Source organism: Nocardia sp. NRRL WC-3656, assembly GCF_000720265.1.
In the GTDB taxonomy this organism is placed as follows: Bacteria; Actinomycetota; Actinomycetes; order Mycobacteriales; family Mycobacteriaceae; genus Nocardia; species Nocardia nova.
In genome coordinates this window covers 1-88,264 of record NZ_JOJF01000023.1, presented here as the reverse complement: position 1 = coordinate 88,264, position 88,264 = coordinate 1, and the positions used below count along the sequence as shown (strand labels likewise).

At 69.1% G+C, this 88,264-nt stretch carries 88 protein-coding genes; 53 read left to right on the top strand and 35 right to left on the bottom strand.

Annotation, left to right across the window (positions count from 1 at the left end; translation table 11 throughout):
• Positions 1-95: 95 nt before the first annotated feature.
• Positions 96-836 carry an enoyl-CoA hydratase/isomerase family protein gene (locus IG65_RS0125915; protein WP_030517567.1) on the bottom strand — a complete coding sequence of 247 codons (741 nt, stop codon included), beginning with the start codon at positions 834-836 and terminating at the stop codon, positions 96-98.
• A 110-nt stretch (positions 837-946) separates the two neighbouring features.
• Here IG65_RS0125915 and IG65_RS0125910 point away from each other — a divergent pair, with 110 nt between their 5' ends.
• From IG65_RS0125910 to IG65_RS0125865, 10 genes are all read left to right on the top strand, one after another.
• Positions 947-2,503 carry an AMP-binding protein gene (locus tag IG65_RS0125910; RefSeq protein ID WP_030517566.1) on the top strand — a complete coding sequence of 519 codons (1,557 nt, stop codon included), beginning with the start codon at positions 947-949 and terminating at the stop codon, positions 2,501-2,503.
• 35 nt (positions 2,504-2,538) lie between these two features.
• Entirely contained in the window at positions 2,539-3,720 is a 1,182-nt protein-coding gene (locus IG65_RS0125905; protein ID WP_030517565.1) for an amidohydrolase family protein, read from the top strand.
• Positions 3,717-5,165, top strand: coding sequence for a FadD3 family acyl-CoA ligase (locus IG65_RS0125900; RefSeq protein ID WP_231509423.1), 1,449 nt, complete (start codon positions 3,717-3,719; stop codon positions 5,163-5,165). Before IG65_RS0125905 ends, IG65_RS0125900 begins: the two co-directional genes overlap by 4 nt.
• 160 nt (positions 5,166-5,325) lie before the next feature.
• On the top strand, positions 5,326-6,384 hold the full coding sequence (locus tag IG65_RS0125895) for an enoyl-CoA hydratase/isomerase family protein (protein ID WP_051756879.1): 1,059 nt from the start codon (positions 5,326-5,328) through the stop codon (positions 6,382-6,384).
• Positions 6,385-6,421: 37 nt separating this feature from the next.
• Positions 6,422-7,750, top strand: coding sequence for a CoA transferase (locus IG65_RS0125890; RefSeq protein ID WP_051756870.1), 1,329 nt, complete (start codon positions 6,422-6,424; stop codon positions 7,748-7,750).
• Positions 7,744-9,126 (top strand): amidohydrolase family protein, encoded by a 1,383-nt coding sequence (locus IG65_RS0125885; protein ID WP_030517561.1) that lies wholly within the window; start codon positions 7,744-7,746, stop codon positions 9,124-9,126. Before IG65_RS0125890 ends, IG65_RS0125885 begins: the two co-directional genes overlap by 7 nt.
• 159 nt (positions 9,127-9,285) lie before the next feature.
• Entirely contained in the window at positions 9,286-10,536 is a 1,251-nt protein-coding gene (locus IG65_RS0125880) for an amidohydrolase family protein (protein ID WP_030517560.1), read from the top strand.
• Between the two features lie 47 nt (positions 10,537-10,583).
• Complete coding sequence (locus IG65_RS0125875; protein ID WP_051756868.1) at positions 10,584-10,886, top strand: DUF4286 family protein; 303 nt, start codon at positions 10,584-10,586, stop codon at positions 10,884-10,886.
• A 157-nt stretch (positions 10,887-11,043) separates the two neighbouring features.
• Entirely contained in the window at positions 11,044-12,177 is a 1,134-nt protein-coding gene (locus tag IG65_RS0125870; RefSeq protein WP_030517558.1) for an acyl-CoA dehydrogenase family protein, read from the top strand.
• Positions 12,174-13,424 carry an acyl-CoA dehydrogenase family protein gene (locus tag IG65_RS0125865; protein WP_030517557.1) on the top strand — a complete coding sequence of 417 codons (1,251 nt, stop codon included), beginning with the start codon at positions 12,174-12,176 and terminating at the stop codon, positions 13,422-13,424. Before IG65_RS0125870 ends, IG65_RS0125865 begins: the two co-directional genes overlap by 4 nt.
• Here the strand turns inward: IG65_RS0125865 and IG65_RS0125860 are convergent.
• Entirely contained in the window at positions 13,421-14,407 is a 987-nt protein-coding gene (locus IG65_RS0125860) for a zinc-binding dehydrogenase (protein WP_030517556.1), read from the bottom strand. The two genes, IG65_RS0125865 and IG65_RS0125860, sit on opposite strands and share 4 nt — an antisense overlap.
• Before the next feature lie 84 nt (positions 14,408-14,491).
• On the opposite strand from IG65_RS0125860, the gene IG65_RS0125855 reads away from it, so the two are divergent.
• The gene (locus IG65_RS0125855; protein ID WP_197039919.1) at positions 14,492-15,151 is read left to right on the top strand and encodes a TetR/AcrR family transcriptional regulator; all 660 of its coding nucleotides are present in this window, start codon (positions 14,492-14,494) and stop codon (positions 15,149-15,151) included.
• 15 nt (positions 15,152-15,166) lie between these two features.
• The gene (locus tag IG65_RS0125850) at positions 15,167-15,781 is read left to right on the top strand and encodes a CoA pyrophosphatase (RefSeq protein WP_036525701.1); all 615 of its coding nucleotides are present in this window, start codon (positions 15,167-15,169) and stop codon (positions 15,779-15,781) included.
• A gap of 15 nt (positions 15,782-15,796) precedes the next feature.
• Here IG65_RS0125850 and IG65_RS0125845 read toward each other — a convergent pair whose 3' ends face one another.
• The 4 genes from IG65_RS0125845 to IG65_RS0125830 form a co-directional block, all read right to left on the bottom strand.
• A complete protein-coding gene (locus IG65_RS0125845) occupies positions 15,797-17,728 on the bottom strand; it encodes a M3 family metallopeptidase (protein ID WP_030517553.1) in 1,932 nt (643 codons plus the stop codon).
• A 71-nt stretch (positions 17,729-17,799) separates the two neighbouring features.
• Positions 17,800-18,705, bottom strand: coding sequence for a hypothetical protein (locus tag IG65_RS0125840; RefSeq protein WP_030517552.1), 906 nt, complete (start codon positions 18,703-18,705; stop codon positions 17,800-17,802).
• 76 nt (positions 18,706-18,781) lie between these two features.
• Entirely contained in the window at positions 18,782-19,414 is a 633-nt protein-coding gene (locus IG65_RS36105) for a phosphatase PAP2 family protein (protein ID WP_051756865.1), read from the bottom strand.
• Positions 19,411-20,673 carry an epoxide hydrolase family protein gene (locus tag IG65_RS0125830; protein WP_051756864.1) on the bottom strand — a complete coding sequence of 421 codons (1,263 nt, stop codon included), beginning with the start codon at positions 20,671-20,673 and terminating at the stop codon, positions 19,411-19,413. Before IG65_RS0125830 ends, IG65_RS36105 begins: the two co-directional genes overlap by 4 nt.
• Before the next feature lie 95 nt (positions 20,674-20,768).
• Between IG65_RS0125830 and IG65_RS0125825 the strand changes: the two genes are divergently transcribed.
• Positions 20,769-21,332: an ABATE domain-containing protein gene (locus tag IG65_RS0125825; protein ID WP_030517549.1), complete on the top strand. Its 564-nt coding sequence runs from the start codon at positions 20,769-20,771 to the stop codon at positions 21,330-21,332.
• 63 nt (positions 21,333-21,395) lie between these two features.
• Entirely contained in the window at positions 21,396-22,013 is a 618-nt protein-coding gene (locus tag IG65_RS0125820; protein ID WP_030517548.1) for a hypothetical protein, read from the top strand.
• A gap of 30 nt (positions 22,014-22,043) precedes the next feature.
• On the opposite strand, the gene IG65_RS0125815 is transcribed toward IG65_RS0125820, so the two are convergent.
• The 6 genes from IG65_RS0125815 to IG65_RS0125790 all read right to left on the bottom strand — a co-directional run bounded on the left by IG65_RS0125815 (position 22,044) and on the right by IG65_RS0125790 (position 28,659).
• Complete coding sequence (locus IG65_RS0125815) at positions 22,044-22,988, bottom strand: alpha/beta hydrolase (protein WP_030517547.1); 945 nt, start codon at positions 22,986-22,988, stop codon at positions 22,044-22,046.
• Positions 22,989-23,072: 84 nt separating this feature from the next.
• On the bottom strand, positions 23,073-23,456 hold the full coding sequence (locus IG65_RS0125810) for a hypothetical protein (RefSeq protein ID WP_030517546.1): 384 nt from the start codon (positions 23,454-23,456) through the stop codon (positions 23,073-23,075).
• A 1-nt stretch (position 23,457) separates the two neighbouring features.
• Entirely contained in the window at positions 23,458-24,618 is a 1,161-nt protein-coding gene (locus IG65_RS0125805) for a thiolase (RefSeq protein WP_030517545.1), read from the bottom strand.
• A 138-nt stretch (positions 24,619-24,756) separates the two neighbouring features.
• Positions 24,757-25,944, bottom strand: a complete 1,188-nt coding sequence (locus IG65_RS0125800; protein ID WP_030517544.1) for an OB-fold domain-containing protein — start codon at positions 25,942-25,944, stop codon at positions 24,757-24,759.
• 22 nt (positions 25,945-25,966) lie between these two features.
• Complete coding sequence (locus tag IG65_RS0125795; protein ID WP_030517543.1) at positions 25,967-27,181, bottom strand: CaiB/BaiF CoA-transferase family protein; 1,215 nt, start codon at positions 27,179-27,181, stop codon at positions 25,967-25,969.
• Positions 27,181-28,659, bottom strand: a complete 1,479-nt coding sequence (locus IG65_RS0125790) for an aldehyde dehydrogenase family protein (protein WP_030517542.1) — start codon at positions 28,657-28,659, stop codon at positions 27,181-27,183. The genes IG65_RS0125795 and IG65_RS0125790 overlap by 1 nt, the downstream gene beginning before the upstream one ends.
• 203 nt (positions 28,660-28,862) lie before the next feature.
• Between IG65_RS0125790 and IG65_RS0125785 the strand changes: the two genes are divergently transcribed.
• Genes IG65_RS0125785 through IG65_RS0125740 form a run of 10 tightly spaced genes read left to right on the top strand, consistent with a single transcriptional unit; the run spans position 28,863 to position 37,957 of the window.
• Positions 28,863-29,669 (top strand): TauD/TfdA family dioxygenase, encoded by an 807-nt coding sequence (locus tag IG65_RS0125785; RefSeq protein WP_030517541.1) that lies wholly within the window; start codon positions 28,863-28,865, stop codon positions 29,667-29,669.
• Positions 29,666-30,370 carry an SDR family NAD(P)-dependent oxidoreductase gene (locus IG65_RS0125780; RefSeq protein WP_030517540.1) on the top strand — a complete coding sequence of 235 codons (705 nt, stop codon included), beginning with the start codon at positions 29,666-29,668 and terminating at the stop codon, positions 30,368-30,370. Before IG65_RS0125785 ends, IG65_RS0125780 begins: the two co-directional genes overlap by 4 nt.
• A gap of 46 nt (positions 30,371-30,416) precedes the next feature.
• Complete coding sequence (locus IG65_RS0125775) at positions 30,417-31,277, top strand: mycofactocin-coupled SDR family oxidoreductase (protein ID WP_030517539.1); 861 nt, start codon at positions 30,417-30,419, stop codon at positions 31,275-31,277.
• An 11-nt stretch (positions 31,278-31,288) separates the two neighbouring features.
• Positions 31,289-31,480: a ferredoxin gene (locus tag IG65_RS0125770; RefSeq protein ID WP_030517538.1), complete on the top strand. Its 192-nt coding sequence runs from the start codon at positions 31,289-31,291 to the stop codon at positions 31,478-31,480.
• Between the two features lie 10 nt (positions 31,481-31,490).
• A complete protein-coding gene (locus IG65_RS0125765; protein WP_030517537.1) occupies positions 31,491-32,867 on the top strand; it encodes a cytochrome P450 in 1,377 nt (458 codons plus the stop codon).
• 52 nt (positions 32,868-32,919) lie between these two features.
• Complete coding sequence (locus IG65_RS0125760) at positions 32,920-34,581, top strand: zinc ribbon domain-containing protein (protein ID WP_030517536.1); 1,662 nt, start codon at positions 32,920-32,922, stop codon at positions 34,579-34,581.
• Positions 34,578-35,741, top strand: coding sequence for an alpha/beta hydrolase (locus tag IG65_RS0125755; RefSeq protein WP_197039917.1), 1,164 nt, complete (start codon positions 34,578-34,580; stop codon positions 35,739-35,741). The genes IG65_RS0125760 and IG65_RS0125755 overlap by 4 nt, the downstream gene beginning before the upstream one ends.
• A 7-nt stretch (positions 35,742-35,748) precedes the next feature.
• Positions 35,749-36,270: a DoxX family protein gene (locus IG65_RS0125750; RefSeq protein ID WP_030517534.1), complete on the top strand. Its 522-nt coding sequence runs from the start codon at positions 35,749-35,751 to the stop codon at positions 36,268-36,270.
• A gap of 29 nt (positions 36,271-36,299) precedes the next feature.
• Positions 36,300-37,118 carry an NAD(P)-dependent oxidoreductase gene (locus tag IG65_RS0125745; protein ID WP_030517533.1) on the top strand — a complete coding sequence of 273 codons (819 nt, stop codon included), beginning with the start codon at positions 36,300-36,302 and terminating at the stop codon, positions 37,116-37,118.
• 5 nt (positions 37,119-37,123) lie between these two features.
• A complete protein-coding gene (locus IG65_RS0125740) occupies positions 37,124-37,957 on the top strand; it encodes an NAD(P)-dependent oxidoreductase (protein ID WP_051756862.1) in 834 nt (277 codons plus the stop codon).
• Positions 37,958-38,082: 125 nt separating this feature from the next.
• Here IG65_RS0125740 and IG65_RS0125735 read toward each other — a convergent pair whose 3' ends face one another.
• Positions 38,083-38,637: a TetR/AcrR family transcriptional regulator gene (locus tag IG65_RS0125735; protein WP_030517531.1), complete on the bottom strand. Its 555-nt coding sequence runs from the start codon at positions 38,635-38,637 to the stop codon at positions 38,083-38,085.
• A gap of 94 nt (positions 38,638-38,731) precedes the next feature.
• Between IG65_RS0125735 and IG65_RS0125730 the strand changes: the two genes are divergently transcribed.
• The gene (locus tag IG65_RS0125730) at positions 38,732-39,490 is read left to right on the top strand and encodes an SDR family NAD(P)-dependent oxidoreductase (RefSeq protein ID WP_030517530.1); all 759 of its coding nucleotides are present in this window, start codon (positions 38,732-38,734) and stop codon (positions 39,488-39,490) included.
• A 17-nt stretch (positions 39,491-39,507) separates the two neighbouring features.
• Here IG65_RS0125730 and IG65_RS0125725 read toward each other — a convergent pair whose 3' ends face one another.
• Positions 39,508-39,771 carry a hypothetical protein gene (locus IG65_RS0125725; RefSeq protein ID WP_030517529.1) on the bottom strand — a complete coding sequence of 88 codons (264 nt, stop codon included), beginning with the start codon at positions 39,769-39,771 and terminating at the stop codon, positions 39,508-39,510.
• Positions 39,772-39,891: 120 nt separating this feature from the next.
• Here IG65_RS0125725 and IG65_RS0125720 point away from each other — a divergent pair, with 120 nt between their 5' ends.
• Positions 39,892-40,335: a MarR family winged helix-turn-helix transcriptional regulator gene (locus IG65_RS0125720; RefSeq protein WP_030517528.1), complete on the top strand. Its 444-nt coding sequence runs from the start codon at positions 39,892-39,894 to the stop codon at positions 40,333-40,335.
• Between the two features lie 4 nt (positions 40,336-40,339).
• Here the strand turns inward: IG65_RS0125720 and IG65_RS0125715 are convergent, their stop codons facing one another.
• Positions 40,340-41,338, bottom strand: a complete 999-nt coding sequence (locus tag IG65_RS0125715) for a TIGR03617 family F420-dependent LLM class oxidoreductase (RefSeq protein ID WP_030517527.1) — start codon at positions 41,336-41,338, stop codon at positions 40,340-40,342.
• Between the two features lie 77 nt (positions 41,339-41,415).
• Between IG65_RS0125715 and IG65_RS0125710 the strand changes: the two genes are divergently transcribed.
• Positions 41,416-42,207: an enoyl-CoA hydratase gene (locus IG65_RS0125710; protein ID WP_030517526.1), complete on the top strand. Its 792-nt coding sequence runs from the start codon at positions 41,416-41,418 to the stop codon at positions 42,205-42,207.
• On the opposite strand, the gene IG65_RS0125705 is transcribed toward IG65_RS0125710, so the two are convergent.
• Positions 42,200-43,756 (bottom strand): acyl-CoA synthetase, encoded by a 1,557-nt coding sequence (locus IG65_RS0125705; protein WP_030517525.1) that lies wholly within the window; start codon positions 43,754-43,756, stop codon positions 42,200-42,202. The genes IG65_RS0125710 and IG65_RS0125705 overlap by 8 nt on opposite strands.
• Positions 43,757-43,825: 69 nt before the next feature.
• On the opposite strand from IG65_RS0125705, the gene IG65_RS0125700 reads away from it, so the two are divergent.
• On the top strand, positions 43,826-44,731 hold the full coding sequence (locus IG65_RS0125700; RefSeq protein ID WP_197039916.1) for an LLM class F420-dependent oxidoreductase: 906 nt from the start codon (positions 43,826-43,828) through the stop codon (positions 44,729-44,731).
• On the top strand, positions 44,728-45,597 hold the full coding sequence (locus IG65_RS0125695; protein WP_030517523.1) for an SDR family NAD(P)-dependent oxidoreductase: 870 nt from the start codon (positions 44,728-44,730) through the stop codon (positions 45,595-45,597). Before IG65_RS0125700 ends, IG65_RS0125695 begins: the two co-directional genes overlap by 4 nt.
• On the opposite strand, the gene IG65_RS36520 is transcribed toward IG65_RS0125695, so the two are convergent.
• Positions 45,591-45,737 carry a DUF1059 domain-containing protein gene (locus IG65_RS36520; protein WP_063833771.1) on the bottom strand — a complete coding sequence of 49 codons (147 nt, stop codon included), beginning with the start codon at positions 45,735-45,737 and terminating at the stop codon, positions 45,591-45,593. The genes IG65_RS0125695 and IG65_RS36520 overlap by 7 nt on opposite strands.
• Before the next feature lie 68 nt (positions 45,738-45,805).
• Entirely contained in the window at positions 45,806-46,411 is a 606-nt protein-coding gene (locus tag IG65_RS0125685; RefSeq protein WP_051756859.1) for a TetR family transcriptional regulator, read from the bottom strand.
• Between the two features lie 134 nt (positions 46,412-46,545).
• Between IG65_RS0125685 and IG65_RS0125680 the strand changes: the two genes are divergently transcribed.
• Entirely contained in the window at positions 46,546-47,340 is a 795-nt protein-coding gene (locus tag IG65_RS0125680) for an acyl-CoA thioesterase domain-containing protein (RefSeq protein ID WP_030517521.1), read from the top strand.
• 63 nt (positions 47,341-47,403) lie between these two features.
• On the opposite strand, the gene IG65_RS0125675 is transcribed toward IG65_RS0125680, so the two are convergent.
• Positions 47,404-48,024 carry a TetR/AcrR family transcriptional regulator gene (locus IG65_RS0125675; RefSeq protein WP_030517520.1) on the bottom strand — a complete coding sequence of 207 codons (621 nt, stop codon included), beginning with the start codon at positions 48,022-48,024 and terminating at the stop codon, positions 47,404-47,406.
• The gene (locus IG65_RS0125670; RefSeq protein ID WP_030517519.1) at positions 48,021-48,854 is read right to left on the bottom strand and encodes an SDR family oxidoreductase; all 834 of its coding nucleotides are present in this window, start codon (positions 48,852-48,854) and stop codon (positions 48,021-48,023) included. Before IG65_RS0125670 ends, IG65_RS0125675 begins: the two co-directional genes overlap by 4 nt.
• A 138-nt stretch (positions 48,855-48,992) precedes the next feature.
• Between IG65_RS0125670 and IG65_RS0125665 the strand changes: the two genes are divergently transcribed.
• The 4 genes from IG65_RS0125665 to IG65_RS0125650 are packed head-to-tail and all read left to right on the top strand — an operon-like array spanning position 48,993 to position 53,093.
• The gene (locus IG65_RS0125665) at positions 48,993-50,294 is read left to right on the top strand and encodes an acyl-CoA dehydrogenase family protein (protein ID WP_030517518.1); all 1,302 of its coding nucleotides are present in this window, start codon (positions 48,993-48,995) and stop codon (positions 50,292-50,294) included.
• Complete coding sequence (locus IG65_RS0125660) at positions 50,291-51,307, top strand: phosphotransferase family protein (protein ID WP_030517517.1); 1,017 nt, start codon at positions 50,291-50,293, stop codon at positions 51,305-51,307. Before IG65_RS0125665 ends, IG65_RS0125660 begins: the two co-directional genes overlap by 4 nt.
• Positions 51,304-52,101 (top strand): enoyl-CoA hydratase/isomerase family protein, encoded by a 798-nt coding sequence (locus tag IG65_RS0125655; protein WP_030517516.1) that lies wholly within the window; start codon positions 51,304-51,306, stop codon positions 52,099-52,101. Before IG65_RS0125660 ends, IG65_RS0125655 begins: the two co-directional genes overlap by 4 nt.
• Before the next feature lie 5 nt (positions 52,102-52,106).
• On the top strand, positions 52,107-53,093 hold the full coding sequence (locus tag IG65_RS0125650) for an NADPH:quinone oxidoreductase family protein (RefSeq protein WP_030517515.1): 987 nt from the start codon (positions 52,107-52,109) through the stop codon (positions 53,091-53,093).
• Here the strand turns inward: IG65_RS0125650 and IG65_RS0125645 are convergent.
• From IG65_RS0125645 to IG65_RS0125625, 5 genes are all read right to left on the bottom strand, one after another.
• Entirely contained in the window at positions 53,090-53,596 is a 507-nt protein-coding gene (locus IG65_RS0125645) for a hypothetical protein (RefSeq protein WP_030517514.1), read from the bottom strand. The genes IG65_RS0125650 and IG65_RS0125645 overlap by 4 nt on opposite strands.
• Positions 53,593-54,216 carry a TetR/AcrR family transcriptional regulator gene (locus IG65_RS0125640; RefSeq protein ID WP_030517513.1) on the bottom strand — a complete coding sequence of 208 codons (624 nt, stop codon included), beginning with the start codon at positions 54,214-54,216 and terminating at the stop codon, positions 53,593-53,595. Before IG65_RS0125640 ends, IG65_RS0125645 begins: the two co-directional genes overlap by 4 nt.
• A 140-nt stretch (positions 54,217-54,356) precedes the next feature.
• Positions 54,357-55,154, bottom strand: a complete 798-nt coding sequence (locus IG65_RS0125635; RefSeq protein WP_036525699.1) for an enoyl-CoA hydratase/isomerase family protein — start codon at positions 55,152-55,154, stop codon at positions 54,357-54,359.
• The gene (locus IG65_RS0125630; RefSeq protein WP_030517511.1) at positions 55,155-56,426 is read right to left on the bottom strand and encodes an acetyl-CoA hydrolase/transferase family protein; all 1,272 of its coding nucleotides are present in this window, start codon (positions 56,424-56,426) and stop codon (positions 55,155-55,157) included. It lies immediately after the preceding gene.
• Positions 56,423-57,580 (bottom strand): CaiB/BaiF CoA-transferase family protein, encoded by a 1,158-nt coding sequence (locus IG65_RS0125625; protein ID WP_036525705.1) that lies wholly within the window; start codon positions 57,578-57,580, stop codon positions 56,423-56,425. Before IG65_RS0125625 ends, IG65_RS0125630 begins: the two co-directional genes overlap by 4 nt.
• Positions 57,581-57,788: 208 nt before the next feature.
• Here IG65_RS0125625 and IG65_RS0125620 point away from each other — a divergent pair, with 208 nt between their 5' ends.
• A complete protein-coding gene (locus tag IG65_RS0125620; protein ID WP_051756857.1) occupies positions 57,789-59,303 on the top strand; it encodes a class I adenylate-forming enzyme family protein in 1,515 nt (504 codons plus the stop codon).
• A gap of 48 nt (positions 59,304-59,351) precedes the next feature.
• Positions 59,352-60,131, top strand: coding sequence for an SDR family NAD(P)-dependent oxidoreductase (locus tag IG65_RS0125615; protein WP_030517508.1), 780 nt, complete (start codon positions 59,352-59,354; stop codon positions 60,129-60,131).
• A 14-nt stretch (positions 60,132-60,145) separates the two neighbouring features.
• On the opposite strand, the gene IG65_RS0125610 is transcribed toward IG65_RS0125615, so the two are convergent.
• Genes IG65_RS0125610 through IG65_RS0125590 form a run of 5 tightly spaced genes read right to left on the bottom strand, consistent with a single transcriptional unit; the run spans position 60,146 to position 65,418 of the window.
• Positions 60,146-61,270 carry an acyl-CoA dehydrogenase family protein gene (locus tag IG65_RS0125610; protein ID WP_030517507.1) on the bottom strand — a complete coding sequence of 375 codons (1,125 nt, stop codon included), beginning with the start codon at positions 61,268-61,270 and terminating at the stop codon, positions 60,146-60,148.
• On the bottom strand, positions 61,267-62,451 hold the full coding sequence (locus IG65_RS0125605) for an acyl-CoA dehydrogenase family protein (RefSeq protein ID WP_030517506.1): 1,185 nt from the start codon (positions 62,449-62,451) through the stop codon (positions 61,267-61,269). The genes IG65_RS0125610 and IG65_RS0125605 overlap by 4 nt, the downstream gene beginning before the upstream one ends.
• A 3-nt stretch (positions 62,452-62,454) precedes the next feature.
• A complete protein-coding gene (locus tag IG65_RS0125600) occupies positions 62,455-63,273 on the bottom strand; it encodes an enoyl-CoA hydratase/isomerase family protein (protein ID WP_231509421.1) in 819 nt (272 codons plus the stop codon).
• A gap of 34 nt (positions 63,274-63,307) precedes the next feature.
• Positions 63,308-64,267, bottom strand: coding sequence for an acyl-CoA dehydrogenase family protein (locus IG65_RS0125595; RefSeq protein WP_036525696.1), 960 nt, complete (start codon positions 64,265-64,267; stop codon positions 63,308-63,310).
• Positions 64,264-65,418, bottom strand: coding sequence for an acyl-CoA dehydrogenase family protein (locus IG65_RS0125590; RefSeq protein ID WP_030517503.1), 1,155 nt, complete (start codon positions 65,416-65,418; stop codon positions 64,264-64,266). The genes IG65_RS0125595 and IG65_RS0125590 overlap by 4 nt, the downstream gene beginning before the upstream one ends.
• 94 nt (positions 65,419-65,512) lie before the next feature.
• Here IG65_RS0125590 and IG65_RS0125585 point away from each other — a divergent pair, with 94 nt between their 5' ends.
• Positions 65,513-66,319 (top strand): FadR/GntR family transcriptional regulator, encoded by an 807-nt coding sequence (locus IG65_RS0125585; RefSeq protein WP_030517502.1) that lies wholly within the window; start codon positions 65,513-65,515, stop codon positions 66,317-66,319.
• A gap of 112 nt (positions 66,320-66,431) precedes the next feature.
• On the opposite strand, the gene IG65_RS0125580 is transcribed toward IG65_RS0125585, so the two are convergent.
• Positions 66,432-67,253: an LLM class F420-dependent oxidoreductase gene (locus IG65_RS0125580; RefSeq protein WP_030517501.1), complete on the bottom strand. Its 822-nt coding sequence runs from the start codon at positions 67,251-67,253 to the stop codon at positions 66,432-66,434.
• Between the two features lie 169 nt (positions 67,254-67,422).
• On the opposite strand from IG65_RS0125580, the gene IG65_RS0125575 reads away from it, so the two are divergent.
• The 13 genes from IG65_RS0125575 (at position 67,423) to IG65_RS0125510 (ending at position 82,128) form a co-directional block, all read left to right on the top strand.
• On the top strand, positions 67,423-68,124 hold the full coding sequence (locus IG65_RS0125575) for a DUF4389 domain-containing protein (RefSeq protein WP_030517500.1): 702 nt from the start codon (positions 67,423-67,425) through the stop codon (positions 68,122-68,124).
• A 485-nt stretch (positions 68,125-68,609) separates the two neighbouring features.
• The gene (locus IG65_RS0125565) at positions 68,610-70,214 is read left to right on the top strand and encodes an SMP-30/gluconolactonase/LRE family protein (RefSeq protein WP_030517499.1); all 1,605 of its coding nucleotides are present in this window, start codon (positions 68,610-68,612) and stop codon (positions 70,212-70,214) included.
• Positions 70,211-71,059: an SDR family NAD(P)-dependent oxidoreductase gene (locus tag IG65_RS0125560; RefSeq protein ID WP_030517498.1), complete on the top strand. Its 849-nt coding sequence runs from the start codon at positions 70,211-70,213 to the stop codon at positions 71,057-71,059. The genes IG65_RS0125565 and IG65_RS0125560 overlap by 4 nt, the downstream gene beginning before the upstream one ends.
• A gap of 19 nt (positions 71,060-71,078) precedes the next feature.
• On the top strand, positions 71,079-72,455 hold the full coding sequence (locus tag IG65_RS0125555; RefSeq protein WP_030517497.1) for an SRPBCC family protein: 1,377 nt from the start codon (positions 71,079-71,081) through the stop codon (positions 72,453-72,455).
• A gap of 31 nt (positions 72,456-72,486) precedes the next feature.
• Positions 72,487-74,313 carry an NAD(P)/FAD-dependent oxidoreductase gene (locus IG65_RS0125550; protein WP_030517496.1) on the top strand — a complete coding sequence of 609 codons (1,827 nt, stop codon included), beginning with the start codon at positions 72,487-72,489 and terminating at the stop codon, positions 74,311-74,313.
• Positions 74,314-74,345: 32 nt separating this feature from the next.
• Complete coding sequence (locus tag IG65_RS0125545; protein WP_030517495.1) at positions 74,346-75,263, top strand: SDR family NAD(P)-dependent oxidoreductase; 918 nt, start codon at positions 74,346-74,348, stop codon at positions 75,261-75,263.
• Positions 75,260-76,960: a thiamine pyrophosphate-binding protein gene (locus IG65_RS0125540; RefSeq protein ID WP_030517494.1), complete on the top strand. Its 1,701-nt coding sequence runs from the start codon at positions 75,260-75,262 to the stop codon at positions 76,958-76,960. Before IG65_RS0125545 ends, IG65_RS0125540 begins: the two co-directional genes overlap by 4 nt.
• A 57-nt stretch (positions 76,961-77,017) precedes the next feature.
• Positions 77,018-78,451 (top strand): aldehyde dehydrogenase family protein, encoded by a 1,434-nt coding sequence (locus IG65_RS0125535; RefSeq protein ID WP_030517493.1) that lies wholly within the window; start codon positions 77,018-77,020, stop codon positions 78,449-78,451.
• 52 nt (positions 78,452-78,503) lie between these two features.
• The gene (locus tag IG65_RS0125530; protein ID WP_030517492.1) at positions 78,504-79,043 is read left to right on the top strand and encodes a nuclear transport factor 2 family protein; all 540 of its coding nucleotides are present in this window, start codon (positions 78,504-78,506) and stop codon (positions 79,041-79,043) included.
• A 28-nt stretch (positions 79,044-79,071) separates the two neighbouring features.
• Positions 79,072-79,932: an SDR family NAD(P)-dependent oxidoreductase gene (locus IG65_RS0125525; protein WP_030517491.1), complete on the top strand. Its 861-nt coding sequence runs from the start codon at positions 79,072-79,074 to the stop codon at positions 79,930-79,932.
• A gap of 40 nt (positions 79,933-79,972) precedes the next feature.
• A complete protein-coding gene (locus IG65_RS0125520; RefSeq protein WP_030517490.1) occupies positions 79,973-80,524 on the top strand; it encodes a nuclear transport factor 2 family protein in 552 nt (183 codons plus the stop codon).
• A 36-nt stretch (positions 80,525-80,560) separates the two neighbouring features.
• Positions 80,561-81,388, top strand: a complete 828-nt coding sequence (locus IG65_RS0125515; protein WP_030517489.1) for a TauD/TfdA family dioxygenase — start codon at positions 80,561-80,563, stop codon at positions 81,386-81,388.
• On the top strand, positions 81,385-82,128 hold the full coding sequence (locus tag IG65_RS0125510; RefSeq protein WP_030517488.1) for an SDR family NAD(P)-dependent oxidoreductase: 744 nt from the start codon (positions 81,385-81,387) through the stop codon (positions 82,126-82,128). Before IG65_RS0125515 ends, IG65_RS0125510 begins: the two co-directional genes overlap by 4 nt.
• A gap of 77 nt (positions 82,129-82,205) precedes the next feature.
• Here IG65_RS0125510 and IG65_RS0125505 read toward each other — a convergent pair whose 3' ends face one another.
• Entirely contained in the window at positions 82,206-82,787 is a 582-nt protein-coding gene (locus IG65_RS0125505; RefSeq protein ID WP_030517487.1) for a carboxymuconolactone decarboxylase family protein, read from the bottom strand.
• Between the two features lie 213 nt (positions 82,788-83,000).
• On the opposite strand from IG65_RS0125505, the gene IG65_RS0125500 reads away from it, so the two are divergent.
• Entirely contained in the window at positions 83,001-83,756 is a 756-nt protein-coding gene (locus tag IG65_RS0125500; protein WP_197039915.1) for a class I SAM-dependent methyltransferase, read from the top strand.
• A gap of 21 nt (positions 83,757-83,777) precedes the next feature.
• Here the strand turns inward: IG65_RS0125500 and IG65_RS0125495 are convergent, their stop codons facing one another.
• Positions 83,778-84,443, bottom strand: a complete 666-nt coding sequence (locus IG65_RS0125495) for a PAS and ANTAR domain-containing protein (protein WP_030517485.1) — start codon at positions 84,441-84,443, stop codon at positions 83,778-83,780.
• Between the two features lie 390 nt (positions 84,444-84,833).
• On the opposite strand from IG65_RS0125495, the gene IG65_RS0125490 reads away from it, so the two are divergent.
• Positions 84,834-85,664 carry an RNA polymerase sigma factor SigF gene (locus IG65_RS0125490; protein WP_051756855.1) on the top strand — a complete coding sequence of 277 codons (831 nt, stop codon included), beginning with the start codon at positions 84,834-84,836 and terminating at the stop codon, positions 85,662-85,664.
• Between the two features lie 23 nt (positions 85,665-85,687).
• Here the strand turns inward: IG65_RS0125490 and IG65_RS0125485 are convergent, their stop codons facing one another.
• Together IG65_RS0125485 and IG65_RS0125480 are read right to left on the bottom strand one after the other, a co-directional pair.
• Positions 85,688-86,092: a DoxX family protein gene (locus IG65_RS0125485; protein WP_051756854.1), complete on the bottom strand. Its 405-nt coding sequence runs from the start codon at positions 86,090-86,092 to the stop codon at positions 85,688-85,690.
• A gap of 267 nt (positions 86,093-86,359) precedes the next feature.
• Positions 86,360-87,403 (bottom strand): alpha/beta fold hydrolase, encoded by a 1,044-nt coding sequence (locus IG65_RS0125480; RefSeq protein ID WP_030517482.1) that lies wholly within the window; start codon positions 87,401-87,403, stop codon positions 86,360-86,362.
• Between the two features lie 109 nt (positions 87,404-87,512).
• Between IG65_RS0125480 and IG65_RS0125475 the strand changes: the two genes are divergently transcribed.
• On the top strand, positions 87,513-88,142 hold the full coding sequence (locus IG65_RS0125475) for a class I SAM-dependent methyltransferase (RefSeq protein ID WP_030517481.1): 630 nt from the start codon (positions 87,513-87,515) through the stop codon (positions 88,140-88,142).
• The last annotated feature ends 122 nt before the right edge of the window (positions 88,143-88,264 follow it).

Sequence of the window (88,264 nt, the reverse complement as noted above, 5' to 3'; positions counted from 1 at the left end):
TACCAGGCCACAATCCACATCGCCGTGATCAACCAATGGCTCAGACACTCGTGAAAAGCGAGCCCGCACCCACCCTCACCACTTCGAGACAGAACCTAGGCCCGCGCGGTCGCGCCGCGGGCCGCACCGCGGTTCAGCACCCGATCCGCGGCTTCCCAGTGCGCATCCGAAACCCACAGCCGGGCAAAGGCTTCCACCGCCTCGGTCGGGGTGGCGCCGGAGACCACGCGCTTGATCGGCGCCGAGGCCGGACGGGCCAGCGCGGACGCCAGTGACCGCCACTCCCGCTCGAAATCCGCCCGCGGCACCACCCGATCGACCAGGCCGTACTGCTGCGCCTCCGCGGCGGACAGCAGGGACCCGGTACCGGCCAGCAGCAGTGCGCGGCTGCGCCCGACCAGCTTCGCGAGCCGTTCGGCTCCGCCCCAGGCGGGCATGATCGCGAGCGCCACCTGGTTGAACCCGATGGTGATGTCGTCGGCGGCGATCCGGATATCGGCGGCCACCGCGAATTCCGCACCGCCGCCGAGGGCGTGACCGTTGAGCGCCGCGACCACCGGAGCCGGGAACGCGGCCAGCCGATCGCAGATGCCGCGCATCCGCCAGGCCATCTGCGCCGCACCCTCCTCGGTGCGAATCGCGGCCAGTTGCTTGAGATCTCCGCCGGAGACGAACGCCCGCTCGCCCGCACCGCGCACGACCAGCACCTGGGCGCCGGCCGCGGCGTCGATCGCGGCATCGAGCTGATCCATCGTCTCGGGCGCGATGGCGTTGCGCGCCTGCGGACGGTTGATGGTCAGTACCGCGATCCCGCCGTCCACCTCGAGGTCGACCATCACACGTTCTCCGTTCTGGATATGTTGCTTCTCCGAATTTGAGAATATCATCTCCGTATTCGGGTCCGGTCCCGCCGGCCTTCCCATTCGTCGGGCATTGGAGCTCAGCCATGCGAAAGATCCCGCAGCAGTTGATCGATCGGTACGAGTCGCGGGGATGGTGGACGCGCGAAACCATGGGCGAGATGCTGGCGCGGGGCCTGGCCGGGGCACCGGAGGTCCCGTTCCGGGTTCATTCCCAGCTGCGTCCCTGGTCGGGCGCGGTGCGCGAGGTCGAGCACCTCGCCCGCCGGCTCGCCGCCGGATTGCGCCGCCGCGGTGTGGGCCCGGGCGATGTGGTCGCCTTCCAGCTACCCAACTGGATGGAGGCCGCGGCCACCTTCTGGGCCGCCTCCTTCCTCGGAGCCACGATGGTGCCGATCGTGCACTTCTACGGCCGCAAGGAACTCGGTTACATTCTCGACGCGGTCCGTCCGAAGGTGTTCGTCACCGCGGAACGCTTCGGCGCCATGGAATTTCAGCCCGATCTGTGCGCGCAGGTGCCGATCGTCGGCGTGGTGGGCCGCGACTTCGACACCCTGCTCGACGACGAGCCGATGCGCGGAATCGTCACGGTCGCACCCGACTCCCCCGCGCTGATCGCCTTCACCTCGGGCACAACCCGCGACCCGAAGGGCGTGGTCCACAGCCATCGCACCCTCGGCTTCGAAACGCGCCAGCTCAGTGCGCATTACCCGCCCGATCTGGGCGCCCAGCTCACGGCCGCACCGGTCGGCCATTTCATCGGCATGGTCAACGCCCTGCTCATCCCGGTGCTCGACGGGACGGAGATCAACCTGGTGGATGTGTGGGATCCCGGCCGGGTGCTGGCCCTGATGTCGGAATTCGGCGCCACCGTGGCGGGCGGGGTGCCCTATTACCTCACCAGCCTGCTCGACCACCCCTCCTTCACCGACGCGCATCTGCGGCAGATGAAATACGCGGGGCTGGGCGGAAGTTCGGTACCGGCCGCGGTGACCACCCGGCTCACCGACCTCGGCATCATCGCCTACCGCGCCTACGGCAGCACCGAACATCCGTCCATCACCGGCTCCGACTGCACCGATCCGCAGGGCAAACGCCTCTACACCGACGGCTGCCCGCTGCCGGGAGTGGAGATCCGGCTCTCCGACGACGGCGAGATCTTCAGTCGCGGACCGGATCTGTGCCTGGGCTACACGGATCCGGAGTTGACCGCGGCCGCCTTCGACGACGAGGGCTGGTACCGCACCGGCGATGTCGGCCGGTTGGACGAGGACGGCTATCTCACCATCACCGACCGCACCACCGATCTGATCATCCGCGGCGGCGAGAACATCAGCGCGGTCGAGGTGGAAGACGTGCTGCACCGCATGCCCGCGGTCGCCGAAGCCGTCGTCGTCGCCGCGCCCGATGCGCGGCTCATCGAACATGCCGCCGCGGTGGTCCGGCTGCGGTCCGGCAGCACCACCCCGACGCTGGCCGACGTGCAGGCGCATCTGGCCGAGGCCGGCCTGGCCAAGCAGAAGTGGCCCGAGGAATTGCACATCGTCGACGAGTTCCCCCGCACCCCGAGCGGCAAGGTCCAGAAATACCGCGTGCGCGCCGCCGTGGCCGCCGGGCAGGACGTTGCCACGCGCAAAAACTGAGAATATGATTCTCATAACGAACAAAGGAGACTCTTATGACGAAGATCGAGCTGCCGTACCAGCTCTTCGACGCCGATAACCACCTGTACGAAACCAAAGAGGCCCTCACCCGGCACCTGCCGAAGGAGTTCGAGGGCGCCATCCAGTACGTGGAACTCAACGGCCGCACCAAGATCGCGGTCCTCGGCCAGATCAGCGAGTACATCCCCAATCCCACCTTCGAGGTGGTCGCGCGGCCCGGCGCGATGGAGGAGTACTTCAAGAACGGCAATCCCGAGGGTAAGAGCCGCCGGGAGATCTTCGGTAAGCCGATGCGCTCGATTCCCGCGTTCTACGAGCCCGGCCCGCGCCTCGAGCTCATGAACGAGCTACAGCTCGACCGCACGCTGATGTTCCCGACCCTGGCCAGCCTCATCGAGGAGCGCATGCGCCATCACCCCGATCTCATTCACGCCGTGGTGCATTCGCTCAACCAGTGGCTGCTCGAGGAGTGGGGTTTCAACTACAAGGACCGCATCTTCACCGTGCCGGTGGTGAGCCTGCCGATCGTGGAGAAGGCGATCGAGGAGCTCGACTGGTGTGTCGAACACGGCGCCAAGGCGATTCTGGTGCGCCCGGCTCCGGTGCCGGGTCTGCGCGGGCCGCGCTCGTTCGCCCTGCCGGAATTCGACCCGTTCTGGAAGCGCGTGGTCGAGCACGACGTGCTGGTGACGATGCACTCCTCCGACAGCGGCTATTCGCGATTCAACGCCGAATGGGAGGGCAGCAACCTCGAGATGCTGCCGTTCAAGACCAACACCTTCCGGATGACCACCGAATGGCGCCCGATCCAGGACGCCGTCGCCTCGTGGGTGTGCCACGGCGCGCTGTTCCGCCACCCCGAGCTGAAGGTGGCCGTCATCGAGAACGGTGCCTCCTGGCTGGCCCCGCTGCTCGAGAATCTGCACGATGTGTACAAGAAGGCGCCGGAGGGCTTCGGCTTCCAGGATCCGGTCGAGGCGGTCAAGCGCAGCATCCACGTCAGCCCGTTCTGGGAAGAGGATCTGCAGGCCATCGCCGATCTGATCGGGGTGGAGAACGTGCTGTTCGGCTCGGACTACCCGCACCCGGAGGGTCTGGCCGAACCGGCCCGCTACATCAACGAGATCAAAGATATGCCGCTGGCCAACCAGGAGAAGATCATGGGCGGCAACCTGGCGAGGTTGCTGAAGGTATGAGCGGTGCGGCCCGCGGTATGAGCTGGGAGACCATCCCGCAGATGGTCGCCTCCTCGGCCGATCGCTTCGGTGACGCCGAGGCGGTCGTCGACGGCGATCTGAGGCTGAGCTACACCGAACTCGTCGAGCGGGTGCGCCGGGCCGCGGGCGCCTTCGCGGAGGCCGGGGTGGGCAAGGGCGACCGGGTGGCGATCTGGGCGCCCAATTCCGCGGCCTGGATCGTGGCCGCCTTCGGCCTGCTCACCGCGGGCGGCGTGCTGGTTCCGGTCAACACCCGGTTTCAGGCGGCGGAGGCGGCGGATGTGATCGGCCGTAGCGGAGCGAAACTGCTGCTGGTACAGCAGGGCTTCCTGGGGCGAGAACTGCGCGGGCCCGACGGCGTGCCGGTGATCGACCTCGCCTCCGATTTCCTGTCCAGCGGTTCACCTTTCGAACGCGAGGTGGCCGGGACCGACATCTCCGACGTCATCTACACCTCGGGCACCACCGGCCGCCCCAAGGGCGTGATGATGAACCATCGCCAGAATCTGCGGCTGTACACCGAATGGTGTGAGCTGGCGGATCTGCGCGAGGGTGACCGCTACCTGGCGGTGAATCCCTTCTTCCACACCTTCGGCTACAAGGCCGGCGTGCTGGCCTCGTTCATCCGTGGCGCCACCATCCTGCCGGTGCCGGTGTTCGATGTGGACCGCGTCTGCGAACTCGTTGCGCGCGAACGGATCACGATGCTGCCCGGCCCGCCCACGCTGTACCACTCGCTGCTCGGGGCGCGCGGGCGCTACGACCTGTCGTCGCTGCGGTCCGCGGTCACCGGGGCGGCCGACATCCCGGTGGAACTGATCCGCCGGGTGAAGACCGAACTCCCGTTCCGCTCGATCATGACCGGATACGGGCTCACCGAGGCGGGTACCGCGACCGCCTCGCGCCCGGGGGACACTTTCGAGCAGATCGCGACGACCGCCGGAACCCCGTGCGACGGTGTGGAAGTCCGCATCGCCGCCGACAGCGAGGTGCTGCTGCGCGGCTACACCGTCATGCAGGGCTATCTCGACGATCCCGCGGCCACCGCGGAGGCGGTCGACGCCGAGGGCTGGCTGCACACCGGCGACCTCGGTGCCGTGGACGAGGGCGGCCGCTTGCGCATCATCGGACGGAAGAAGGACATGTTCATCGTCGGCGGCTTCAACGCCTATCCCGCGGAGATCGAAGGCGTGCTGCTGCAGCATCCGGCGGTGGTGCAGGCGGCGGTGATCGGCGTGCCCGACGAGCGCATGGGCCAGGTGGGCAAGGCGTTCGTCGTCGCGGGCGCGCCGCTGACCGAGGCCGAGCTCATCGCCTGGAGCCGCGAGAACATGGCCGGATACAAGGTGCCGCGTGCCGTGGTGTTCCTCGACGAACTACCGCTCAACGCGACCGGAAAGGTGATGAAAGACCAGCTGCGGTAACCCGTTCCACGCGCGGGTCCCCGGGATCCGGACGCCCCCGGGGACCCGGCGCGGGCCGCCGCAGCACCGAGCGCACGGGAATCGGTTCGGCCTGTTCCGGTTCCCGTGCGCGCATCCGGTTGCCCGCGAGCATTCGCGGCCTCACAGAACGGCGGTGACGATGACCACCAGCGCTGCTGACGCAGACCTGCGATTCGCCGACCTGAGCTTGGACCGCGACGGAAGGCCGCATCGGCCGCTCACCGTCGTCGACCTGGACGGACTGCGGCGCGCGAGTCCCGAACACATCGCCGATATCGCCGGCTCGATCGCCACCGGCGCGGCACTCACCGTCGCCGTCGCCGGCGATCCGGTGCCCGCGCGGTTGCATCCGATTCTCGAGGCGGCGACCGTCTCGGTGAGCGAATTGCCGCTGCGGGACCGGCGCGTGGTCACGGTGACCGATTGCGCCGCCGCGGTGGAGATACTCGCCGCCGCCGTCGATCACGCGCCCCGGGCGGCGCTGGCCTGCGGTCACCTGCTGCGGCAGACTTCCGCGCTGCCCACCCTCCCGGCGCTGGCCGCCGAAGCGGCGGTCTACTCGATGTTGCTGGGCGGCACGGAATTCCGCGATTGGCTCGAGGCTCGGGGACCGGTCCGGGCACCGGACGACGAATCCGGCGAGCTGGTCCGGATCGACCGCGCGGGCGGTGAACTCGCCATCGTGCTGGATCGGCCGCGCCGCCGCAACGCGCTCAGCGCCCGGCTGCGCGAGGAACTGCTCGCGGCCGCGCAGGTCGCCGAGGCCGACCTGAGTATCACCTCGGTCCGGCTCGCGGGCGCGGGACCGTCCTTCTGCAGCGGCGGCGACCTCGACGAGTTCGGTTGTGCGACAGACCCGGTGGCCGCCTATCTGGTGCGCCTGGACCGGGCGCCGTGGCGGGTGCTGGACCGCCTGTCCGCCCGGTTGCGAATCGACACCCACGGCGCCTGTGTCGGCGCGGGCGCCGAGATCGCCGCGTTCGGCGGCATCGTCACCGCGGCGCCGGGCACCTGGTTCCGCTTCCCGGAGGTCGGGATGGGCCTGGTCCCGGGCGCGGGCGGCACGGTGAGCGTGCCGCGCCGGATCGGGCGCTGGCGGGCCGCCTGGGCGATGCTCACCGGCGCCACCATCGACGTCGACACCGCCCTGCGCTGGGGCCTGGTGGATCGCATCGAGCCCACCGGCGGGCCGTCGTAGCGACGGCCGCGCACACCCCTCGCCGAGGAGGCCCGAGATGAACCATCCAGCCGCACTGTCCCCGTCGGCCACGCTCGCCCACCGGGTATCCGAACTGTGGCCGCCGCGCCCGAACGACGCGTCCAGGTACGAGTGCGAGGTCTGTCGCTGGGCGGCGTCGGGCGCCATGGACCTCACCGGGCCCGCGGGCGGGCCGCCCGACATCTCCCCCGCGCCCGCCTTCGCCCGGCTGGGCGAGGTCCTGAGCCTGCTCGCGCGCACGACCGCCGCGCTGGGACGGGCGGTGACGCTGGCTCCCGGTCCGGTACTCACCGCGCGTGCGGTCGACCACGGTTTCCGGCGCGCGGGCACACGCTCGGCGGGCGGGTCCACCCGCCTGCTGCGCACCGCCGACGGCTGGTGCGCACTGACCCTGTCGCGCCCCGACGATATCGCCGCCGTGCCCGCGATCATCGGCGCCCACCGGACCGGCGACCACTGGAAAGCGCTGGCGCAGTTCGCCGTTGACCTCTCCGCCGCCGACCTGGCCGACCGCGCCCAACTGCTCGGGGTCCCGGCCGCCGCCCTTCCCCCCGGCGGACCGAAGGCCGATCCGGGCACGCCACCGTGGCAGCTGTCCCGGCTCGCGGCGCCGGCACCCTGGCGAGACCTGACCGGGCGGCTGGTGGTGGACCTGTCCTCGATGTGGGCGGGGCCGCTGTGCGCCCACATTCTCGGCCGGGCCGGGGCACGGGTGATCAAGGTGGAGAGTCCGCATCGGCCCGACGGTGCGCGGGCGGATCACCATTTCTTCGACACCCTGCACGCCGGACACGAATTTCGCACCGTCGACTTCCGCACCGATTCCGGGCGAGCCGAATTGGCGGCGCTGCTGGCGGCCGCCGATATCGTGATCGAGGCCTCCCGCCCCCGCGCGCTGGCGCAACTGGGGCTCGGGCCCGACCGGCGGGGGCTGCGTCCCGGCCAGATCTGGGTCGGTCTCACCGGCTACGGCCGATCCGAACCGATGCGGGTCGCCTTCGGCGACGACGCCGCGGTGGCCGGCGGGCTCGTCGGCACCGGACACGGCATGCCGGTGTTCTGCGCGGATGCGATCGGCGACCCGCTCTCGGGAATCGCTGCGGCACTGGCGGTCTGCGCGGCCGTACGGGCGGGCGGCGGTGTCCTGGCCGACGTCTCGATGCGCTCGGTCACGGCCGCTTTCGCCGCCGCGCCACCGCGCTGCGCGGGCCCGCACCGGGTCTTCACCCATGACGGGCGCTGGCAGGTCCGGTGCGCGCACACCGGACACACCCAGGCAGTCCTGTCCCCGCGCTCCGCACAGACGCACGCCGAGTCCGCATTCCCGGGTGGTGTCGCATGTTGATACGCAACGCCGTCGTCTACGGCAGCGCCCACACCGATATCCGCTGCGAACGCGGCACCATCACCGAATGCGGGCGCGGCCTGCGGCCACAGGCCGGCGAGGACGATATCGACGCGCGCGGCGGATGGCTGGTGCCGGGCCTGCACGACCATCACATCCACCTGCGCTCACTCGCCGCGCGCTCCGAGTCGATTCCGGTGGGGCCGGACCGGATTCACGGCCCGCACGCACTGGCGGCGCGTCTGCGGGAGGCCGCACGCCGGACACCCGGACATGCCTGGATCCGCGCCGTGGACTACCACGACGACGTCGCCGGGGCGATCGACCGGTGGGCGCTGGACCGCATGGATGTCGGGCGGCCGGTGCGGGTGCAGCATCGTTCCGGCGCGCTGTGGATCCTCGATTCCCACGCCTGCGTCCTGCTCGAGGTCGACAACTGTCATCTGCCGGGGGTGGAACGTGATCCGCAGGGCCGGGTCACGGGCCGGCTGTGGCGAATGGATACCTGGCTCGGCGACCGGCTCGGCTGCCTGGCACCCGACCCGGCCCCCGTCTCGGCGGTGGCCGCGGCACGCGGAGTCACCGGATTCACCGATGCCACACCGGATCTCACCCGGCCCGAGGTCGGCATCCTGGCCGCCGCGGTGCTGGACGGGCGCATCGTGCAGCGCGTCTACTGCATGGCCGAACCCGATATCGAGGATCCGCACGTCGAGCGATTCCGTCTGGGGCCCACCAAAATTCTGCTCGACGACACCGCCCTGCCGGACCTCGACGATTTCGTGGTGCGGCTGCGCCGGTTGCACAGTGCGGGGCGGGCTGCGGCGGTGCACTGCGTCACCCGCGTGCAGCTGATCCTGACCATGGCCGCCTTCGATCTGGCCGGGGTGGTGCCCGGCGACCGCATCGAACACGGTGCCGTCGTTCCCGCCGAGGTGCTGACCTGGTTGCGCCGCAACGATATTCCGGTGATCACCCAACCGCACTTCCTGATCGAGCGCGCCGCCCAGTACGCCCGAGAGGTGCCCGCCGAGGACCGGCCCGATCTGTGGCGGCTCGGTTCGCTGCTCGCCGCGGGCGTCGGGGTGGCGGCCGGGACCGACGCGCCCTTCGGCGACCCGGACCCCTGGGCGGTGGTGCGCGCCGCCATCGATCGCGCCCCGGGCCGACCGGCGGAGGCGCTGTCACCGGTCACCGCGCTGTCGCTGTTCTTCGGCACCGCCGCCAGGCCACATATTCCCCGCACCATCGCCACGGGCCACACCGCCGATCTGACCCTGCTGCGCGTTCCGCCCACCGAACTCGGCGAGGTGCTCGACTCGTCGCCCGTGGCCGCCACGATCGTCGCCGGGCAGGTCGTCTACCGGGCGACGTAGCGGGCAGGGCGGAATCGGCCGTTTGCCGTGCGGGCGCCGAATCGGGTGTATCGTCGCAGCCAAATAGGAGAGTATGATTCTCCATAACAGAGATTCATCATCTCGCACTGTCGCCCGCCGCGCCGGGCCGCCGCCGTCCGCACCAGCACGAGGAACCTCATGAATATCGATGACATGATCCTGGTCAGCATCGACGACCACGTGGTCGAGCCGGCCGACATGTTCGACCGGCATACGCCGAAGAAGTACGCCGAGTACGTGCCACAATTGCTCACCAACGAGCAGGGCATCGATCAGTGGACCTATCGCGGCCGGCCGGTCGGCGTCACCGGGCTCAACGCGGTTGTCGGCTGGCCCAAGGAGGAGTGGGACAAGAACCCCACCCGCTACGCCGAGATGCGTCCGGGCGTCTACGACATTCACGACCGGGTGCGGGATATGAATGCCAACGGCGTGTTCGCCTCGATGTGCTTCCCGACCTTCGCCGGCTTCAGCGCGGGCCACCTGAGTCAGTTCAAGGACGAGATCACCGTGGCGATGATCCAGGCCTACAACAACTGGCACATCGACGAGTGGTGCGCCACCTATCCGGGCCGGTTCATCCCGAATGCCATTCTGCCGCTGTGGGATCCGCAACTGGCGGTGGCGGAGATCCAGCGGGTGGCGGCCAAGGGATTCCACGGCGTGACCATGTCGGAGATTCCGCACGTGGAGGGCCACCCGTCCTATCACGACATCGAGTACTGGGGTCCGGTGTTCGCCGCCCTCGCCGATACCGGCCTGGTGATGAACCTGCACATCGGGCCCGGCTTCGGCGCCCTCCGCATGGCCCCGGACGCGCCGATCGACAATCTGATGGTGCTGGCGCCCAGCGTGTCCCAGATCGCGGTCCAGGATCTGCTGTGGGGCCCCGCGCTGCGCAGCTATCCGGGATTGAAGGTGGCGCTGTCCGAGGGCGGCATCGGCTGGATCCCGTATTTCCTCGACCGCTCGGACCGCCACTACACCAATCAGAAGTGGCTGCGCCGCGACTTCGGCGGGAAGATGCCCTCGGATGTGTTCCGCGAGCACGTCATGGCCTGCTACGTCACCGACAAGACCTCGTTGAAGCTGCGGCACGAGATCGGCATCGACATCATCGCGTGGGAATGCGACTACCCGCATTCGGATTCGCTGTGGCCCGACGCCCCGGAATTCGTCCTGGCCGAACTCGAGGCGGCGGGCGCCGACGACGCCGACATCGACAAGATCACCTGGCAGAACGCCTGCCGGTTCCTGAACTGGGAACCCTTCGCGCACATCCCGCGCGAGCAGGCGACCGTCGGCGCGCTGCGCGCCCAGGCCGCCGATGTCGATCTGACCGTCCGGCCCCGCAAGGAGTGGGCCGAGCTGTACGCCCAGCGCGCCTGAGGGCGCGAAAGCGGTTGTCCCCCACCACTGATCGTTAGGCACACACCATGCAGATGCTGGTCTTCTCCACCCCGCGCGAGGGCATGGACGACGAATACAACACCTGGTACAACGACGTGCACATTCCCGAACTGCTGCAGATCGAGGGCATCCGTTCGTGTTCGCGGTATCGGGCCCCGCAGCTCGAGGGGCAGGGCGCCACGCACCGATATCTGGCGGTCTACGAGATCGACGGCGACGCCGAAGCGGTCTTCAAGCAGTTGCGCGCCAACTCGGCGGAGGGCCGATCCACCCTCAGCCCGGCGATAGACCCGAAGGCCACCCAGATCACCTTCTGGGAACCGCTGTAGAAACTCCGGTCGCCACCCCGGGGTGTCGACCGGCCACCACTCCCATCGGCGGCGCGCCGGCCTCTCGACGTCGCCGATGGGTGCCCCGCCTCCCGCGAACTCGATATCCGCACACCTCACCGGGTTCGCGGGAGGCCCTTGCGTAAGGACCACATTCGTGACTGCCGCCCCCACCGCCGACCAACGGCTGTTCCGGACCACCACCCGCGACTTTCTCGCCGCCACCGTGCCCGTGGACACGGTGCGCCGCCTCGCCGACTCCCCCGACGGCTTCGATCGAGACTGGTGGCGGCGCGGCGCCGAGCTGGGCTGGACCGCGCCCCTGGTCCCCGAACGGCTCGGCGGCGGCGCGGTATCGGACACGCCGATGGCCGACCTCGCACTGCTCGCCGAGGAATTCGGGCGCGCGTGCGCCCCCGGGCCGCTGCTCGCGGTGAGTGCCGCGCTGACCGGATTACTCGGCAGCACAGGGGATTTCGACGCGGCGATCGCGGACGTCCTCGCCGGAGCCGCGATCGCGACCTGGGCCCACTACGAACCGGGCACTGGTCCGGCTCCCGCCACCTTCGACACCGTGGCCACGCCGGACGGTGCCGGGTACCGGCTCTCCGGGATGAAGGATCGCGTCGAATACGGCGCCCAGGCCGATCTGCTGATCGTCGACGCCCACGGGCCCGAGGGCCCGGTGCAGCTCCTCGTCGCCACGGACGCGCCCGGTGTCACCGTCACGCCGGTGTGGACCCTGGACGTCGTGCGTCGCACGGCCACAGTCGTTTTCGACGACGTATCCGTCGCCTCGGACGCCGTGGTGCAGCGCGATCCCGAAGCCGCCGCGGCCGCCGCCGAGGCGCAACTGCTCGTGGCCGCCACGCTGAGCGCCGCGGAGATGGCCGGAGCCGCGCAGCGAGCCTTCGAGGCCACGGTGCAGTGGATGTTCGACCGCTACACCTTCGGCCGTCCGCTCGCCTCGTATCAGGCGCTCAAACACCGGGCCGCCGACATCGCCACCACCCTGGAGGCATGCCGGGCCACCTCCTGGGCCGCGGCCGCGAGCTTCGGCGACGACACCGTCGACACGGCCGAGGCGGTCGGCGTCGCGAAATCCTTCGTCGGCGCCACGGCCGGCGAGATCGTGCAGGAATGCGTGCAGATCCACGGTGGGCTCGGCGTCACCTGGGAACACGATCTGCATCTGTATCTGCGCCGGGTCACGCTCGGACGGGCCCTGTACGGCACCCCGGCCGAACACCGGCGCCGGCTCACCGATCTGCTGGAGACGATCCCCGCATGAGCACCACCGAATCCGCCACCACCACAACCGAATCGGTCGACAGTTTCCGCGACCGCGCCCGCCGCTGGTTGCGGGACACGCTGCCGCCCGCGCCGCCGGTCCGTTCGGGTGAGCAGAAATCGCCGGAGGTGTGGGCCCGCGCTCGCGAACTGCAGCGCATTCTCTACGACGGCGGCTTCGCCGGGATCTGCTTTCCCGACGAATACGGCGGCCTGGGCCTGAGCCCGGCCCATCAGCGCGCCTTCACCGAGGAGTCGCGCCCGTACGAGATGCCGCTGGCGCTCAATATCCCGACCCTCACCATCTGCGCCGCAACACTTCTCGACATGGGAAACGAGGAGCAGAAACGCACCCACATCGCCGCCGCGCTGCGCGGTGAGGAGCTGCTGGTGCAATTCCTGTCCGAACCGCGCGGCGGATCCGATCTGGCCGGCCTCACCACCCGCGCCGATCGTGACGGTGACGAGTGGGTGCTGAACGGGTCCAAGATCTGGAGTTCGGGCGCCTATGCCGCCGACTATGCGCTGTGCCTGGCCCGCACCGACTGGCAGGTGCCCAAACATGCCGGGCTGACCATGTTCCTGGTGCCGGTGCACTCCCCCGGACTGACCATCCGCCGGATCACCCAGGTCGACGGATCCACCGAATTCTGTCAGGAGTTCTTCGACGATGTCCGGATCCCGGCCGAAGCCGTGGTCGGCGAGGTCGACGGCGGCTGGGCGGTCGCGAGCCGGTTGCTGCAGCACGAACGCAGCGCGGTCGGTGGCGCCTCCCCATATGCCAGCGGCGTGGGCCAGCACAGTGGCCGCGATGTGCGCGCCCTCATCGAGATCGCCCGGCGCACCGGACAACTCGCCGACCCGCGCGTGCGCGAGGACATCGGCGAAGCGCATGCGATGAATCTGGTTCACGACCAGCTCATCGCCCATGTCGGCGCCCGCATCGCCGCCGGCGATCTGGCTCCCGCCGCCGGTTCGATCGTGCGCCTGTTCAGCGCCCGCAATTCGTGGCTGCAGTCCGATGCCGCCCTGCGCATCGCCGGCGCCGCCGCCGCGACCGGCGACCCGGGCGCCGAACCCGGCCTCGGCCGAGCCGGCCAGGAGTACCTCTACCGGCAGGCCTGGAGCCTCGCCGGCGGCAGCACCGAAATGGCCCGCAACATCATCAGCGAACGCGTACTGAGCATGCCGCGCGAGGACGCCGCCGACCGGGATGTGCCGTTCGATCAGGTGCGGCGGGGCCGTTAGGCCGGCGTCGGCCGGTTCCCCGGCGGGGTGAGCACGAGCCTGCCGAAGACCTCACCGGCCGCCATCCGGCGATGGGCGAGCACCGCCTGGTCCAAGGGAAGTTCGTCGTGCACAACCGCTTTCAGGTCACCGCGGGCGGCCGCGTCGAACAGTTCGGCGGTCGCGGTGCGACGCTCGCCCCACGGCACGGTGTCGGCGCTGAAGGTGGCGAACGACATCGACTTCTTGAAGGCGGCGATCATTTCCATGCCGAAATCCGCGGGCGGCAGTCCACCCATCGCCCCGACGGCCACCATCCGGCCGTTCGGTGCGAGCCTGGCGAAGAAGGCCGGCAACTCCGCCCCGGCGACGATATCGATGACGACGTCATAGGCGGCGGGAGCCTCCGCGTCGCCCGCGCCGGACCGGTCCAGCACATGGGTCGCCCCGAGGTCGCGCAGGCGTTCGCCGCGCGCGGCCGACGAGGTGGTGACCGCGACCGCCCCGGCGCCGAGGCGCACCGCCAACTGGACCGCCATGACGCCGATGCCGCCGCCCGCACCCCGCACCAATACCGACTCGCCCTGCGCGAGATGGGCGTGGCGCAGAGCGAAGCGCGCCACCATCCCGGAGGTGCCCAGCGTCACCGCCTGCGCGGCGGACAGGCCCGTCGGCAGTGCGACGAGCGAATCCGCCCGCACGGCGGCATATTCCACGTAACCACCACCTTCGCCGGTGAATGCCCACACCCGCCGTCCGGTCCATGCGGGGTCGACACCGTCGCCCACGGCCACCACGGTTCCGGCGACCTCGCTGCCGGGAACATGCCCCGGCGCGAATCCGTAACCGGCCGGCCCGCCACGACGGATCAGGACATCCACTCCGCCGACACCGATCGCCTCGGTGGCGATCACGACCTGTCCCGCGCCCGCGATCGGATCGGGCACCTCGGCCACCGTCAGCACCTCGGGTCCGCCGAACGCTTCGATGATCACTGCTTTCACTGCTCTGCTCCGTCTTCTGTCCGCTCGAGCATCGACAGGCGGACCGTAACGGACGCCCGCGTCCATTTAGCTAAAGTGAGAGTGGTGACCAGGCGTTCGTCTCACTCTCTGCGTTCGGATGCGCGGGACAATCGCGCCCGCATCCTCGACGCGGCGCGTGCGGTATTCCTCACCCAGGGCCTCGACGTGCCGATCCGGGAGGTGGCGCGTCGCGCCGAGGTCGGTCCCGCCACCCTCTATCGCCATTTCCCGACCAAGGAACTGCTGGTCGCCGAGGCGTTCACCGATCAGATGCACGCGTGCCGGTCCATCGTGGACGAAGGTCTGCGCAACCCGGACCCGTGGCAGGGTTTCTGCGGTGCCGTGGAGAAACTGTGCGAGATGTATGCCCGCGACCGAGGTTTCACCGCGGCTTTCATGTCCACCTTCCCGCATGCGATGGACTTCGCGGCGTTGCGTACCGCCACGCTGGCGGCCACGGCCGAACTGCTCCGCCGCGCCAAGGCCACCGGCCGGCTGCGTCCGGAGGTCGTGCTGGACGACCTGCTCTTGATGATCATGGCCAACAACGGCATTCAGGCGCGGACACCGGAGGCCCGAGTCGCGGCGTCGCGGCGCTTCGCCGCATTCATGATCGACGGCTTCCGGACCTCGGCCGAATCCTCCCCGTTACCACCGGTTCCGCTGCTGACGCCCGGCGCGGGTCCAGCGTCCGAGACGGACCGCCCGCCCGGACGTCGGTGATGACACTATCGAGGAATGAGGAGTGTGCAGAATTTCCGGGACCTCGCCACGGCGCACCTGCGCGAGTTCGGGTTCCGCACGACGCTCGATGCACCGGGAATTCGCCGGGCCACCGTCGTGCTGTGTGTGGTCGAGCACGACGGGCACCCCTGCGTGATCGTGATCAAACGGGCCTATCGCGGCCGCAACGCCGGTCAGTGGGCGCTGCCCGGCGGGCGGGTCGACGGTGACGAAAGCGCGATCGCGACGGGATTACGCGAACTGCACGAGGAGGTCGGCCTGGTCGCCTCGCCCACCGATGTCCTCGGCCGGCTCGACGACTTCCCGGCGGCGTCCGGTTTCGCGATCACTCCCATCGTCGTCGCCCTCGACGACCCCGGGGCCCTCGACCCCAACGCCGACGAGGTGCACGCCGTTCACTTCGTTCGGCTCGACCGCCTCGCCGCCGACGATGTGCCGCACTGGGTCGACCGGCCGGACGGCTCCCGGCTGCTGCAACTCAGGATCGGCGACTCGATGACCATCCACGCACCGACCGGCGCCATACTGCTGCAATTCCGCGACGTCGTGCTCCTCGGCCGCGAAACCCGGGTGGCGGACCTGCTGCAACCCGACTGGACGCACAACTGACGACGTAGGCCCCGTTCACGACACCGTATGCGGCGTGGGTGCACGGTCCAGCCAGGCCGCGAACGCGTCGAAGGTGAAGGGGCGTCCGAGAAAGTCGGCCACCGAATCGGCCGCGTCGCGCGAACCACCCGGTGCCAGGATCCGGTCGCGGTAACGTTGCGCCACAACGGGATCGAACAGGTCGCCGGCGTCGAACGCGGAGAACAGATCCTTCGCGATCACCAGACTCCACAGATAGGTGTAGTACGCGGAGGTGTAGCCGGCCAGGTGCCCGAACGAGGCTTGGAAATGGGTCTGCGGCACCTCGGCGATCCCGCTGTGCCGCGTCACGGCATCCACGACCACCGGGTCGTGGTCGGCGGGCCGGTCCTGGTGCAGCAGATAGGACACCTCGGTGTAGCCGACCTGTGTGAGGACCGAAACGCCCTTGCCGAATTCTTTCGCCGCCCGCATGCGGTCCACCAGTTCGGCGGGGATGGGCGCACCGGTCTCGTCGACGGCGAAGGTGGCGAGAACGGTTGCGTCCCACGCCCATTCCTCCAGCATCTGCGACGGAGCCTCGACGAAGTCCCATTCCGTGGCGACACCGGAGAAGCGCGCCCAGTCCTGGTGGCCGCCGACGACGTGGTGGATCAGGTGCCCGAACTCGTGGAACAGCGTGACGACGTGCTGGTGTTCCATCAGTCCGCGCGAGAAGTTGCACACCAGCACGCCCTCGGGCAGGAGTTTTCCGGCGACACCGCCGACGAGGTCGAATTGCGCGGCGTGCTTGTATTTGCCCTCGCGGGGATGCAGGTCCAGATAGATCCGCCCGCGTCGTTCACCGTCGGCGTAGACGTCGTAGACGGTGACGTCCTCGTGCCAGCGCGGTACGTCGACGGGTCGATACTCCAGTCCGAAGAGGCGGCCGGTGACTTCGAGCAGACCGGCTCGCACGCGCGGGAAATCGAAGTAGCGGCGCACCTCCCGGGCGTCGACGTCGTACTGTTCGCGGCGCACGAGTTCGGTGTAGTAGCCGACCTCGGAGCGGTCGATGCGCGTGGCGGTGGGCTCGTCCTCGCGGCGCCGGGCGAGCAGTGTCTCGAGATCGCGCCGGCCCGCGGCGTCGGCGGCGCTCGCGATGCGCTCGATGAATTCGGCGATGGCGTGCCCGCTGCCGATCATCTTGACGTCGGCGTCGTAATCGGGCCAGCTGTCGAAGCCGAGCAGCCGTGCCTTCTCGGCACGAAGATCCAGGATCTCGTGCAGCACAGCGTCGTTGGCGGGCCAGCCGCGGCTCTCGAACTCCACGGTGAGGTCGCGGCGCGCCTCGGCGTCCCGGGCGTAGGTACGGAACGGCAGATAGTCCGGATAGTCGGTGGTGACCGTGACGAGCCCGTCCGCCCCGGGCGTATGCGCGGTGACGAAATCCGCGGGCAGCCCGTCGAGTCGGCCGGGTGCGACCCGGATCGAGCGGACGTCTTCGCGGATGGTGCGGCCGAATTCCTGTTCGAGCGCGGTGAGCCGCTCGGAGATCTCCCGGAGCCGGTCCCGGGTCGGCTCGTCGCGGTCCACACCGCTGCGCCGGAAATCGCGCAGGACATGCTCGCGCATGCGCGCCGACACCTCGTCCAGGCTCGCGGAGTCGGTGGCGGCGACGATGTCGTAGAGATCGCGGTCCAGATCGCGCGTGGTCCGGGCTCGATCGACCTCTTGCACCAATTCCTCGGCCGGTCCGCGCACCCCGGGATCGGGGTGAACTTCGGCGAACAGATGCGCGGCCGAATCGGCCCCGCGCAGCGCGATGTCGGCGTCGTTCCACAGTTCGAGCACGCCGGCGGTGTCGCCGGGTGTCGCGGCCTTCAGCTGCGCCACCGTTTCCGCCGCAGTCCGCAGCCGGCCGCGGACGTAATCGCCGAGCCAGTCCGGCCACTCGGCCGACGGCAGTGCAAGCGGGTCGCTACTCATGCCCCGACTCTAATCGCGGCCGGGATTTCCCGGACCTCGGGAAACCGCCACGTGCCGGCCGTGTGCGGGCACTACCCGAAGTAGGAGGCGTATTCGCCGAACGGGACCTGCCCGGTGGGACTGGCCTTCATGGCGTCGACCACGGGGCCGGGAATGGGAGCCCAGTAGGCGGGCATGGCCGCCGCCGAGGCGGGTCTCAAGATGTAGATCAGGGCGAAGTTCACGATCCACAGCGGCGGCGCCATCGACATGCCGACCACGGTGCTCGTATCTCCCTTTGTGTTGGTGACCAGCTGAGCCGCACCCGAAATCTGTTGCGCCACAAAACCGTAGGCGGCCTGCACCGTGTAGGCGGATCGGTACAGCGCGACCAGACTCCGGGTCGCACCGTTGTCCCGCAACCAGTTACCGACATATCCGCCGGGCGCGATCAGGGTATTCACCTGCCGTGTCGGCGCGTCCGCGTTGGCCGGGCTCTCCAGCATGCCGCTCGGATTCACATACAGCCCGTAACTGGCCAGGGTGGAGGGCGTACGTTGCCCGCCGACATCGGAATAGAGCGGTCGGCCGACCGTATTCGCGAGGATGTCGACGCACGCGTTGATCACATTCGCCGCGCCCCGATTGCCGCCGACTCCCCCACCGCTGCTCAAATCCTGATACTGCTGATCGGTCAACGCATCGGCGCGGTCGAGCCCGATCTGCGCCGCGATCCGATCCGCCGCCGCCTCGCCGAGCGGCTGGTTCAGCTGATCCGGGCTGCTCATCCGCGTCGGCGCCACCTGTTCGTATCCGGGCGCCCCGGAGAAGGGAACGGAAAATCCGGTGTCGGCAGCGTTTGCCACTGGTTCGCCCGTAGCCGTCGGGGATACCCCCAGCGAGACGATGCAGAGCCCGATCACTGCCGCCGCTATGCCGATTCCGCGGTAGCCCGCTCCGCGCCGGGGCCTCGGACCCGTCAACCCTCCGCTGCGCATACGTCAACCTCTCCGACCGTCATCATGCGAGGTGAAACGAGAATTTCCCTAGTCAAACGCTACGGCCGACACCGTGTCAAGGTCCCGACGGACGGTTACGCGGAAGCCGACCGGCCGAATGCACCCGAGTGGCAACGTCGGGGGTGCGAAGGATTCCGAGCGCGGGCGCTGCCGATTTGCGGACACGTCGAGAGGCGACTCTTGCCACCATCATGACAATTCCGGCAACTGCCGCGCCCAGACCCCAACCGGCCAGCACATCCGTCGGCCAGTGCGCCCCCAGGTAGACCATCGCGATACCGATGCAGACGAGGAGCGCGGCGATGACGCCTCCCACCCAGCGCCGGTGCTCCGCCGGCCAGGGCAGGACCGAATAGGCGGTGACCGCGACAGCGGCCGTCATCGCGGCCACGGTCGAGGGCAACGAGAACGCACCGACATGAACGACCGAGACGTCGACCGGTGGGCGCTCCCGGCGGATCATATGCTTCAGAGCCCTGGCTGCCCACTGCGCCGCGACTACCGACACAGCGATCGTAATCCCCTGCCACCACCAGCGTTTCGCGGCCACGACAACCAAGCCAACGACCCCGGCCGCGGCTATGACCGTATTGCTCATCCCGGCATCCATTGCCACCCGCGCCACCGTGGTCAAAGCCGGTGTCCTATGCAGCGAAAGCCACCGCAGGATAGCCATGTCCAGACTCACGATGGATATTCTGCGCTGTCGTGCGAACTCGGGAGCATGCTCGATCCGCAGCGCGTGGGCAGACCGGCGGCCGACACTGCGGCCAGGCCTTCTCGCAGGTCCTTCACGAAATATTCGGGAACTTCCAGCGACGGGAAATGTCCGCCGAATTCGGGTGCGTTCCATCGGACGATCCGCCGGTACCGCTCCTGCGCCCAGGGGCGCGGGCATTTTTCGATGTCGCGGGGGTACATGGTGATTGCCGACGGGACGTCGACTCGGAGGTCGGGGTCGAGCGAGTTGTGGCTTTCGTAATAGATGCGGGCTGCCGATGCGCCGGTGCGCGTCAGCCAATACAGGGTGACGTCGTCGAGAATGCGATCTTTGGAGATCGTTTCGAACGGGCTGTCGTCGGTGTCGCTCCACTCGGCGAACTTGTCGAGGATCCAGGCGAGGAGTCCGACCGGTGAGTCGAGGAGCGAGTAGCCGATGGTCTGTGGCCGGGTGGCCTGCTGCTTCGCGTATGCGGCGCGGTGGCGCCAGAAGTGACGGGTTTCCTCGGCCCACTCACGTTCGGCCGCGGTCAGCCCGTCCGTTGTCGATCCGGGCGGGGCCTCGGCGAACAGCGAATGGATGCCGAGCACATGTTCCGGGAACCTGCCGCCGAGAACCGTCGTGATGTTGCCTCCCCAGTCGCCGCCGTGGGCAAGGAACCGGCTGTAGCCGAGCCTTTCCATCAGTTCCACCCATCCGGCGGCGATCTTTTCGGTGCCCCACCCGGTGGTGGCCGGTTTGTCGCTGTAAGCGAAGCCCGGTAGGGACGGGACCACGACGTGGAACGCCGGCGCGGATGCGTCCTTCGGGTCTGCCAAATCGTCTACCACGTCGATGAATTCGGCGATGCTGCCCGGCCAGCCGTGCGTCAGGATCAGAGGAATCGCATCCGGGCGCGCGGATCGCCGGTGCAGGAAGTGGATTCCCAGGCCGTCGATTGCCGTGCGGTACTGGCCGATTCGATCGAGACGCTCCTCGAACGAACGCCAGTTGTATTCGGTGCGCCAGTAATTCACGACCTCGACGAGGTCGGCGAGTGGAACTCCCTGCGCCCATCGGCGGGGGCCGGACGCGCCGAGCGGGACCGTCTCAGCCTCCGGTAGCCGCGCCGCGGCCAATCGAGCGCGCAGATCGTCGAGTTCGGCGTCGGTTGCGTGGGCTTCGAACGGCTGCACGTCAGTGGGGGCGGGAGTGGAAACCGGATCGAGGTGGCCGAGCGCGGACATGAGACCTCCTGGTCGTCGCGGAGCCGGCTACGCGAACCGGCTAAGACGGTTCTAACATGCGCCGGCGACAGACTGCAACCAGCTATGGTGGTTCCATGCCTGCTGGGTTTCCTGATTTCCGCCTCGGCACCGTGCTGGCGACGAGCTTCACGGGAACTTTGTCGGAGCGTCACGGTGATCCGGTGGAACGCATTCCGACGCCGCAGCGACTCGTCGATTGGCTGGCAGTGAACGAGCTGAGCGTGGACTCCTGCACCACCGCCCAGCTCGAGCTGGCCCAGGAACTGCGGGAGGCAATTCACGCCGCCGCGACAGCGGCCGCGGTCCACGACCCACTCCCCGCACGTGCCGTCCGAATCATCAACGACCGCAGCCTTCAGGGCCGGGCCACGGCAATCCTGACACCCGAGGGCACACGGCGATGGCGACTTACCTCGCCGTCCTGCGTCGAAGACGCCCTGGGCGTGATCGCCGCCGATGCGATCAGCATCATCGCGGGCGAACGAGACGGAAAACTGGCCTTGTGCGCATCACCGACCTGCCGCGCCGCCTTCTTCGACACCAGCCGGAGCCGCACCCGCAAATGGTGTGACATGAACACCTGCGGAAACCGCCAGAAGAAGGCGCGCTTCAACGCCGCCCACCGCAAACCGCTCTGACAGCGCTTCTCGGCCTGTCGACTCGAACCACCGCCCGCCGATCCGCTGGATAGGCTGGCAAGCGTGAGCATTCGGCATCTCGTTCTGGCCGGCGTCGTGGCAACGAGTGTGACCTCGTGCGGCGCATCGGGATCGGATTCGCCGGAGACGACATCGGCGCCGACGATTCACACAGCCTGCGACGCCAGTGCGGCGAACGGATCCGTCTTCACCACCAGAGCGCGCCCCGATATGCCCTTCACGCTCCAGCTTCCGCTCTTGCGGGGCTGGCAGGTGACACCGGCGGACGGGGAGGATTTGGTGTTGCGTCGTGTCGATCGGCACGCGGGAGGGATGAGCAGCGCGACGGTCACCCTCGGCGTCTCCCCGCCACGCAGCGCTGCCGGCAACACACACGTGATCAGTGGGATCGCGGGCAACTGGCGGCAGCGGCGATCCCGGACCGTCCAGGTGTGCGGCCGGGGCGGTACCCGCTCCACCGGAATTTCGCCCGCGTCCGGCACCGATGGAGTCGACCACTACCACGAGTTCCTCGGATTCGATTACCTCGCAGGCGACATGCTGTACCCGATCCGCATGTCGGTCGAAGCCCCGGCCACCGATCGGGACATGTACCAACCCGATATCGACACCTTCGTCGACGGACTGCAGATCGTGCCGACACCGCCGGCCGGTTCCTGACAAACTCTGAGCGCCCGGGTTGGTCAGCGCTCAGGAGTTCGACACCTCGTGAGCCGTCAACCCCATCGTCGTCGCCAGCCACCGGCGAGACCGTGCATGGAATTCGCGGGCGAGGCCCGCGCCCGGCGCCCAGCTGTCGAAACCGTGGGGCGCGCCGGGGACGACGTCGAGTTCGACCGGCACGCCCGCCGCGCGCAGACGCTCCGCGTAGGCGACGTCCTCGTCGTGGAACAGGTCGATGGTGCCGACGCCTATCCAGGTCGGCGGGGTGCCGGTGAGGTCGCCGCGACGGGCGGCTACGGCGAAATCGGGCACGGTGGCGCTGCCGGGTGGGGTGGCGAGGTAGCTGCTCCAGCCGTAGCGATTGTTGTCGTTGGTCCAGCCGAGATGGCGCAGGGCGTCCAGGTCGCGGCGTGCGGCGGTGTGGTCGTCGAGCATCGGCGCACTCAACCACAGGGCGGCCGGGCGGGAGCCTCCGTCGGCGACGAGCCGCTGGCACAGGCAGGCGGCCAGGCCGCCGCCGGCGCTCTGCCCGCCGAGCACCACCCGGGCGGGATCGACACCGAATCGGGCGGCGTTGCGCTGCAACCACATCCATGCGATCCAGCAGTCCTGCAGTGGAGCCGGAAAGGGATGTTCGGGTGCGAGGCGGTAGTCGACCGAGACGATCGTGACGCCGAGGTCGCGGGCGGTGACCGAACAGAAGGCATCGTCCTGGACCGGACTGCCGAGAACGTATCCGCCGCCGTGAATCCACAACACCGCAACCGGCGAAGAAGTACCCGTGGGGCGATAGACACGCAGCGGTACGCGACCGGCCGCGAGGTGCTCGATGCGCACGCCCGCTATTCGACGGGCGGGCCGATGCGCGGCGGCCAGGCGCACCAGGCGCAATGCCCAGCGGCGGCCGATCGTCAGCGGCGGCAACCAGCGCGCGGGTCCGCGCAGTTCCGGCGCTACGAGGGACAGGTCCATCGCGATCTCCTTCTCACACCCGAACGAAACTATAGTTCGGACAGGTGTCTCACAGCGGCCGATTGCCAGGGAGCGCAGCGGCATTCACCGCGGGCAGACGATTCGCACGGACGGCGGGCGCAGAAACTGCGATCGCGCGGGCACCACCGCGAGCAGGCCCTTGCGCCGCGCGAAGGCCACCGCGTGCCCGATGGCCCCGAAGGGCAGATGCTGCCAGGTCCAGTTACAGCCGTGCGGCGCCAGCAGCATCGCCGTCTGCGCGAAATCGGCGTGTTCGACCTGTTCGGCATCGACGAACATGCCGACCATGATCGAGCTCACCAGCGCCGGAGCCAGCGTGCCGTCACAGACGACATGCACGGTGCCGTCACGGCCGACATAGTCTGCGGCCCAATCCAATACGGCACGCCGCCGGGCCACGCGCCCGGTGACGAGCGCGACGACCTCGGATTCGCAGCGCGGGGACATCTCAGCCGTGGGGACCCTCCAGAATCGTCACCGCCGACACCGCCGTGGGGCCGCCGAGGTTGTGCGCCAATCCGATTCGCGCCCCGTCGACCTGATTGGCGGCATGGCCGCGCAGCTGCTCGAACAGTTCCACGCATTGCGCCACACCGGTGGCCCCCGGCGGGTGGCCCTTGGACTTCAAGCCTCCGCTCGGGTTCACCGGCAGCGCACCGCCCACGCTGGTCGCGCCCGTGTCGGCCAGTTTGCAGGCCTCGAAGCGGTCGGCGAAGCCGAGATCCTCGTAGCTGATCAGCTCGATGCCGGTGAAGAAATCGTGCACCTCCGCGACATCGATATCGGCCGGAGTCAGCCCCGCCATCGCGAAGGCCTGTTTCGCCGCGCGCACCGTCGCCGGGAATGTGGTCATATCCCGTTTGTGCTGGTGCATCACCGAATCCAGGCCCAAACCCACTCCCCTGATCCAGACCGGCCGATCGGTGTAGCGATCCACCACGTCCTCGGCGGCGAGGATCAGCGCGGCGGCGCCGTCGCTCTGCGGCGCGCAGTCGTACACGCCGAACGGGTCCACCACCATCGGCGCGGCGAGAGCCTGCTCCAGCGAGATCTCGAAACGTAAGCGCGCCTTCGGATTCGAGACACCGTGCCGGTGGTTCTTCACCGCGATCATGCCCAGATGCTCGCGCCCGGCGGGCGATTCGTGCAGGTAGCGAGCGACGTGCAGAGCGAAGCCGGCCGGCGCGATCAGGCCGAGCGGGTAGTCCCACGCCATATCGCGGGTCATCGCCTCCCACTCCCACAGCATGTCCTTGGAGGCGGTTTCGCGGAGTTTGTCCGCACCGATCACCAGCGCCACATCGTAGGCACCGGAGGCGATGCCGAACAGGGCGTTGCGCACCGCGTCATTGCCTGTGGCGCACGAATTCTCGACGCGGGTGACGGGTAGCTCCGGCACCCCGAGCACGTCGGCGAGAATGCCCGAGGGGAATCCGTCCGGAGTGCCCATCGCCCCGAACCACGCCGCCTGCAGGTCCGATTTCGCGACCCCCTTGTCCACCGATGCCGCACATTCGGCGAAGGCCATCGGCAGCAGATCCTTGATTCCGAGCGCGAAATGTTCGGCGAACGGCGTCATCCCGGCGCCGACCAGTGCCACCCGTCTCATGCCGCCTCCGTAATTCGCGGGAGCGCCCGCACCCCCGTCGGCGCCACGAGCGCTGCGCGATTGTGTCTCATGCCGCCTCCGTAATTTGCGGGAGCGCCCGCACCCCGGTCGGCGCCACGAGCGCTGCGCGATTGTGTCTCATGCCGCCTCCGTGTCCGGCTCGAACGCGTACCCGTAGTCCGGCACTCCGGAGCGCACCGCGACCCGGCGCAGGACCATGCGCCCACGATCGCCGATGCGGACCGTGCCGGGGTCGGTGCCGGTGACCTTGACCAGTGCCCGCACGTCCACCTCGTCGAGTTCGACGATCACCAGCGAATACGGTGTTCGCAGACCGGGCACCGGCACGTGCACCGTCACCTCGGTGTACACGGTTCCGGTGCGTGGCAGCGGAATCAGCGTGTAGTCCGTGCTGAGCCGGCCGTCGTCACCGAGGCGATAGCGCGGCGGGAAATCCAGTTCGTCGCGGCCCCGGTGGCGACCGGCCTCCCAGCGCACCTTGGCCTCGAAGGCCCGCTCGTAGGCGGCCAGCGAGATCGGGATGTCGGCACCCGGTACCGCGACCGCCTCCGGTTCGGCTCGCACCGCGGGCTCGCGCCGGTATACCCGCACCGGCCCCGCGGAGACCGTGACCCCCGACAGACTGGCCTGCTCGACCCCGACGAGCAGCCCCGTCTGTCCCCAGTCGGCCAGTGCAGCAAGGGCGAACAGGCTCGACCCGGCCCCCGTCGTCGGCAATCGTGGTGGGTCACCGACGCACAGGTGGGCCGCCTGCTCGTGGTCGACACCCGACACGATCACCGGCGTATCCACCCACGCCGCGGCCAGCGAGGCGAGCAGGCCGCGCTCGTGCAGCAGCCGCGGATCACCGTAATCGTGGACGTCGCCGGTGGCGTTGCGGGTGCGCACCGGCAGACTGCGCGCCACCCGGGCCGCCGTCCGCACCGCCAGTCCGCGCTCGGCGACCAGCGCCGCGGCCGCACCGGCCGGATCCAGGTCGACGCCGATGATCAGCGTGCGCGGGCGGGCGGAGCTGAGCGCGTCCAGTGTCGCGGGCGCGCCGCCGAGTCGTTCGATCACCTCGAGTTCGGGATCCAAACCCAGTCCGGCCAGCAGCACCGCGGCATTGCTGCTCTCCAGCAACGGCAGATCCCGGCTCACCACGACGACGCGCTCGACATACGCGGTGGCACGCGGGGCGCCCGAGAGGGCGGCCCGCCCGGCCTCCACGGCCAGGGTCACCGCGTCCTCGTCCGCGCCGGGCACACGGCCGCGCGGTCCGCCCCAACAGGGCAGATAGGTTCCGATCGATGCGACACAGGGCATGTCGGCCTTCCTGCGGGCGAAACTACGTGATGGCGCCGGCGGTCTTGAGCGCGATGATGCGATCCCAGTCCAATCCCAGCTCCAGCAGCACTTCCTCGGTGTGCGCCGCGAATTCCGGCCCGGGCCCGGTATCGGGTGCGGTGAGATCGAATTGCACCGGGTTGGCGACCATTTCGAGGCTGCCGACCTGCACCAGGTAGTCGTTGGCGCGGATCTGCGGATCGGAGCCGACCTGCAGGCTGTCCTGCACCGGCGCCCACGGCCCGGCCATGGTGGCGAGTTTCTCGGTCCATTCGGCGAGGGTGCGCTGCCCGATCGCCTCACGCAGAATCGCCACGCCCGCTTCGGTATTGGCGGCGATCGACTCCGCTGTGGCGAAGCGCGGATCGTCGGCCAGCTCCGGCCGGTCGATATGGCGCATGACGTCGGCCCAGAACTTGGTGGGCTGCAACATGACCAGCGAAAGATAGCGGCCGTCGGCGGTCTCGTAGAGGCCCGACAGCGGATTGGTCGGCGCCCCGTGCGAACCGGGTGCGGGCGCGATCAGCGGCTGCCGCAGATGTGCCGACAGCGCGATGGTGTGGCCCATGGACCACAGGCCGCTGCCCAGCAGCGAGACGTCGACCACCGACGATTCGCCGGTCCGTTCGCGTTTCAGCAGCGCCGCCGCGATTCCGCCGGCCAGATTCGTGCCGGAGATGGTGTCGCCGAAGGCCGGACCGGGCGGGGAGATGAGCCCGTCCATCCCCTCCGGGGTGATGGTCGCGGCGACCGAACCACGGCACCAGAAGGCGGTCATATCGAAACCGCCCTTCGTCGATTCCTCGCCGCGCGGTCCGAGCGCGCTGCCGCGTGCGTAGACGATGTCCGGCTTGACCGCGCGGATGTCGTCGACATCGATGCCGAATTTGGCGCGCGCCTGCGGCAGGAAGCTGGTGAGGAACACATCGGCCGTCTTCGCCAGCTCGTAGATCACCTCGCGCCCCTCGGGGACCGACATGTCCAGTCCGATACTGCGTTTGCCACGATTGGCGTGCTCGATATTGGGATTCGGATCGCCCTCGACCTTCAAGCGGCCGATCTGGCGCAACCCGCGCTGCGGATCACCGGTGCGGGCGTGTTCCACCTTCACCACATCCGCCCCCCATTCGGCCAGCACCGCACCGGCCGAAGGAACGAACCCGTACATCGCGACCTCGAGGACGCGGATGCCGTCCAGGGGTTTGCCGCCGCTCATCACGCCACCACCGCTGCGAAGGACTTCTGCTCGAGGAACTCTTCGATCCCGGCCACACCCATCTCACGGCCGATGCCCGACTGCTTGTAGCCGCCGAACGGCACATCGGGATGAAAGTAGTTGCCGCCGTTGATACTCATCGTTCCGGTGCGGATGCGCCGCGCCACCGCCAGCGCCCGGTCCTCGTCGGCGGAGAACACGCCGCCCGACAGCCCGTAGATGGAGTTGTTGGCGATGCGAACCGCATCCTCGTCGTCGTCGAACGGGATCAGGGCCAGCACCGGCCCGAACACCTCTTCCTGGGCGATCTCGCTGTCCGGGTCGACGCCCGCGAGCAGGGTCGGGGCGTAGAAGTAGCCGGGGTCGACCTTCTCCCCGCCGCACACCAGTTTCGCGCCGGCCTCCACCGCGCGCTGCACCAGACCGTGCACCTTGTCGCGCTGGCGTTCCGAAATCAGCGGGCCCATATAGTTTTTCGGATCGCCCGGGTCGCCGTAGCCGACCTTGGACATGAATCCGGCGACCATCTCGGCCACCTCGTCGTGGCGTTCGCGCGGCACCAGCATGCGCGTGGTGATCGCACAGCCCTGCCCGGCGTGGCTGCAGATGCTGAAGGCGCCGAACATCGCGGCGGTGCCGAAATCGGCGTCGTCGAGCACGACCATCGCGGATTTGCCGCCCAGTTCCAGGAAGACGCGTTTGAGCGAATCGCCGGCCGCCGACATGATTTGGCGGCCCACCGCGGTCGATCCGGTGAAGCTGACGACGTCGACATCGCGATGAGTGGTCAGCGTCTTGCCCACCTCGACATCGGATCCGGACAGCACGTTCACCACACCCGCCGGGATGTCGGTGTGCTCCGCGATCACCTCGCCCAGCGCCAGCGTGGCCAGCGGCGTATCCGGGGCGCCCTTGAGCACGACGGTGCAACCGGCGGCCAGCGCCGGCGCCAGTTTCGCCAGCGCCAGCTGATGCGGATAGTTGTAGGCCGCGATCGCCGCGACCACACCGGAGGCCTCGCGCTCCACCCAGCGACGGTGCATGCGGCCGCGGTCCTCCACCTCGCCGAGTTCCTCGGTGCGCGGATAGGTGCGGGTGAGGCCGGCGAAGTAGTTCACGATCTCGAACGGTGTCTCGAGCTGATTGGCGTGGGTCATCATCCGGGTCGCGCCGACCTCGGCGATGGTCAGCTCGCGCAGGTCTTCGACGTTGGCGCGCAGTGCCGCGTAGAACTGCTCCAGGCAGTGCGCGCGGAATTCGGTGTTCGTGGACCAGTCGGTGGTGTCGAAAGCCCGGCGCGCGGCCGCGATCGCCGCCTCGGTGTCGGCGATGCTCGCCTCGGGCGCGTACCCGTAGATCTCTCCGGTGGCCGGATTGAGCGAGGCGAAACTGCGCTCCCCCGCGACGAGTTCACCGTCGATCAGCATTCGTCTGGTGACGGCGCGCCCGTCGCCGGCCGTCGCGTTGCCCTGTGGCATCCCGTCTCCTCGTCCTATGGAAATTCCATTCTCAACAATGGAGAATAATGTATCCGAGCAGGTTCGGCCCCAGCAATGGCCGAACGCGTCCCACCGATCGCCGCCGTTACCCGGCCGCCCTCGGAACGCGCGCGAATCCAGGGAAACCTTGCGGAGAAACGCCGAGCGAGAGTACGGTTCTCACAATTGGAAGGGAGATTCTTGTGGTTGAGACGACAGCGCTGAACCCCACCATCGGAGTGGAGGTCACCGGGGTCGAGGATCTGCACGACGACACGGTGATCAGCCGGTGCCTCGAGGCCCTGAAGTGGCGCGGCGTCCTGGTGGTCCGCGGACTGCATCTCGACGACGAAGCCCAGCTGGCGTTCTGCCGGCGACTGGGCACGGTGCTCGCTCCCGGTGGCCGCGAAATCTTCACCATCACACTGGATCCCGAGAAGAACCGGGCCGCGAAATATCTCGAGGGCACCTTCTTCTGGCATATCGACGACACCACCAACGACGTGCCGGCCAAGGCGACCGTGCTCACCGCGCGGCATGTGGCGATGGAAGGCGGCGGCACCCAGTTCGCCAGCACCTACGCCGCCTACGAAGGACTGTCCGAGGCCGAACGCAAGCGCTACGACAACCTGCGCGTCGTGCACAGCTTCGAGGCCTCCCAGCGCCTCGTGCACCCCGACCCGACCCCCGAGCAGGTCGCCGACTGGCGCCACCTGCCCACGCACGAAACGTCGCTGGTGTGGCAACGCCGGGACGGCCGCCGCTCACTGGTCATCGGCGCCACCGCCGACCACATCGTGGGCATGGACGCGGCCGAGAGCCGCGCACTGCTCGACGAACTCCTGGAGTGGTCGACTCAGCCGCGCTTCTCCTACACCCACGACTGGTCGGTCGGTGATCTGGTGGTGTGGGACAACACCGGGATCCTGCACCGCGCCCTGCACTACGACGCCAGCTCCGAACGCGAACTGCACCGCACCACGATCGCGGGAGCCGAACCGTGGGCGTGAGAACAGCGGTGGTCACCGGGGGCGGGTCCGGCATCGGGCTGGCCGTGGCGAATCGGTTGCGCGCCGACGGCTTTCGCGTGGCCACTCTCGACATCAAACCCGGCGAGTCCGAATTCGACCACACCGCCGATGTCACCGACCGCGCCCAGATCGACGCCGCGCTCACCGCGATCCGGGAACAACTGGGCCCGGTGACGGTGCTGGTGAACTCCGCCGGCGCCGAAGGCTACCGCCGCTTCGCCAACCTGAGCTTCGAGCAGTGGGAACGCACCATCGCGGTGAACCTGCACGGGGTCTTCCACAGCATTCAGGCCGTCCTGCCCGATATGCGCGCCGCGCAGTGGGGCCGGATCGTCAACATCTCCTCCTCCAGCACCCATTCCGGGCAACCCTTCATGTCGCACTATGTCTCGGCGAAGTCGGCGGTCAACGGACTGACGAAATCGCTGGCCCTGGAACTCGGTCCGGAGGGCATCACCGTGAACGCGGTCCCGCCCGGGTTCATCGATACACCGATGCTGCGCAAGACCGAACAGGCCCAGCTGCTCGGCGGATCCATCGCGGACCACATCGCCCGCACCCCGGTCCGCCGGGTCGGCCGGCCCGAGGACATCGCCGCCGCCTGCGCGTTCCTCGTCTCCGAGGAGGCCGGCTACATCACCGGCCAGATCCTGGGCGTCAACGGCGGCCGCAATACCTAACCGGCGCGAAACGCGCTGAGGCACAACACAACCGAAAGGACCACCAGTGGGACGCGTGGAAGGCAAAGTCGCCCTCGTCACCGGTGCCGCACGAGGACAGGGCCGCAGTCACGCGGTGAAGCTGGCGTCCGAGGGCGCCGACATCATCGCCGTCGACATCTGCAAGGACATCGAGACCATCGGCTATGCGATGGCGCGGCCGGAAGACCTCGAGGAAACCGAACGACTGGTGGAGAAGACCGGCCGCCGGATCGTCGCCGTGCAGGCCGACGTCCGCGATATCGCCGCGCTGCGCGACGCGGTGAAACGCGGCGTCGACGAGCTGGGGCATCTGGATGTCGTGGTGGCCCAGGCCGGTATCGCCGGCATGAAGGGCGAACCGCAGTGGCAGGCCTGGACCGACGTCATCGACACCAACCTGATCGGCGTGATCAACACCGTGCACGCCGCACTGCCGTATCTGGACACCGGCGCCTCGATCATCGCCACCGGCTCGACCGCGGCGTTGATGGATGTGGCCAAGGTCGATCAGCCCGGCAAGGATCCCGGAGGCATCGCCTATATGGTCGCCAAGCGCGGATTGTCGATGTACATGCACGAATTGGCGACGCATATCGCCGCGCGCAACATCCGCGCCAATGTCATCCATCCGACCAACTGCAATACGAACATGTTGCAGAGCGAGCCCATGTACCGCTCGTTCCGGCCCGATCTCGAGAAGCCGACCCTGCAGGACGCGCAGCCCGCGTTCCATGTGCAGCAGGCCATGCCGGTGCCGTGGATCGAGCCGGAGGACACCAGCAACATGGTGCTGTTCCTGGCCTCCGACGAATCCCGCTACGTCACCGGCATGCAGATGCGGGTGGACGCCGGCGGATACCTCAAGTGGTACGACTATCACATCTAAGGGGAGACACCGTGAAGGTTCGCGTCGATCCGGAGCGCTGCCAGGGACACACCCTGTGCGCCATGGTCGCTCCGAAGTCGTTCGTACTCAGTGAAATCGACGGCCACTCCTCGGCGGTCAGCGAGGACGTTCCCCCCGATCAGGAGGAACAGGTCCGCGAGGCCGCCCAGTCGTGCCCGGAACGAGCGATCACCATCACCTGAGAGGAACGCCGTGACCGCCGAAAACATCACCGAGGCCGGGCCGGCGGACGACGAGCGGAAACAACCGCAGTACTCGTTCGACCGGTACGCCCCGGAGTATCGCGACAATTTCCTGTCCATCACCCAGGACATGCAGCAGCACTGCCCGATCGCCTGGTCGGACACCTACGGTGGCCACTGGGTCGCCGCCGGCAACCGCGAGGTGTTCGAGCTCGCCCGCTGCCCCTACGTGTCCAACGATCACGACACCGCCGGGGAACGCCGTGGCTATCAAGGGATTTCGATTCCGAAACCGCCACGCGCCGCCGCCATCCGGGGCGGGATCCTGGAGATGGACGAGCCCGAGCATCGCGAACTGCGGTCGGCGCTCAACCCGTATCTGTCCCCGGCGGCGGTCAACCGCTGGATCCCGTTCATCGACGAGGTCGTGCGCGCGGCGATCGACGAGAAGATCGAATCCGGCCGCATCGACTTCGTCGACGATCTGGCCAATATCGTTCCCGCCGTTCTCACCTTGGCGATGCTCGGCATTCCGCTGAAGAAGTGGACCGTCTACAACGAACCGGTCCATGCCGCGGTCTACACCCCGCCCGATTCCCCGGATATCGAGCGGATCACCGCGATGCACCGGGAGATGGGCCTGGATCTGCTCAACAACCTGATCGAGGTCAAGGAGAATCCGCGGGCGGGCATGATCGACGCGGTGGTGCGGGCGAAGGTCAACGGCGCCCAGCTGCCCGACCTCGAGATGCTCGGCATGCTGGCACTGATCATCGGCGGCGGTTTCGACACCACCACGGCGCTCACCGCGCATTCGCTGGAATGGTTGTCGGAGCATCCGGATCAGCGCGAAATCCTCAGCACGGAACGCGAGACCCTGCTCGATTCGGCGACCGAGGAATTCCTGCGGTACTACACGCCGGCCCCGGGCGACGGCCGCACCATCGCCGAGGACTGCGAGGTGGTCGGCACACGATTCGCCGAGGGCGATCGGCTGTGGCTGTCGTGGGCGATGGCCAACCGCGATCCGTCGGTCTTCGAGGACCCCAACGAGATCATCCTCGACCGGCATCGCAACCGGCACTACAGTTTCGGGCTCGGGATCCACCGCTGCATCGGCTCGAATCTGGCCCGCACGGTATTCAAGCGGATGCTGCTCGCGGTGCTGGACCGGATGCCCGACTACCGGTGCGACCCCGACACCACGGTGCACTACGACACCATCGCCGTGATCCAGGGCATGCGGCATCTGCCGGCGACCTTCACCCCGGGCCCGCGGCTGGGCGAGGGGCTCGACGCGACGCTGGAGAAGTTGCAGGCGATCTGCGAGGAGCAACAGCTCGCGGCGCCCGTGACCGCCCGCAAGGAACAGGCCGACATCCACTGAGCCTCGCGCACAGCCGAATTCGCATATCGCACCGACAAGCAGGAGGCGTGAGGTGACCACCGCGTCCGGGCGGCCGCTACCGCAACTCACCGCGCAGAACGAGTTCTTCTGGACCGCCGGCGCCGACGATCGGCTGCGCATCCAGCAGTGCCGGACCTGCGCCGAGCTGATCCATCCGCCGCAGCCGGTGTGCCGCTATTGCCGGGGCACCGAGATGGGGGTGCGTGAAGTCTCCGGTGTGGCGACGCTCATCGGCTTCACGTACAACGAGCGGTTCGGACTGCCGGGGCTGCCACCGCCGTATGTGGTCGGGCAGGTCGCGCTGGTGGAGGATCCGCAAATTCGCCTGACCACCACCGTCATCGGCTGCGACGCCGCCGACCTGGTGCTCGGTATGCGAATGGAGGTAGTGTTCGAACAGCACGAGGACGTCTGGCTTCCGTTGTTCCGGCCCACGGCCGAACAACCGGAGCCGGCACCGCTGCCGGCCGACGAGATCGACCCCGACCGCTTCGCCGAGCACGTCCGGCCTCGGGTCTCCGCCGCCAAATTCGAGGATCGGGTGGCGCTGACCGGCATCGGAATGTCCGAGATCGGACGGCGGCTGATGGTTCCCCCGCTGGCGCTGACCGTGCAGGCCTGTGAACGCGCCGTCGCCGATGCCGGACTCACGATGGCCGATATCGACGGAATCTCCTCGTACCCGGGCGGCGGGAACGTCGGCGGATTCGGTGAGGGCGGGGTGACCGCCCTCGAGTCGGCGCTGGGGCTGCGGCCGACCTGGTACAACGGCGGCATCGAAACCTTCGGGCCGGGTGGTTCGGTGATCGCGGCGATGCTGGCCGTCGCGGGTGGGCTGGCCCGGCACGTGCTGTGCTTCCGGACGGTGTGGGAGGCCACCTACAACGAACTGATCCGCACCGGTGCGACGGCACCGCTGGGCGGTGGCCGCACCCCCAGCTGGCAGCTGCCGTTCGGGGCGACCTCCGCGGCGCACACCCTCGCCCAGAACGCGCAGCGGCACTTCCATCGCTACGGCACGACCAAGGAGACGCTGGGCTGGATCGCGCTGAACCAGCGCGCCAATGCCGCGCTGAATCCCACTGCGGTGTACCGGGATCCGCTCACCATGGACGATTACCTGTCGGCACGGCCGGTGACCAGCCCGTTCGGCCTCTACGACTGCGACGTGCCCTGCGACGGCGCGGTGGCGGTGATCGTCTCGGCCGCCGATACCGCTGCCGATCTGGCCAAACCCCCGGTGTACTTGGAGGCCGTGGGCACTCAGATCCTGGAGCGGGTGGAGTGGGATCAGAGCACCCTCACCCACGAACCGCAGGTGCTCGGGCAGTCGGCGCATCTGTGGTCGCGCACCGATCTGCGGCCCGAGGACGTCGACGTCGCCGAACTCTACGACGGCTTCAGCTTCAACTGCCTGTCCTGGATCGAGGCGCTGGGCTTCTGCAAGATCGGCGAGGCGAAGGACTTCCTCGACGGCGGTAAGAACATCGCGCGCGACGGACTTCTGCCGCTCAACACCCACGGCGGGCAGCTCTCGCACGGACGCACCCACGGCATGGGCCTGATCCACGAGGCGGTCGCTCAGCTGCGCGGTGAATGCGGGCCGCGTCAGGTCACCGGCGCGCGGGTGGCGGTCACGAGCAGTGGTGGGTTGACTCCGAGCGGCGTGCTGCTGCTGCGGAGCGAGCGATGACCGCTGCCGCGGAGCAGCCCGCCCCAGCAGCGAGCCGGCCCATCACGCCGGCAGCGAAGCAGACCGTCATGCCGGAGGCGCACGGCCGGCCGCCGGCCGCGGCGGAGCACCATCCCGCCCGGACCGCGCGGCATCTCCATGTGGCGCCCGCGACACCCCGCCCGAGAGCGCAGCACAGCGCGTCCATACCCACCGCTGCCGCGTCCGACGGACTACCGCATCTACTGAGTGCACACCGTTCGTCCACGGCACCGGAGCGGGTGGTGACCGAGGCAGGCGGGATCGCGGTGTCGGGACTTCTGATTCGGGTGCGGGAGCCGCGTGCGGTGCTGGTCGCGCTGCACGGCGGCGCTACCACCTCCGTCTACTTCGACTGTCCGGGACACCCCGAGTTGTCGCTGCTGCGCACCGCCCGCGACCTCGGCTTCACCGTGCTGGCGCTGGACCGGCCGGGCTACGGTGCGTCGGCACCGTACGCCGATCGGCTGTGGGATCCGCGGCGGCGCGTCGACCTGATGTATTCGGCGGTGGCACACCTGCTTCCCGGCGCGCGCGATGCGGGCACACTGCTGATCGCCCACTCGGCCGGGTGCGAGCTGGCCCTGCGGATGGCCGCCGACGATCGCGGCCGCGACCTGCTGGGCCTCGAAGTAGCCGGTACCGGACGCGAATACAGCGCCGCCGCCGCGACGATGTTGTCCGGGCCGCGCGGACCCGGTGCGCGACCGCGTGGACTCAACGAACTGCTCTGGCAACCGGCCCGGCTGTATCCGCCCGACCTGGTCGGCGGCGCGGCGATCGCCGTGAACGGACCCCGGCTGGAAGCGGCGACCGTCACCGACTGGGCCGATACCGAATTCCCGGCCCTGGCCGGTCGGATCCGCGTGCCGGTGCGCTTCACCCTCGGCGATCACGAACGGGTGTGGCGCAACGACCCGGACGGGATGGCGCATGCGGGCACGGCGTTCACCGCGGCGCCCCGAGTGGTACTCAACCGGCAGCCGGGCAGCGGGCACAACCTGAGCGTGGGCCGTTCCGCGCGCGCCTACCACCTGGGGGTGCTGGCCTTCGCCGAGGAGTGCCTGCTCGCCGCCGGTGACGGGTTCTCCTGCTCTGCAACCCAATTCGACGGGGCCGACGGTACGCGGCCCGGAAGGTGAGGCGAAGATGGATGTCGCCGACGTGGCACTGCTGCTGTTGCGCCTGGTGGTCGGCGCGACCATGATCGCGCACGGCTACAACCATTGGCGCGGCGGCGGCCGCATCGACGGGACCGCCCGCTGGTTCGCCGGGCTCGGGTTGCGCAACGGCATCCTGCAGGCCTGGCTGAGTGTCGTCACCGAAATCGGTGCGGGCGCATTGCTGATCGTGGGCCTGTTCACGCCGCTGGCGTGTGCGGCGATCATCTCGGTAATGCTTGTGGCGGGGCTGCTGGCGCATCGCCCGAACGGATTCTTCGTCTTCAAGGAGGGCTACGAGTACGTGCTGGTGCTCGCGGTCACCGCCTTGGCCACGGCCATGCTGGGCCCGGGATGGCTCTCGCTCGACCACGCCACCGATATCGAGGTCGTGGGCTGGGCGGGCGGTGCGATCGCGGCCGGGGTGGCCGTGGTCGCGACGGCCGGGCTGCTGGCGACCTTCTGGCGTCCGGCACCGGCTCCCGCGCAGCAGCCGGAAACCACGGCGTGACAGCGGTATTCGACGGAAGAGGTACGGATATGCGAGTCGGATTCATCGGATTGGGCAGTCAGGGCGGCCCCATGGCGCGGCGCATCATCGCGGCCGGATATCCGACCACGCTGTGGGCCCGCCGGGCCGCCACCCTCGAGCCGTTCGCGGAGTCCGGCGCGGCGACCGCCGAGACGCCGGCGGCACTGGGCGCGGGCAGCGATCTGGTCTGCGTCTGCGTGGTCGGCGACGACGACGTGCGCGAGGTCCTCACCGGCGAACACGGCGTGCTCGCGGGGATGTCCGCGGGCGGTGTGGTGGCCGTGCACAGCACGGTGCATCCCGACACCTGCCGCGAACTGGCGAAAACCGCTGCTGTGCAGAATATCTCGCTGATCGACGCGCCGGTCAGCGGCGGCGGGCCGGCGGCCGAGGCCGGGCGGCTGCTGGTGATGGCCGGTGGTGACGCCGAGGTCGTGCAGCGCTGCCGGCCCGTATTCGACAGCTACGCCGACCCGGTGGTGCATCTCGGCGACGTCGGCTCCGGACAGGTCACCAAGCTGCTCAACAATCTGCTGTTCACCGCGAACCTCGCGACCGCGATGAGCACCTTCACCCTGGGCGCGGGCCTGGGCGTGGATCCGGCGCGGCTGGGCGAGGTGATCGCGCACGGCACCGCGAACAGTTTCGCGCTCGGGCGCATCGTCGACGCCGGGGTGAGCCTCGACCGGCTCACCCAGTACGCCGGTGCGCTGCTGCGCAAGGACGTCTCCCTGGTCGCGAGCCTGGCCGATGCGGCGGGGACCGATCCCGGCGTCGTCCTCACCGCCGCGGACGCCACCCTGGCGCTGATGAATCAGCGGCGGTGACCGGGATGCGGATCGGATTCGTGGGAGCCGGGCGGATGGGCCTGCCGATGGTGCGGCGCCTCGCCGCGGCCGGGCACGAGGTCCGGGTCGTGGTGCGGCGCAGCGAGGTTCGCGACGCGGTGACCGAGGCGGGCGCCCGCGCGGTGCACACCCCCGCCGAGGCCGCCGCCGGGGCTTACGCGGTGCTGATGTGCCTGTTCTCCGACGATCAGGTGCGCGCGGTCTGTCTCGACGGCGAACTGTCCGCGGCCATGGCCCCCGGGTCGATTCTGGCCTTGCACACGACCGGCGATCCGCGCACCGCGCACGCCGTTGCCGCACAGGCGGTGTCGTATACCGTGCGGGTGGCCGACGCACCGGTCAGCGGCGGACCGCACGATATCGCCGCGGGTGCGCTGACGGTCTTCCTCGGCGCCGACTACGAGACCGCCGCCGATCTGCGGCCGGTGCTGTCCGCCTATGCCGATCCGATCCTGCACGTCGGCGCGCTCGGCGCGGGCCAGCGGGTGAAGCTTGTCAACAACGCGCTGTTCGCGGCGCAGGCGGGACTGGTCGCCGCGGCGGTGCGACTGGCGGGCCAGTTGGGCGTCACGGAGGCGGCTCTGCTGTCGGCGCTGCCGCATGCCAGTTCCTCCGGACGTGTCGTGACCAGCATCGCCGCGAAGAAGTCCGTCACCGAATTCGGCGACGCGGTGGGCGAATTCCTGCGCAAGGACGTCGCTGTGGTCCGAGCCCTCACCGCCGAACTCGGCGGCAGCCTCGGCGTACTCGACGCCGCCATCTCCGCGGCGCCGTTCGGTCGAGACGACAGCGCCGCCGCACGAATCAGCACCCCCTGACCGAGGCACGGCCGGCTTCCTCACCCGTCACGCGGTGCCGTTCCGCAGGCGTGCCCGGTGACGCGGCACGCTCCCCACAGCACCGCTCCCCCTCTGCGCCGGAGGCCCGGCCCGGCTAATGCCCATCAGGCTCGTAACCCCTGTTCGATCAGCGACCACCCGCGGGCGGCCAGCACCCGGCGTTCCTCCGCCCCCGCCCGCGCCAGCAGTGCGGCCAGCATCGCCAACGCGAGCATGAGGTCTTGACACGTCAGATCGGGGCGAACCCGGCCGCACGCCCGGGCGTTGTCGAGATGGTCCCCCAGTAGTGCCGCCACCCGGCTGCTCATCCGCGCCAGCCGCCCGTCGGTCAGCGACGGATCGATCAATTCGACGAACGCGATCGAGGTGACCACCTGGTCCACGATCCGCTCCAGAAGCTGATCCAGTCCGGTATCCGCCTGTGCCGCATAGGCTTCCAGTCCCACCACATTGTCCTCGAAGACCGCCAGCGCGAGCGATTCCCGGTCGGCGAAGTGCCGGTACAGACTGCCCTGCCCCACGCCCGCGCGGCGCGCGATCAGATTCAGCGGCGCCTCGAAACCCGATTCGGCGAACACCTCGCGGGCGGCGGCGATCAGTGCCGCTCGATTGGCGGCAGCCGCGCCGGGTCCACGATTCACTCGACGCTGCTCGGTCACCGGCCTACACTACCAACCGGACAGTGATGTCCGGTTGCATCGGCGACGTCGACACGTGCCGGCGGCCCCGCAGCGCACCGAGGAGGGAACACCGTTGAGCACCAGCAACTTTCACAATCGGGTGGCCATCGTCACGGGGGCCGGCTCCGGAATCGGGCGGGCCATGGCCGTCGCATTCGCCAAATGCGGCGCCATGGTCGTGGCCGCCGATATCAGTTCCGACGGCGCCCAGGGTACCGCCGCGGAGATCGGCGCGGCCGCGATTCCGGTAGTCGTCGACATCTCCGACGAAATCGACGTCGCCCGCGCGACCCGCACCGCGATGGACACCTTCGGCCGCATCGACGTGCTGTGCAACAACGCCGGAATCATGGACAAGATGGCCCTGCCGGCCGACACCCCCGTGACCACCTGGGAACGCACCGTCGCGGTCAATCTCACCGGCACCTTCCTCATGACCCGCGCGGTGCTACCCCATATGCTCGACCAGGGCATCGGTTCGATCGTCAACACAGCCTCCGAGGCCGGAATCCGCGGCGGCGCAGCGGGAATCGCCTACACCGCCGCCAAACACGGAGTGGTGGGGCTGACCCGCAACGTGGCCTGGATCCATGCCGGGGACGGCATCCGCTGCAATGCGATCCTGCCCGGCCCGACGATGACCGGTATCGCCGGGCCCACCCCGGAATGGGATCTCGACGGGGTGACCCGGCTGCAGCCGGTGATGTCGCTGATGCGCGGTATCGCCGAACCCGAACAGATGGCCGAGGTCGCCGTGTTCCTCGCCTCCGACGCCGCCTCGTTCATCAACGGCGCGGTGGTGCCGGTGGACGGCGGCTGGTCGGCCGGTTGACCCGGCCGACCAGCGCCTCAGGCCCGTGCCGTGACCGGTTCGGCGACCTCGGCGGCCGTGGCGGGCGCGTTCGGGCGCCGCACCGGGATGGCCGAGGCCAGCGCCGCGGCCAGCAGCGTCGAGGTCACGATCCATGAGGCATTCGACGGTGTCGTATGCAGTAACTGCGGGAACTGCGCGATCAGCGGAATCACGAGGGTCTGCATGACCGAGGCGATGATTCCGGCGAATGCCAGCACCCCGACGATCGCGCTCGACCGGTCGGCGTCCGGCTTGGTCATGTCCACATCCCCCTGTCTTCAATATGTATTATGCACACGCAATGTATCATGCATATTTGGGAGCCGGTTACCCACGCGAGCTGTGATACCCGTCTCGGTCGCGCACGAGAGGAGGGCGCTGTGGAACGACCCATCGCGGCGGTCGAATTCGAGACCATGCTGCTCAGCCGCTATCAGATGAGCCGGCGCGATCGGTGCGGTCTCGAGCGCAGCGCCTATGTCCTGCTGAGCCGGCTGACGATGCAGGGGCCGATGTCGATCGGTCAGCTCAGCGCCGCCTTCGGTCTCGACACGTCCACGCTCAACCGGCAGACGGCGGCATTGGTGCGCGCCGGGCTGGTGGACCGCATCGCCGATCCGGACGGCGGCTTGGCCCGCAAGTTCCGGGTCACCGAGGCGGGTGCCCGCCGGCTGGAGCAGACCGTGGCCGCGACGGTCGCGAGCCTCGACCGCGTGCTGCACACCTGGCTCGCCGCCGATGTCGCCGACTTCGCGACCTATCTGCGCCGGCTCAACACCGATATCGAGCGCCTCGACGGCCGGCCGTGGCCGCGCCCGGACTGATCTGTCATGTGTCGCAGGCCTGCCGGATCCGGCGGACCAGATCGGCCACCTCGTCGGCCGGCATATCGCGGGGCGGTGCGAACGAGAGCCGGGTGAGCAGGCCACCGAAGCGGGCCGCCAGCCGCTCCGGCAGGTCCTGCACCGCGGCCACGACGGCGAAGGCCTCGACCATGTCGTCGGTGATCGACTCCGCCATCCGATCCCAGCGCCCGGCTTTCGACAACGCGGTCAGTTCGGCATTCACGCCGCCCCAGCCGTGCAGGTCGAACAGCGGACGATAGGCGGGTGTGGAGGCGTAGAAGGCCAGCCGGCGCCGCAGCGTCGCGACACCGCGATCGATCTGCTCACCGGTGCCCGTGACGACGAAAGGCGTTGCGACGAGCTCGAAGTCGTCGCGCATCACGGCAGCGCCGAGCGCCGGCAGGGTGCGTTCGCGGATCCAGCGGGCGGTGGTGAAGCCGTGACAGATGAAACCGTCGGCGACCTCGGCCGCGACGCGGGTCATGGCCGGCCCGACGCCCGCGAGCAGAATCGGCGGTGCGCCGAATTCGTGTGCGGGCGGGACGAAGTCGCGCGGCATCAGGGTGTGCCGAGTGAACTCGCCCTCGAATGTCAGCGGCGCGCCCTCGTGCCAATGCGCCCAGATGGCCCGTAATGCCAGGACGTATTCGCGCATCCGCGCGGCCGGGCGATCGGCCGGCATCGCGAAGCGCCGTTCGATATGCGCGCGCACCTGCGAGCCGAGGCCCAGGCGCAGCCGCCCGCCGGAGAAGCGCTGCAAATCGTCGGCGGCGTAGGCCACGGTCATCGGCGAACGGGCGAGCGCCACGGCGACGGAGGTGCCCAGGCCGATACGGTCGCTGCACTGCGCCGCGACGGCGAGGGACAGGAACGGGTCGCCGTTCATCTCACCCGCCCAGATCCCGTCGAAGCCGAGCCCTTCGAGTGCGCGAACTCGCGCCGCGGCGTCGTCCAGCGCGCCGATCGTGGTGTCGATTCGCACGGGGCACCTCCCATTTCACGATGAGAACATTATTCTCATGGATAAAGATGGACGTTCCGATTCGAATGGAGAGGCGCATGGCCGAGCCCTTGGTCGTCGTCGAGCACGCGGGCGGCATCACGACCGTGACACTGCACCGTCCGGCGGTCCGCAATGCGCTCGACCGCGCGCTGATGGACGCGGTGTGGGATGCGGTCGCCGAGGCGGGCGCGGATCCCGATGTGGGCGCCGTCGTGGTCACCGGAGCCGATCCGGCTTTCTGCGCGGGTATCGATATCGGCGCCGCCTCCGCGCACACGCCCGGCCGGCCCGCTCGCTCCCCGGGCTCGGGCCCGGGCCGCGGAGCCGACGGCCTGTTCCGATTCCTGCCGGTGATCGACAAACCGGTCATCGGCGCGATCAACGGCGCATGCGTCGCGGGCGGGCTGGAATTGGCCCTGCAGTGCACCTTCCTCATCGCCTCCGAGCGAGCCCGGTTCGCCGACACCCACGCCCGGATGGGCATGATGCCCGGCGGCGGGGTCACGGTCGGACTCACCCGGACGGTCGGCCGGCGCAGGGCCGTCGAACTGTCGCTGACGGGCAATTTCCTCACCGCCGCCGACGCACTCGCCTATGGGCTCGTCAATCATGTTGTGCCCCATGCGCAATTGCTGCCGTTCACGCACTCCCTCGCCGCCGAGATGCTGGCCGCTGACCGCGAGGCCGTCACCCGACTACTGCGGCACTACCGCGCCCTGGCCGACGACGACGGGAGCCGCGCGCAGCTGCTGGAGGGCGTCATGGCCGAAACCTGGTCGCCCGGCACCGCCCGCATGGCCGAATACGGGGCGCGGGTGATCGAGCGAGGGCGCGAGCAGCTCAAATGATCCGGCTCTCATGGCCGTCCCAATAGTGTTGCCGCAGTAGTCGTTTGTACAGTTTGCCGTTCGGGTCGCGGGGCAGCTCGGCGGCGAAGTCCACGGTGCGCGGGCATTTGTACCCGGCGAGTTCGGCACGACACAGGGCCATCAGTTCGGCGGCCAGTGCGGGGCTCGCGGACGCCGAATCCACCGGCTGCACCACGGCTTTCACCGCCTCCCCCATCTCGGGGTCGGGTACGCCGATCACCGCGACGTCGAGGACCGCGGGATGGGCGGCGAGCACATTCTCGGCCTCCTGCGGGTAGATGTTCACACCGCCGGACACGATCATGTGCGACAGCCGGTCGGTCAGATACAGGAAACCGTCCTCGTCGAGGCGGCCGATATCGCCGAGGGTGCGCCATCCGTGCGGTCCGGCCGCGGCGGCCGTGTGCTCGGGATCGTTGTGGTAGGCGAAGGGCCGCCCGCCCTCGAAGTACACGACCCCTGTATGATCCACCGGCACCTCCCGCCCGTCCGCACCCACGATATGACAGGGCTGCGCCGGGCGGCCGACCGAACCCGGATGGGTCAGCCAGTCCCGCGCGCCGATGTAGGTGTTGCCGATATCCTCGGTGCCCGAGTAGTACTCGTTGACGATCGGTCCCAGCCAGTCGATCATCTGCCGCTTGACCGGCACCGGGCACGGCGCCGCGGAATGCACCACATCGACCAGGCTCGACACGTCGTACCGGCGGCGCTCGGCGTCGGGCAGCCGCAACATGCGCACGAACATCGTCGGCACCATCTGGGTGTGCGTGACCCGGTAACGCTCGATCAGTTCCAGGCAGCGGCGCGGATCGAACCGTTCCATCACGATTACGGTCGCGCCGAGGCGCTGCCACGACATGGCGAAGACCAGCGGCGCGGCGTGATACAGCGGAGCCGGTGACAGGTAGACCGCGTCCTCGCGCGCCCCCGCGGCGAGCAGACCGCGCGCGATCTGCACCGGCGGTGCCTGCGGATCCCCGAGTGCGGTGGCCGGCAGCGGTTTGCGCACCCCTTTCGGACGCCCGGTGGTGCCGCCGGAGTACAGCATCTCCCGGCCCTCACATTCGTCCGGCAGCCGGTCGCCGGATTCGGCGGCGAGCAGGTCGTCGTACCGTTCGAAACCGTCGAGATCGCCTGCGGCACAGATCTTCACCGTGATCCGGCGCAGATCCAGCCCGGCGACCACCTCGGCCTGCGCCGCCGTGGTGACCAGCGCGGTCGCACCGCAGTCGTCGAGGATGTACTGCACCTCGCCCGCGCGTAGATGCCGGTTGATCGCGGTGTAGTACAGACCGCACCGCTGTGCGGTCCAGGCGATTTCGAGGAACGACCGTGTGTTCTCGGCCAGGATCGCGAGATGGCCGCCGACCGCGAGACCGCGGCGGCGCAGGGCCTGCGCACCGGCGCGCGACCGCTGTTCCAGTTGCGCGTAGGTCACCGTCTCCCCGCTCTCGCCCATCACGATCGCGGGCCGATCGGGACAGCGTTCGGCATACCGGCCCGGAGTCATCGGCGCGGCGCCCATCGGCAGTCCTCCCGTCCACGCGGTGCAGAGAATCTAATTACACAGTAGCGAGAATGATACTCTCGGAGTGTGAGCCTGCGTTTCATCTTCCACTATCCGGAGACCGGCGGCCCCGACGGCGACGTCCTCGACGGCGGCCCACTGCGCGAGGTCGCTATCACGGCCGAGCGGTGCGGATTTCACGGCCTGTCACTCAGCGAGCACCCGATCCCCGGAGCACGCTGGCTGGACAACGGCGGGCACCAGACCCTGGATTCACTGGTCGCGCTCGGTTATGTGGCGGCCGCGACCGAACGGCTGCGGCTGCTCACCTATCTCGCGGTCGCGCCCTACCGCAATCCGTTCCTGCTGGCGAAGGCCGCCGCGACGGTCGACAAACTCTCCGGCGGCCGGCTTATCCTGGGCGTGGGTGCGGGCTATCAGAAGAGCGAATTCCACGCGCTGGGAGTCGATTTCGAGGAACGCAACGTCCTGTTGGACGAGGCGCTCGAGGTGCTGCCGCTGCATTGGCGCGGCGAGCCGTTCAGCTATCGCGGCCGGCATTTCGATGCCCGGGAGGTGATCGCCCGGCCGCGGCCGGTGCAGGATCCCATTCCGATCTGGATCGGTGGCAACTCCGCCGCCAGCCGCCGGCGCGCCGCGACCCGCGCCCAGGGCTGGATGCCGATGTCCGGAGGCGCCACGCTCAGCGCCACCGCCCGCACCCCTGCGCTCGAATCACACGCCCAGCTCGCCGCGCAGATCGCCGAGGTGCGGGCGCGCGCCGAATCCGCCGGGCGCAGTGGCGATCTCGACGTGCTGTACTCCTACCACGACCCGGATCTGCTCGACCCGGCAGCGGCCGATCGCCACCTCGAGGCCTTCGCCGAACTGGAGAAGGCGGGCGTCACCTGGCTCGTGGTGTCCAGCCGCACCGCCGACCACGCGGCGACCACCGACTTCCTCGACGCCTTCGGCGCCACCTACCTGCGATGACCACGGGCTGGTTCGAACAGCGCGCGGGACTGGCCGGCACGGTCGCCGTGATCACCGGCGGCGCAGGCGGTCTCGGTCACGCGATCGCCACCGATCTGGCCGCCAACGGGGTGCGCCCGGCGATCATCGACATCGATGCCGACGCCGTGGAACGGATGCGTGCGGCACTGGACGCGCAGGGATGCGATGCCGTCGTCGTCCACGGCGACGTTCGCGATCCCGACCGGTTGGCCGCGGTGTTCGACGCGGCCGAGGCGCGGTGGGGCCGGCTCGACATCCTGGTCAACGTCGTCGGCGGCACCTTCCGCGCTCCGTTCACCGACACCCGCCCCAAGGGCTGGGAGGCGCTGCTGCGCAGCAATCTCACCCACGTGCTGCACGCCTGCGCGCTGGCCGTACCGCGGATCCGGGCGGGCGGTCGCGGCGGCAGCATCGTCAACATCACCACGATCGAGGCACACCGGGCCGCACCGGGTTTCGCCGTGTATTCGGCGGCGAAGGCCGCGGTCGAACAGTTCGCCCGCACGCTCGCGGTCGAACTCGCACCCGACGGCATCCGCGTCAACAATGTGGCGCCGGATTACGTGCCGACCCCGAATCTGCGCCGGATGCCGCACGGGGATGCGGCGATGACCGACCCGCTCGGCGTGCGGGTCGCCATACCGCTGGGCCGGCCCGGGGAGGTCGGCGACGTCTCGGGCTGCGTGGTGTTCCTCGCCTCGGCGTTGTCGGCCTATCTGACGGGAACGACCCTGCATCCCGACGGCGGTACCGGCGCCTCGGCGGGCTGGTTCAACTGGCCGGAGACCGGCTGGGCGAACTATGCGCCGATGCGCTATCTGGCCGCCGATGCGGAGAATCAGTAGGCGAGGAAGAGGATTTCGTCGCGCGAGTAGTCGTGGCCGGGGTGGTTCTCGGCCAGATGCTTCTGCGTCTTCTCGACGAGGTCGTCTTCGTCTTTGCCGACGATCTGTTCACCGCAGGGGCAGCCCAGTCTGGTCTTCAACGTCGTTCTCCATCGGTCGGGCTGGACGTGTCGTTCCTCGTCACCTTATGCACATCGTGTGCCGTCCGTCACCCCGGGTCACCGGCCCGCTCGCCGTTCCGGAGGGCCCGTTCGGCGCTCACGGCGGTCCTGAGCTCGGCGTATACCTCAGCTATAACGTGTGACAATTCGCGCGTGGAGGAATCGTCGACCCACCGATCGAAGGCGATCCCGAAGACGGTCACCGCGACCCGGGCACAGAGGGTCGCGACGGCCTCCGCGACGCCCGCGGTCCGCAGGGCGTCGGCCAGTTCGCCGCCCAGGACGGCCATTTTCCTGAGTTCCCGCTCCTGCAGCGCGGGGTTGGCCGCGATCACCGCCCGCCGCCGCAGTTGCCACGCCGGCAGATCGGGGATCTGCGCACCGGCCGCCTGGATCGCGGCGACCGCCGTCGCCATCGGGTCCGCATCCGCGGGCGCGGTGGTCACCGCTTCCGCGATCGCGCTGCTCAGCAGGTCCTGACCGCCGAAGAGCACCTCCCGCTTATCGGCGAAATGCCGGAAGAAGGTGCGTTCGGTGAGGCCCGCCCGCTCCGCGATCTCGGCCACCGTCGTTTCGTCGAACCCGCGCTCGGCGTACAGCTCGAGGGCCGCTCGGGCGAGGCGGCCGCGCGCATCGGGTTCCCATCGACTCATGATCCGATCCTAGGTGACGACAGTTGCTGACATTCGACCCGCCGGGAGCTTCACTGGAACCGGTGAGCAGCCTCCGGATTCGGTCCTATAACGTGTTCTAATTCGAGTGGGCCGGGAACGGAAGGGCCGAGGCGATGATGGCATTCTTCAGCCGCGACGAACGGGGATTCGTCGCGGGCGACTTCGCGGTGAGCAAATGGTCGCCCGATCACGTGGCCGGACCCGCGATCTGCGGGCTGCTGGCGCGGGAATTGGAAACCCACTGCCCGGGCGCCGGTTTCGTTCCCGCGCGGCTCACCGCCGATCTGTTCCGCCCGGTGCGGAACGAACCGATCACGGTGCACAGTGCGGTGGTGCGCTCGGGCGCCCGGGTGCGCGTCGCCGACGCGTGGATCACCCAGCAGGACGAGGTGCGGGTGCGAGCGTCGGTGATGTATCTGGCTGTCGCACAGCAACCTCCGGGCCGGATCTGGCAGGCCGAACAGTCCCTGCCGGTGCCCGACCGTCGCCTGGACGCGCCGACCGGCCAGCCACCGCTGTTCAAATGCGGCGACGGCGACTGGTCCGGCGACTTCGCCGCCGCGCAGAACGGGGAGCGCAAATCGGTCTGGCAAAATCTGCCGCCGCTGGTCGAGAGTGAGGCGATCACGCCGTTCCAGCGCGCGGCGTTCCTGGCCGATACCACCAATCTGGTCTGCAACTGGGGCACCGAGGGCGTCGGCTACATCAACAGCGACGTCACTCTCACCCTGACCCGGCTGCCGGAGGGGCGAGAGCTGGGATTGCATGCGCAGGACCATATGTCGGCCGACGGCATCGCGGTCGGCACCGCCACCCTCTACGACCGGACCGGACGGATCGGCACCTGCGTCGTCACCGCGCTGGCCAACGCCGCCCGCCAAGTGGATATGGCCGAGACCAGGGTCTGAACGCCCCATCCGGTCGTGGCCGTGCGGCTCCCACCACAACGGCCGCTCACCGCGCTCGCGCCCTCAGTGGGCCGGGCGCGCCGCGCGCAGACAGAAGTCGGTGACGCGTTCCACGTCCCCCGCGGTCGGTTCGACTCGCCGCCACAGCAGTTCGGCGAGGCGGCCCACCACCGCGTGCGCAGCGAGCGCGGCATCGATATCCGGGTGCTCGCAACCCACTGCGGCGAACGGCGCCCGCAACAACTCGGCGAGCCGGGAACTGGCCTCCGGCGGTCCGGTCACCAGCCCCTGCGCCAGACCGCCGGCATTCCACATCACCGCCCGGGTGGTCGCGGCGACCTCTCCGACCCCCTGGGACAGCACGCCGTCCACCCATTCGCGCACCGCCTCCTCGGGGGTGGGCCGCTTGCCCATCCGATGGTCCAGATAGTCCACCAGCCGGGCGGTTCCGTCTTCGAGGAGGGCGGCGACGAGCGCGTCCTTGGAGGCGAAATGACGGTAGAAGGCATCGTTGGACAAGCCGGCGACGGCGACGATATCGGCGACCCGCGGCCGCGACTCGGTGCCGCAGCGCCGCATCACCGCCAGCCCGGCATCCAGCAGCCGCCGCACCTCGGCGGTGTAGGCGGCGCCGCGTTCGGCCAGTGCCCGCTGGGCGATCCGGGCCGCGACGTCGTCGCTCACCGCCGCGCGTCCGGCCCGGCCCGCAGCGCCGCCGTCACGCCGCCGTCGACGACCAGGTCGGTGCCGTTGAGGAAGCTCGCCGCGTCGGAGAGCGCGAAGGCCACCACGGCCGCCACCTCTTCGGGACGCCCTTCGCGGCGCAACGGCGTGCGCTCGACCAACTGTCGCATGGTGGCGTGTTCGGCTGCTTCCTGGCGGCCCTGCGGGGTGTCGATGATGCCGGGCGAGACCGAGCAGATCCGCCCTCCGGCGGGACCCAGCCGCACCGCCTCCCGCCAGACCAGCCGCTGCACACCGCGTTTGGCCCACCCGTAGGCGATGCCCGGATGCTCCACCGCCGGGCCCACGGCCTCGCGGATCCGGTCGAGGAAATGCTCGTGCAGCGGATCGTCGAGCACGGCGAGGGCGGCGGGATCCGGTGGGTTCGGATCCAGCAGCGGCGCCATCGAGGCGAACACCACCGTCGCCGCGCCCGGACCGACCAGGGGCCGCAACGCGTCCAGCAGGTGGACGGTGCCGATCAGGTCCACGGTGAAGATGCGGCGCCAGTCCGCCATCGTGGGCGAGATCCCCGCCGCATGCGCGACGGCACGCAATTGCCCTCGGCCGCCGACATATTCCGCCAGTTCCGAGACCCGCTCGCGATCGGCGACGTCGACCACGAACGCCTCGGCCCGGGTATGCCCGGACGTCAGCTGCTGCGCGGCCGCGGCCGCACCCGCCTCGTCCCGATCGGCCAGTACCAGCACATCCACCCGTTGCGCCAGCGCGCGGGCACATTCCAGGCCCATCCCGCGTCCCGCGCCGGTCACCAGCCCTACCGCTGTCATCCTCGATCACCTTCGTTCTGTCGTTCGTCACCCGGCGCCGCCCTCATCCGTTCCCGCTCGCCGAAATGACAGTCGCCATGCCAAGAATGTTATTCTTCATCACGAGAACTATATTTCCATCGAATGGGAGGAGGCGCAATGGCGTGGGACTTCGAGACCGATCCGCAGTTCCAGCGGAAGCTGGACTGGGCCGATGCGTTCGTCCGCGAGGAGGTCGAACCGCTCGACCTGATCTGGCCGCACGAGCAGTTCGTGCCGCCGGACCCGGCCCGCCGCGCCGTGCTCGATCCGCTCAAACAGCAGGTGCGCGACCAGGGGCTGTGGGCCACGCATCTGGGCCCCGATCTCGGCGGGCAGGGCTACGGGCAGCTGAAACTGGCGCTGCTGAACGAGATTCTGGGGCGGTCGTCGTGGGCGCCGGTGATCTTCGGATGCCAGGCGCCCGATACCGGCAACGCCGAGATCATCGCGCATTTCGGCACCGAGGAGCAGAAGCGGCGCTACCTGCGGCCGCTGCTCGCGGGTGACCTGTTCTCCAGCTATTCGATGACCGAACCGCAGGCCGGCGCCGACCCGACCCGGTTCACCACCTCCGCCGTGCGCGACGGCGACGACTGGATCATCAACGGCTGGAAGTTCTTCTCCTCCAACGCGGCCACCGCAGCCTTTCTCATCGTCATGGTGGTGACCGATCCGAATGTCAGTGCCTACCAAGGCATGTCGATGTTCCTGGTTCCGACCGACACTCCCGGTGTTCGCATCGAACGCAATGTCGGGCTCTACGGCGAGCCGCTCGACGGCGGCGCGCACGCGCTGATCCACTACGACAATGTGCGCGTGCCGGATTCGGCACTGCTGGGCGGCGCCGGACAGGCGTTCGCCATCGCGCAGACCCGGCTCGGCGGTGGCCGCATCCATCACGCCATGCGCACCATCGGACTGGCCCGCAGCGCCCTGGACATGATGTGCGAGCGGGCACTGAGCCGCGAAACGGCGGGCAGCCGGTTGTCGGACAAACAGTTCGTGCAGGGCTATATCGCCGATTCCTACGCCCAGCTGCAACAGTTCCGGCTGTTCGTGCTCTACACCGCGTGGGAGATCGACAAATACAACGACTACCGCAAGGTGCGCAAGGACATCGCCGCGGTGAAGGTCGTGATGCCGACCGTGCTGCACGACATCGCCTGGCGCGCGATGCAGGTGCACGGTGCGCTCGGGGTCACCAACGAGATGCCGTTCTTCACCATGATCCACGGCGCCGGGGTGATGGGGCTGGCCGACGGGCCCACCGAGGTGCACAAGGGCACCGTCGCCAAACAGGTACTGCGCGAGTACCGCCCGAGCGAGGATCTGTGGCCGAGCCAGTGGATTCCGAAGAAGCTCGACGCCGCGCGCGCGAAATTCGCCGACTATCTCGAACACGAAGTAGGTAACCAGTGATCGACACCGCCCGCCTCGCCGAGTGGATGGACGCCCGCGACCTGCCCGGCCGCGGCGAACCGGCGCAGGCCCGGTTCCTCTCCGGCGGCACCCAGAACGAGATCTATCTGATCGATCGCGGCGACCATCGCTGCGTCCTGCGCATCCCGCCCGCCGGCGCACCACCCGAACGCGACGCCGGGATCGAGCGGGAGTGGCGGATCACCGCTGCCCTCGAGGGCACCGACGTGCCGCATACGCCCGCCGTCGCGGTCTGCACCGACCATTCCGTACTGGGCCGCACCTTCTACCTGATGGGCTATGTGGACGGCTGGTCGCCGATGGACAGCAAACGCTGGCCGGCGCCGTTCGACACCGACCTCGGCGCCCGGGCCGGCCTGGCCTACCGGCTCGCCGAAGGTATCGCCCTGCTGTCGCGAGTCGACTGGCGCGCCAAGGGATTACAGGATCTGGGCCGCCCCGACGGCTTCCACGAACGGCAGGTCCAGCGCTGGACCGACTTCTTCGCCCGCCACCGCGGCCGCGACCTCGACGGGATGGCCGAGGCCACCGCATGGCTGCGCGCGCACCGGCCTCTCGACTACATCCCGGGCCTCATGCACGGTGACTACCAGTTCGCCAACGTCATGTTCGAACACGGCGCCCCCGCCCGGCTGGCGGCGCTGGTCGACTGGGAGATGGGAACGGTGGGCGATCCGAAACTCGATCTCGCCTGGATGGTGCAGAGTTGGCCGGAGGACACCTCCGCACCGGAGGCCGCGGGGGTGAGTTATGTGGATCTGCGCGGTATGCCGTCGCGCGACCAGCTGGTCGCGCACTACGCGGACGTGTCCGGCCGCCAGGTCGACGACCTCGACTACTACCTGATCCTGGCGAAATGGAAGCTGGCGATCGTGCTGGAACGCGGTTTCCAGCGCGCCGGAGACGACGTCAAATTGCAGTCCTTCGGCCCGATCGTGCCGAAGTTGATGCGCGAGGCCGCCGACCTCGCCGAGAGTACGGAGTACCGATGAGCACCACCGAATCCACCGACCAGGTCGTCGTCGAGCGCCGCGACGCGGTGCTGATCGCGCGGATCAACCGTCCCGATGCGCGAAACGCACTCAACGGCAGCGTATTACGCGGTCTCGGCGCGGCGGTGCTGACCGCCGAAACCGATCCGGAGATCCGCGCACTGGTGCTCACCGGTACCGGCGACCGCGCGTTCTGTGCCGGGATGGATCTGCGCGAATTCTCCGACGGCTCCGGCACACACGCGGCGTCACCCGAGGAACGCAGCGCTCTCGAGGCCTACGCCCGCATGGCTTCGGGCCGCACGCCGGTTCCGGTCATCGGCGCCGCCAATGCCACCGCGGTGGGCGGCGGCCTGGAACTGCTCATGGGCTGCGATGTGATCGTGGCCTCCGCGGCAGCGAAGTTCGGGCTCCCCGAGGTGAAGCGTGGACTTTTCGCCGCGGGCGGTGGCACCGGTATCGGCACGCGCATTCCCCTCGGCATCGCTCTCGAATTGCTGCTGACCGGACAGCTCATCGATGCCGAGCGCGCCGAACGGATCGGTCTGGTGAACGCGGTAGCCGCACCGGCGGACGTTCTCGACACCGCGGTTGCCCTCGCGACCACTGTCGCCGCCAACGCACCGCTCGGCTTGGCGGCCTCCAAGGAACTCGCCCGCCTCGCGGTCACCGACGACGCCGCGGCCACCGAACGCCTGAAGCATTGGCAGACCGCGGTTTTCGCCAGCGCCGACGCCACGGAGGGCGCCCGCGCATTCCTGGAACGCCGCACACCCCGCTGGCAGGGCAAGTGAGCCGGATGCGCGCGGCGGTGTGCCCGGAGTACGGGCCACCGGAGGTGGTCCGCATCGAGGAGCGGCCGGTTCCCGAACCGGTCACCGGTGAGGCCCGGGTGCGGGTGCACGCCGCCGCGGTCAACTTTCCCGATGTCCTGCTCGTGGCGAACGAGTATCAGATCAGCGTGCCCCCACCGTTCGTCCCGGGCAGCGAATTCGCCGGCGAGGTCGTCGCACTCGGTCCCGGCTGCGGGCCGATCGCGATCGGCGATCGCGTGTGCGGCACCGGCCTGCACGGCGCGTTCGCCGAACAGATCACGGTCCCGGCCGGCAAGCTGACGCGCGTTCCCGACGGCGTCGATTTCGCCGACGCGGCCGCCTTCGGTGTCACGTATCGCACTGCGTACCACTGCATTCGGTCGGTAGCGCGGGTGTCGGCGGGTGCGGAGCTGATCGTGCTCGGCGCCGGGGGTGGCGTCGGGTCGGCGGCGGTCGCGCTCGGTGCCCGGCTCCGGCTGTCGGTGACCGCGGTGGCCTCCTCCCCCGCCAAACTCGAGGTGGCGAGATCTCTCGGGGCCGCGCATCTGATCGAGCACCGCGGTGGGAATCTGCGCGACGGGTTACGTGCCGCGCTGCCGGGGGGCGCGGATGCGGTCATCGATCCGGTCGGCGGCGAGCTCAGCGAACCGGCGCTGCGGTCGTTGCGCCGCGGCGGGCGTTTCGTCACGGTCGGTTATGCCTCCGGCACGGTTCCCCGGATTCCGCTGAATCTGGTGCTGGTCAAGGGCATTCACGTGCTCGGCTTCCAGTTCCAGGATATCGATCGGGCCGAATTCGATCGCAACGAGCGCGAACTCGGCCGACTGCTGGCCGACGGCCTGCGCCCGCATATCGGCGCCCGGTTCGCGCTGTCCGACTCCGCCGCGGCCCTCCGGCTGGTCGCCGACGGGCACGCGGTCGGAAAGGTCGTCATCGACATCGACGAGGGCGGCGACAGGGCGGGCGGTTAACCCGCCACCGGCACCAGATCCACCGGCGGCGCCCACACCGGCGCTCCGCTGCGGAAGGTCTCCAGCGGAGCCACCGAGGTGGCCGGTATCCCCGCGGCGGCGAGGGCCTGGCGCTTGAAAGCCCGTGCGGCGACACTCAATCGGTGCTGCACGGTATCGACCCGGCAGTCGAGTTCGTCGGGACAGAACTCGCCGAGCAGCGTGACCTCGGACAGTCCGCGGTCGAGTGTGTCGAGGACGCCGCAGCGAATGCGGTGATCGGTTTCGAACAGTTCGCCGGCCAGCGCCACCGCGTGTGGGTGCGGGCTGTGGACGGGCGAGGACAGCGAATCCTCCATATCGAGTACCACGGCGCCGAGAATCTCGAGCGCGCGGGCGTGGGTGGGATCGTTGACGATGACGGTGACCTCCCAGCCCGCCATCCCGCGATCGAACAGCCAGCCGCCGGCGCAGCGCACCACCTCGGTCACCGTCGGCGCCACCACACCCAGCCGGTACCTCAATGGACGTCGCTGCGCGTCAGCTCGCGTTCGAGCGACCGAGCGTACTCCTGGAACACCTTGGTCAGTGGAATCGAGGGATCGAGCAGCCATGACGTTTCCATTCCATTGAGAAAAGCGACTATCTCCACAGCCTTGACGGCAGGGTCCACATCGGCGCTGTAGCGCCCGCAGCGCTGTCCGCGCCGGATACTGTCGGCAACCTGATCGGTCGCCGCGCGGTAGCGATCGAGCAGGCGATCGTGCAGCGGCGCATCGGGTTCCAGATTCTCGATCAGCAGCACGGCGTACATGCCGATCAGATCGGGTGCGCGGCGGAAGCGATCGGCGACACCGGCGATCTGTTCGGGCAGTTCACCTTCCAGATCCGCATGCAGTTCGTCGTCGGTGTCGCGGGCCTCCAGGACCGCGTGCAGCAGTTGATCCTTCGATTCGAAGTGGTGCAGCAGCCCGGCCGGGGTGACTCCGGCCTCCCGGGCGATCTGCGCGAGCGTGGTCGACCGCCACCCGTTGCGGGCGAGCATCCGCTGCGCCACGGCGAGGATGCGCAGCTTGCGCTCCTCCCCCTTGGCGAGCAGCGTGTCGTAGGCCCGAACGTTGGCTGGCCGTCGCTGACCGGACACCGAACTCCTTTGGTCGAAGCAACCTACTGAACACACAGTAGGTCGGTTTGGCCTGTGTGACAAGGGTCTCATTTGTGCCGACTTTTGCCGCAGGTCACATCCGACGCGGCAGGCGCATGACACGACCCGCCCGGCATCGGTCAACGCCCCTTCCACACCGGTGCCCGGCGCGCGGCGAAGGCCGCCGGGCCCTCCTGCGCATCCTCGCTGTGATAGCAGCGTTCACTGGCCGCGCGGGCCGCCTGCAGGGCCGCCGAACGGCCCATCTCGGTGGCGAGCATAACCGTCTCGCGGGCGGCGCGAACCGAAAGCGGTGCGCCGCTGAGGATTTCGCGAGCCAGCTCGATCGCGGTGTCCAGCAGTCGTTCGGGTTCGGCGAGGCGATTGACCAGGCCGATCTCGTAGGCTCGCCGCGCGTCGATGGGGGCGCCGGTCAAGAGCAGCTCCATCATGACGCGCTGCGGGATCATGTGGATCAGCGGCGCCGCCCACGGGGAACTGCGGCCGACCTTCACCTCGGTGACCGCGAAACGCGCGGTCGTCGCCGCGACGCACAGATCGCAGGCCTGCGCGATCATCCATCCGCCGGCGAACGCGGCGCCGTTCACCGCGGCGATGGTCGGTTTCGACAACTCGACGGTGTCGTACGGCAGCGGGTACATGTCACGTGGTGGCACCTGCATCCCGGTGGCGACCATCTCCTTCAGATCACCGCCGGCGCAGAAGGCCTTGTCCCCCGCGCCGGTGAGGATCGCGATCCGCAGCGCCGCGTCGTGTTCGAAACGGTCCCAGGCGGCGAACAGCCCCGCACGGATGTCGGCGTCCAGGCAATTGCGGGTGGCGGGGCGGTTCAGGGTGATGACGGCGATGCCGTCGGCGCGGGCGTCGAACAGCACCGCCTCGCCGCCGGGCGCATCGGTCGCGGGTGTGCCGGCCATTCAGAATCCTCGCTTCGTGATCTCGGCCGCGGCCCGTTCCAGGTCTTCGCGGAAATCGGGATGGGCGATCGCGGTCAACCGGCGCGCCCGCTCGGCGAGCGTGCGCCCCGCGAGCTCGGCCGCGCCGAATTCGGTGACGACGATGTCGGTTTCGCTGCGTGCGGTGGTGACCGGACCCGACAGAGTGGCGCTGATCCGGCTCACGGTGCCGCCCTTCGCGGTGGCGGGCAGTGCGATGATGGCGTGCCCACCGCGGGCGCGGGCCGCGCCGCGCACGAAATCGACCTGCCCGCCGGTGCCACCGAGATATGCGGTTCCGTGCTGTTCGGCGTTGACCTGTCCGGTGAGGTCGACCTCCACCGCGGAATTGATCGACACCAGATCGTCGAGCCGGGCCAGCACCGCGGCATCGTGGGTATAGGTGGCCGGGCACATGCGGATCGACGGGTTGCGATCGGCGAAATCGTAGAGCCGGCGGGTGCCGATGAGCGCACCCGTCACCGAGACGCCGGTGTCGATGGGCTTGCGCGCGTTGGTGATCGCGCCCGCCTCGACCAGATCCACCAGGCCGTCGCCCACCATCCCGGAATGGACGCCGAGATCCACCCGGTCGCTCAGCATCCGGAACAGCGCGTCGGGCACCGCGCCGATGCCGGTCTGCACCACGGCGCCGTCGCCGATGTAGGCGGCCGCATGCCGGGCGATCGCCTCGTCGACGGCCCCGATCCGCGGCGGGGCGACGGTGACCGGTGGTCGCGAGACCTCGACGGCGTAGTCGATCGCGCTGCCGGGAATCGATTCGCCGTAGGTCCACGGCACCTGTTCGTTGATCTCGGCGACCACCACCCGCGCGGCGCGCACCGCCGCGGCGACATGGTCGCTCACCAGCCCGAGGCTGTGGTCGCCGTGCCGGTCGGCGGGTGCGACCTGAACGAAGGCGCAATCGCAGTGCAGCGCACCGGATTCGAGCATCGGCCCGATCTGCCCCACATGGCAGGCGATCACCTCCAGCGCATGCGCGGCGGTGAGGCCGCGCAGCGCGCCGATCGCGCCCATACTGCACATTCGCAGGCCCGCGGTGGCGGCCGGGGTGAACGATCCGGAGAAGCTGGTGGCGATGAAGGCGCTCAGCCCGCCGATGCCCGCGGCCTGCCGCAACAGCGCTTCGACCAGCGTCGGCGGTTCGCCGCAGGCCTGCCCGATCACGAGATGGTCGCCGGGCCGGAGGAATTCGCTCAGATCCAGATCCGCGGGATCGCGCACGACCGTCATGCGGCGCCGCCGCTTTCACCGGCGCGCGCGAAACCGCTGTCCCGATCGCCCACGAGTTCGGCGGTGTGCGCACCCAGCCGCGGCGCCGGCCCGGCCACGCGACCGGGCGTGCGGGAGAACCACGCGGGCGGCCCCGGGAACCGCACCGGACCGTTCGGCGTATCGACGGTTTCGAAGAAGCCGACCGCCTCGAGATGCGGATTGTGGAACAGCGCCTCCAGCGAATTCACCGGCGCGGCGGGGATGTCGAGCGCACCGAGCAGCTCCAGCCACTGCTGTGTCGTGCGTTCCCGGAACGTGTCGGCCAGCAGGGCGTAGACCTCGTCGATCCGCGCCGCGCGCTGCGCCAGGGTGGCGAATTCGGATGTGGCCCAGGGCGGGCGCACCGCGTCGACGAACGCGTTCCACTGTTTGTCGTTGTAGACCAGCGCCGCGAGATATCCGTCGGCGGTGCGGTAGGGCTTGCGGTCGGGCGTGAGCGCACGGGGATATCCCGGCGGCGCGAGCGCCGGTTCGAACAGCGCGCCCGCGGCGTGCTCCACGAGCATGAACGCCGCCATCGTCTCGAACATGGCGACCTCGACCTCTTGGCCCTCGCCGGTGCGTTCCCGGTGGAACAGCGCCATGACCGTCGCGTACAGGGCGGTCAGGCCGGCCACCTTGTCGGCCATGATGGTGCCGACGTACGCGGTGTTGCCGGTCAGGCGCTGTTGCACATAGGGCAGTCCGCATTCGGCCTGGACGGTGTCGTCGTAGGCGGTGCGGTCCGCGGCCGGGCCGCGGCGGCCGTAGCCGTAGCAGTTGGTGTAGACGATCGCCGGGTTCAGTGCCGCCACCGCGGGATAGTCGAAGCCCAGCGCCGCGATCGCCCGCCCGCGCATCGAATGGATGAAGACGTCGCCACCGCGGATCAGGTCGCGCAGCGCCGCCTTGCCGGGCTCGGTGCGCAGATCCAGCACCACGCTGCGCTTACCGCGGTTGACGTTGACGAACACCCCGCCCATGCCGGGTTCCGGCCCGGCGGAGATGTAGCGGGTGTTGTCCCCGGCGGGCGGCTCGACCTTGATCACCTCCGCGCCCATATCGGCCATGATCTGAGTGCAGTACGGGCCCATGACCATGGCGGTCAGGTCGATGACCCGCACTCCCGCCAGCGGACCGGCGGCGGTGTTCGACGGCTGCATGATCGGTGCCTCCTCGCTCGACACTCCCCGCACGACGACCGGCCCCGGACGGGTGCGACGACGGCGTCCGGGCACGCTGAATCGAGGCCCACCGGCCGCGGAGTCGCGAACGGGCCTCTGGGGCAACATCTTCAGGCTATCTGATGAATCTTTACAAGGATAGTGATATCAAGGTTCGGTGGGCAGTGACAACAACGGCGTGCGGATTCCCGCATCGGTGGCCACGATCCTCGATCCGGTGCTGGCCACCCGCCCCGACGCCACCGCGATCGAAGCGGCATCGGGGGCGTGGACGTATGCCGAACTCGACGCCGCGGCGGCGCGTGCGGCCGGTGCGCTGTGGCATCTGGGGGTGCGCCCGGGCGATCGGGTCGCGGCGTGTCTGCCCAACGACCTGCCCATCGTGGCGGCCTTTCACGGCGCGCAGCGGATCGGCGCGGTATGGGCGGGAATCGGCGAGGCGTCCGCGGAATCCGAACAGCAACTGCTGTGCGATCTGGTGGAGCCGTCGGTCGTCCTGGCGGGGCCGCGATTCGACGCGCGGGTCGCACGGGCGGTCGATCCCGACCGGTGGGCCGGGCTGCTCCGTGCGGCGGATCCGGCACCACGGGTCGAGACCGATCCCGACGCGCCGGCCGGGATCGCCTTCACCAGCGGCACCTCCGGCGTTCCCAAGGCGGTCGTGCATTCCCAGCGCGGAATGCTGCTGCCGGGTGCGGTCACGGTCGCGACCCGCGGCTGGGGGCCGGATCTGCGCCGCGGTGACAGTTTCGCCCTGACCATTCTCAACATGATGATCCTGTCCACTCTCACCACCGCGCAGGCGGGCGGGACCGCGGTGATCATGAATCGCCGCGACGCCGAGGGCGTGGCGGAATGGATTGCCGCGCATCGGGTTACGGTGTGGAACGGAGCGCCCGCCCAGCTCTACGACCTGGCCCGCCGCAGCGCCGATCTGAGCTCGCTGCGTGAGGTGTGGAGCGGCGGCGGCGACACCTCCGACGCCGTGCGCGACGCCTTCGCCGAGGCGCACGGTCTGATTCCGCGGGTCACCTACGGGCTCACCGAGGCGCCGACCGTGGTGTCGATCGACCCACCCGGATCGGCGTGGCGGCCGGGTACGAGCGGCAGGGTGACACCGCAATTCGACGTCGCCGCCTACGACGACGAGGGCCGCCGCCTGCCCGCCGGTGAACCGGGTGAACTCCGGCTGGCCTCCGCACCGGCCGGGCCGTGGGCGGGCCGATGGGCTCCGATGCTGGGCTATTGGTCCGACGGCCGGGTACGTCCGGGCGAACCGCCGCCGCTGCCGACCGGCGATATCGGAACCGTGGACGAGCAGGGCTGGCTGCGGGTGATCGACCGCAAGAAGCTGGTGATCATCCGGGGCGGCGCGAACGTCTATCCGCTCGAGGTGGAACGCGTCATCACCGGACATCCGGGAGTGGCCGCGGCCGCGGTCTGCGGGATACCCGACGAACGGCTCGGCCAGCGCGTCGCTGCTGTCGTCGAAAGTTCCGGCCCGGCACTGGATTTCGATGCGCTCACGGCCTGGTGCCGGCGCGAACTCGCGAGCTACAAGGTGCCCGAGCGCTGGGTTCGGGTGCCGGCGCTGCCGGTGAATGCGATGGGCAAGATCCAGCGCACCGAACTCGCGGCGCTGGTGACCGCAGGGCTCGGGGAACCGTCGTGAACGTCCGGCGCACCTCATGAAACCTGCTGCGGCGAAAGGAAATACGCGGTGACCGGACAGCACAACTCCGGCGGGGCGGACGTCTTCGACCTGAAGGGCCGGGTCGCGATCGTGACCGGCGCGTCGACGGGCCTGGGGGCAGCCGTGGCCCGCACCCTCGCCGGACTCGGCGCGCGGGTAGCGGTGGTGGCGCGCCGGGGTGATCGGCTGCAGGAACTGGCCGAGGAGATCGACGGCCTCGCCGTCACCGCCGACCTGTCGGAGCTGGAACGGGTCGGCGCCATCGCCGAGGCCACGGCCGCCGGGCTCGGTCCACCGGAAATACTGGTCAACGCGGCGGGCACCATGTTCACCGAGGAACGCGCGGAAGCCGAACCGCTGCCCGCCATCCGGTCCACCCTGGAGCTGAATCTGGCCGCACCGCTGCTGCTGTCGCAGGCGGTGTTCGAGCATATGCGCGCGGTCGGCCGCGGCAGTATCGTCAACATCTCCTCGATCAGCGGCCGGGTGGGCATCCCCGGCATCCCGCAGGCGTCCTACGCCGCCAGCAAGGCCGGATTGTCCGGTCTGACAGCCGAATTGGCGGTCCAGTGGGCCCGCCACTCCATCCGGGTGAACACGGTCGCGCCGGGCTTCTTCCGCAGCGAGATCACCGCCCCGCTCTACGACAACGAGCGTCCCCGCGAATACCTCCGCCGCAACACTCCCCTGCCGCGCCACGGCACACCGGAGGACGTGGTGGGCGCGGTCGCCTGGCTGGCCGGTGACGCCGCGGGCTACGTGACGGGCCAGACCATCGTCGTCGACGGTGGGTGGACCGCCCGCTGACCCGCAGTCACTCCTCAGGGTGTGAAGCCCGGATCCCGGTAGCGGCGGGCGAGGTGCGCCCGATGGTCGGCCGGAGATCCGAACAGCGCGCGGTTGAGGGTGGCGCGTTCCAGGTAGCGGTGGATGCCGCTCTCCCAGGTGTATCCCATTCCGCCGTGCAGTTGCATGGCCTTTCCGGCGATGTCGACGGCGGCGGCACAGGCGTGGGATTTGGCTCGGGCGATCGCGATCCACGCATCCGCGGCGCCCAGCACATGTGCGGCCATGGCGTCGTCGACGAGCCGGCCGGCGACGCGCACGGCAACGAGCATATCGGCGCACGCGTGTTTCACCGCCTGGAACGAGCCGACGGGGCGGCCGAATTGTTCGCGGGTGCGCACATGGGTGACGGTGGCGTCCAGCGCCGCCTCGGCGAGTCCGACGCTGTCGATGGCGGTGGCCAGCGCGGCCCGCTCGAACAGCGCTCGGAGCGGGTCGGCATCGGCCCAGCGCCACACCGATTCCGCCCCGATGCGGGCGTCCTCGGCGCGCACCGCACCGACGCTGCGGGTCCCGTCGAGAATCGGCTGCTCGGCGACCGCGATACCGGGTGCGCCGGGTGATACCGCCACCAGAACCGTCGATCCGTCCGGTTCCGCCGCCGGAATCAACAAGGTGGTCGCTACGGTGGTGTCGGCGACGAATTCTGTTGCACCGCAGATGTATATCGCGTTGTCGCGCCGCTCCAGCCGGAACGGCGCGAACCCGCCGGCCCCGCCCCACGGCGGCGCGGCTTCCCCGCCCGCGACCACGATCGGCACGGCCGCGCCGTCGGCCGCCGCGCGCAACAGCCGGTCGCGTGCGGCGCCCGGCGCCGCCGCGGCGAGCGCGGGCAGCGCCAGCACCGCCATCGAGGCGTAGGGGCTGCGGGTGAGGGCGCGGCCCATTTCCCGCAGCACCACCGCCACTTCGGCGAATGTCGCGGCGGCACCGTCGAATTCGGGGGCCACCTCGAGACCCGGCCACCCCGAGGCCGCGATCGGCGTCCAGTCCTGTGGCTCGCCCGGTGCGGTCGCGCCGAGTACGCGCCGTGCCACCGCGCGCAGGTCGTCGTGCAATTCCGCGAAGCCGGTCACCGGCTCCGACAGCTGTCCGGTCATCGCGGCACCACCGGTTCCCGGGGCAGGCCGAGTCCGCGTTCCCCGATGATGGTGCGCTGGATCTCGCTGGTGCCGCCGGGAATGGTCCACTCCCACGAGCCGAGGAAATCGAGCATCCAGGCCCCCGACTCCCACCCGCTGGATCGCGGTTTGCGCAGCACCGTATGGGCGCTCACGCCGGCCACCTCCGTCCCGAAGTCCGTCATCCGCTGCAGCAGTTCGCTGTAGTACAGCTTCACGATCGAGGCGTCGGCCGGGCCGGGCCGCTCGGCCGCGACCAGATCCGCGCACATTCCCCGCAGGCCGGTCAGTTCGGTTTCCAGCTGCGCCACCCGGTCGGCGACCGCTGGATCGTCCAGCGCACACCCGCCGCCGGGGCGCGGTCGCGCGCACAGTTGGACCAGTCGCCGGAAACCGCCGTGCGCCAGCCGTTCCGCCAGCTCGAGCATCGTCAACCCGCGTTCGGTGCCCAGTGTTCGCTGCGCCACCTGCCAGCCCTCATGCTCGGGACCGATGAGATTCGCCGCCGGAATCTCGACGTCGTCGAGGACGATCTCGCAGAAATGCCACTCCCCGGTGGCCTGCCGGATCGGTCGCACGTCCACTCCGGGCGAGCGCATATCGAGCAGGAAGTACGAAATACCGTGCCGCTGCGGAGCTTTCGGGTCGGTGCGGGCCAGTAGCAGGCACCAGTCCGCGAACGCCGCGCCGCTGGCCCAGAGTTTGCGGCCGTTGACCACGTAGCTGTCGCCGCGGCGGCGGGCGGAGGTGCGCAAGGCCGCCATATCCGATCCGGCGTCCGGTTCGGAGAAGCCCTGACACCAGATCTCCCCGTCCAGAATCGCGGGCAGATGCCGCTCGCGTTGCGCGGCGGTACCCGCGGCCAGCAGCGTCGCGGCCGCATGATGGATCGAGACGAACGCCAGCACCAGCCGCGGCGCGTCGTGCGCGGCGAGTTCGGAGTACAGCACCGCCTGCTGTGCGACCGGCATGCCGCCGCCCCACTCGCCCGGCCAGTGCGGCACCGCGAAGCCCGCGGCACGCAGGCGCTGGAACCACTCCCGCTGAAATTCGACGAATTCCGCGTCGGTGGCGCCGGTCTGGCGCGCCCGCCAGTCGGGCGGGATATTCGCCGCACACCAGTGCCGCACCTGCTCCCGGAATTCGGCCGCTGCCTCCATCGGCTACCTCCGGGCCGCCGCGCGCCGCAGCGCCAGCAGCCGTTCACGATGTTCGGGTGAGCACATGGTGACCGATTCGGCGGCGAATCCGGCCTGCATCGCACCGGAGAGCGCCTGCGACAGATACATATTCGCCACGCGCTTGGTGGCTCGCAGCGCCGGCGCCGGTTGCGCGGCGAGCCGCTGCGCCAGCCGCGACGCGTCGTCCAGCAGGTTCTCCGGTTCGGAGACCGAGGTGGCCAATCCCAGGTCGACGGCGGTCGGGGCGTCGATGCGGTCGCCGGTGTAGAGGTAGACGCGCGAGCGCAGCAGCGGGGTGAGCAGCGGCCAGAAGGCCGCGCCCCCGTCACCGGCGACCAGCCCCACGCTCACATGCGGATCGGCCAGATACGCGCTGCGCGACATCAACACCACATCCGACAGGACGGCCACGCTCGCGCCCAGTCCCATGGCTGGGCCGTTGACCGCGGCGATCACCGGCAGCGGGAACCGCAACATCTCCTCGATGATCTGCGCACCTTCGCGCAGGCTTTCCTCCCGCGCCACCGGATCGTCGAGGAAGGAGGTGATCCAGTCCAGATCGCCACCCGCGCTGAAGGCCCGCCCGGCGCCGGTGACGACGACGACCTTCGCCGCGGTGTCGGCCGCCAGCTGTCGCCACACATTGGCCAGTGCCCAGTGCAGCGGTTCGTTCACGGCGTTCAATTCGCCGGGACGGTTGATGGTCACCGTCCGGACCGGCCCGCTGCCCGTCACGGTCAGCACGTCGGGCAGGTCGTAGTTCGCGATATCGCGGCTCGGAATATCGTCCGTCACAGGCACTTACCGCACTTTCGCATTCGACGCACAGTTGCACTCACTGCCATGTCGCATCGACTGCCTCCTCGCCGTCGAACGGCCCGGGCAGTCCCCGCGTGCCGAGATGGCGGGTCAGTCGATCGCGGGTACCGGAACTCGCCCACGGCAGCCGGCGCAGCGGCAGGCTGTAGCGCGACAACCACGACAGCGGCGATTCGTCGCAGAAGCCGACGGCCCCGTGCAGCTGGTGGGCGACCCGGAAGACGGTTTCCGCGGCATCGAGCGCGGCCACCCGCGCCGCGAGCGCGTCGCCGAGAGCATCCTCCCCGCCGCACTGGACGCTCCACAAGGCGTATTTCGCGAGGACGTCCACCCCACTGCGTTCGACCTCGGCGTCGGTGAGCTGAAACTGCACGCCCTGGAATTTCGCGAGCGGCTGTCCGAACTGGGTGCGCATCAGGACGTGGGAGCGGGTGAGATCGATGGCGCGGTCCAGCATGCCCAGCAGCGTCCAGCAGCTCAGTGTCAGCGCGAGGGCCGCATCCGCGCTGCCGGCCGCCCCGACCGAGGTCAGCGCCAAGGGTGTCACGAAGGCGGAGGTCCGTGGCAACGCACCGTCGGGCCGCGCCCGCGCCTGGAAGAGCTTGCCCTCCACCGTGACTGCCGCCCACCACACGTCCAGCTCGGCGACCGCGCCGCGAGGACGCGATTCGGTGACCACCACCAGACCGTCGGCGTCGGCGTCGAGCGGCCGTGCCAGCCGTTCGGCCAGCGGATACGGCAGCGCCCAGTAGCCGGCACTGCGGCACAGCGCCCCGGCGGCCTCCAGATCGTCGCGGTCGCGACGCGGATCCAGCTCCCACACACCGAGTCCGGCCAGCACGGGCGCGACGAGCTGCGCACGACGGGACGGATGGGCCTCGGCGTCCTGGATCAGCCGATCCCCGCCCGCGGCCTCGAAGGCACGGCTCGCCTCCCGGCCGTAGTCGGCGGCCTCCCGGCTCAAATCGATGTTCACGACGCCCCCAGCAGTGCCCGCGACAACAACAGCCGCTGCATTTCGATACTTCCCGAGGCGATGGTCGCGGCCTGCGAATACCGCCAATGATCGGCGACAGCACGGCGAAACCAGCTCTCGCGCTGCGCATCCGGTGCGGTGTCGAGCTGATCGGCCAGTTCGGTGAGAACTTCGGCACTGTCCTGGTCGAGCCGCGTGACCGCGATCCGATAGGCGGCGGCGTCGCCGGGCGCCACCCGGTCCTCGTGCTGCATGGCGACCACCCGGTAGGCCAGCAACCGCGCGCGGCGGCAGTGCACCAGCATGCGCGCCCAGCGCCCGCGCAATTCGGCCGGCACCTCCGCCCAGCGATCGCCCAGCACCTCCGGCGCCGCACGCAGCAGTCGCTCACACCGGGCATAGCGGGCGATGCCGACGCGTTCGAAGGCCAGCACCTCCTGCACGACCTTCCAGCCGTCGCCGACCGTGCCGAGCACATCGGCCTCGGTGACCCGCAACTCGTCGAAGAAGACCTCGTTCAGATGATGCGGCCCCATCATGGCCCGGATCGGCCGGACCTGGACCCCCGGCGCGGTCATCGGCACCAGGAAGATGGTCAGCCCCTGCTGCTTGCGTTCACCGGTGGCCGTGCGCGCCAACAGGAAACACCACTGCGCCATGGTGGCGTAGGAGGTCCAGATCTTCTGGCCGCTGACCAGCCAGCCGTCGCCGTCGCGGCGGGCGGTGGTGCGCAGCGAGGCCAGGTCCGACCCCGCCTCGGGTTCGCTGAATCCCTGACACCAGATCACCTCGCCGCGCGCTATGGGCGGCAGGTGGGTGCGCCGCTGTTGTGGGGTGCCGTGCCGCATCAGCGCCGGCCCCACCCAGTTGACCCCCATGTACTGGGCGCCGCGCGGCTCGTGATGGGCCCACATCTCCTCGCGGACCACCGTCTGCTCCCACACCGATCCGCCGCGCCCGCCGAATTCCCGGGGCCACGCCGCGCACAGGAGCCCGCGCTCGGCCAGAACTCCGCAGAAACGCTGCGCGACCGCGAGATCTGCCGGATCGTCGGTGAAGGCGCCCAGGAAATCGGCGGGGACGTGCTGGGACACCAAGCCCCGCAATTCATCTCGCAGCGCGTCGGCGGCCTCCCCCATCGTGAAGTCCATCACACGACGGTACGTCAATCCTCATAAGGATAGCAATATTTGAATGGTCAGCACCAGCTGGTTAGAATCCGTGCATGGACCAAAGGCAGCCCGCGTGACCACCGCGCGTCGCGGGCGGATTCCGCAGCGCCGCATCGCCGAAACGGTCGCCTCCGAGCTGCGCACCCGCATCCTGTCCGGCGACGACGACTATCGCCTGCCCACCCAGGACCAGCTGGTGAAGGAATTCGGCGTCAGCTATCCCTCGATCCGGGAATCGCTGCGCATCCTCGAGACCGAGGGACTGGTCACCGTGCGGCGCGGCAATGTCGGCGGCGCGGAGGTCCACCGGCCCGACGAATCCTCCGCCGCCTATCACCTGGGTCTGGCGCTGCAAGGGGCGCGGGTCACCCTCGGCGATCTGGCCGCCGCCTTGCAGATGCTCGAACCGCTGTGCGCCGCCGAATGCGCTCGCCGGCCCGATCGCGCGGAGGTGGTGGTCCCGGCGCTCGAGGCCAATATCCACGCCTGCGAAGAAGTGGTCGGCGACGGTGTCGCCTTCACCCGCACCGCCCGCGAATTCCACGATCTGGTGGTCGCTTTCACCCCGAACGCGACCGTGCGCTGCGTGGTGTCGAGCCTGGTCACCCTGTGGTCGGCGCAGGAGCAGGCCTGGGCCGAGACGCTCACCCGGCGCGGTGAGTACCCGTCGAAACCGCAGGCCCACGACGCCGCCCGGGTGCACGCCCGCCTGGTCACCGCGATCGCCGACGGCGACGACGCCGAGGCCGAACGCCTGGCCCGCGCCCACCTGCGCGCGACCCAGTCCGTTGTGCTGGAGCGCTACGACGCGGGTGTGGTGAACGCGTCCTCTGATCTGGCACGTCAGGCCATCGCCGCGGGTCCCCGCGCGAGACTGTAGATACCGATCGAAAAGCTCACGGGCGCAGCGCATTCGGATCGGCCACGCGCCGTCTCCACAGGTGCGGGCAGCGCCGTGAGTATGCCGTCACGGCGCCGCCCGGCAACACACCTCAGTCGCGGTAGCGCTCGGCGACGACCGCGAATTCGTCGAGGGCGCGCAGCGATTCCGATTCCGGCAGGGTCGGCAGTGCCAGGGTCACCCGCTGCACACCGGCCTCGGCATAGGCATCCAGCAATGCGGGATCGGGCGCGACCGGCGTGATCGCGATCGGGATGCCGCTGTCGCCGACGGCCGCCAGTTGGTCCGGCACCTGCGCCGGGTCGGATACGCCGTTGGGCACCCAGCCGATACCGAGGCGCACCGCACGCCGGGCCGCGACCTCCCCGCCACCGACGAAGATCGGCGGATGCGGACGCTGCACCGGCTTCGGCCAGGCGAAGATCGGATCGAAATCGACGAAGCGGCCGTGGTATTCGGCCAGATCCTGGGTCCAGATCGCCCGGATCGCGGCCAGTTGCTCGTCGAGCAGGGCTCCGCGCGTGCGCGGGTCGGTGCCGTGGTCGGCCATCTCCTCGCGGTTCCAGCCGACGCCGACGCCGAAGACCACCCGCCCACCGGAGAGATGGTCGAGGGTGGCCACCTCCTTGGCCGTGTGGATCGGATCGCGCTGGATCAGCAGGGTGACCCCGGTGCCGAGCACCAGGCGTTCGGTCACGACCGCCACCGCGGCGAGCGCCACGAACGGATCGAAGGTGCGGTAGTAGACGCGCGGCAGCTCACCGCCACCCGGGTACGGCGTTTCCCGGCTCGCCGGAATGTGGGAATGTTCGGCGAGGAACAGCGATTCGAATCCGCGCTCCTCGAGCGCGGGTCCGAGAACCCGGGGACCGATGCCCTCATCGGTCAGGAAGGTGTTGACTCCGATCTTCATACGAGGCCGAACCTCACTCTCGCCGCCGAGTATTCCCCGGCACGGCCGCGTGTGCCGGCCCGGTGACGCCGCACCGGCCCGAATTGCCCCTGTGCGCAGCGTGAATGCGAAACAATCGTGCATATCCGACGCGGCTCGGCTGGGCCGCGACCGCCGAGAGGAGCGTGACATGCAACCCGAGGCATCTCCCTACCCGGTCCGCGTGCGCGGCGATCTGGATCCCGCGCTGTCGCGCTGGCAGTGGATCGTCAAGTGGATTCTCGCGATCCCGCACTACATCGTGCTGTTCTTCCTGAGTATCGCCTATGCGGTGGTGACGGTCATCGCGTTCTTCGCCATCCTGATCACCGGCCGCTATCCCCGCGGACTGTTCGATTTCACCGTCGGTGTCCTGCGCTGGTCGTGGCGTGTGCGGTTCTACGCGCTCTCGGCACTCGGCACCGACCGGTACCCGCCGTTCAGTCTGCGGCCGGACGAGAACTATCCGGCCGACCTCGAGGTCGACTATCCCGAGCGGCTGCACCGGGGTCTGGTCCTGATCAAATGGTGGTTGCTGGCGATCCCCCAGTATCTGATCGTCTGGGCGTTCGTCGGCAGCTCGCGGTATTTGGGCAGTGACGACGAGGGGACCGCCGTCATCTGGATTCCGCTGCTCGGCATCCTCGTGCTGATCGCGGCGATCGCGCTGCTGTTCACCGGTCGCTATCCGAACGGCCTGTTCGCCTTCGTACTCGGCATGAATCGGTGGACGCTGCGAGTCCGGGCCTACGTGTCGCTGATGCGCGACGAGTACCCGCCCTTCCGGCTGGACCAGGGGCCGCGCGAACCCGAAAACGCCCCGCGCCCACCCGAATCCGGTTATCCGGTCTGATCGCTCCCTGGTCGGCGCCGGCCGGGCGTCGGCCGGTGTACAGCCCTGCACCCGAGTTGGTCACGCCACCGCCCCGCACGGTCGTCCGCACGCCGAAGCGTGAGACCAGCCGGCCTGTCAAGGGGGCCATCCCGGCCGCGCGAGCAGTCCGCGCACGAGCAGCGCCGCCGAAACCAGGCTGAGACTGCACCCGACATCGGGAATCATCGCCGCCGGCAACGGGCCGACCGCGAAATACACCGCACCCACGGCGGTCCCGTACTCCCCTAAGCCGCATCACCGCAGGTGACGGTCGGTAGCTCGCGCATGCTACGGCAATCCTGTCAATGATAACAACACTTGAATGATCGGAAATGGAGAACTACGCTCTCCACAAACGAGAAGGTGTCATACATCACTATCGTCTCGCGGCGAGACCCGGTGCCGACACCGAATCGAGTGATTCCTCGTCCCAGAACTTCCCAGAGCACTACGGAGGCTTCGCGGTGACTACACCGGCGCGCTACCTCACCTCGACCGCGGCGAGCGTCGCCGACGGGTGGACCCTCGACCGCATCACCGCACCGAGCAGGTTGTTCGGCGCCAACGGCATTCGCACCGGCGCCGACGGGCGGATCTACGTCGCGCAGGTGGCGGGCAGCCAGATCAGCGCCCTGGACCCGAATTCCGGCGATCTGGAGACGATCAGCGCCATGGGCAGCGATATCGTCGCGCCCGACGACATCGCCTTCGCACCCGACGGTGAGCTCTACATCACCGAGTACTACGACGGCCGCGTCAGCATTCGCGACGGCAAGGGCGAAACCCGGGTGCTGCGTGACGATCTCCCCGGCGCGAACGGCATCACCTTTCACCGGGGCCGGCTGTTCGTCGACGAATGCCGCCCGGGCGGGCGGCTGATGGAAGTGGACCCGGCCGGCGGCGCGCCGCGGGTGCTGCTGGACGGCCTGCCGATGCCGAACGCCCTCGAGGTCGGGCCCGACGGCAAGCTCTACTATCCGCTGCTGGGCAGCAACGAGATCTGGCGCATCGATCCCGACGGCGGCGAACCCGAGCGGGTCGCGGCCGATTTGGGCGGACCGGACGCGGTCAAATTCGATGCCACCGGCTGCATCGTCTCCACCCAGGTCGCCACCGGTGAGGTACTCCGGATCGATCCGCGCAACGGCGAGCGAACCGTCCTCGCGACCGTCGGGCCGGGCCTGGACAATCTGACCTTCGTCGGCGAGCGGCTGTTCGTCTCCAGTTTCACCGGCAAGATCACCGAAATCCTCGCCGGCGGCGCCACCCGCACCGCCCTCGCCGACGGACTGACCTGGCCGCTGGACCTGACCGTCGGCCCGGACGGAACCCTCTACATCGCGGACGGCACCTTCCTGCTCGCCGTCCCGCCGGGGGGCGAATTGTATACCGCCGGAATGCTTTTCAGCCCCGGCTACCCCGGTTATATCCGCGGACTCACCGCGACGGGCGACGGTGAGCTCATCGTCACCGGCAACGGGTCGGTCTCGCGCTATCGCCCGGCCGCCAGCGAGAGCGAGGTGCTCGTCGACGGGCTCGACCAGCTCTACGGTGTGGCGGTCGCACCCGACGGCACCGTCGCGGTCGCCGACCGGGGCACCGGCACCGTGCACGCGGTACGCGATGGGCGCACCGAACTGCTGGCGAGCGGACTGCACGATCCGATGGGCGTGGCATTCACGGCGTCCGGCATCTGCCTGGTCGCCGAGGCAGGCGCGGGCCGGGTGGCGGCGATCGACGGTTCGACGGTGGATACGGTGGCCGACGGGCTAGGGCGGCCGCACGGGCTGGCGGTCCACGCCGGTGTCGTGTACATCGTGGATGTCGAGGCCAAGGAATTGATCGGCCTGGATCCGACAACCGAAGCGCGCCAGGTGATCGCGCGGAATCTGCCGGTGGGCGCCCCGCCCGGGGTGACGCCCAAACCGTTGAAGGGCCTGCTGCCGTTCTCCGGACCCCAGGGACCGTTCAGCGGCATCGCCGCCGGGCCCGACGGCACGCTCTACCTCTCCGGTGATGCCGAGGGCAGCGTCCTCGCGATCCGGCGCGACGGCCGGTCAGAACGATGACGGTCAACGACTTCTTCGGGCTCGACGGCCGGGTCGTCATCGTCTCCGGCGCCAGCGGAGGCGGCATCGGCACGGCGGTCACTCGCCGCATCGCCGAGGCGGGCGCCCGGGTGATCGCGGTGGGCCGCTCCCGCGACAAACTCGACGCCGATATCGCACCGCTTGCGGCACAAGGACTTCCGATCGTGCCGGTGGCCGCCGACGCCGCCACCGACGAGGGCATCGCGACGGTGCTCGATCACGCGCGCGCGGCCGAGGGCGACCTGTACGGCCTGGTCAATATCGCCGGCGGCGCCGCACCCGCGACCTGGATGCCGGCGACCCGGGTCACCCGCGCGGACTGGCGGGCGCTGCTCGAATGGAATCTGGAGACGATGTTCTTCTTCAGCCAGGCGGTCGCCGCCGAACTGAGATCGCGGGGGCTGCCGGGATCCATCGTGTCGCTGTCGTCGATCAGCGGGATGAACGCCGCCCCCTTCCACATCGCCTACGGCACCGCGAAGGCTGCACTCGTGGCCACGACCCGGACCCTGGCCGCCGAACTGGCACTCGACGGAATTCGCGTCAACGCGGTCGCCCCGGGCGTCACCGCGACCCCGGCCTCGGGCACCTACGTGGGCGCCGATCCCGAGCGCGATCGCCGTGCCATCGCCATGGGCCGCCGCGCCCGGCCGGACGAACAGGCCGGGCCGATCCTGTTCCTGCTGTCCGAACTCTCCAGCTACATCACCGGGCAGACCGTGCTGGTCGACGGCGGGCTGAACTTGAAATGGACCCATCTGGGCGCGGACAACACCTCGTTGTTCCTCGAGGACGACGGGTTCCGTGCCGCCATCACACGCTGAGACGCCGTCAGGAGAAGTCATGACCGAAACTGCCGACAGCATCACCGAGACGACCGCGGCGCCACCGTTGTCGACACCCATGACGATCGGCGTCGAGGCCTACATCGGTCCCGAGTACGCCCGCGCCGAGGGCGACAAGCTGTGGGCGAAGGTGTGGCAGCAGGTGTGCCGCGTCGAGGAGCTGCCCCGCGTCGGCGATTTCCTCACCTACGACATCCTCGACGACTCGATCATCGTCGTGCGCACGGCGCCGGATACGTTGCGCGCCTATCACAATGTGTGCGCGCACCGTGGGCGACGCCTGGTCGACACCCCGCCCGGAGCCCATGACGCACACGGGCAGCGCAAACAGTTCGTCTGCGGATTCCACGGCTGGCGCTACGACCTCGAAGGCCGCAACACCTTCGTGCCCGAACGCGGCGACTGGACCTGCGGACTGACCGAACGCAACGACGGTTTGGCGCCGGTGCGCGTCGACACCTGGGGCGGCTGGGTCTGGATCAATCTCGATCCCGACTGCGAATCGCTGCGCGATTATCTGGAACCCGCTGCCTCCCTGCTGGATCCGTTCCACCTGGAGAACATGCGGTACCGCTGGCGGCGGTGGCTGACCTTCGACTGCAATTGGAAGGTCGCCTTCGAGGCGTTCATGGAGACCTATCACGTCCCCTACACCCATCCGGAATTCATGAATTTCGGCAATTTCCTCGGCTGGGGCCGCGCCCAGGGCCGGCACAGCAATATCGGCTACGACGCTCCGAAAGGGATGGAGGAGAACCAGGGCAAGCTGCGGATCGGCGCCGGTCCCGACGCCCGGATCTCGACCGCGCAGCTGCAGAATTTCACCTGGGAGAACGCCAACACCAACACCACCGAGACGATGGTGGAGGTCGCGAATCGCCTCGCCGACGAACTCCCCGCCGATACTCCGCCCGACCAGGTGATGCGCTATTGGCTCGACACCTGCCGCAAAGAAGATGCCGAACGCGGAGTGGTGTGGCCGACCGTGGATCCGGAGATCGTCGCGAAAAGCGGTACAGCCTGGCAGATCTTCCCCAATTTCCAGATCGGGCACGCGCTGAACAACATGCTGTGCTACCGATTCCGGCCCTACGGCTACGACCCCGGCAAGTGCATCTTCGAGGCCGCGGTCTTCGAATTGTTCCCGTCCGGTGCGGAACCGGAGACCGAGTGGATCTACACCCCGGTCGGCGATCCGGGCTGGCGGACCGTGCTGCCACAGGATTTCGACAATATGGCCGCCGTTCAGCAGGGCATGAAATCCCGCGGCTTCTCCGGTCCGAAACCCAATCCGTACCGCGAGCGCACGATCGTCAACCTGCACCACAACCTCGCGAGGTATATGGGCACCGGCGCGCCGACCGACCTCGAATGACCCGAACTCCCACCCCCACAAGGATTTTCCGATGAAACCCTGCGCCCCCACCCGGACCCCCGAGGTCGACAGAGAGGCCCTGCGGCAGAAGTATCTGGCCGAACGTGACAAGCGGCTACGCCCGGAGGGCCAGCAGCAGTACCTCGAGGCCGCCGGCGAATTCGCGGACTTCTACGAATCCGACCCGCACCTGCCGGTCGTTCCGCGCGCCCCGATCGACGCCGATATCGAGGTCGTCATCCTGGGCGGTGGATTCGCCGGACTGATCACCGCCCACCGGTTGCAGCAGGCCGGTGTCACCGACTTCCGGATCGTGGAACTCGGCGGCGATTTCGGCGGTGTCTGGTACTGGAATCGGTATCCGGGCATCCAGGTCGACTCCGATGCCTACTGCTATCTGCCCCTGCTCGAGGAAACCGGATTCATTCCCAAGGAGAAATTCTCCCACGGCGACGAATGCTACGAGCACGCCCAGCGCATCGGTAAACATTTCGGACTCTACGACAAGGCGATCTTCCATACGCTGGTGCGCGCGTTGGAATGGGACGAGCAGATCTCACGCTGGCGCATCGCCACCAACCGCGGCGACGAGATCCGCGCCCGCTTCCTGATCATGTGCCAGGGACCCTACAACCGGCCGAAACTGCCCGGCATCCCAGGAATCACCGACTTCGAGGGCCACACCTTCCACACCGCGCGGTGGGATTACGACTACACCGGCGGTGACCTGCACGGCGGCCTGGATCGCCTCGGCGACAAGAAGATCGCCGTCATCGGCACCGGCGCCAGCGGAGTGCAAGTCATTCCGCATCTGGCGCGCGGTGCGAAACATCTCACGGTCTTCCAGCGCACGCCGTCCTATATCTTCGAGCGCGACAACCACCCGACCGATCCGGACTGGGTGGCCTCGCTGCAGCCGGGCTGGCGCACCGAACGGCAGCGCAATTTCCACAATGCCGCGTTCGCCTTCTACTCCCCCGGCGAACCGGATCTGATCTGCGACGGCTGGACCGAGGTCGCCCGCAATCTGGCGGCCAAACTGAACGAGACCGACGGCTGGGCCGCGCTGGCCGATCCGGCGACGTTCCTCGAGCTCAAGGAAATCGAGGACTACCGCGCCATGGAGCGATTGCGCCGGCGCGTGGAACAGATCGTCACCGATCCCGAGACCGCGGAGAAGTTGAAGCCGTACTACCGCAACATGTGTAAGCGGCCGGTATTCAACGACGAATATCTGCCGACGTTCAACCGGCCCGATGTGACCCTGGTCGACGTCTCCGACACCAAGGGCGTGGAGCGGATCACGCCCAAGGGCGTCGTCGCGCACGGCGTCGAATACGAGGTCGACTGCATCGTCTTCGCCAGCGGCTTCGAAATCACCACCGCGCTGGATCGCCAGTTCGACATCGCGCCGTTCGCCGGCCGTAACGGGAAATCGCTGTACGAGCACTGGGGCAAGGGTTTTCGCACGCTGCACGGAATCATGGCGCACGGATTCCCGAACCATTTCGCGACCGGCTTCATTCAGGGCGGGGTCACCGCGGCCACCACGCTGATGTACGAGCAGCAGGCCGACCACATCGCCTACATCATCGCGCAGGCGCAGGCACGCGGCGCGACCCGCGTGGAGCCGACGGCGGAGGCCGAAGCGGCATGGGTGCAGACGATTCGAGCCAATACCGTCGACAACAGCACCTTCGTCATGGAATGCACCCCCGGCTATTACAACAGCGAGGGGGAGCCCAACGGTCGCTCGTTCCTCGGCGACCCGTTCTGGGGTGGTTTCTATGTCCTCGAGGAATTGCTGCAGGCCTGGCGTGACGCCGGCGATCTGGACGGCCTCACGCTGACCACCTAGACCCGGAAGATGTTGCGCGAGAGGATATATCGTTGTCCGAACTGAGATTCGACGACCGCGTCGCGGTGGTCACCGGCGCCGGACGCGGTCTGGGCCGGGCGTATGCCCTGCTGCTGGCCGAGCGCGGCGCGAAGGTCGTCGTGAACGATTGCGGTGCCAGTATGCGCGGCGACGACGCCGACGCCGGAGTCGCCGCCGAGGTGGTCGCCGAGATCGCCGCCGCGGGCGGCACGGCCGTCGCGTGCACCGCATCGGTGGCCACCCCGGAGGGCGGCCGGGCGATCGTCGACACGGCGCTGGACCGGTTCGGACGCCTCGACATCCTGATCCACAACGCCGGTACCGTGCGCTACGGATCGCTGACCGAGCTGAGTTACGAGGATTTCGAGGCCGTGGTGGATGTGCATCTGCGAGGGGCCTTCCACACCGTGCGCGCGGCCTTTCCGGTCATGAGCGAGGCCGGTTACGGGCGGGTGGTGCTGACCTCCTCGATCGGCGGCATCTACGGCAATCGGGCGGTCGCCAATTACGCCGTGTCCAAGGCGGGCATGATCGGGCTGTCGAATGTGGTCGCCCTCGAGGGCGCCGAGGTGGGCGTGCGCTGCAACATCATCGTGCCCTCGGCGCTCACCCGGATGGCCGCCGGCATCGACACCTCCGCCTATCCGGATATGCGCCCGGAACTGGTGGCCCCCGCGGTCGCGTATCTCGCGCACGAATCATGTTCTCTCACCGGTGAATTGCTCGTCGCGATCGCGGGCCGGGTGGCGCGGGCCTATATCGCCGAGACGCCGGGGGTGTATCAGCCGTCCTGGACCGTCGACGAGGTCGCCGCGCGCATCGACGACATCCGCAACACCGACAACTCGTGGATCCTGCCGCCGCTGAGCGCGCACGCCGACCACATCGGCCGCAGCTTCGCGATGGCGACCGAAGGGAAGCAGCAGTGAAGGTTTACGAACGCATACTCGAACTTTTCGAGGCCGAGGGTATCGACACCATCTTCGGCATTCCGGATCCCAACTTCGTCCATCTGTTCCACCGCGCCGAGGAGCGCGGCTGGAAGGTGGTGGCGCCGCATCACGAGGAATCGGCCGGAATGATGGCCGAGGGCGTCTCGCGGATGACCGGGAAGGCCGCGGTGTGCATCGGCACCCTGGGCCCCGGTATCGCGAATCTGTCCGGCGCCATCATGTGCGCCAAGGTGGAGAATTCGCCGATCATCTTCCTGGGCGGGCAGCGGGCCCGGATCACCGAGCAGCGGGTGCGGCGCGGCCGGATCCAGTTCGTGCAGCAGGCCGGTCTGGTCGAGAATTCCGTGAAGTACAGCGCCAGTATCGAATACGCGGATCAGACCGACGAGATCATCCGCGAGGGGCTGCGCAAAGCACTGTCGGGAACGCCGGGCCCGGTGTACATCGAATATCCGTCGCATGTGATCGAGGAGGAACTCGATCTGCCACCGGCGCTGCCACCGCACCGGTACCGCCTGGTCGGACAGACCGCGGGCCAGGACCGCATCGCCGAAGCGGCCGAGCACATCCGGGCCGCGAAGCAGCCGATTCTGCTGATCGGGCACGGCGTGCACACCGCGCGCGCGGCGGAATCGGTGAAGCAACTGGCCGATCTCATGGCCGCCCCGGTGATCCAGACCTCCGGCGGTACCTCCTACATTCCCGGCCTCGAGGATCGCACCTTCCCCTACGGCTTCTCCCCGTCGGCGGTGGAAGCGGTCGTGCAATCCGATCTGTGCCTGGCCATCGGCACCGAACTCGGCGAACCCGTGCACTACGGTCGCGGCCGGCACTGGCAGGCGGGCGAAGCGGACCGGACATGGATTCTGGTGGAACAGGATCCGGCCGCCATCGGGGTGAACCGTCCCATCGACGTGCCGCTGGTCGGCGACCTGCGGGCGGTGGTTCCGCAGCTGGTCGACGCACTGCGCGACACTCCCCGCACTCCGTCTCCGGAGCTGGCGGACTGGATCGAGCGCGACGCCGCCCGGCTGGCCGAACTGGCCGAATCCGCGCCCAGCGGGATGAGCCCGGTCCATCCCGCACGCCTGATCGTGGAGGCGACCAAGGCGTTTCCCGCCGACGGCATCATGGCCCGGGACGGCGGCGCCACCACGATTTTCGGCTGGACGTACTCGCAGGCCAAGCCGCACGACGTCATGTGGAATCAGAACTTCGGGCATCTGGGCACCGGGCTGCCGTATGCCATCGGCGCCTCGGTGGCCGACGGCGGCAAGCGGCCGGTCATGCTGATCACCGGCGACTCCTCGTTCCAGTTTCAGATCGCCGAACTGGAAACCGCCGCACGCCTGAATCTGCCGCTGGTCTGTGTGGTCGGCGTCGACTACGCCTGGGGTCTGGAGGTCGGCGTCTACAAACGCACCTTCGGCCACGGGTCGCTCGAAACCGGCGTGCACTGGAGCACCGCGGTCCGGCTGGACAAGGTGGCCGAGGGATTCGGCTGCTACGGCGAATACGTCGAACGCGACGAGGACATCGCACCGGCCGTCAAACGCGCCTTCGCCAGCGGCAAACCGGGGGTCGTGCACGTCGCCGTCGATCCGAAGGCCAATTCCGAGGAGATGCCGAGCTACGACGAATTCCGCACCTGGTACGCGGAAGGGATGCAGTAGACCCGTGCTCGACAACCCATGCCCCACAGCACATCCGAAGAGAAGGACAGGCGGCTCATGCGTGAATATCTGACGTTCTACATCGGTGGGCAGTGGGTCGAACCGGCGACCGCGCAGACCATCGACGTGATCAACCCGGCGACCGAACGGGTCTGCGGAAAGGTCGCCGCCGGATCGGCCGAGGACGTGGACCGGGCCGTGGCCGCGGCGCGGGGCGCGTTCGAGACCTGGTCGGCGACCACTGTGGCCGACCGCCTCGCTGTGTTGCGGGGGGTCGCGGCCGAATATCAGCGCCGCCGTGACGATCTGGCGGCGGCGCTCACCGAGGAGATGGGCGCGCCCGCCGCGCTCGCCGGCGGTTTCCAGGTCGATCTGGGCGCCGGACATCTCGATACCGCGATCGCCGCACTCGCCGAGTACAGCTTCGAGCAGCGCCACGGCGCCTCGCTGGTGGTCGAGGAACCGATCGGGGTGTGCGGACTGATCACGCCGTGGAATTGGCCGCTGAACCAGATTGCGGTCAAAGTGTTTCCGGCGCTGGCCACCGGGTGCACCGTCATCTTGAAACCGTCGGAGCAGTCGCCGTTCACCGGGCAGATCTTCGCCGAGATCCTCGACGCGGCCGGGGTGCCCGCCGGGGTGTTCAATCTGGTGCAGGGCGACGGCCCGGCCGTGGGCGTGCCGCTGTCGGGCCACCCCGGTATCGACATGATCTCCTTCACCGGCTCCACCCGTGCCGGTATCGATATCGCCCGCAACGCCGCGCCCACCGTCAAGCGGGTCACCCAGGAACTCGGCGGCAAGAGCCCGAATATCGTGCTCGACGACGCCGATTTCGCCACCAACGTCGCCAAGGGCGTGGTGACGATGATGAACAATTCCGGCCAGACCTGCAGCGCCGGATCGCGGATGCTGGTCCCCGCCGCCCGCATGAACGAGGCGATCGACGCCGCACGCGAGGCCGCCGCCGGCATCACCGTCGGCGATCCGACCGGCGAGGTCGCCATGGGCCCGGTGGTGTCGGGCGCCCAGTTCGACAAGATCCAGGCATTGATCCGCAAGGGCATCGAGGAGGGCGCCACCCTCGTCACCGGCGGCACCGGCCGACCGGACGGGCTGGAGGTCGGATTCTATGTCAAGCCAACGGTTTTCGCCGATGTGGGCAACGATATGACGATCGCCCGCGAGGAGATCTTCGGGCCGGTCCTGACCATTCTCGGCTACGACGATCTCGATCACGCGATCGAGATCGCCAACGACACCGAATACGGTCTGGCCGGCTTCGTCGCGGGAGCCGACCTCGACCAGGCGCGCGCGGTCGCCCGCCGCATCCGCGCCGGATCGGTCGCCATCAACGACGGCTTCGACTTCGCCTGCCCCTTCGGCGGCTACCGCAAGAGCGGCAACGGACGGGAATGGGGCGCATACGGTTTCGAGGAGTACCTCGAGACGAAGGCGATCCTGGGATACGCACCGGAGGAGGGGGCGTGAGGGGGTCCGCGCGCCCCGCACCGGGTGTTTCGCGCGCTGCGGCGGCGGTCCGATGACCGCCGTATCCGCCGCCCCGGAGGCGTGGATCGCTCGCGAAACCATACGGGACCTGCTGGCCCGCGTAGCCCGCGGTGAGGACCGGCGCGACGCCGAGGCGATCCGCGCGGCCTTCTGGCCCGATGCGACGGTCGATTTCGGCATATTCGCCGGGCCGTTCGACGACTATCTGGCCTGGGTGACGCCGGGCGCGGCGGCGGTCGTTCTCACCCAGCACGTGCTCGGACAAACCCTGGTCGAACTCGACGACACCGCGGCGCGGGCGGAAACGCACGTCACCGCATATCACCGCGTCGACACCGGTGGGGAACATCGCGATCTGCTGCTGGGCGGCCGCTATCTCGATCGGTTCGAGCGGCGGGCTACGCACTGGCGCATCGTGCGGCGGGTCATGCTCTACGACTGGACGCAGGATCTCGGCGCCTCGGCCGACTGGTCGCGGGGACTGATGGGCGCGCCGTTCTCGGCCAGCCATTTCACCGGCCGGACGAAAGCCGACCACAGCACGGCGTTCTTCGAACGGCGCGTGGAGTGAACGATGGTCTGCGACAGGAAAGACGGCGATGGGTAGCCTGACGGGCCGCGTCGCGGTCGTCACCGGCGCCAGCCGCGGCATCGGCAAGGGGATCGCGCTCGCGCTCGCCGAACAGGGCGCCACGGTGTACGTGACCGGCAGAACCCGCACCCCTGGATCGCATCCGCTTCCCGGCACGGTCGGCGCGACCGCCGCGGCGTGCGACGACCGGGGCGGGACCGGGGTGGCGGTCGCCGTCGACCACGGCGACGACGAACAGGTGGCCGCACTGTTCGCGCGGGTGCGCATGGAACAGGGACGCCTCGACATCCTGGTCAACAACGCCTTCTCGCTGCCGGAGGATCTGACCGATCCGCGGCCGTTCTGGGAGAAGCCGCTGTCGAATTGGGAGATGGTCGACGTCGGGGTGCGCTCGAATTTCGTGGCCGCCCATCATGCCGCCCGGATCATGGCTCCACAGCAATCGGGGCTGATCGTGGCGATCTCCGGATATACCGGCGTCGCCTACACCTACGGTGTCGTCTTCGGCACCGCCAAATCCGCGGTCGACCGAATGGCTCGCGATATGGCCGTCGAGTTGAAACCCGTGGGGGTCACCTCGATTTCGCTCTGGCAGGGACTGACCCTCACCGAGCGCGCCGAACGTAATCTGGCCACTGTCGCCGGCCTGAGCGAGCAACCGTCGACGCGGCCACAGGATGCGTGCACGCCCGAGTTCCCCGGCCGGGTCATCGCGCGACTCGCCACCGACCCGGATCTGCTGTCGCTGACCGGCGGCACCTACATCACCGCCGAATTGGCGCGACGCTACAGCGTCACCGACGTCGGCGGAGCCACCGTCCCATCCCTGCGGACCACCCGCGGGGCCCCCATCTGGGCGGCGATATGAGCACCGCCGCGACACCGCTTCGCCTCCGAGGACTCTCACGATGACCGCCACCGACCGCCAGGATCGCCTCGCCCACCTGCTCGACCGGCAGGACATTCTCGACTGCCTGACCCGGTTCAGCCGCGGCATGGACCGCTTCGACCGCGCACTGTTCCTGTCCGCCTTCCACGACGACGCCACCATCGCGGCCGGTGATTTCGTGGGTGGCCCCGCCGAACTCTACGACTGGGCGCGCGCCATGCACGAGCAGGGACAGTCGGCCACCCAGCACAATCTGCTCAATCACACCTGCGATCTCGAGGCCGATACCGCGCACACCGAAACCTATTACCTGTTCGCCGCCCGCAATCGCGACGACAGCAACTGGCTGGCCGGCGGGCGCTACCTGGACCGTCTTGAGCGGCGCGCCGGGCAGTGGCGAATCGCGCTGCGCACCAACGTCATCGAATGGTCCGGCCTGGCCCCGACCATGCCGATTCCGTTCGCGGACGTCCCCGGCGTCCACCTCAACGGCGTGCCGTCGCGCAGCACCACGGATCCCTCGTACCAGCGGCCGCTGATCAACAAGCGGCGCCGCAGCATTCCCGGCTGACCCCGGCCGCGCAGCATCGACAGACAGGAGCATCGGATGCCGGCGATCACCACCACCAAACTCAGCGAAACGGTCGGCGTGCGGGTCGACGATGTCGACCTCGACCGGCTGCGCAGCGACGACGACCTGCCGCAGGCGTGCCTGGCCGCGCTCGAGGAACACGGCGTGCTGCTGTTCCCGCGGTTGCACGCCGACGACGAGACGCAGGCCGCGTTCTGCCGCAAACTCGGTGAGCTGGTGCAGTTTCCGCTGTACCCGAATCCGGATGTGATGGAGATCAGCTTCGATCCGGACAACCCCAACGTGGAGTATTTCGCCAGCAACGACTACTGGCATCTGGACGGTTTCATGGACGAGGTGCCGGCGAAGGCGTCCATCATGAGCGCCCACGTGGTGACCGAGACGGGCGGTGAAACCGCGTTCGCCAGCACGTACGTCGCCTACGACGAATCGTCCGAGGAGGAGAAGCGGCGGTTCGAAGGGTTGCGGGTGTGGCACAGCTTCGAGGCCATTCAGCGGCTGACGTATGCGGACCCGACTCCGGAACAGCTCGGGGAGTGGGCGCGTCGCGGCGGACGGGAACATCCGCTGGTGTGGACGCACGAATCCGGACGCCGCTCACTGGTTTTCGGCGCCTCGGCGGATCATGTGGTCGGCATGGACCAGGACGAGGGCCGCGCCCTGCTCGACGATCTGCTGGCGCGGGCGACCGCCCCGGACCGGGTGCTGTCCCATCGGTGGTCGGTGGGTGACATGGTGATCTGGGACAACACCGGTCTGGTGCATCGGGCCTGCCCGTTCGATCGATCGCAGCCGCGACGCATGCACCGCTCCACCCTGGTCGGGCAGGAGTCGATCAAATGAGCGGCCGCACAGCGATCGTGACAGGCGGTGCGTCCGGAATCGGCGGCGCGATCGCGCGCCGGCTGGCCGCCGGCGGCTCGCCGGTGGCGGTGTTCGACGTGGACGGCGCGGCGGCCGATCTCGCGGCGCGGGAGATCGGCGAGGCCGGCGGTAAGGCGATCGGGGTGGCCGTGGACGTATCCGACCGCGCCGCCATCGACACCGGAGTGCAGCGGGTGCGGGCCGAGCTGGGACGGCCCTCGATTCTGGTCAACAGTGCCGGAATCACCACGTCCGGGCCTTTTCTCGACATCACCGCACAGCAGTGGGCGCGGGTGCTGGCGGTCAACCTCACCGGCACGTTCGACTGCTGCCAGGCCGTGCTGCCCGATATGGTCGAGCAGGGCTGGGGACGCATCGTCAACATCTCCTCGTCGAGTGTGCACAGCGGCGCGGCGGGGATGGCCGCGTATGTGTCCTCGAAGTCCGGGGTGCTGGGATTGACGAAGGTGCTCGCGCTGGAGTTCGCGCGAAAAGGCATCACTGTCAACACGATTCCGCCCGGTTTCATCGATACGCCGATGATGCGAGCCACCGCCGAGCGCGGCTTCATCGATGTCGGCAAGCAGATCGACGCGACTCCCGTCGGGCGGATCGGGCTGCCGGAGGATATCGCGGCCGCCTGCGCGTTCCTGGTGAGCGAGGAGGCCGGCTACATCACCGGCCAGGTGATCGGCGTGAACGGCGGACGCAACACCTGAGGCGGGCCGCGGTGGGGCCGGGTCTGCCGTCCGGCCTCACCACCGGGGACCGGCCCCGCCTCCGGCAGGACGCCGGGTTACCGATGCCGCGGCAGATAAGGCTTCAGATCGTCCTCGGGTTCGACGCCGAAGGATCGCAAGGCCATGGCGAGCATATCGTAGGTGCCGACGGTGAAGACGATATCCATGAGCTGATTCGGCTCGAATTCGGCGGCCAGAATCTCCCATGTTGCGGCGCCGACCGCACCGTCGGACAGTAATTCGTCGGTGGCGACGAGCAACGCCTTCTCGGCCGTCGCCCATTCATCGTCCGGTTCCCCCGCCGCGACCCTTTCTATTTCCGCTTTCGGCATTCCCGCTATTTCGGCGAGAATCGCATGCTGGGCCCATTCGTAATCGCAATGCCGGACGGCGGCGACGCGCAGGATCAGCAGTTCGCGCTGCCGGTCGTCGAGCGTGGATCCGTACAACAGGTGGCCGTTGAAGCTCAGGAATGCCTTGGCCAGCGCGGGGTATCGCGCGAGCGTACCGAGCAGGTTGGCACCGGCGGGGTGGGTGTCGGCCGGGGTGTCACCGAGCACGGAGGAACGAAACTCTCCGATGAAGCCGACCAGTTCCGGCGACCACTCCGACTTTTCCGCGGGCGATATGCGAGCCACGACCGACTCCTTCCGGCCCGGCGCGCATACGACCCGGCCATGAATATTCGGGCCGCACCCGGCCGCCCTGAATCCGCATTCCACCGGCGAATACCGGCTTCGGAAAATGCTATCAAAGCCATCATTGTTTCGCGACGGTGTTCCGTGCGGATCATGCCGCCGCCGTCTACAATTCGGTTCCGAATTCCGACCCGATCGCAGTGGGGAGCGAATGTGCTGGGAGACGAGCCCGTCTCGAACGCGTACGCGGCCAACGCCGAGTTCTGGATTCGCATCGTGCGCGAAGACCTCGACCCGTACCGCAGCGGCCTCACCGACCCGGCGCTGCTCGCGCTCGTCGGCGAGTGCACCGGCCTGCACATCCTGGACGCCGGCTGCGGTGAAGGGTATCTGGCCCGCGAATTGATCACGCGGGGTGCGGGTTTCGTACACGGCGTCGACACCTGCGCGGAATTCGTCGCGGCCGCCGCGAGCCATCCGGCGCACGATCCGTCGCGCGCGCGATTCCGGCTTGCCGACGTGGCCGCACTGCCGCTGGCCGACAACAGTGTCGACCTGGTGGTGGTCAACCGCCTCCCGCACGGACTGTCCGAGCCGGGGCGGCGCTTCACCGAATTCGCCCGGGTCCTGCGTCCGTCGGGACGGCTGGTGATGCTGACGATGCATCCCTGCTTCTATGTCGCCCGTGGCGAACGCACCAGCGCCGGAACAGGTTTCACGATCGACGACTATTTCGCCGGACGGACGGTGCGACAGCGGTTCGAGGTCGCGGGGACTCGCTCCCCCGCCGCATCGGTTCAAGCGCTGTACTCACTGGAGGCGACGATCGGAATGCTCACCACCGCCGGGTTCGCGATCACCACCGTGCGCGAACCCCGGCCCTCCGACCGGCAACGGCGCGAAAACCCTTGGTGGGACGAACATTTCACTCGTCCGCTGTTCCTGCTGCTGGAGTGCGCGCTGCTGTAGACGCGGCCGATGGCGCACGGGCTACTGCTCGTCCCGGCGGTGGAGCGTCAGCAGGAGATGATCGAGACGGGTCCGCGTCGGCGCGGGCACCGGGGGCATGCTGTCCAGATCGTCGACGAGGTGCGCGGCCAATTCCTGCAATTTGATGTTGGTTTCCTGGGATCGCCATGCCAGCACCCGGAACGCCTGCTCCGCCGAGATCCGGTAGACGAACATCAGTATTCCCTTGGCCTGTTCGATCGCCGCCCGGCGCTCGATCACGGCGGGCAACTCCTCCTCGAGCAATAGCCGGCGCTCCCGGCCGACCGATTCGGTGAGGTCGACGTAGTAGCCCTGCGTGCCGATCGCCTGACCCGACGCATCGAGCATCGGCTCCGACACCACCAGCACGTCGCGGACCGTGCCGCCGGTGTCGACGATGCGGTGCCTGCTGGAGAACGGTGCGTGGTCCTCCACCGAGGTGACGATGGTGGCTTCGACCCGGTCTCGGTCGTCGGGATGCTTGTGCTCGAGCAGCAGCTCGGTGGTCGGCTCGACCTGCCCCGGGGCGTAACCGTGCATGCGGGCCACCTCGTCCGACCACTCCCACCGTTGTTCGGCGAACCAGAATCGGAACCGGCCGACGCCTTGCGGATCACCGGCGCCCACCACCCGCTCGACGCCGTCATCCTGCCCGCCGCCAACCATGGTCGCAGCCTACTCCCCCGCTCGGCAGGGCCTCTCACCTGCGCCGATGCCCTGCCGACGGCGCCGGCGGGGCGGCTGTGCCGAGGCGATGCGTAGCGGCATCCGATCCGTAGCCCAACCGATACCGGATCCTTTCCGGTTCTCGACCGATGAAACCGGAGGGTCCGTAGGATCGGTTCGGTACGCGAACGGCGCGCATCCGCCCGCCCCAGTGTTCGATTGTGCACCACGTAGATGCGTTGCGCGCCAACCTGTTTCGAAACTCCGGCGCAGGCCGAGGCGAACGATAGCCGAATGCGAACATCCGTGCGCAGGCACAGCACCGATGAGCTTGCGTGATCGAGGTGCTCGCTCCATGTCGTCGCATACGACGGAAACGGAGTGGCCCGAATGACACACCCCGCACGAACCCACCGGACCGGAGGCGCCCGGTCGCGTAGCGACAGCTACGACAACATCGAACCGTGGTTCGACAAACTCGCCGACCTCGACGCCACCGACCCGCACCGGCGGGCACTGCGCGAACACATCATCGAACTGTGTTTGCCCCTGGCCGAGCACATCGCACGCCGCTACCTCAACCGCGGCGAGGCCTACGACGATCTGCTGCAGACCGCCCGCATGGGCCTGGTACTCGCGGTGGACCGCTTCGACCCGGGACGTGGCGCGCCGTTCCTCGGCTTCGCCGTCCCCACGATCATGGGCGAGGTGCGCAAGCACTTCCGCGACCACACCTGGGCGGCCCGGGTACCGCGCCGCTACAAGGAACTGCGCCACCGGATCGTCAAGGCCGGCGATCCTCTCACTCAGCGCCTGGGCCGGGCGCCCAACGCCCGGGAGCTGGCCGCCGAGCTGGATGTCGACATCATCGACATCACCCAGGCGCTGGTCGCCGCCAACGTCTACCAGTGCGACTCCCTCGACGCCGCGCGCACCGAACGCGACGACACGCCGTCCACGGCGGCCGTCGCGCTTGGTGTCGACGAGCCCTGCTACGAGCTGCTCGAACAGGCCGCCGCGGTGCGGCCGCTCATCGCCGATCTGCCCCAGCGCGACCGCGACATCCTCGTCCTGCGATTCTTCGAATCGAAAACGCAATCGGAGATCGCCGAGCACTTCGGGGTGTCGCAGATGCACGTGTCACGACTGCTGACCCGGATCCTGGACACACTGCGCGACGGCGTGTGGCGCACACCCGAGGACGCGGTCGCACAGCCGTAGCGCGGCGAACCGGCCGGTGCCGGCTATCCGCCGCGCTTCTCCGAGGCGACGAACAACAGCCCGCCGATCATCGCCATGTTCTTGTGGAACTGCACCTGCTGCGGCTTGCGCGCCGCGGGGTCGTCGAGCGCCCAGAACGCGTGTCCCGCAATGGTTGTCGGCACCATCGAGGCGACCAGCGCCAGCGCCGACAGCCGCGGTAATCTGCCCAGCGCCAGCAAGACGCCGGCGGCCACCTGGACGCCCGCGTTGACCTGCACCAGCAGCTTGTCGTCCTCGGGCAGCGGTACGACCGTGCGCACCGCCGCGAGAGTCGGCGCCGCCGCCTCCGGCCGGGCGCCGGGCTCGCGCAACGCGTCCGCGCCCAGTACGGCGTAGGTGGAGCCCATCAGTACGCGCGCCGCCGCGCGCATCGGGTCGAAGGGCATATCAACTCCATTCCGGGGAGCGAGCGCCGCCGCGAATCACTGGTGCGCAGCCGCGGCGTGCGGTCGCCGCACGCTGACGGCCGAGGTCACCAGCAACCCGGCTGCCGCCGTGGCGAGCCTCCCGCCCGGTGGGCCGGTCCACTCCGGTGCTCTGTGGATAGCCGACCATCTCGAGTCTCCTTCCCCACTTCGTTCGGTGCCGTCCGATCGGCCGGCACTGTCGGGCTACCCGGTGTCGCCGCGATGAACCCGGGCGTGGAAGCGGGATCAGGATGTGCGGTCCGGGCGATCCGTTCGGATCGCGGCCGACGCGGCGGCGCGGGAACGGACGCCGAGCTTGGTGCGCGCGTTCGCGATGTGCCGATGCACGGTGTGCGGACTGAGGGTCAGCCGCTCGCCGATCTGCGCGTCGGTGAGCCCCTCGGCGACCAGGCGCAGAATTTCGCGCTCGCGCTCGGTCACCGCCTCGGGCCCCGGCGGTGCCGGCTCGGCCCGCACCGGATATCCCAGCCCGCGCAGAATCGCGTCGGCGACCGAGGTCGCATCACCGCGCCACGGGAAATGGTCCTCGCCGTACAGTTCCACGAAGGTCGCGCGGGGCACCCGGCGGGCGACGTCGAGGCCGAGCGCGAAAGGCACGGCGCGATCGTCCCTGCGATGCAGCACGGTGGTCGGGACGGTGACAGCCGCCAGGTACTCGGTGGCGTCGAGTTCGTATGTGGCGGCCAAGGATCGGGCGGCCTGTTCCGCCGTCGCGGACAGCCGCTGGAATCGGGCGAACCGTTCGCGTTCGGCGCTGTCGGCGCCGGGCACGAACACATCGGCCAGCAATCGGGACCCCAATCCCCAGTGCGCGGAGATCGCGTCCACCAGCGCTCGGCGCGCACCGTCCGGTGCGATGTCCACGCCCCGGGCGAACGAACCGTAGAGGACGAGCCGATGCACCCGGCGGGGCAGCCGGGCCGCGAGTCCCGCGGCGACCGCCGAGCCCGACGACGCGCCCAGCACGGCCACCCGCTCGAACCCCAGCGCATCGACGATGTCGGCGGTTACGGCGATTTCGCCGTCCGCATCGACCGGCACCCCCGCGTCGGACAGTCCTCGCCCCGGTTGGTCGTACCGTATGACGGTGAACCGGGTCGCCAGCCGGGACACGAAGGCGCGGAACAGCGGATCCTTCCAGTTGAGGATCAGGTGGCTGCACCACCACCCGCCGATCAGCAATGCGGGACCGCTGCCGACCACCGAACAGGCGACCTCGCCGCCGACGGTCCGCACCCGGTGGATCACCTGATCCTCGGCGCGCACCATGCTCCACCCTCTCGCGCGGCGGCCGTCGAGGCCGGCGCATCGTCCGGCATCGATTATGGCCCGAAAGGGCCATGACGCGAAGGGCCGTCACCGGCCACACTCGTACACCATGACCACAGCAACGTTCGGCGAACGATTCTTCGCCAGCTGGTATCCGGGCTTCATGGCCCGCGTCGATCGGGCCGGACAGGCCGATCAGCGCCGCGCCCAGCTCACCCACGCATCCGGTCGCACCCTCGAAATCGGGGCCGGCGACGGCCTGTCCGTCTCGCACTATCCGGACGGCCTGGACGAACTCGTCCTGCTCGAACCGAATCCGGCGCTGCGCGCCCGCTTGGCAGCCCGCGCCGGCACCCTCACCGCACCCGTCACCGTCGTGGACGGCGACGCGCACCGGCTGGACTTCCCGGCGGCCAGTTTCGACACCGTGACCGCCTCCCTGGTCTTCTGCTCGGTGCGTGACCCGGCTCGGGCGCTGCGCGAGGTCCATCGTGTACTGCGTCCCGGCGGCCGCTTCCTGTTCCACGAACATGTCCGGGGAACCGGCCTGCGCGCGGGCGTCCAGGACCTGCTCACCCCGCTGCAACGACGCCTCGCGGACGGCTGCCACGCCAATCGCGACTTCGAAAGTCTGCTCGCGGCAGCCGATTTCGATATCGAGGTCATCGAACACACCCGGATGCCGACCGTGGTACCGACCATCGTGCCCTTGGTCGTCGGCACCGCGCGCCGGCGGTGAGGGCCCGGCGCCGCCGGTGCGGGCCTAGGTTCTGTGTCGAAGTGAAGTGAGGGCGGCCCTTTGAGCCGCCCTCACTCGTGTCGCAGCCACTGATTGATGACAGCGATGTGGACGGTCGCCAG

Excerpts from the sequence above, each read along its gene's own strand:
- IG65_RS0125915 (WP_030517567.1), bottom strand. The coding sequence starts at position 836 with ATGGTCGACCTCGAGGTGGACGGCGGGATCGCGGTACTGACCATCAAC.
- IG65_RS0125910 (WP_030517566.1), top strand. The coding sequence starts at position 947 with ATGCGAAAGATCCCGCAGCAGTTGATCGATCGGTACGAGTCGCGGGGA.
- IG65_RS0125905 (WP_030517565.1), top strand. The coding sequence starts at position 2,539 with ATGACGAAGATCGAGCTGCCGTACCAGCTCTTCGACGCCGATAACCAC.
- IG65_RS0125900 (WP_231509423.1), top strand. The coding sequence starts at position 3,717 with ATGAGCGGTGCGGCCCGCGGTATGAGCTGGGAGACCATCCCGCAGATG.
- IG65_RS0125895 (WP_051756879.1), top strand. The coding sequence starts at position 5,326 with ATGACCACCAGCGCTGCTGACGCAGACCTGCGATTCGCCGACCTGAGC.
- IG65_RS0125890 (WP_051756870.1), top strand. The coding sequence starts at position 6,422 with ATGAACCATCCAGCCGCACTGTCCCCGTCGGCCACGCTCGCCCACCGG.
- IG65_RS0125885 (WP_030517561.1), top strand. The coding sequence starts at position 7,744 with ATGTTGATACGCAACGCCGTCGTCTACGGCAGCGCCCACACCGATATC.
- IG65_RS0125880 (WP_030517560.1), top strand. The coding sequence starts at position 9,286 with ATGAATATCGATGACATGATCCTGGTCAGCATCGACGACCACGTGGTC.
- IG65_RS0125875 (WP_051756868.1), top strand. The coding sequence starts at position 10,584 with ATGCAGATGCTGGTCTTCTCCACCCCGCGCGAGGGCATGGACGACGAA.
- IG65_RS0125865 (WP_030517557.1), top strand. The coding sequence starts at position 12,174 with ATGAGCACCACCGAATCCGCCACCACCACAACCGAATCGGTCGACAGT.
- IG65_RS0125850 (WP_036525701.1), top strand. The coding sequence starts at position 15,167 with ATGAGGAGTGTGCAGAATTTCCGGGACCTCGCCACGGCGCACCTGCGC.
- IG65_RS0125845 (WP_030517553.1), bottom strand. The coding sequence starts at position 17,728 with ATGAGTAGCGACCCGCTTGCACTGCCGTCGGCCGAGTGGCCGGACTGG.
- IG65_RS0125840 (WP_030517552.1), bottom strand. The coding sequence starts at position 18,705 with ATGCGCAGCGGAGGGTTGACGGGTCCGAGGCCCCGGCGCGGAGCGGGC.
- IG65_RS0125830 (WP_051756864.1), bottom strand. The coding sequence starts at position 20,673 with ATGTCCGCGCTCGGCCACCTCGATCCGGTTTCCACTCCCGCCCCCACT.
- IG65_RS0125825 (WP_030517549.1), top strand. The coding sequence starts at position 20,769 with ATGCCTGCTGGGTTTCCTGATTTCCGCCTCGGCACCGTGCTGGCGACG.
- IG65_RS0125815 (WP_030517547.1), bottom strand. The coding sequence starts at position 22,988 with ATGGACCTGTCCCTCGTAGCGCCGGAACTGCGCGGACCCGCGCGCTGG.
- IG65_RS0125810 (WP_030517546.1), bottom strand. The coding sequence starts at position 23,456 with ATGTCCCCGCGCTGCGAATCCGAGGTCGTCGCGCTCGTCACCGGGCGC.
- IG65_RS0125805 (WP_030517545.1), bottom strand. The coding sequence starts at position 24,618 with ATGAGACGGGTGGCACTGGTCGGCGCCGGGATGACGCCGTTCGCCGAA.
- IG65_RS0125800 (WP_030517544.1), bottom strand. The coding sequence starts at position 25,944 with ATGCCCTGTGTCGCATCGATCGGAACCTATCTGCCCTGTTGGGGCGGA.
- IG65_RS0125795 (WP_030517543.1), bottom strand. The coding sequence starts at position 27,181 with ATGAGCGGCGGCAAACCCCTGGACGGCATCCGCGTCCTCGAGGTCGCG.
- IG65_RS0125790 (WP_030517542.1), bottom strand. The coding sequence starts at position 28,659 with ATGCCACAGGGCAACGCGACGGCCGGCGACGGGCGCGCCGTCACCAGA.
- IG65_RS0125755 (WP_197039917.1), top strand. The coding sequence starts at position 34,578 with ATGACCGCTGCCGCGGAGCAGCCCGCCCCAGCAGCGAGCCGGCCCATC.
- IG65_RS0125750 (WP_030517534.1), top strand. The coding sequence starts at position 35,749 with ATGGATGTCGCCGACGTGGCACTGCTGCTGTTGCGCCTGGTGGTCGGC.
- IG65_RS0125745 (WP_030517533.1), top strand. The coding sequence starts at position 36,300 with ATGCGAGTCGGATTCATCGGATTGGGCAGTCAGGGCGGCCCCATGGCG.
- IG65_RS0125740 (WP_051756862.1), top strand. The coding sequence starts at position 37,124 with ATGCGGATCGGATTCGTGGGAGCCGGGCGGATGGGCCTGCCGATGGTG.
- IG65_RS0125725 (WP_030517529.1), bottom strand. The coding sequence starts at position 39,771 with ATGACCAAGCCGGACGCCGACCGGTCGAGCGCGATCGTCGGGGTGCTG.
- IG65_RS0125710 (WP_030517526.1), top strand. The coding sequence starts at position 41,416 with ATGGCCGAGCCCTTGGTCGTCGTCGAGCACGCGGGCGGCATCACGACC.
- IG65_RS0125705 (WP_030517525.1), bottom strand. The coding sequence starts at position 43,756 with ATGGGCGCCGCGCCGATGACTCCGGGCCGGTATGCCGAACGCTGTCCC.
- IG65_RS0125695 (WP_030517523.1), top strand. The coding sequence starts at position 44,728 with ATGACCACGGGCTGGTTCGAACAGCGCGCGGGACTGGCCGGCACGGTC.
- IG65_RS0125685 (WP_051756859.1), bottom strand. The coding sequence starts at position 46,411 with ATGAGTCGATGGGAACCCGATGCGCGCGGCCGCCTCGCCCGAGCGGCC.
- IG65_RS0125680 (WP_030517521.1), top strand. The coding sequence starts at position 46,546 with ATGATGGCATTCTTCAGCCGCGACGAACGGGGATTCGTCGCGGGCGAC.
- IG65_RS0125670 (WP_030517519.1), bottom strand. The coding sequence starts at position 48,854 with ATGACAGCGGTAGGGCTGGTGACCGGCGCGGGACGCGGGATGGGCCTG.
- IG65_RS0125665 (WP_030517518.1), top strand. The coding sequence starts at position 48,993 with ATGGCGTGGGACTTCGAGACCGATCCGCAGTTCCAGCGGAAGCTGGAC.
- IG65_RS0125655 (WP_030517516.1), top strand. The coding sequence starts at position 51,304 with ATGAGCACCACCGAATCCACCGACCAGGTCGTCGTCGAGCGCCGCGAC.
- IG65_RS0125650 (WP_030517515.1), top strand. The coding sequence starts at position 52,107 with ATGCGCGCGGCGGTGTGCCCGGAGTACGGGCCACCGGAGGTGGTCCGC.
- IG65_RS0125635 (WP_036525699.1), bottom strand. The coding sequence starts at position 55,154 with ATGGCCGGCACACCCGCGACCGATGCGCCCGGCGGCGAGGCGGTGCTG.
- IG65_RS0125630 (WP_030517511.1), bottom strand. The coding sequence starts at position 56,426 with ATGACGGTCGTGCGCGATCCCGCGGATCTGGATCTGAGCGAATTCCTC.
- IG65_RS0125610 (WP_030517507.1), bottom strand. The coding sequence starts at position 61,270 with ATGACCGGACAGCTGTCGGAGCCGGTGACCGGCTTCGCGGAATTGCAC.
- IG65_RS0125605 (WP_030517506.1), bottom strand. The coding sequence starts at position 62,451 with ATGGAGGCAGCGGCCGAATTCCGGGAGCAGGTGCGGCACTGGTGTGCG.
- IG65_RS0125590 (WP_030517503.1), bottom strand. The coding sequence starts at position 65,418 with ATGGACTTCACGATGGGGGAGGCCGCCGACGCGCTGCGAGATGAATTG.
- IG65_RS0125580 (WP_030517501.1), bottom strand. The coding sequence starts at position 67,253 with ATGAAGATCGGAGTCAACACCTTCCTGACCGATGAGGGCATCGGTCCC.
- IG65_RS0125575 (WP_030517500.1), top strand. The coding sequence starts at position 67,423 with ATGCAACCCGAGGCATCTCCCTACCCGGTCCGCGTGCGCGGCGATCTG.
- IG65_RS0125560 (WP_030517498.1), top strand. The coding sequence starts at position 70,211 with ATGACGGTCAACGACTTCTTCGGGCTCGACGGCCGGGTCGTCATCGTC.
- IG65_RS0125555 (WP_030517497.1), top strand. The coding sequence starts at position 71,079 with ATGACCGAAACTGCCGACAGCATCACCGAGACGACCGCGGCGCCACCG.
- IG65_RS0125550 (WP_030517496.1), top strand. The coding sequence starts at position 72,487 with ATGAAACCCTGCGCCCCCACCCGGACCCCCGAGGTCGACAGAGAGGCC.
- IG65_RS0125535 (WP_030517493.1), top strand. The coding sequence starts at position 77,018 with ATGCGTGAATATCTGACGTTCTACATCGGTGGGCAGTGGGTCGAACCG.
- IG65_RS0125530 (WP_030517492.1), top strand. The coding sequence starts at position 78,504 with ATGACCGCCGTATCCGCCGCCCCGGAGGCGTGGATCGCTCGCGAAACC.
- IG65_RS0125525 (WP_030517491.1), top strand. The coding sequence starts at position 79,072 with ATGGGTAGCCTGACGGGCCGCGTCGCGGTCGTCACCGGCGCCAGCCGC.
- IG65_RS0125520 (WP_030517490.1), top strand. The coding sequence starts at position 79,973 with ATGACCGCCACCGACCGCCAGGATCGCCTCGCCCACCTGCTCGACCGG.
- IG65_RS0125515 (WP_030517489.1), top strand. The coding sequence starts at position 80,561 with ATGCCGGCGATCACCACCACCAAACTCAGCGAAACGGTCGGCGTGCGG.
- IG65_RS0125510 (WP_030517488.1), top strand. The coding sequence starts at position 81,385 with ATGAGCGGCCGCACAGCGATCGTGACAGGCGGTGCGTCCGGAATCGGC.
- IG65_RS0125495 (WP_030517485.1), bottom strand. The coding sequence starts at position 84,443 with ATGGTTGGCGGCGGGCAGGATGACGGCGTCGAGCGGGTGGTGGGCGCC.
- IG65_RS0125490 (WP_051756855.1), top strand. The coding sequence starts at position 84,834 with ATGACACACCCCGCACGAACCCACCGGACCGGAGGCGCCCGGTCGCGT.
- IG65_RS0125485 (WP_051756854.1), bottom strand. The coding sequence starts at position 86,092 with ATGCCCTTCGACCCGATGCGCGCGGCGGCGCGCGTACTGATGGGCTCC.
- IG65_RS0125480 (WP_030517482.1), bottom strand. The coding sequence starts at position 87,403 with ATGGTGCGCGCCGAGGATCAGGTGATCCACCGGGTGCGGACCGTCGGC.
- IG65_RS0125475 (WP_030517481.1), top strand. The coding sequence starts at position 87,513 with ATGACCACAGCAACGTTCGGCGAACGATTCTTCGCCAGCTGGTATCCG.